Source organism: Chimaeribacter sp. YP20170169 (assembly GCF_056739715.1).
In genome coordinates this window covers 57,672-173,014 of sequence record NZ_CP176824.1, presented here as the reverse complement: position 1 = coordinate 173,014, position 115,343 = coordinate 57,672, and the positions used below count along the sequence as shown (strand labels likewise).

The following is a 115,343-nucleotide window of genomic DNA, read 5'->3' as shown; positions in this document are numbered from 1 at the left end:
CGCGGCGCTGGCGCTCTACAGAAAGTTTGGCTTTGAGGTGGAGGGCACCAGCCCCTGCTTCGCGGTGCGGGATGGCCAGATGGTGGATGCGCACCACATGGGCCGGGTGCGGCGCGCCTGAACAGCAGGGCGCCGAGGCGCCCTGCCTTGTGTTACAGCCCGGTGTGCTCGCGAATAAACTCGCGCGCCCGTTTGGCATACTCGAACGGGTTGGCGATCGCCGGGTCTTGCTCCGCCTCTACCACAATCCAGCCCTGGTAACCGCGTTCATCCAGCAGTTTGAACACCGGTGCAAAGTCGATCACGCCGTCGCCGGGAATGGTAAACGTGCCCATACGCACGCCATCCAGGAAGCTGCGCCGGTTGCGGCGCACATCCGCCACCACCTCGTCACGCACATCTTTCAGGTGCACGTGGTTGATGCGGGCAAAATGCTTCTCAAACACCTGCATCATCACTTGCTGGGAGCCTTCGGAGTAGTAAAGGTGGCCGGTATCAAACAGCAGGTAGACGTCGTCGTTGACCAGCTCCATGAAGCGGTCAATCTCCGCCGGGGTCTGAATCGCGGTGCCCATATGGTGATGCAGGCAGACCTGCATCCCCTTCTCCGCCGCCAGTTTCGCCAGCGTGTTATAGCCGTCGGCCACCCGCTGCCACTCCTCCTCGGTGAAGTGGGGCTTCTCCTCCAGCACTGCCTTGGTGGTGCACTGGATGCTCTTGCTCTGCTCGGAGCAGCCAATCACCCGCGCGCCCATCTCATGCAGGAAGTTCATGTGGTTGATAAACTCGTCGATGGTCTTCTCTTTCAGGCCATCGGCGAAAAAGGTACTGAACCAGGCGTTGCAGATCTGGATGCCGCGCACGTCCAGCATCCGTTTCAATACCGCCGGGTCACGCGGGTATTTGCTGCCCACTTCGCTGCCGGTGAAGCCCGCCAGCGCCATTTCGCTGACGCACTGCTGGAAGGTGTTCTCGCTGCCCAAATCCGGCATGTCGTCGTTGGTCCAGCCAATTGGCGCGATGGCCAGTTTGACGTTCTCTTTGTTCATGGTAAGCCTCGCTGCATGATTTGGGTTATTTGAGCAACAGTTCCCGCTCGATACGTTCACGGGTTTCCACGGCCTGATATTTCATCTTTTCCGGGTAGCCAAACAGCGAGGCGGCAATGATCGGCTCACCGCCCACCTTGAACTTCTTGTTGGCAAAATCCATTTCACGCAGCGTCTTGAACAGGGTATCGAAATCCACCTCCCCCTCGCCGATGCCGACGTGCTGGTGCACGGCGGCGTCCACGCCCGGCGGGTTAACAATGTAGCGGCAGTGCTTGGTGTGGTTGTGGGTATCGGCGATCAGCACATGGGAGAGATCGTCGCCGGCGTAGCGCAGCATGTTCGCCACATCGCCCACGCCCTTGTCGTAGAAGAAGGTGTGCGGCACGCTGTAGAGGTACTTCACGTTGTCACTGCGCAGGGATTTCACCAGATCGCAGGTCTCATTGTTCAGCTCGCAGAAATCCCACGGGTGCGACTGCACCTCCATACGGATGCCCTCACGCTCAATGATCGGCAGCAGCTCCTCCATCGAGCGATACCACAGCTCCTCGCAGATCTCCGGCTCGTTCGGGTTGCCAGCTAGCTCGGTGTTGATCACCTGCACGCCCATCTCCACCGCGATCTCAATCATCCGTTTCCAGTTTTTTACGGCCGCCACGCGGCGATCCTCGCCCGGCCCTGACCAGCGGTAGACCACGATAAAGGAGGAGATCTCCACCCCGGTCGCCTTCAGCGCATTGCGGTACTCCGTCATCACCTCACGGCTGGCTTTCGGATGCTTATAGAACGGGTTGATCTGCGGGTGCGGCGACTGCTCAATGTACTTGTAGCCCCACTCCGCCACCTGGTGAACCATCCTGGTAATGCCCATGTCCTTGATGACGTCGACATCAAACGCGATTTTCATGGTAACTCCCTAAATTGGTACATGCGGGCCGACGGCTGAAGCGCCGACCCAATGACAGTGCGTAGGTTATGCCTTGGGTTTGCCGTAGAAGGCCGGGCGCGGCGGCAGCGCCACCGGCACGATTTCACCGCTCAACTGGGCGGCGACGCAGGCATCAGCGGTAACGGCGGCGGCATAGCCATCCCAGGCGGAGGGGCCGCTCAGCTGGCCAGCCTGCACGTCGTTGATAAAGCCCTGCAACTCCACGTCGTAGGCGTCAATGAAACGCTGCTTCCAGTCGGTCAGGATGGAGGTGGAGAGCTTGGCCTCGCTGCGCAGTTGCACCGAGGAGGGTTCCGGCAGGCGGGCGATGCCGGTCTCCCCCACCACCTCGCACTGGATGTCATAGCCGTAGCGGCAGTTGACGAAGATCTCGACGTCAATGCGCGCGCCCTTGGCAGTCTCAAACAGGACGATCTGCGGATCTTTCAGGTGGCTGTAGGCGTTGGAGGTCTGGCGCGGGAAGACCACCTGCACCGAGACATAGTCATCATCCAGCAGCCAGCGCAGCACATCGATCTCATGGATCAGGGTGTCGGTGATCGCCATGTCCGTGGTGTAGGTGTCGCCGACGGTCGGGTTGCGGTGCGCGCAGTGCAGCATCAGCGGCTCGCCAATCTGGCCGGAGGTGATTACCTGTTTCAGCGCGCGGTAGCCGCTGTCGTAGGGGCGCATAAAGCCGACCTGCACCAGCCGCTTACCGTGGGCGCTCTCTGCCTCAACGATGCGTTTGCACCCTTCGGCGGTTACCGCCAGCGGCTTTTCGCAGAAGACCGGTTTGCCCGCCTTGATGGCGGCGAGCACGAACTCCTCGTGGCTTGGCCCCCAGGAGGTCACCAGCACGGCGTCCACGTCTGGCGCATTGATCAGCTCATGGCCGTTCTCATACACCTTGGCCTCCAGGCGCAGGCGGCTGACCACATTGGCTGCCTGTTCGGCGTTGATGTCGTTGACTGCCACCACGCGCGCGCCCTGGAGCACACTGCTGCAACGACGGATGTGATCCTGGCCAATTGCGCCGGTGCCGATAACGCCAATATTCAATGACATAGTAGGGTACTCCTCAGGATTCAGATAACGGGCTACCCGCCCGCATACGTTTTTTTCATCGCATACGGCTTAATTGCGTTAAATCATGTGTGGCTGAAAGCAGTAACTGGGCGGGCAGCGGGCCGCTGCCCGTGGAATCAGGGATGCGTCAGTATTCGCGCGCCTTATTGATATTCTCATTCAGCATCTCGGCCACGCGCTGGATGCTGTCGCGGTTCGAGACCTGTGCGCCGCCAACGCGCCACCAGCTGAAGTACTTGTGCACCATGGTTTTCGGCAGCACCTTGATGTCAATCAGCGTCGACACGGTCTGTTTGCGCGCATCCTCCAGCGCCTCGCGCAGCTGCTCATAGGTGGTGACGCTGTAGGTCTTGCAGCCGTAAGCCTGTGCCAGCATGGCGAAGTTCACCGGCACAAAGCCGCCGGTCAGGCTGTTGTCCTCGTGATTGCGGAAGCGGAACTCGGTGGTGAAGCTGTTCATGCCGTGCTCCATCTGCAAGTTATTGATGCAGCCGTTGGTCATGTTGTCGAACAGCACCACGTTAATCTTTGCCCCCTCCTGAATGGAGGTGACCAGCTCAGAGTGCAGCATCATGAAGGAGCCGTCGCCAAGCAGGGTGTAGACCTCACGCTGCGGCTCCGCCAGCTTGACGCCGAGCGAGGCGTTGACCTCATAACCCATGCAGGAATAGCCATACTCAACGTGGTAGCCGTTGACGCCGGTGGTGCGCCAGACGCGTTGCAGGTCACCCGGCATACTGCCGGAAGCGGCCACGATCACCGCATCCTTCGGCAGCATCTCATTCAGGGTGCCGAGCACCTTGCTCTGGGTCAGCACGGACTGCGTGGCCTCAATGAATTCGGCAAACACCTGCTTGCGATCCAGGTGGTCATCAATCTCCGGCACAAAGTCCTCGCCGCTGTACTCCACCTGATAGACCCGATCCACCTCCCGGTAGAGGCTTTCGCGCGCCCGGCTGATGGCATCGCCCCAACTGGCGCGATAACCGCTGTCGGCCAGCCGGCTGTCGAGGGTCTCCAGCGCGTCGCGCGCATCCGCCAGCAGTTGCACGCCATCAAGCTTGCCGGCGTCAAAGGCGCTGACATTGATGTTCAGGAATTCCACGTCCGGGTTCTGGAAGATCCACTTCGATGACGTCGTGAAGTCGGTGTAACGGGTGCCAACGCCAATCACCAAATCGGCCTCTTTTGCCAGGGTATTGGCGGCCAAACTGCCGGTCTCGCCGATGCCGCCGAGGTTCAGCGCATGGTCAGAGACAATCGCCCCTTTGCCAGCCTGGGTCTCGGCGAACGGAATGCCGTAACGCTCAGCGAACTGTTGCAGCGCCGCCGCCGCCGCGCTGTACTTCACCCCGCCGCCGCAGACGATCAGCGGCTTGCGTTTGCGGGCGACGATTGCCAGTGCGTCCTGCACCATGCCAGCGGTGGCCGGGCGGCGATCCATGCGGTGCACGCGTTTCTGGAAGAAGTAGTCCGGGTAGTCATAGGCTTCGCCCTGCACATCTTGTGGCAGCGACAGGGTGACCGCGCCGGTCTCGGCCGGGTCGGTCAGCACCCGCATGGCGTTAATGCAGGCGCTCATCAGCTGTTCCGGGCGCGACACGCGATCCCAGTATTTGCTGACGGCGCGGAAGGCGTCATTGGTGCTGATGCTCAGGTCATGCGGCTGCTCAATCTGTTGCAGCACCGGGTCGGGCTGGCGGGTGGCGAACACGTCGCCCGGCAGCAGCAGCAGCGGGATGCGGTTGGCGGTGGCGGTGGCCGCGGCGGTCACCATGTTGGCGGCACCGGGGCCGACAGAGGAGCTACAGGCGTAGATCTCACGGCGCAGTTTCTGCTTGGCGTAGCCGATGGCCGCATGGGCCATGCCCTGCTCGTTGCGCCCTTGGTGCACCACCAGCGCGCCACGATCCTGCTCCAGCGCCTGCCCAAGCCCAAGCACGTTACCGTGGCCGAAAATGGCAAAAATCCCTTTTACAAACTTGATCTCCTCGCCGTCCACCAGAACGTACTGGTTATCAAGGAACTTAACCAACGCCTGCGCCACTGTGAGTCTCGTCTTAGCCATTGTTGAACCCTTCCTGTTTATCATCTGGTGGTATCGGGCTGCCGCCCGGCGCAGTACGCCCATCCGGTCAGTGGGCCACCTGCCCCGCAGGCCCGCCAACGGCGGACAGACAGCGAGCAGTGAAACGTGGGGGAATTATAAACAAATTTTTTTTCCACAAAATACCATTCCAGAAGAAACATTCCATTTTGCGAGTAAGATCAAAAAATGAAATAAAACGTCCATTCGACCCGCTGCGCGCTTATCGTAACGTTACGCAACCTTTCGCTCTCTTTTGCGTGCCTCCTCACAAATTTTTGATTGAATTCAATCAACTGAAAACCAAGGCAACACCCAGCTCCGGCCCCTTTCACAACCGACAGTCGATGCTAACCCCGCGCCGGAACAGGCATTGTTTGTCGCCACTCACATTTTTGGATACTTGATTTCATTCATTCTTGTTTTTGAAATTTTTATTCCCCATACTGCTGAAAAATGCTTCTTCATCCCTTTTAGAAGGAATCTGGTATGGCGACACAACCCAAACAGTTGGATGTCATCTGCATCGGCCGCATTGCGGTTGACCTCTACGGCCAGCAGATTGGCGCGCGACTGGAAGACATGAGCACCTTTTCCAAATACCTCGGCGGTTCATCCGGCAACGTGGCCTATGGCACCGCAATTCAGGGCCTGAAGTCAGGTATGTTGGCGCGGGTCGGCGATGAGCATAATGGCCGCTTCCTACGGGAGACGCTGCAACAGGTCGGCGTCGATACCCAGTACCTGATCACCGACCAGCAGCGCCTGACCGCGCTGGTGATCCTCGGCATCAAGGATCAGGAGACCTTCCCGCTCATCTTCTACCGCGACAACTGCGCCGACATGGGGCTGGTGCCGGATGACATTGATGAGCATTACATCGCCTCGGCGCGTGCGGTGGCGGTAACCGGCACCCACCTGTCGCACCCGGATACCCGCGCCGCCGTGCTGAAGGCGCTGGACTATGCGCGCAAGCATGGCCTGCGCACCGCGCTGGACATTGACTACCGCCCGGTACTCTGGGGGCTGACCTCACTGGGCGATGGCGAAACGCGTTTCATTGAGTCCGCGCAGGTGACCCGCCAGTTGCAGGAAGTCCTGAACAAATTTGACCTGATCGTCGGCACCGAAGAGGAGTTCCACATCGCTGGCGGCAGCACGGACACCCTGACGGCGCTGAAAAACGTGCGCCAGCACACGCAGGCCACGCTGGTGTGCAAGCGCGGCGCGCAGGGCTGCTCCGTGTTCGAGGGAGAGATCCCGGACGGCTGGGGCCAGGTCAAGCTGCATAGCGGCGTGCGCGTCGATGTGCTGAACGTGCTGGGCGCGGGCGATGCCTTTATGTCTGGCCTGCTGCGCGGCTACCTTAATGATGAGGGCTGGGATCAGGCCTGCCGCTACGCCAATGCTTGCGGCGCGCTGGTGGTCTCCCGCCACGGCTGCGCCCCGGCGATGCCGACCAAGGCAGAGCTGGACGACTACCTGAGCCGCGACACCCAGGTGCCGCGCCCGGATCGCGATGTACGCCTTAACCACCTGCACCGCGTCACCACCCGCAAGCAGGCGTGGCCGGAGCTGTGCGTGTTCGCCTTCGACCACCGCAAGCAGCTGGAGGATATGGCCGACGAGGCGGGCGTCCCTTATGACCGCATCCCGACGCTGAAACTGCTGCTGCTCCAGGCCGCGCGTGAGGCCGCCACCGAGGCAGGGCTGGCGAACAACAGCGGCATTCTGGCTGACACCACCTACGGCCAGCCGGCGCTGAACGCCATCACCGGGCAGGGCTGGTGGATTGGCCGGCCGATTGAGCTGCCCAGTTCGCGCCCGCTGCGGCTGGAGCATGGCGACATCGGCTCCCAGTTGGTGAGCTGGCCACAGGAGCATGTGGTCAAATGTCTGGTGTTCTACCACCCGCAAGATCCGGCCGCGCTGCGTCAGGAGCAGGAGGCTCTGCTGCTGGAGGTCTACCGTGCCTGCTGCCAGAGCGGCCATGAGCTGCTGCTGGAGGTGATCCTGCCCGAGAGCAGCGATGACAAGGATGAGCGCTTCTACATCGACGCCCTGACGCGCTTCTATGAGCTGGGCATCCAGCCCGACTGGTGGAAGCTTCCACCGCTCTCCACCGCTGCCTGGGAGCAGGTGGGCGCCGTGATCGACGCCAATGACGACTACTGCCGTGGCGTGGTGATTTTGGGCCTCGACGCGCCAGAGGCGGAGCTGAAATCGGGCTTTGCCGCCGCCGCGGCTGCCCGCTGCGTGAAGGGCTTTGCCGTCGGCCGCACCATCTTCGGCCACGCCTCCCGCCGTTGGCTGCACGGTGAACTGGATGACGCCGCGCTGATCAAACAGGTGAAGCAGAACTACCTGACGCTGATCGGCTTCTGGCGTGATGTCCGCCCCCTGCCAGACGCGCTGAAAAAGTAGCGCCCACGCGGCCCATTCAGGGCCGCGTCGCGTTCACCCTGCATAAAACGTGCGGTATCCGGGTGTCACCCTGCGCCCGGTGTGCCAATTTGTGACCTTTTTCAAGGTACGATGAAATAAAGGCTGGGATTTGCCGCAACAAATGAAATTTTCAATTCATCTGATAGAATGGCAACAATGAAAACGTGTTTCGTTTTTCACCTGATCCCTGTCTTCCCTTGTGAGCCACCGATATGACTAACCCGACCCAACTCTCGCTGTTACAGGATGAGATCCGCCGTCGCTACGATACTTTGAGCAAGCGCCTGAAGCAGGTGGCCCGCTATATTCTCGACAACAGCAACAGCATCGCCTTTGATACCGTTGCCTCCATCGCCACCCAGGCTGATGTGCCGCCCTCCACGCTGATCCGCTTTGCCAATGCCTTTGGTTTCAGCGGCTTCAACGAGATGAAACAGGTCTTCCGCCAGCACCTGATGGAGGAAACCGTCAGTTACACCGAGCGTGCGCGCCTGTTCCGCCAAACCTCCACCGAGGAGAACGCGGTGCCCGAGAAGCCAGCGGAGATCCTCAACGTCTTCACCATGGTGAACGCGCAGGCGTTGCAGCAACTGGCAATGCAGGTCAGCCCGGATCAGCTCGAGCGTGCGGTGGAGATGCTGCACAACGCCGACACCATCTATGTGATTGGCCTGCGCCGCTCCTTCAGCGTCGCCTCCTACCTGACCTACGCCCTGCGCCACCTTGAGCGCCGCGCCTTCCTGATCGACGGCCTTGGCGGCATGTTTACCGAGCAGCTCAGCATGGTGAAGCCGAACGACGTGGTGATCGCCATCAGCTACTCCCCTTACGCGCAGGAGGCGGTGGATCTGGTGCAACTTGGCGCGAAACAGGGCGCGCAGCAGATTGCCATCACCGACAGCCAGGTCAGCCCGCTGGCGGCGTTCAGCGATGTATGCTTCGTGGTGCGCGAGGCGCAGGTGGACGGCTTCCGCTCCCAGGTGGCCTCCATGTGCCTTGCCCAAACTCTGGCAGTCTCACTGGCCCTGACCAACGCACAGGCCAGCGGTGCCAGCACCCTCACTACCCAGCCAGCCAAATGATGTAGAACGGCCACCCGCAGGTGGCCGTTTTTACTGAGTCAACGCCACAACTGCCCTGTCAGCGCTCCGACTGCCCCTTCGGGTAGGCGTCGCTGTTGATCCAGGCGTGATCCTTCTCCCAAGTGAATTTCCACTTGCGTACCGGGCCAGCCATCACGTTCAGGTAGTAGCTGTCATAGCCAGCAATGGTCGCCACCGGGTGGTAGCCGCGCGGCACTTTCACCACGTCGCCGTTGTAGACCGCCATGCACTCATCCAGCGAGCGGTCGTCGGTATAGACGCGCTGCATACAGAAGCCCTGCGCCGGATCGAGGCGGTGATAGTAGGACTCCTCCAGATAGGTCTCATCCGGCGAGTTTTTGTCGTCATGCTTGTGGCTCGGGTAGGAGCTGGTGTCGCCCTCGGCGGTGTAGACCTCCACTACCAGCAGGCTATCGGCCGGTTCGCTGTCCGGCAGGATATTGTGCACCAGCCGTTTGTTGCGCCCCTTGCCACGGCGCTCCACGCCCACCTCTTCCGGCGTGATCAGCCGTGCCGGCAGTGCGCCGCGAGAGGGCGAGCGGCAGACCGCCAATTCCAGATCGCTCTCGGCCAGCACGTTGACGCTGTCATGGTGCGGCACATAGACCGAATAGGGCGGCACGCGCTCAAACGGGCTCATGCGCTTGCCGATGTGCGGAAATTCCGCCTTGGAGGTCGCGACCGAGGCCCGCCCGGCCACCAGCACCAGACACAGTTCATCACCTTCACTCTCCAGCGCCAGCTTTTGGCCCGACTTCAGGTGGTACACCTCAAACCCGACATACTCCCAGCCAGCATTTTCAGGGGTAATGTGCTGGACGCGCCCCTGCGCGTCCGGTTGTTGCAGTTTGGAAAGCAGTGGAGACATGACTCCCTCCTGTTGCGGTGTGTCAATCAACCCAGCGTCGGCATACTGTACTCGGAGACCGTCTGCTGGCCGCTCGGCCAGCGGGCGGTGACGGTCTTCATGCGCGTATAGAAGCGCACGCCGTCGGTGCCGTGAACGTTGAGCGCGCCGAATACTGAACGTTTCCAGCCGCCAAAGCTGTGGAAGGCCATGGGTACCGGCACCGGTACGTTGACGCCGACCATGCCAGCCTGCACGCTGCTGACGAACTCACGCGCATAGCGCCCGTTGCTGGTGAAGATGGCGCTGCCGTTGCCAAACTCATGGCCATTTACTGTCTCAATGGCGGTCTGGTAGTCCGGCACACGCACAATGCCCAGTACTGGCCCGAAGATCTCCTCACGGTAGATCACCATCTCCGGCGTCACGTGGTCGAACAGGGTGCCGCCGACGAAGTAACCGCCCGGCGCGCCCGCCACCTGGTAATTGCGGCCATCTACCACCAGACTGGCCCCTTCGGCCACGCCCTTGTCGATGTAGCCCACCACTTTTTTCTGGTGCTCAGAGGAGACCAGCGGCCCCATCTCATTCTCTTCGCCGCCCTGTTGCAGGCCGGGGCCAACGCGCAGCTCCGCGATCAGCGGCTTCAGTTTCTGCACCAGCTTGTCGGCGGTGTCATTGCCCACCACCACCGCAATCGGCAGGGCCATGCAGCGCTCGCCCGCAGAGCCAAACGCGCCGCCCATCAGCGCATTGACGGTGGCATCCAGATCAGCATCTGGCATCACAATGGCGTGGTTTTTCGCCGCACCAAACGCCTGCACTCGCTTGCCGTGGGCGCTGGCGGTCTTGTAGATGTATTCGGCAACGGTGGAGGAGCCAACAAAGCTGACACCCTGCACGCGCGAATCCGTGTAGAGCTGTTCCGCATCTTCATTGGCGCAGTGCACCACGTTGAAGACGCCATCCGGCAGGCCCGCCTCTTTCAGCAGTTCCGCCATGCGCACCGCCGCAGAGGGCGCCAGCGCCGGCGGCTTCAGCACAAAGGTGTTACCGCAGGTCAGGGCGATGGGGAACATCCACATCGGCACCATCGCCGGGAAATTGAACGGGGTAATGCCAGCCACCACACCCAGCGGCTGCTGCATGGAGAAGCTATCGACGCCGCCGCCCACCTCTGGGGAGTACTCGCCCTTGATCAGGTGCGGGATGCCACAGGCAAACTCCACCACCTCCAGGCCGCGCGTCAGTTCGCCCAGCGCATCGGAGTAGACCTTGCCATGCTCGCTGACGATCAGTTGCGCCAGCTCCTCACGGTGCTGCTCCAGCAAGGCCTTGAAGTTGAACATGATGCGCGCACGGCGCAGCGGGGTGGTCGCCGCCCAGGCCGGGAAAGCCTGATGCGCCGCCTCAATGGCGGCCAGTACCTCGTCGCCGGTGCTCTGCGTCACTTCGCACTCCACCTTGCCGGTGGCGGGGTTATAGACCGGGATGGTCTGGCTGCTGGCGCTCTGGCAGGTTTTGCCGCCAATAAAGTTACCCACGATTTTCATGTCTCACCCTCATAATTTGATGTCTTTGACACGGTGGTGCCGGGCTGGCCGCGCCACGCCTGCAACAGGGGGCTTGCCAGCGGCTGTTGGCAAAAACTCTATTTCATTGAAAAAAAAGTTTCAAATATTTTATTTTGGGATGTTTTATTTTATGGAGCTGCCTCGCAAAAATGTGCAGCCGATCATGTAACTGTCATCTGGCACGCGTCCCTTACTCCCTCACCCTGCTCCTATCGCAACAAACCCTTAGCCATCATTGACCTTCCTGACCTCGGCAGAGCAAACCGCCTGCCGTTGAAAAGGCTGGAAGGTGCCTCGCAAGGCCCAATGTTGTTTCAGCGTGGCAGAAGAAATTTTTTGAGCTGCCTCTAAAAATCCGCATTCCATTATTCTTTTATTATGGAATAAATGTTCTCTTAAGCGACGGAACATTTCACCTGTGACCAGACGCGCTTTTCCCGCCAGCGGGGCGTCTTTTACTTCATCCAGCAACGGCTTTTGGAGACATTATGGCTATCGCGCTCGACCGCTTCTGTATCAACCGTAAAATCGCCCCTAACCTGACCATCGAGCAATTTTTCCAGGTCGTGAAGAGGTGCGGCCTGAATAAGGTGGAACTGCGTAATGACATGCCCAGCGGCAAGATCACTGATGATTTGAGTGCGGAACAGGTGAACGCGCTGGCGCAGAAATATGGCATGGAGATCATCACCATCAACGCGCTGGGCCGCTTTAACTTGGGGGCGGAGCGCGCACAGGTGCTGGCGAACGCCGAGGCGATGCTGAAGGAGGCGCAGGCCATCCACTGTCAGGCGCTGGTGCTCTGCCCGCACTGTAGCGCCGATGACTCGCGCAGTGATGAGCAGAAACAGCAGGAGACACTACAGGCGCTGAGCGCGCTGGCCCCGCTGTTCCAGCAGTATGGCGTCACAGGGCTGGTAGAGCCGCTGGGCTTTGGCATCAGCTCCCTGCGCTCCTCGTTGCTGACGCAATCACTGATCCATGACGCGGCCGCGCCCTACAAGCTGGTGGTAGACACCTTCCACCACCATCTGGATGAGGTAGATCAGGCGGCCTTTGACCGGCAGATGGCGATGGAGAGCATCGGGCTGGTGCACCTTTCGGGTGTGGAGGATGACCGCCCGGCCGCCAACTTGACCGATGAGGAGCGCATCATGCTGACGCCGACAGACCGGCTGAAGAGCAAGCAGCAAGTGGATAACCTGGAACGCCTTGGCTATCGCGGCCTCTACTCGTTCGAGCCGTTCTCCTCCGTGCTGGCAAGCTGGAGCGAAGCGGACATTGAGCGCGAGATCAAACAGAGCATCGCGCTGCTGCAAGGCTGAAATCCGGCCCCGGACGGGGCCGGATGGGGATCAGGCGAGGCGCTGTTTCAGGGCCGCCGCGGCCTGTGAGATGGCTATCTTCACCGCTGGCACCTGGCTGATTGGGTTGAGCAACCCATAGTCATGGATCAGGCCGTCGTAGCGCACCAACGTGGTCTCGACGCCGGCCTCGTTCAGCTTGCGGCCGTAGGCTTCTCCCTCATCACGCAGCACATCAAACTCGGCGACCTGGATCAGCGCTGGCGGCAGGCCAGCCAGCTGCTCCGGCGTCGCCAGCAGCGGAGAGGCGTGCAGCTCGGTGCGTTTGCTCGGGTCGTCGGTGTAGTTGTCCCAGAACCACTTCATCATGTTGCGCGTCAGGAAGAAGCCTTCGGCGTAGCTCCCATAGGAGTCGGTATCAAAGGCAGCGTGGGTCACCGGCCAGAGCAGCACCTGATAGCGCAGCTGGGGCGCGCCCTGCTCCTTCGCCATCAGGCTGACCACCGCCGCCATGTTGCCGCCGACGCTGTTGCCAACCACTGCCAGCCGCCCACCGTCGAGATTGATCTCATAACCGTGGTTGGCGACCCAGCAGGTGGCGGCATAGGCCTGATTGATGGCAACCGGGTACTGCGCCTCCGGTGACGGGGTGTAGTTGACGAACACGGCCGCCGCGCCGCTCTCTACCACCAGATCACGCACCAGCCGCTGGTGGGTCGGGAAATCGCCCAGCACCCAGCCGCCGCCGTGGAAAAACATAAACACCGGCAGGGTGCCGGTTGCGCCCTCCGGCCGGACAATGGTCAGGCTGAGATCGTGGCCGCTGCTGTTGACGGTCTTTTCGCTGATCTCGACGCCAGAGAGATCCACCTGCACGGAGTTTTGCGCGTCCACCAGCACCTGCCGTGCCTGCTCTGGCGAAAGCTGCTCCATCGGTGGGCCGCCGGCCGCGTTAAGTTGGGTAAGAAACTGTTCGATATGGCGTTCTGTGGTGGCATTTTCTGGGGTAATGCTGCTCATGATCTGCTCCTGGTGGTAAGAAGAGAAAACCCAATAGTTGGGCCGCGCCTGACCTTTCAGTGTAGGCGACGTGGCGTGGGCGGGCAGAAAAAGACCGGGGCGGGCAGCGTCGCCCCGGCTACTATCACGCCGCGAGGGTGGCGCGAATCACGTCGGCAAAGGGGGTGGTGGGGCGGCCAATCAGGCGGCTGAGGGTGTGGCTCTGGTCAAACAGCGCCTGCTGTGCCGCGCCGCTGTCTGAGTCCGCCAACAGTGCCGCCAGCCCGGCGGGCAGGCCGGCATTGAGCAGCGCACGCTCGAACTCCTCGCGCGGCAGGTTAAGGTAGCGCACCGGCTGGCCGCTCTGGCGGGCGATCTCCGCGCTGAACGCCGCCAGCGTGTAGCTCTCATCACCGGCCAGCTCGTAGACCTGCCCGGCCTGATTGTCCGCCAGCAGCACGGCAGCGGCAGCCGCGGCATAGTCAGCACGGGGCGCGGAGGCGATCTGCCCCTCGTCGGCCGCGCCAATGAACACCCCATGTGCCAGCGCCGGTGCGATGCTGGCGGCATAGTTTTCGGTGTACCAGCCATTGCGTAGCAGGACGTAGGGTACGCCGGAGGCGCGCAGGGCGGCCTCGGTGGCGCGGTGCTCCTCACCCAGTGCCAGCGGAGTGTTGTCGGCATTGAGCAGGCTAGTGTAGGCAATCAAATTCACGCCCCCCGCTTTCGCCGCATCAATCACCGCCTGATGCTGGGCAAGGCGCTGCCCTACTTCGCTTGAGGAGATCAGCAGCAGCTTGTCCGCGCCAGCGAAGGCCGCCGCCAGCGTCTCCGGGCGGTTGTAGTCGGCTTCACGCACCACTACGCCGCGCGCCGCCAGATCGGCAGCCTTGGCCGGGGTGCGCACGGCGGCAATGATTTCGCCTGCCGGGACGTGCTCAAGCAATGCCTCAATCACCAATCGGCCCAGCTGGCCGGTCGCGCCTGTTACTACCATCATCTCAAACTCCTGGGTTATGGGTCAGGCCGGGATCAGAGGTCGCCCGGCGAACAAAAACCTCGTGCTAAAACCCAGCTTATGCCTCAAACTAACTTTTCGTAAGTACTTACAAGAGTGTTAGTATGCAAAAAATAACCCCACCCCTGGCGGAGCGGCTGCAACGTGGCGAGCTGCTCAACGTCAATTGTCCCTCACGAGAGGTGCTGAAGCGGGTGACCAGCCGCTGGGCGGTGCTGGTGATGATTGCCCTGAAAAGCGAGACGCTGCGCTTCAGTGAACTGCGGCGCAAAATCGGTGGCGTGAGTGAGCGGATGCTGGCGCAGACGCTGCGCTATATGGAAGAAGATGGGTTTGTCGCGCGCGTTGCCTACCCGGTGGTGCCACCGCACGTTGAGTACCATCTGACGCCGCTCGGGCAGGAGGTACGTGAGCAGGTGGAAGGGCTGGCCGACTGGCTGGAGAGCAACCTGCCGCGCATTCTGGCGCAACGCCACGCGGCAGACGACGCGTAACCGGCGCTGTCACGGCGACTAGGCGACCACCGGTTCGCGGGCCACATTGACCCACTGCGCGCCGACCAGCGCTGCCAGCCGGTCTGGCGTGATGCGCACCCCGGTATTGGCGGAGCCATCGGCCGCGCACTCTGCAAGACGCGGTGAGGAGCCAGAGCGCTATGCCGCCGTCACTGTTACTCGGCGACCACCGGTTCGCGGGCCACATTGACCCACTGCGCGCCGACCAGCGCTGCCAGCCGGTCTGGCGCGATGCGCACCCCGGTATTGGCGGAGCCACCAGCCGCGCACTCTGCAAGACGCGGCGAGGAGCCAGAGCGCTATGCCACCGTCACTGTTACTCGGCGACCACCGGTTCGCGGGCCACATTGACCCACTGCGCGCCGACCAGCACTGCCAGCCGGTCTGGCGCGATGCGCACCCCGGTATTGGCGGAGCCACCGGCCGGGATCACCTCATCCCATGCCTGAAGCGAGGCGTCGCAGTAGAGCGTGGCGGCTGCCGGGGTAGCGAACGGGCAGACGCCGCCCACCGGGTGGCCGGTCAGCGCCTCTACCTCCTCGCTGCCCAGCATCCGCGCCTTCACGCCGAACTGCTCCTTGTACTTCTTGTTGTCCAGCCGGGCGTCGCCAGCCATCACCAACAGGATCACGTCATCATTCACCCGGAACGAGAGGGTCTTGGCAATCTGCCCCGGTGCCACGCCGAAAGCCTCGGCCGCCAGCGCGACGGTGGCGGTGCTCTGTGATTGGGTGACCACATGCAGGTCGGGGGCATGGTGTGCTAGCCATGCCTGTACACTCTCACTGCTCATTGAAGCTCCTTCTCTGTGTTGGCCGGGGTGGCAATTTAGCTATGCTCAATGGCGCGGGTGGCGCACTCCAGCGCGTCAATAATGGTGTGCAGCGTCTCTTCTGAGACGGCCTCTTTCGAGAGGCGGGTGTTAAGCGCCGAACGGATATTATTGATCGCCTGTTGCACCTCGGGCCGCGCGCGGTTATTTGCCAGCACCGCCAGCGCATGTAGGCGGCCAACCGCCGCCGCCAGCACTGTCTGGTGCTCCGTTAGCTGTGCCTGCCCCGCCGCCGTCAGCGCATAGGCTTTTTTGCCCGCCTGCTGATCGCTGGCCGTGATATATCCCATCTCCTCCATCAGGGTCAGGTTAGGGTAAATAACCCCGGCGCTCGGCGTATATTCCCCCTTCGACAACTCCTCGATGGATTTAATCACCTCATAGCCATGGGCCGCCCGGCTTTGCAAAATGGAAAGGATCATCAGGCGAATATCATTTGCGTCGAACAACCTTTCGCGGCGATGTCTTTTCCCGCCGAACTCGCGGCCTTTTTCTGCCGGTGAAAAGGGGACGCCGGCAGGCGGTACAGCGTGTGGTTTAGTCATGGTCAATTTGGAGGGTATTCAAGCCAGTGGGGCAGCATATCGGGCTAAAGTGAAGATTACAAGCGAGCGCCGTGGCCGGGAAATAGCGATTCCCACGCGGTGGGTCGTTTATTCGCGCCGCTGTGGGCCGGGGCAGAAATAGCGAGCCGAATAGCGCTACTGAGCGGTGGAAATAGCGTGCGTCAGGCGTCCGGCCAGTGAAAAATATCCCGCCGGGCGGCGGGATAGGATTATTTGGCGTGCCAGTATGCGACGGCGCGCACCAGCGCCGGATCGGTGCCCTGCGCCAGAATGTGGTCGCTCAGGCCCTTCACAATCTCACCTTCGCCAGTGAGCCAGATGAAGTAATCCTTTGCTGGCAAGGTGAGCGCGCGCACCCGTTCCATGAGGGTGTCGGCTGTCGCGCCCTCGGCGGCCACCAGCCACTCGCACTGCACGTCCGGCGCGTCGTCCAGATAGGTTTTGGCCTCTGGCTGGCTGACAAACGCCAGCACCGTCAACGACGGCTTGCCGCCGTGGGCCGCTACCATCGCCAGTCGGCGGCGCAGCGCTGGCAGGCCGCTCTCATCACAGACGTAGATCTGGTGGGCGTAGCTCTCCGGCACCACCAGCGAACCGCGCGGGCCGCCCATTGCCAGTCGGTCGCCCGGCTTGGCCGTCGCGGCCCAGTCGCTTGCCACGCCCTGCGCATGGATGAAGAAGTCGATGGTCAGCTCGTTGTGCACCGCGTCAAACTGCAACGGCGTGTAGTCGCGGTTGGGCGGGCGCGGGCCATCGCCCCAGTCGATCCCCTCCGCCGTGACGGTAGGCAGGCGCAGCTCGCCGGTCGCAGGATCTGGGAAGAACATTTTGATGTGGTCATCAAAGCCAGCCGAGGTAAAGCCCGCCAGCTGATCGCCCTGAAAGACCACGCGACGGAAGCAGCCGGCCACCGTGGTCACCTGCTTGACGGTGATCTCACGGAAAACCAGCTCGTTGCGGACACGGGTCGGGTAGTTGACGGCGCGCGGTGTGGAAGTTTGCTGCATCACGGTTCCTTATCTCATGGCCCATTGCATTGGGCGTCACGCGTGGTGCGGCCGGGCTGGCCGCAAAAGCAGCTAAAATATATCTTAGATATATCGATTCCGCAATCCTGCGCCGGCCAACCGGCCCTAATCAGGGCGCGGTTAACGCCCCACCCGTTTTTGCATCTCCTCGGGATAGCGGTCGCCCACCACCCGGACGGCAGCCAGTGCCTGCTCGATCTGGCGCAGATCTGCCGCATTGAGCGTAATCTCCGTCGCGCCGAGGTTCTCCTCCAGCCGGTGCAGTTTGGTGGTGCCGGGGATCGGCACAATCCAGGGTTTCTGGGCCAGCAACCACGCCAGCGCGATCTGCGCCGGGGTAACGTTTTGCTGCGCGGCCACCGTTTTTAGTGCATCGACCAACGCCTGATTGGCCTCGCGCGCCTCCTGCGCAAAGCGCGGCACCACGTTGCGGAAGTCGCTGGCGTCAAATTGGGTGTCGGCGGCAATCGCCCCGGTGAGGAAGCCCTTGCCCAGCGGGCTGAAGGGCACAAAGCCGATGCCCAGCTCCTCCAGCAGCGGCAGGATCTCCTGCTCCGGCTCGCGCCACCAGAGCGAATACTCACTCTGCAACGCCGCCACCGGCTGCACGGCGTGCGCCCGGCGAATGGTCTGCGCCCCCGCCTCAGAGAGGCCGAAGTGCTTGACCTTGCCCTCTTTGATCAGCGCTTTCACCGTCTCCGCCACCTCTTCGATCGGCACGGCCGGGTCAACGCGGTGCTGGTAGAGCAGATCCAGACACTCCACCTTGAGGCGCTTGAGGCTCCCCTCCACCGCCTGTCGGATGTGCGCCGGCTGGCTGTTGAGCACCTGCCGGTTATCCGGCTGCGGCAGATCGAAGCCAAATTTACTGGCGATCACGACTTGATCACGCACCGGTGCCAGCGCTTCGCCCACCACCTCTTCATTAATGAAGGGGCCGTACACCTCGGCGGTGTCGAAGAAGGTGACGCCGCGATCGACCGCCGCGCGGATCAGGGCGATCGCCTGCTGCTTGTCGGTGGCTGGCCCGTAGCCATAACTCAGCCCCATGCAGCCCAATCCCAATGCCGAAACGGCCAGGCCGCTGTTGCCCAATGTACGTGTTTGCATGGTCTGCTCCTGTGTTGTCAGGCGCGGCGCGCCTGTGGAACATCCATTATAAAGAGCGGACGGACAGGGATTAGCCCCACCCGCGCGGATGAGGAGATGAGCCAGGCTCATCAATGGCGGGCGATTAACGCGGGTAGCGCAGCGCCTCAATCAGTTTGGTGAAGGCCAGGGTGTGCTGTTTGCGGCTGGGATAGTAGAGGTAGTAGCCGGGGAAGGTGTCGCACCACGCTTCCAACGCCAGTTCCAGCCGGCCATCGGCCAGCTCCTGCTGTACGCTGTCTTCCGGCAGGAACGCCAGCCCCAGCCCGGCCACTGCTGCCTGAATGCGCGTCGGCAGGCTGCTGAAGGTCAGTTGCCCTTCGACCCGCACCCGCAGCGCCTGCTCGCCCTGCTTGAACTCCCACGCATACAGCCCGCCCAGCGTCGGCAGGCGCAAGTTGATGCAGTTGTGCTGCTGCAACGCCTGCGGCGTTTCGGGTTTGCCGTGGCGGGCGAAATAGTCGGGCGAGCCAACCACCACCATGCGGATGTCGGGGCCGATGCGCACCGCCACCATATCTTTCGCCACCTGCTCACCCAACCGGATGCCAGCGTCATAGCGGCCGCTGACAATATCGGTCAGGGCGTTGTCCACCACCACCTCCACGTTGACGTCCGGGTAGTCGCGCACAAAGGAACCCAGCGCTGGCCAGATCACCGATTGCAGCGCGTGCTCGCCCGCGTTGAGGCGAATGGTGCCCGCCGGGCGGTCGCGCATCTCACGCAACTGCACCAGCTGCTCCTCAATGCCGGTCAGGTGCGGGCTGATGCTCGTGATTAGCTGTTCGCCCGCGACGGTCGGCGCGACGCTGCGGGTGGTGCGCGTCAGCAGGCGGATGCCCAGCCGCGTCTCTAGCCCACGGATCGCATGGCTCAGGGCGGATTGGGAGACGCCCAGCTTGGCGGCCGCGCGGGTAAAACTGCCTTCGCGGGCGATGACCATCAAGGAGATAAGATCGCTGAAATTCTCTTTTAACATCATTTACCCGGTAGGTTGGTTAGGAACCGCTGGATTGCGGTTCCTGTAGCCTAAAGCAAAGCACGTCCCATGATTATGGCGAATCCGCTCATAGATGCCATGCATCTGCCTCATGAGTGCCTGCACCCCGCTAACGGGCGGTGGCTTGCTCGGGGGCCAACCGGTTGATGACGCTATAGTTGACCGCTGTCCAGAACTCTGAGGTGTCCGGGTCAGCGATCTCCGCCTCGGCCTGTTCAATCGCTGCCCACGCCTCGGTGGCGAGGTAATCCTCCACGTCATTCAGCGAACTGAAAGAGAAGACGCTGATGCCATCGATTTTCGCTCCCTCCTCATCCGGCTGGGTCATGGCAAACGGGTGCAACTGGGCGTAGCGGCGCACATACTCCTGCGTCTCCGGCTTCGCCATCACCTCATCGCCGTGCTGATGCAGCCAGCGCTGTTGGAACGCCTCACGCGTCAGGTGCGGCCGGCGAATGTGAATCTTCACCAGACTGAAGGGGTCGCGGTGGCGGGCGCTCGGGATCAGGATGTACTCCCGCGCCAGCTCGCGGCTCACCTTGCGGAACACCGTCTGCTCATCGGCAATGATGCGTTTGGCGTACTGCTCCTGATCGAGGGTGGCGGTGACCGCCTCCTCCGAGCCATAGGCGATGTAGGCAAAGCCATCCCATGACGGGCGGCGATAGGCGGGCACCCGCGCCGCCGGATCGGCCACCAGCCGGCCATCCGCGCCCACCATCGCCCGGTAGGGCGGGCGGAACCCGGAGGAGGGGCCGGAGGCCAGCCGGTGCACCTGATCGTAGCGCAGTACGCTGTCGTTTTGCGTCTCTGGCCCGGCATAGGCGAATTTGGGGCCGTGCACTTTGCGCCAATACTCGTCCCAATGCTCGAAGGCCAAGTTTGGATCTGGCTCCAGCGCCAGCCGATTGGCATGCCGATCCGGCTGCGTCACCTCCTGGCCATGGCGATCGACCGACGATCCCGCATCGTGCGGCCGATCCTGCCAGGGCGTGGCGTCGCTGCGCAGCACAAAGGTCGGCGTAACAATCAGCGGCTGGTTGCCGCCCGGCTGGGTCTGCCCCACCGGTGGCCGCTGCAACATGTCCGAGCGCTCTAAATCGCGGAATTTATCCTGGCTCATGCCTTCTCCTCTCATCGCTGGCCGTTTCAGGCCGGTTGGTAGGGCGGATAGTCGATGTAACCCTCTGCCGAGCCGCCGTAGTAGGTGTCGCGATCCGGTTTCGCCAGCGGCCAGCCATGTTTCAGCCGCGCCACCAAATCCGGGTTGGCGATGTAGGGCTGGCCGAAGGCTGGCAGATCGATCAGCCCCTCATCCACCCGCGCCTGCGCGCGCGCCAGCGTTAAGTCGCCCGCCAGAATCAGCGGCGTGTCACCCAGCGTCTGCCGACAGGCGCGCAGCAGGTTTTTGATCGCGTCAGCCTTGGCTTCGGCATCATCGGCATTGAAGAAAAAGTTGGTCTGGTCCATCACATGCACATAGGCGATGCCGCGCTGCGCCAGCCCGGCGCACAGGGCGGTGTAGGTTTCATCAATCTCCGGGTAGAGCGGCATGTCCGAGAGCTGCCCATAGGGGGAGAGGCGGATACCCACCCGGTCAGCGCCGATGCGGGCACAGACGGCGTCCACCACCTCAAACACGAAGCGCAGGCGATTCTCCAGCGTTTGCGCGCCGTAGCGATCCTGCCGGTCATTGACCGTCGGGTTGAGGAACTGCTCAAGCAGATAGCCATTGGCACCGTGCAGTTCCACGCCGTCAAAGCCAGCCTCACGTGCGTTGGCGGCTGCCTGAGCGAAATCTTCCACCACCCGGCCCACCTCATCAGTGGAGAGCGCGCGTGGGGCGGAGGCGGGCACAAAGCCCGGCTTGCCCTGCTTATCATAGGCAAAGGCCGAGGAGTTGGCCGCGGGCGTGGCGGTCGAGCTGACCGGTGCCGCGCCATTTTTCTGGAGGGAGGTGTGGGAGACGCGGCCCACGTGCCAGAGCTGGGCGAAGATTTTGCCGCCCACGCTGTGCACCGAGTCGGTGGTCAGCTTCCAGCCAGCGATCTGTGCCGGGGAGAAGATGCCGGGATTGAACAGGTAGCCCTGCCCCTCGCGGGAGATCGGCGTGCCCTCGGTGATAATCAGCCCGGCGGTGGCACGCTGCGTATAGTAGAGGGCGATCTGCTCCGTGGCGATATCCTCCGGCGCGCGTGAGCGGGTCATCGGGGCCATCACAATACGGTTGGCGAGGGGGGTGTTACCCAGCATGAAGGGGCTGAAGAGGTCGCTCATTTCAGGGTTCCTTATTTTCCGGTTCAACATAAAAATAAGTGTATTCAAGAAATATTGACCGATAGCGGCTATTTTCTACCGAATCAGGTGACAGAAATTCACGAATCGGAGGCGCGATGTTTTCACCAGACCGGCTAAAGGGCATTCATGTGTTTGTCAGCGTGGCGGATGGCGGCAGTTTTGCGGCGGCGGCGGCGCGACTGAACCTGACGCCCTCGGCAGTCAGCAAGAGCGTCGCCCGGCTGGAGGCGCGGCTGGGCAAGGCGCTGTTCCAGCGTACTACCCGCACCCTCGCCCTGACCGAGGCTGGCACGCGCTACTACCGCACCTGCGCGGCGGTGCTGGCGGAGTTGGAGGAGGCGGAGCTGGCGCTGACGGCGGAAGATCGCGAGCCGCATGGCCGGGTGCGCATCGACCTGCCGGCCTCCTATGGCCGGCTGCATGTGCTGCCGCTGATTTTGACGTTCGCGCAACGCTACCCACGGCTGCAGCCACACATCTCCTTTACCGATCGCTTTGTCGATCCGGTGCAGGAGGACATTGACATCGTAGTGCGCATCGGCGGGCCAGATGCCTGGCCGGCGGCGCTCGGCCACCGCTTTTTCGGCGCGCAGCGGCTGGTGTTCTGCGCCTCGCCCGCCTATCTGGCGCAGCATGGCACGCCGCTCAGTGCGCGCGATCTGGCGCAACACCACTGCGTCGGGTATGGCGAGGAGGATGGCCGCGTCAGCCCCTGGCATTTCACGGGCCGCCACAGCGGCGACCGCGAGCGGCGAGCGCTGCCGGTGCGCATCGCGGTCGGGGATGGCGAGGGGAGGTGCAGGCGGTGCTGCACGGCTACGGCATTGCGCAGTTGCCGCGCTGGCTGGTGCAGCGCCACCTGGATCAGGGAACGCTGCGGGAGGTGCTGCCAGCGCTGGCCACCGATGGCCTGCCGATGAATCTGGTGTGGCTAAAGCGTCGTGAGGGGCTGCCCAAGGTGCGGGCGCTGCGCGATCTGCTGATCGCCCGCCTGACGCCCGACGGCACCACCTGAGATCAGCGTCCGGCGATCAGTGCCTGCGCGCAGGCCCAGGCACTGCTCCACGCCCACTGGAAGTTGTAGCCGCCAAGCCAGCCGGTGACGTCCATCACTTCGCCAATGAAGTAGAGGCCCGGCACCTCGTTTGCCATCATGGTTTTGGAGGAGAGCGCGCGGGTATCGACACCGCCCAGCGTCACCTCGGCGGTGCGGTAGCCCTCGGTGCCATTAGGCTGCACCTGCCAGGCTTGCAGGCTCTCCACCAACGCCGCCTGCTGTGGTGCGTTGAGCTGCTTCAGCGTCGCCTCCGGCAACTGCCCCAGCAGTTGCAGGCACTCCACCAGCCGCTTTGGCAACAGCTGCGCCAGGGTGTTTTTCAGGCTCTGGTTCGGGTGCGCCAGCCGTTCGGCGTCGAGGTGGGCCGCCAGATCCACCCCCGGCAGCAGGTTGACGCTCACCCTCTCGCCCGGCTGCCAGTAGCTCGACAGTTGCAGCACCGCCGGGCCGGAGAGGCCGCGGTGGGTGAAGAGGATGCTCTCCTTGAACGAGACGCCATTTTGCGCCGTCACCACGGCCGGCACGGAGACGCCGGAGAGGGTTTGCAGGTGATCCAGCAGCGGCTTGTGCAGGGTGAAGGGCACCAGCCCGGCGCGGGTCGGCAATACCTTCAGGCCAAACTGCTCCGCCAGCTTGTAGCCGAACGGCGTGGCCCCAAGGCCCGGCATCGACAGGCCACCAGTCGCCACCACCAGCGCGCCAGCGCTGACCTGCCCGCCATTGAGCGACAGGGTGAAGCCATTTTCGCCCTGCTCCACCGCCAGCACTTCGCTGCGCAGCCGCAGCGTCACTTGCCCCTGCTCACACTCCTTCAGAAGCAGATCGACAATCTGTTGCGCCGAGTCGTCGCAGAAGAGCTGGCCGAGGGTCTTTTCGTGGTAGGCGATGCCGTGGCGGTTGACCAGATCGATGAAATCCCACTGGGTGTAGCGCGCCAGCGCCGATTTGCAGAAGTGCGGGTTCTCTGACAGGTAGGCGGCTGGCTCGGTGTACATATTGGTGAAGTTGCACCGCCCGCCGCCGGACATCAGGATCTTGCGCCCCGCCTTCTTGCCATTGTCCAGCAGCAGAACCCGGCGGCCGCCTTGTCCCGCCAGCGCGGCACAAAACATACCGGCCGCGCCGGCACCGATCACCACCACATCAAACTGTTCCACTGCAATACCTCTGTAATAAATAGCGTTTACGGCCGGGCCATACCTGAAAGATCTGCTACATATAAAGGTGTGCTGGCAATTTCAGGCTGGCGATTCAGGCGGCGAATTGTATGCCCCAGCGGCATCAAGTTCCAGAGTAACGAAAAGTTAATAAACGTAAGTCTTATTAACACGATGATTTTATATCGTTTTTTCAACAAAATGCGCCCTTTGGACGGTTTTTTTGTCGTAAAACGGTCATATTTCTCTTTCCGATGCACCCTGTTCTCGCGGATAATGCGCCGCGTTCATGACCACCAACTGGCGTAACGCTTATGCTACATCTGTTCGCTGGGCTGGATTTTCATACCGGCCTGTTGTTAGTCCTCGCGCTACTGTTTGTCCTGTTCTACGAAGCCATTAACGGCTTCCACGATACAGCCAACGCAGTGGCCACTGTGATTTACACCCGTGCCATGCGCTCGCAGATTGCGGTCGTGATGGCGGGTCTTTTCAACTTCCTTGGCGTAATACTCGGCGGCCTGAGTGTTGCTTATGCCATCGTCCACCTGCTGCCCACCGATCTGCTGTTGAACGTAGGATCGGCCCATGGCCTGGCAATGGTCTTCTCCATGCTGCTGGCGGCAATTATCTGGAACCTCGGCACCTGGTACTTTGGCCTGCCGGCCTCCAGTTCACACACCCTGATTGGCGCCATTATCGGCATCGGTTTGACCAACGCCATCGTCACGGACAGCTCCGTGGTGGATGCGTTGAACATTCCGAAGATGGTCAGCATTTTCCTGTCGCTGATCCTCTCGCCGCTGGTCGGCATGGGGCTGGCGGGTGCGCTGGTGTTTGTGTTGCGTCGCTACTGGAGCAGCACCAAGAAGCGCCGCCGCATCCACATGACCCCGGCAGAGCGCGAAAAGTCCGACGGCAAGAAGAAGCCGCCGTTCTGGACGCGTACCGCCCTGATCCTCTCCGCCATCGGCGTCAGCTTCTCGCATGGCGCCAACGACGGGCAGAAGGGCATTGGCCTGATCATGCTGGTGCTGATTGGTGTCGCCCCGGCGGGCTTCGTGGTCAACATGAATGCCACCGGCTATGACATCACCCGCACCCGCGACGCGGTGACGCACCTGCAGCAGTACTACCAGCAGCACCCGGATGCCCTGCCGCACGTCGCTGCGCAGACGCCGCTGGTGCCGACGCCGGAAGAGACGCTGCCGGACACGCCGCGTGAGTTCCACTGCGACAGCAGCCGCGCGCTGGTGGCGATTGACCGTGCACAGACGCTGCTGACCAACCTGCCGAGCTACAGCGCGCTGTCAGTGGATGAGCGCAGCCACATGCGCCGCCTGCTGATGTGCGTGGCGGATACTGCTGACAAGGCGGCCAAGCTGCCGAACACCAGCACCGAGGACAAACGCTTCCTTGGCAACCTGCGCAATGACCTGCTGGCGACTGTTGAGTACGCGCCGGTCTGGATCATCATTGCGGTGGCGCTGGCGCTCTCGCTGGGCACCATGTTCGGCTGGAAGCGCGTGGCGACCACCATCGGTGAGAAGATTGGCAAGAAGGGCATGACCTATGCCCAGGGCGTCTCCGCGCAGATGACCGCTGCCCTCTCCATCGGCGTGGCCAGCTACACCGGTATGCCGGTCTCCACCACCCATGTGCTCTCCTCTGCGGTGGCGGGCACCATGATTGTGGATGGCGGCGGCGTGCAGAGCAAAACCGTGAAAAGCATCTTGCTGGCGTGGGTTCTGACCCTGCCGATCGCGATTGTGCTCTCCGGTACGCTCTACTGGATTGCGCTGAAGCTGATCTGACGCTACTGCGACCCAATAAAAAGGCGGCCCTAGGGCCGCCTTTTTTACTGCCTGCTCTCCTGAAAATGACTCAATACCAGATAAGCATCGCCACCAGGCTGACCACCACCAGCCCGCATAGGGAGCTGGTCAGGATGAACTGCCCTCGCACCCGCGCGCAGCGGCGGATAAATTCAGGATCGTGATGATCAAGATAACGTTGGGAATAGATATAGCGCACCAAGCGGATCTGCTTGCTGGGCTGGCCGTGCGAGGTAAAGAAGCCGCTGCCATCGACATATTGGTAAAGCAACGGATCGCACCCGCGCAGCACCACCAGCAGCGCCCGCAAGGAGGAGAAGTAACGCGCCATATTGATGACACACACCACACATAAAGCCCAGAATAGCGCAACGGTACTGATCATGATCCCCCCTCAAGGCGATCGGCCCCACTGCCGGCAGGCCGGCCGCAGCGCGCTTTCGCCCTACGTCTGCTTTGTTTCCTGACATACTGGGGCTGTTCCAGCCCACCCCTGGATCACCGTGTTGAGCCACCGGCTCCGGCACACGCCGTGCGGTGGCTCCTCTTCAGTGTAGAAAATGAAAAAGGGTAACGGCATCCCGGTTAATAACAATTTATCCAATCAATACGCTTTTTCAATTCGATAATTTTCAAGCGGGGTCGGGTCGCCCGGCCTGGGTCATATTCCCCCTGCCACGAGGGGGCGCGGCTTACAGCCAGACGTGACCCCGCTCACGCCCTTGTGAGCACGGCACCGGTTTGCCGGGGAATTGATGATAAAATCTGAACGTTGCCAGAGAGGCTATACTTAGCTCATGCTGCTGATATTTCACATGGAAAGCGCATCAGAGGAGTGTGGTCACTCCCCTTTGGCTGGCACCTAGCCGCAACGTGTTGGCGGCGTGCCGGGTGGGAATGGGGAGGCGCGTGACGCGACCGGAACCAGTGCGGGCAGTTAAAACAACAACGATTTAGGCGAGGCGGCCAGCGGCAAGAGCCGGCCAGCACTCACCCAGTGATTTTTAACCGGCTTTATGGAAGGAGTATGCTTATGGCTTACAAACACATTTTGATTGCTGTTGACCTGTCACCGGAGAGTAGGATCCTGGTCGATAAGGCCGTCTCAATGGCAAAACCCTACGATGCCAAAGTCTCCCTCATCCACGTCGATGTTAATTATTCCGATCTCTACACCGGCCTAATCGATGTCAATTTGGGGGATATGCAAAAGCGTATCTCAGAGGAGACCCACCACGCCCTGAAGGAGCTCTCCCTCAATGCGGGCTACCCGATTGCCGAGACGCTGAGCGGCAGTGGCGATCTGGGGCAGGTGCTGGTGGATGCGATCAAGAAGTACGACGTGGATTTGGTGGTGTGTGGCCACCATCAGGATTTCTGGAGCAAGCTGATGTCCTCAGCACGCCAGCTGATCAACACCATCCATATCGACATGCTGATCGTCCCGTTGCAGGATGAGGATGACGACGACTAAGCGTCCTGAAAAGAAAACGCCCGCGATGCGGGCGTTTTTTTGTCTAGCCGCTGGCGCTTAAGTCCGCCAGCTCGTCGTCATTGCCCTCGGGCAGTACGCTGTCCGCAGTTGGCAGCGGCTCGTTCACGCTGCTGTTGGCCGGAGCCAGCCAGACGGTGTTGGCCGCGCCGCCCACCAGCGTCACCGCCATCCCCTGCTCCAGCCAGCCGTTGTACTTCGCCTGCCGCACGGCATCCAGCGGTTTGTCTGACCAGACAAAGAACTGCTCGATGTGCTCATAGCGCTCCAGCTCCGGCTCCGCCAGCGCATAGGGCAACAGCTCCACCCGCAGCCCCTCGCTCACCAGCCGTATCGCCTCCAGCCACAGCTCCAGATTGTCTTTCATCTGCCAGGCCAGCAGCAGCACCGGTGCGCCAGCGCGTTTGCGCGCACCGTTCATCGAGAAGCTGGCGTACTCAATCACCGCCACGTCCAGCATCGCGCACTGTTGCAGCAGCGTTGGCCGTCGGCTGGCACCGAGGAACAGCCGCAGGGGCCGCAGGATATCGTTGACCAGATTCTCCGCCGGCACCTCGCGTCCATAGCGCCACACCAGATGGCGCAGTTTGGCGGTCTGGTGCTTCTCCAGATGGTAGAGCAGCGCCTCTTGCTGCGCCTGCCAGCCTTGGGAAACCTGCCGGGCATCGCCAGAGAGCACCGCGCGCATCTGCGTCAGCGGCACGCCGCGTGAGACCCAGTGCAAAATCATGTGCGCCCGCGCGATGTCACCATCGGTATAGGTACGCTGCCCCCCCTCATCACGCCCGGGGTTCAGCAGGCCGTGGCGCTGCCAGGAGCGCAACGTCACCGGGTTTACGCCGCAAAGTTGGGCCACTACATCAATGCTATAGACTGCCATACCTATTCCCTCACTTTATTTGGCGCTTTTTCAACCGCAGCTTTGCAGACCATACAGAAAAATGCCGTGAGGAGAAACTTTTTCACGGCGTTGAGTCCTGCATGGGTAAACATGCCGCGGCTCAGGAGGCGTGCGGCAGATATGTGGATGGTCAGCCAGCGGCTGTACCGGGGTAGAGATCAAAACGGTGGGACTTGGTTTCGATGGCGGCCTGTGCCGCGATGCCCGCCAGCGGCGGTGCGTAATCCGGGCGCTTTACCACCACCCGCTTGGTTGCCAGCGCCCGCGCCGGGGCCAGCAGGCCATCGGCATCCAGATCCGGGCCAACCAGTGACTGGAATACCCGCATCTCTTTTTTCACCAGCGCACTCTTCTGCCGATGCGGATACATAGGATCAAGATAGACCACTTCCGGCCGGGGGGTAATCTCCGCCAGCGCCGTCAGGCTGGAGGCGTGCAGCAGCGTCAGCCGCTCACGCAGCCAGGGGCCAATCTCTGCATCCTGATAGCCGCGTTGCAAGCCATCGTCGAGCAGCGCCGCCACCACCGGGTTGCGCTCCAGCATTCGCACACGGCAGCCGAGTGCCGCCAGCACAAAGGCGTCACGCCCCAGACCGGCGGTAGCGTCCACCACGTCTGGCAGGTAGCTGCCCTTGATGCCGACAGCCTTGGCCACCGCCTCGCCCCGCCCGCCGCCGAAGCGGCGGCGGTGCGCCATCGCGCCCGAGACAAAATCGACGTAGATGGCACCAAGCTTTGGCTCATCACGCTTGCGCAGCTCCAGCCGTTCCGGCGTCAGCACCAGCGCCATCACCGCCTCTTCATCAGAGAGCAGTTGCCAGCGTTGCGCCAAAAGCGATAAGGCGCCGGGATCGGCGCCTTCTTCACAGAGTAGACAGATGCTCACACGTTAGCCTTTGATGCCATAGTGGCGCAGCATCGCATCCAGCTGCGGCTCGCGGCCACGGAAGCGTTTGAACAGCACCATCGGCTCCTCGGAACCCCCGCGCGACAGGATGTTATCCAGGAAGGACTGGCCGGTCTGGCGGTTGAAGATCCCTTCCTCCTCAAAGCGGGAGTAGGCGTCCGCGGAGAGCACCTCCGCCCAGAGGTAGCTGTAGTAGCCTGCCGCGTAACCGCCGGCGAAGATGTGGCTGAAGGCGTGCGGGAAGCGGCCCCAGCTTGGCGACGGTACGACCGCCACCTGTTTCTTCACCTCGGCCAGGGTTTGCAGGATCTGCGCGCCCTTCGACGGGTCATATTCGGCGTGCATCCGGAAGTCGAACATGCCGAACTCCAGCTGACGCAGGATGAACAGCGCCGCCTGATAGTTCTTCGCGGCCAGCAGTTTGTCGAGCATCTCCTGCGGCAGCGGCTCACCGCTCTCATAGTGGCCGGAGATGAACGCCAATGCGTCCGGCTCCCAGCACCAGTTCTCCATGAACTGGCTCGGCAGTTCGACCGCATCCCACGGCACCCCGCTGATGCCCGCGACGCCAGCGGCATCGATTTTGGTCAGCATGTGGTGCAGGCCGTGGCCGAACTCATGGAACAGCGTGGTCACTTCGTTGTGGGTGAACAGCGCTGGTTTGTCGCCCAGCGGGCGGTTGAAGTTGCAGGTCAGGTAGGCGACCGGCTTTTGCAGCTCGCCATTGGCGCGGCGCAGGCTACCGGCGCAATCATCCATCCAGGCACCGCCACGTTTGTGGTCGCGCGCATAGAGGTCGAGGTAGAAGCTGCCACGCAGCTCGCCCTGCTCATCGAACAGGTCAAAGAAGCGCACTTCCGGGTGCCAGGTGTCCACGTCCTTGCGCTCTTTGGCGGTGATGCCATAGATGCGGTTGACCACCTCGAACAGGCCATTCAGCACGCGCTGCTCCGGGAAGTAGGGGCGCAGTTGCTCATCGCTGATGGAGAAGAGGTGCTGCTTCTGCTTCTCGCCGTAGTAGGAGAGATCCCAGGCTTCCAGCTCATCCACGCCATAGTGCTCTTTGGCAAAGGCGCGCAGTTGCGCCAGCTCCTGCTCACCCTGCGGGCGGGCGCGTTTCGCCAGATCCTGGAGGAAGTCGAGCACCTGCTGCGGGCTTTCGGCCATCTTGGTCGCCAGCGACTTCTCGGCATAGGAGTGGAAGCCCAGCAGTTGTGCCAGTTCGTGGCGCAGCGCCAGCTCCTCGGCCATCACTTCGCTGTTGTCCCACTTGCCAGCGTTCGGCCCCTGATCCGAGGCGCGGGTGCCGTAGGCGCGGTACATCTCTTCACGCAGCGCTTGGTTGTCGCAGTAGGTCATCACCGGCAGGTAGCTCGGGATATCAAGCGTCAGCAGGTAGCCCTCCTGCTCCCGTGACTCGGCCAACGCCTTGGCGGCGGCCAGTGCGCTCTCCGGCATTCCGGCCAGTTCATTGGCATCGGTGACCAGCTTGCTCCAGCCCATGGTGGCGTCGAGCACGTTGTTGCTGTAGGTGGAACCCAGCTCTGACAGGCGGGTGGAGATCTCGCCGTAGCGCTTCTGTTTTTCCGGCGACAGGCCAATGCCCGACAGCTCGAAATCACGCAGGGCGTTATCCACCGCCTTCTGCTGCGGGCCGGTCAGGCGGGCAAAGTGTTCGCCGCCTTTCAGGTCGCGGTAAGCCTGATAGAGGCCGGCGTGCTGGCCGACCCAGGTGCTGTATTCAGAGAGCAACGGCAGGCACTGCTCATAGGCGGCGCGCAGTTCCGGGCTGTTTTTGACCGAGTTCAGATGGCTGATGGGCGAGAAGATGCGGCTCAGGCGGTCATCGGACTCCGCCAGCGGCTGGCAGAGGGTGTCCCAACTGTAGGGCGCGCCCTGCGCCACGACCTGCTCTACCGTTTTGCGGCACTCATCCAGCGCGGATTCCATCGCCGGCACAATGTGTTCAGGTTGGATCTTGGAGAAAGGCGGCAGGGTAAAAGGCGTCAGCAAAGGATTTGTCATAAAGCAGTCCTGGTTGTCGTTGTGGGCCGGCGGGGCCTGTCGCCCGGCCGGCTGTCAGGGCGCGCGAGCGCCCCGCGAAAAAGGCTAATGACTCATAACATGAGGCCAAGTGTAGTGAAAATCAATGCACCTCGCTGCGCGCCAGCACTCGGTCAATCTGTGCCACCGCGTCACGGCTCGCGTCGAGGCGGGCCTGGCCGGTCAGCTCTTGCAGGTGACCAGTATGCATCTCCAGCAGGCGATCGGCATGTTCGAAGTAGTGATCGTCATGGCTGATCGCCACCACCGTTTTGCCCATGCGGTGCAGCTGGGGCAGCAGCTCGCGGTAGAAGATGCGGCGGAACTGCGGATCCTGATCGGCGGCCCACTCATCCAGCAGCAGGATGTCACGCTGCTCGGCGACCGCCATCAGCAGCGCCACGCGTTTGCGCTGCCCTTGGGAGAGTTTCAGGTTGGTGATACGCCCCGCCTTCCACTCCAGCTTCTCCGCCATCTTCAGCCGTTGCAGCCACTCCTCTACCAGCGAGGCATCAGGTGCCTCACCCGCTGGCCCCAACGCCTCGCCAAACAGGTGGAAATCGGTGAAGACCGCCGAGAAGAGCGCGCGGAACGCTGGCAGGTTATCCGCCGTCACGGGCTGGTCATCCACCAACAGGGTGCCGTCGGTTGGGGTGTAGAGACCGGTCAGCAGCATCGCCAGCGTTGACTTGCCGCTGCCGTTGCCGCCAATCAGGAACACCAGCTCGCCACGGCGCAGCGTCAGGTTGATGGGGCCAATGGTGAAGCCGCCCTGCGCATAGCGGAAGGTCACGTCACGCAGCTCCAGCGTCTGCCAGTTGGCGGGCGCCGCCGGGGTGGTAAAACCGGGCTGGTGCGGCACCAGCTCCAGCGATTTCAGCTTGCGGAACGCCACCTGCGCGCTGAGCAGCACCGGCAGCGCGCCCACCGCCTGCAACAGCGGCGTGCGCAAAAAGAGCAGCGTCAGGGAGTAGGTGGCGGCGATGGCGGTGTTGGCCCAGCCTAGACTGTTAGCCATGAAGAACACCGCGCCGATGGCGCCAAGCATCATGATGTTCGACCAGTTCACGGCGCTGAGGTGGAAGGTGTCGGCGCGGATCACGTGGCGGCGGTACGCCTGCGCGTTGCGCGTATACTGGCGCTCAAACACATGGCGCGCCCGCGCGCGGTTGAGGGTCAGCTCTTTGCGGCCGTCGATCACCGTCTGGTAATCCTTATACAGCTCATCTTCCGCCTCGCGCACGCTGCTCAGGTGGCGGTAGACGCGCGCCACCAGCAGCCAACTGCCCACCAGCGTGACGGTGATCCAGAGCGCGGTCACCACCAGCATTTTCGGCGACAGCCAGGCCAGATAGGTGGCGCAGCCGACAGTCAGGATCATCCCCTGCAACAGCTCCGGCAGGCGCACGAAGGCCAGCGTGATGTTGCGGATGTCGCTGCTCAGGCTGGCCTGTAACTGGGCGCTGCCAAGCTGTTCGATGCGTTCGACGTGGGTGTCGAGGATGCGCTTGATGTACTCGCTGCGCAGTTGGTAGACGAAGTGGTGGCCGAGGGTGGTCAGCGCCAGTTGCGAGCCAAGCGTCACGGCCATTAGCAGCGCCAGCAGGCCAAGGAATTCAGGCAGCACGGAGAGCGATCCGCCAAGAGTGGTGATCAGCCGGGTGTTGATAAATGCGATCAGGCCAATCCCCAGCGCGGCGCTCGCCAGGCTGAGAAGGATAACCATCAGGAAGGGCCAGCGGTACTGGCGAAAAACAACACGCAATAACTCCATGAGCCTGCTCTTTGTCAGTGGGTTCCAATGAGCTGGCATTGTAAACGGGAGGGGGGTGATAGCAAGGAGTATAGCCGCCACCGCGCGTTTCCTGGAACCTGTCTCGCAGGATGCGTGCAGGCTTTTCCCTTTTTCGTGGCGAGACAGTTTATACTGTGCCCTGCACCCCCCGCCCGTGCGGCGGGGCCTGCATTATCGCCCGCTGGCGCGTCCAGCGCGCCTGTTGCCCGTTGGGCAGCCTGTTGCGGCGAGTGCTTTTGCCCGATGTCGCCGCGCATCCTTAATACCGGAACCCATTACCGCCATGCTTAGTTACCGCCACAGCTTTCACGCCGGCAACCACGCCGATGTCCTGAAACACACCGTCCAGAGCCTGATCATTGAGTCGATGAAGGAGAAGGAGAAGCCTTTCCTCTATCTGGACACCCACTCCGGGGCCGGGCGCTACCAGCTTAGCGGCGAACATGCGGAGCGCACCGGTGAGTACCTGGAGGGCATCGCCTGCCTGTGGCAGCGGGATGACCTGCCGGCGGAGCTGACCGCCTACATGGAGGCGGTGCGCGCCTTCAACCGCAGCGGCACGCTGCGCTACTACCCCGGCTCACCGCTGATCGCGCGCCACCTGCTGCGTGAGCAGGACAAGCTGCACATGACCGAACTGCACTCCAGCGACTACCCGCTGCTGCGTTCCGAGTTCCAGAAAGATCCACGCGCCAAGGTGCTGAAAGCCGATGGCTACCAGCAACTGAAATCGCAGTTGCCGCCGCTCTCCCGCCGTGGGCTGGTACTGATTGACCCGCCCTACGAGCTGAAGACCGATTATCAGGACGTGGTGAAGGGGATCCAGGAAGGGTACAAGCGCTTCGCCACCGGCACCTATGCGCTCTGGTATCCCGTGGTGCTGCGCCAGCAGATCAAGCGCATGACGCGTGACCTGGAGGCGACCGGCATCCGCCGGATCCTGCAAATCGAGCTGGCGGTGCGCCCGGACAGCGACCAGCGCGGCATGACCGCCTCTGGCATGATCGTCATCAACCCGCCGTGGAAGCTGGAGCAGCAGATGAACAGCGTGCTGCCGTGGCTGCACAAGGTGCTGGTGCCCTCCGGCAACGGCCACACGCTGGTGAAGTGGATCGTGCCGGAGTGATGGCGCGGGCCTACACCTCAAACTCGGCGAAATCGCGCGCCAGTTCGGTATGGGGGAAGATGGCCCGGCACTCATCCAGCAACCGCTGGCAATCCGTGAAGTTGTAGCGTGAGCTGAAGTGGGTGGCGATCAGGCGCTTCGCCCCCGCCAGCCGGGCGGCGGTCGCCGCTTGCACCGTGGTGGAGTGGCCGCGCCCGTTGGCCTTCTCCGCCATTGCCGCCTCCAGCGTGGTTTCATGCACCATCACGTCCACCCCGTCGGCCATCAGATCGGAAATGGATGTGGGTGCGGTGTCACCGAAAATGGCTACCGACTTGCCTTTAATGGGCGGCCCCAGATAGTCCCGCCCGTCAATCACGCGGCCATCCTCCAGCGCCACCGTCTCCCCCAGTTTCAACCGCTGATACCAGGCGCCACGCGGCACGCCGTCAGCACGTAGCCGCTCGCCATCCAGGTAGCCGGGCTTGTCATGCTCCTCAATCCGGTAGCCGTAGCACTCAATCACGTGGTTCATCGGGTAGGCAGTGACCTTGACCTTGCCGTCATCGCACACCAGCCCGCTGCCAATCTCAACAATTTCCATCGGGAAGGTGACGAACGAGCCGCTCAGCGCCAGGCTGGTCTCCACGAAGGTGCGCAGCCCCTTTGGCCCGTAGAGGGTCAGCGGCTCCGCCACGCCGCCCATCGAGCGGCTGGTGAGCAGGCCCGGCAGGCCAAAGATGTGGTCGCCGTGCAGGTGGGTAATGAAGATTTTCTCCAGCTTGCCCGGTTTCAGCGGGCTGCGCATAAACTGGTGCTGGGTGCCCTCGCCGCAGTCAAACAGCCAGGTGCCGCCGCTGCGCGTATTGCGTAACGTCAGGGCGATGGCGGTGACATTGCGTTGCAGGCTGGGGGTGCCGGCACAGGTGCCGAGAAATGTGAGTCGCATGCGAAGTGTCCATCCCATCAAACAACATTAACTATCATGAATACTTTCTTCCTATCACAATCATAGGCGCAAACTTTGCGGTGATTGTACGAGTAGCGTTAAACTCTATGGCAATTTTTCTTCTCACCCAGATGGAACACATTCGATGACCAAACATTACGACTACCTTGCAATTGGTGGCGGCAGCGGCGGTATCGCGTCGATCAACCGTGCAGCCATGTACGGCCAAAAGTGCGCGCTCATTGAAGCCAAGGCGCTGGGCGGCACCTGCGTGAACGTGGGTTGTGTACCGAAAAAAGTGATGTGGCACGCTGCGCAGATTGCTGAAGCGATTCACAACTATGGCCCGGACTACGGCTTCGACACCACCGTTAACGCCTTTGACTGGAAGAAGCTGGTCGCCAACCGTACCGCGTACATCGACCGTATCCACACCTCCTACGACAACGTGCTGGGCAAAAATAATGTCGACGTGATCCGCGGCTACGCGCGCTTCGTGGACGCCCATACTGTTGAAGTGAATGGTGAGAAGATTACCGCTGACCATATCCTGATCGCTACCGGCGGCCGCCCGAGCCACCCGCAGATCCCAGGTGCCGAGTATGGCATCGACTCTGACGGCTTCTTCGATCTGGAAGAGATGCCGAAACGCGTGGCCGTGGTGGGCGCGGGTTACATCGCCGTCGAGATCGCCGGTGTGATGAACGCGCTGGGTGCCGACACCCACCTGTTCGTGCGTAAGCACGCGCCGCTGCGTACTTTCGATCCGCTGATCGTCGATACGCTGGTGGAAGTGATGAAGGCAGAAGGCCCGAACCTGCACACCGACTCCATCCCGAAATCGGTGGAGAAGAACGCTGACGGCAGCCTGACCCTGCACCTCGAGAACGAAACCAGCGTGGAAGTGGACTGTCTGGTCTGGGCGATTGGCCGCCAGCCAGAGACGGACAACATGAACCTCTCCGTGACCGGCGTCGAGACCAACCACAAAGGCTACATCGCGGTGGACAAGTTCCAGAACACTAGCGTGCCGGGCATCTACGCCGTGGGCGACAACACCGGTGCGGTGGAACTGACCCCCGTGGCCGTGGCCGCGGGCCGTCGCCTCTCCGAGCGCCTGTTCAACAACAAGCCGGAAGAGCATCTGGACTACAGCAACGTCCCGACCGTGGTCTTCAGCCACCCGCCGATTGGCACCGTGGGCCTGACCGAGCCGGAAGCGATTGAGAAGTTTGGTGCCGATGAGGTGAAAGTGTACAAGTCGGCCTTCACCGCCATGTACACCGCCGTGACCCAGCACCGCCAGCCGTGCCGCATGAAGCTGGTCTGCGTGGGCAAAGAGGAGAAGATCGTCGGCATCCACGGTATCGGCTTCGGCATGGACGAGATCCTGCAGGGCTTCGCCGTGGCGCTGAAGATGGGCGCGACCAAGAAAGATTTCGACAACACCGTGGCGATCCACCCGACCGCCGCCGAAGAGTTTGTCACGATGCGCTAAGCATCAGCCATAAAAAAAGGCCAGCGCTTGCTGGCCTTTTTTATGCCGCCCATTCAGCGGTAGTAGACCGCCACATACTGCCCTTGCACCTGCTCGATGCAGACCTCGGTGTCAAAGATCTCCTCCAGAATCGCCGGCTGCATGATGGTGGCCGGCGCGCCCCGGTAGATCACCTGCCCCTCTTTCATCGCGATGATGTGGTCAGAGTAGGCCGAGGCAAAATTGACGTCGTGGATCACCAAGATGATGGTTTTGCGCAGCTCATCGGCGGCGCGGCGTAGCTGTTTCATCATCGCCACCGCGTGCTTCATGTCGAGGTTGTTCAGCGGCTCATCCAGCAGCACATATTCGGTGTCCTGACACAGCACCATCGCCACATAAGCGCGCTGGCGCTGGCCGCCCGACAGCTCATCCAGATAGCGATCTTTCAACGGCAGCAGATTGAGGAACTCCATCGCGGTGTGGATGTGGCGGCGATCCTCCTCCGTCAGCCGCCCCTGTGAGTAGGGGTAGCGGCCAAAGCCGACCAGATCCCACACCGTCAGGCGGCTGGTGAAGTGGTTCTCCTGCCGCAGCACCGACAGCGTGGTCGCCAGCGTTTTGCCGGGGGTGGTCGCCACGTCCAGCCCGTTGACCCGCACCTGCCCGGCGTCCGGCGTCAGCAGGCGGCTGATCACCGACAGCAGCGTCGATTTACCCGCGCCGTTGGCCCCGATAATTGACGTCACCCCGCCGGCCGGGATGCTCTCCGTCACCGCTTTCAGCACCTGGGCCTGATGGTACTTTTTACTGATGCCCTTGATCTCAATCACACCGCCGCCTTTTTGATTAACAGGAAGATAAACAGCCCACCGCCGACAAACTCAATCACCACTGACAGGCTGCCCGACATATGCAGCAGCCGCTCGAGAATGAACTGGCCGCCGACCAGCGTGATCACGCCAATCAAAAACACCCCCGGCAACAGGTAGCGGTGCTGGTGCGACGCCACCAGCGGGTAGGCCAAATTGGCGACCAGCAGGCCGAGGAAGGTCAGCGGCCCCACCAGCGCGGTGGAGATAGCCACCAGCAGCGACACCAGCAGCAGCACCCACATCACGTGCCGCGAGTAGTTGACGCCAAGGTTGATGGCGGTGTCACGCCCGAGCGCCATGACATCCAGACAGTGGCGCATCCGCCAGATGGCAACCGCCACCAGCGCACAGGCCACCGCCGAGAGGGCGATCAGCTCCGGCGCGGCGCGGGTAAAGGTGGCGAAGATCCGCCCCTGTAGGATGGCGAACTCCCCCGGCGACAGCAGCCGTTGCAACAGGCCGGAGAGGCTGCGGAACAGGGTGCCGCACACCAACCCAACCAGCAGCACGCGGTGCAAATTGACGCCCGCGCCAGCCAGCAGCCAGCGGTAGAGCAGCATTGAGAACAGCACCAGCAACAGGGTGTCGCAGAGGAACTTGCCGATCACGCCGAGCATCGCCAGCCCGTTGGCGTCAATCAAGAAGATCAGCAGGGTCTGCATCAGCACGAACAGCGCCTCCAGCCCCATGATTGACGGCGTCAGGATGCGGTTGCTGGTCACGGTCTGGAACAGCAGGGTCGCGACGCCGGAGGCGAACGCCACCAGCGCCATCGTTGCCAGAATCTGGCCCCGGTAGCCGAGCACGTAGGCAATGTTGCCGCCGATGCCCCAGGTCATGAACAGCGCCGCCGCCAGCAGCGCCAGCCCGGCCATCACCCACAGTCGCTTACCGGGCGCGCTGAGCGGCGCACGCGCCGGGCGGGCCACGTGGGCATTGCCATAATCAGCCTGCATGGCGTTGGCTCCTTAAAATCAGCAGCAGGAAGACCGCCGCGCCAATCACCCCGAGGATCACGCTCACCGGGATCTCGAACGGGTAGATGATCAGCCGGCCAATGATGTCGCACAGCACCACCAGCGCGCCACCGCACAGGCAGACCCACGGCAGGGTGCGGCGCAAATTGTCGCCCATCGCCATGCTGACGATGTTCGGCACAATCAGTCCGAGGAACGGCAGCACGCCAATCACCACCACCACCACGCCGCTGACCATCGCGATGATCGCCATGCCCAGCATCATCACCTGCGCGTAGTTCAACCCGACGTTGACCGCGAACTCCCGCCCCATACCTGCGACGGTGAAGCGATCGGCAATCAGGCAGGCGAGCAGCGTCAGCACCCCAACCAGCCACAGCAGCTCATAGCGCCCCTGCAACACCCCGGAGAAGTCCCCTGACTCCCAGCCGCCCAGCGACTGCAACAGATCCAGCTTCATCGCCAGAAAGGTAGTGACGGCGCTAAACACCGCCCCCAGCATGATGCCTGCCAGCGGCACCATCAGCGGCGACTTCATGCGCATCCGGTTCAGCATCAGCACGAACAGTAGCGTGCTGCCGAGGGCGAACAGCGTCGCCACCACCATCTTCACCATTACCGGCGCGCCGGGATTGATCGCCATCACCAGCAGCAGCCCCAGGCTGGCGGACTGCGTGGTGCCCGCGATGGAGGGTTCGACAAAGCGGTTTTGCGTCAGCATCTGCATAATCAGCCCGGCGACGCTCATGGCGCTGCCAGCCAGCAGCAGCGCCAGGGTGCGCGGGACGCGGCTCACCAGAAAGATGTCGCGCATCTCCGGGTCAGACCAGAGGTTTTGCAGCGTCACATGGCCCGCGCCAATAAACAGGCTGCATCCCGCCAGCGCCAGCAGCAGCGCCAACCCGGCGGCAAAGCCCAAGGTTTGGCCGCGCATCACTGCCCTGCGCTGTCCAGCGCCGCACTGATCTTGTCCATCATCCGGCTGTAGCTCTGGATGCCGCCCGCGATGTAGAGCGACGCGGAGTCAAGGTAGACCACATGCTGGTTTTTCCAAGCGTTGGTCTTCTCAATCAACGGGTTATCCAACACCTGCTGGGCGGACTGCCCCTCCGGGCGGCCGATGGCGTTGTCACGATCCATCACGAACAGCCAGTCCGGGTTGGCGTTGAGGATGAACTCCGAGGAGACAACGTTGCCGTGCTTGCCGGACTGCGGGAAGTTAGCGGCCGGCTTGAAGCCCAGCTCATCAAACACAAAGCCAAAGCGCGAGCCGGGGCTGTAGGCGGACATCTTGCCGCCGCTGATCATCAGCACCATCGCCGAGCCAGCGTTGGCGGATTTGGCCTTCAGCGCGGCGATCTGCGCGTCGAAATTGCTGAGCAGCGCCTTCGCCTCCTCTTCCTTGCCAAACAGCGAGGCCAGTTGCTCGGTGCGCTGCGTCAGGCTCTGGGTGAAATGCTGCGGATCGACATCCAGCGCGATGGTCGGCGCGATGGCGCTCAGTTTGTCATAAGCGTCGTGGGCGCGGCCGCCAGCGATGATCAGGTCAGGCTTGGCGTTGCTGAGCGCCTCGTAATTTGGCTCAAACAGCGTGCCAGCGTTCAGGTAGCTGCCGCCGCTATATTTTGCCAGGAAAGGCGGCAGGTGGGAGTCAGTCTGCGGCACACCCGCAACGCTAATGTGCAGGGCGTCGGCATTGTCCAACGTCGCCGGGCTAAGGATCACCACCTTCTGGGGATGCAGCGGCACCTGTGTGCTGCCTTGCGCGTGCTCGAGGGTAATTTTGGGGGCGGCATCCGCGTCTTTGGACGCGCTATCACAACCCGCCAAAGCCAGGGCGGCCGTTACGGCAGAAGAAAACAGGGCAACACGTAAGCGCATTTCATCTCCTAAGCGAATGGACATCACTGTAAATAGTAATGATTACTATTCTTGTTCCTGCCTGGATAATACCTGATGAAGGTGCAGGATGAATAGCGTACTTGCTGCAATCGCTTTGGCAGGCGTGGAATAGTTTACGTCATGAAAAGGCCTCTTTTTGTCCAGAAAATAGCGTTATTTATTAAGTGGCTAATCGACAAGAAGGCGAAAAAAGCGGCGCTTTTTGCCCACCCTTTCTGGCCTGTCCAAATTGTGAAGAAATTGTGAGTTTTCATGTGTTGATATTTAAATAAAAATAATTATCATTACCATAAGCATTTAATTACAATTTCACATAAAAAAAGGGGTTTTTCTTCATGGACGCCACACATTCTTACAGATTACGGCCGTGCGCACTGTTGCTGGCCGGGCTGATTAGCGGTCACGCTTATGCGGCAGAGTCCCTGTCCAGCGCGGCTCCGACCGAAAGTGGCGAGGTGATGACGGTGCAGGCCACCGCCGAGCAGGAGTTGAAGCAGCAGCCCGGCGTCTCCATCATTACCGCCGAAGACATCAAGAAAAACCCGCCTGTGAATGACCTCTCTGACATCATCCGCAAAATGCCGGGCGTCAACCTGACCGGCAACAGTGCCACCGGCAGCCGGGGCAATAACCGCCAAATCGACATCCGCGGCATGGGGCCGGAGAACACGCTGATCATGATCGATGGCGTACCGGTCACGTCGCGCAACGCGGTGCGCTATAGCTGGACGGGTGAGCGCGACAGCCGTGGCGACTCCAACTGGGTGCCCGCCGAGATGGTCGAGCGCATTGAGGTGCTGCGTGGCCCGGCGGCGGCGCGCTACGGCTCCGGCGCGGCGGGCGGCGTGGTGAACATCATCACCAAGCGGCCGACCAATGACTGGCACGGCTCGCTGTCGCTGTTCACCAACCAGCCCGAGGATGACAAAGAGGGCGCGACCAAGCGCGCCAACTTCAGCCTTAGCGGCCCGCTGGCTGGCGATGCCCTGACCATGAGCCTCTACGGCAACCTCAACAAGACCGATGCCGATGCCGCCGACATCAACCGCCAGCAGAACGGCTCCTATGCCGCGGGCCGCGAGGGGGTGCGCAATAAAGACATCAACACCCAGCTCTCCTGGAAGATCACCCCGACGCAGATCCTGGACTTCAGCTACGGCTACAGCCGGCAGGGCAATATCTACGCCGGTGACACCCAGTACAGCAACGGCAACCTCAGCCCAGGTGGGCTGGTGGACACGCTGTATGGCGACGAAACCAACCGCCTCTACCGCCAGAGCTACGGCATCACGCACAACGGCATCTGGGATTGGGGCCAGTCGCGCGTCGGTGTCTACTACGAGAAGACCAACAACACCCGTTTGCAGGAGGGCAGCACCGGGCGCGTGGAGGGGATGATCAACAGCACCGACTACAGCACCAGCCGACTGGAGAACACCCGCGCCAATGGCGAGCTGATCCTGCCGCTCGCGCTGTGGGTTGACCAGACCATGACGCTCGGCGCGGAGTGGAACCACGAACAACTGGACGATCCGGCCTCCATGCAGGCGACCAGCGCGTCTGGCGTCATTATTGACGGCGTCTCGGGCGATCCGTCCCAGCGTAGCAGCAAAAACAGCGACGAACTGAGCGCGCTCTACGTTGAGGACAACATCGAGGCCATGCCCGGCACCCACCTCATCCCCGGCCTGCGTTTCGACTATCACAGCAAGTTCGGCGCCAACTGGAGCCCAAGCCTGAACGCCTCACAGGAACTGGGCGAGATGTTCACGCTGAAGGCGGGCATCGCGCGGGTCTTCAAATCACCGAACCTCTACCAGTCGAGCGAGGGGTATCTGCTCTATACGCGCGGCAATGGCTGCCCGGTGGGCATCACCGCCAACTGCTACCTGCTGGGCAATGACGATCTGGATGCGGAAGTGAGCGTCAACAAAGAGATCGGGCTGGAGTTCTCCCACAACGGCTACCACGCGGGCATCACCTACTTCCGCAACGACTACCAAAACAAGATTGTGGCCGGAACCGACGTAGTGGGCACGGCATCCAACGGCTATAACATCCTGCGTTGGGAGAATGGCGGCAAGGCCGTGGTGGAAGGGCTGGAAGGCAACCTGACGGTGCCGGTGCTCGACTCGCTGGAGTGGCGCACCAACGCCACTTACATGATCACCTCGGAGAGCAAAGAGACCGGCAACCCGCTGTCGATCATCCCGGAGTACACCATCAACACCATGCTGGACTGGCAGGCGACCGACAAGCTCTCCGCCAACGTCAACTGGACGATGTATGGCCGCCAGAAGCCGCGCACCACGCCTGAAAACCACGTGGCGATCGCCGATACGGAAGTGGGTGCCTACTCCGTGGTCGGGCTGAACGTGAACTATGACCTGATCAAGGATCTGCGCCTGAACGCTGGCATCAACAACCTGTTCGATAAGCGTGTCTATCGCGCCAACTCCGGTGCCTCGACCTACAACGAGCCGGGCCGCGCCTACTACGCGGGCGTCACCCTCTCCTTCTGATCCGCCCTACCCGCGCCGGTATCCACCGGCGCAGTCTCACCCCTGCCAGGGGTTCAGCAACGCCCCGGTGAAATCCGCCACATTGCGCGTCACCACCGTCATCTCATGGCAATGGCGCAGCAAAAATGACGTTGGTATCCAAAAGGGTGCGCATCAAAAATCCACATCCCTGCTATTAATGGTGGCGCGCGGCGCATCAAAGTCGATCTCCTCCACGCCGGGCATGACCAGCGCATCCAGGAGGTTTCGGCTATCGCCTGATAATTTCCGATACTCTTCATAGGTCATCAGGAGATGGGCAGGCTTACCACGGTCACTGATATAGACAACCCCCTGCTCTGTCGCCTTTTTGGCCTGGGACAGTTGCCGGTTAAATGCCCGGCAGGTAAAGGTGGTGACTGGCATCATCTTCCCCTCCCAATACGTAGTGATGTGACCACATGCAGCCTACGCCCCGTCTGAGCGGCGGTAAATTGCTCACCCCTTGAGCTTCTCCGCTGCCCGCAGCGTAGCCTGCCGACGCTGCTCGGTAAAGGGGGCGACGGCCTCACGGGCGGCCTTGCGGATGGCGGTGGGGGCGGTACGCGGCGAGCCGGTATCAAAGGGCGGGGCCGGGTCATACTCCATGTGGAGCTGGAGGGTCTGCGCCACCTCCTCGCCATAGAGATCCGCCACCACCGTCAGGGCGAAATCGAGGCCGGAGGTCACGCCCGCGCCGGTGATGCGGTTACGGTCACGCACCACCCGCTCCGCCACCGGGCGGGCGCCCAGCAGTGCCAGTTGGTCGAGCGCCGCCCAGTGCGAGGTGGCACGGTAGCCCTGCAACAGGCCAGCGGCACCCAGCACCAGCGATCCGGTGCAGACCGAGGTCACCAGCTTCGCGCCCGCCGCCATGCGCCGCAGGAACGCCAGCGTCTCCTCATCCTCCATCAGCGCCACCTGCCCCGGCCCGCCGGGCACGCAGAGGATATCCAGCGGCGGACAGCCGTCGAAGGTGGTGGTTGGCAGCATCGCCAGCCCACGATCCGAGCGCACCGGCTCCAGATCTCTCCAGATCAGGTGCAGGCGGGTATTGGGCGCACGCGAAAATACCTCATACGGGCCAGTGAGATCGAGCTGGGTCAAGTTGGGAAACAGCAATAAGCCGATGGACAGGGGGGTTGGGTTCAACATGCGGCGGCTCCGTGTGGCGCAGGGGGAGCCTCTACCCTCGCTGTTTTTGCCGCGCCCGGCAAGTGACAATTGCCCTCAGTGCACGGGCGTGCACCATAAAAAAGCCCGCACGGGGCGGGCTTTTTTTCAGAGCGCGGCGACGGCGGCCGGCTCTGCCTGTGGGGCCGCGTCCTGCTGCGGCGGCAGGCTCTCCAGCTCCAGGATGCGGCTGGTCTCCTGCAACACCTGCTCGGTCAGCGCCGGGTTGCCGTTGAGCGACTGGCCGTAGGAGGGGATGATCTGCTTCAGCTTCGCCTGCCAGGCCGGTGAGGCGACTTTGTCTTTGAAGACGCGCTCCATCAGCTCCAGCATGATTGGCGCGGCGGTGGAGGCTCCCGGCGAGGCCCCAAGCAGCGCGGCGATGGTGCCATCCTGCGAGGTGACCACTTCGGTGCCGAGGCGCAGCACGCCGCCCTTCTTCTCATCTTTTTCAATGATCTGCACGCGCTGGCCAGCGACCCACAGCTTCCAGTCCTCTTTACGCGCCTGCGGGAAGTACTCCTGCAACGCCTTGTGGCGATCGTCGTCGCTCAGCATCAACTGACCAACCAAATACTTCACCAGATTGAAGTTATCGATGCCAACGTGGGCCATCGGCATGATGTTGGAGGTGCGCAGGCTGCCGAACAGATCCCACAGCGAGCCGTTCTTCAGGAACTTGCTGGAGAAGGTGGCGAACGGCCCGAACAGCAGTACGCGCTTACCGTCCAGCACGCGGGTGTCGAGGTGCGGGACGGACATCGGCGGTGCGCCGACCGTGGCCTTACCGTAGACCTTCGCCATGTGCAGCTTCACCACGTCCGGGTTTTCCGTCACCAGAAACTCGCCGCCGACCGGGAAGCCGCCGTAGTTTTTCGCCTCAGGGATGCCGGACTTCTGCAACAGCGTCAGTGACGCGCCGCCCGCGCCGATAAAGATGAAGCGGGTGCGAACCCGGCGCTCTTTGCCGCCGTTCTGCATGTCCGCCACGGTCACAGTCCAGGTCTGGTCGGCGTTGCGTTTGATGTCGCGCACTTCGTGGCCCATCTTGTGGGTGAAGCGGTCGCTCTTTTTCAGCGAGGTAACCAGTTGGCGCGTCACCTCGCCAAAGTTGACGTCGGTGCCGGTGGCAATGCGGGTGGCCGCCACCTTCTGCGCCGGATCGCGCCCCGCCATCACCGCCGGGATCCACTGGTGCAGGGTGGCCGGGTCTTCGGAGTACTCCATGCCGCGGAACAGGCTGCTCTGTTGCAGGGCCGCGTGGCGCTTGCGCAGGAAGTTGATGTTCTCTTCGCCCCAGACGAAGCTCATGTGTGGGACGCTGTTGATAAAGGAGCGCGGGCTTTGCATCACATTGCGCTGAACCTGATAGGCCCAGAACTGGCGTGAAATCTGGAAAGCCTCGTTGATCGCCACCGCCTTGCTGATGTCAATTGAGCCGTCCGGCTTCTGCGGCGTGTAGTTCATCTCCGCCAGCGCGGCATGGCCGGTGCCCGCATTGTTCCAGCCGTTGGAGCTCTCATCCGCTACCGTGGAGAGGCGCTCGTACATGTGGATCTGCCACTCCGGCTCCAGCTCTTGCAAGTAAGCGCCCAACGTCGCGCTCATGATGCCGCCGCCAATTAACACAACATCAACGATCTGCTTTTCCTCTGCCGCCGCTTGCGTAACCGACATTACCGTATTCAAGCAAAGCGCATTGGCACGTAGTTTGTTCATAACCCGTCTCTGCATCCTTGAAAAACAATAACTTCATGAAAATAAAACATGCTGAGTAGTACAACGTCAGCAATGTGTGCATCGCGGCGTTGCATCCTTTATTCCCACAACCGATGAAAGTTTAATATTTAACATTTCTTTTACATATCTGGTCAAGAAATATGAAAAATTCAACTTTTCATTATCAATATAACATCGTTGTGAGCCGGGCTAAAAAGGATTTTAAACTTTAAAATTTGTCAATAGAAAAGGTGTGGTTATTGCGAAGGTCGGTGAAGAGTTGCGCAAATCGAGGAGAATTTCCGCTACAGTTTGCGCAGCGGAAATGCATAGTTATTCATCAAACTTAGTTATTCAGCAAACTTAGTTATTCAGCAAATACGATGCGCCCACCCACCATGGTCAGGGTGGCGCGCAGGCGATGGATCTGGTCAGCGGGCATCGTCAGGTAGGGCTGGTCGAGCACGGCGAGGTCGGCCAGCATACCGGGTGCCAGCGTCCCCTTTTCATGCTCCTCGAAGGTCAGCCAGGCGGCGTTGGCGGTGTAGAGCCGCAGCGCCTCCAACCGGCTCAGGGCGAGGGCTTTGTCACGCTGCACCGCCTGTCCGGCACTTTGGCCGGTGACGTCATACTCCAGCACCTGCCAGATGGCGAACTGGCCGATGCGCGCTGCGTCGGTGCCGCCCACGACTTTCACCCCGGCATCCAGCGCCTGACGGATTGGCGGCGCGGCCTCCGCGACGGCATGACCGTTGGCCTCCGCCAGCGCGGGTGCCTCAAAGTACGGCCCCATCTGCACGCTGTAGGCCAGCCCCAGCTTTTTCATGCGCGCAAAGGTGGCTGGCGTGCCGGTGTTGAGGTGGGCGATCGCCCAGCGCAGATCCTGCAACGGGTAGCGCTGCGCCACCCGCTCAAACACATCCAGAATCTGCTGGCCAGCATCGTCGGTGTAGGCGTGGATCTCCAGCGGATAGTGCCGTTGCGCGGCGAAGGTCGCCACCTGCTCCAACGACTCCAGCGCCGCTGGCGGGGCGCGAAAGCCCGGCCCCATCTGCACGCCATCATTCATGCCCGGCACCAGCAACTCGCCCATGCCGAGGAAACGCAACTGCGCGTCGCCCAGCCGGGGCGGCAGGTAGGCCAGGGTATCGGCGAACCATTGCGCCTCCTGCCCCGGTTGCTGAACCGATACGCGGTAAGCGACGCGCAGCGGCAGCGCCTGCTCGCGGTGGAGCCGGAACAGCGGCGCATAGATGGCCGGTTGGGAGCCGCCACCGGCGGCATCCACCAGCGAAGTAACGCCATAGCGGTTGAGCTGGCGGAAGAAGGCCAGCAGGCTGTCGCGCTGCGCATCGGCGGAGGCAGCCGGGGCGATGGCGGTGGAGAGCCGCGAGAAGGCGGCAATCGAGCCGCTGACCCGGCCGGTCAGGCGGCCCTGTTCGTCCCGCTCCAGCGTCAGCCCCTCAATGGTTTTGCCCTGATCCAGCCCCAGCGCACGCAGGCCAGCGTGGTTCAGCAAACCGTAGTCATAGAGGTACTGCACATAGGCCGGGTTGTCTGGCAATGCCTCATCCAGATCCGCCACTGTTGGCGCACGCTTCTCGCTGAACTGCGCCGGGTGCCACGCGCCCTGCACCGTCACCCACTCGCCCGCGCCCAGTTGCCGCGCCCGCCGCTGCAACTGCGCCAGCCCTGCGCGCAGGCTCGTCACGCCATACCAGTACTCCTCCCGCAGGTAGCCCTGCCCGGCGCGGATGGCATGGATATGGGTGTCGTTCAGGCCGGGAATGACGGTCTTGCCAGCCAGATCGATCTGCCGCCCGCCGTAGGCGCGCGCCTGCTGGCTATCACCGACGAACAGGATGCGCTCGCCCTTGATGGCGATGGCCTGCGCCTGCGTGTCCGAGTCATCCATCGTCAGCACCGTGCCGTTATAGAGCACGGTGTCCGCCCGATCCTCCGCCCAGACCGGCAGCGCCAGCATGGCCGTCAGCAACAGCGTCAGGGGGTGTCGCATGGTCGCTCCTTGGGCAGCGGTTAGCCCGCGTTGGCCGGTTTTAGCCAGCCCATCAGCGCCTGATGGAAGGCGGCCGGATCCTGGATCTGCGGCGAGTGGCCGAGCGCCGGGAACTCCACCAGCGTCGAGTGCGGAATGGCGGCGGCGGTGCGTTTGCCCAGCTCCTCATAACGGCCCAGTTTCGGCTTCAGCGCCGCCGGTGCCTGCGCCTTGCCGATGGCGGTGTTGTCCTTGCCGCCAATCAATAGCAGCGTCGGCATCGTCAGGTGAGGGAACTCATACACCACCGGCTGGGTGAAGACCATGTCAGTGGTCAGCGCCTGATCCCACGCCACCTTCTCCTTGTCCGGCCCGGCGTACATGCCGGCCTGCATCATCACCCAGCGGTCATACTCCGGCTTCCAGTGGTCGGCATAGTAGGTGCTGCGCTGGTAAGCGCGGATGGAGTCGGCATTGGTTTTCAGCTCGCCTTGGTAGGCGGCGTCCACTCCCTGCCACGGCACGCCGAGCGCCTTCCAATCCTCCAGCCCAATCGGGTTGACCAGCACCAGTCGCTCCACCTGCTGCGGGTACATCAGCGCGTAGCGGGTGGAGAGCATCCCGCCCATCGAGTGGCCGAGCACCGTCAGCTTCTGCACGCCCAGCTTCTCCAGCAGCGCATGGGTGTTGGCCGCCAGCTGCTGGAAGCTGAACTGGTAGTGCTGTGGCTTGGAGGATTTGCAGAAGCCAATCTGGTCAGGCACCACCACGCGGTAGCCAGCCTCGCTCAGGGTGGTGATGGTCTGTTCCCAGGTCGCGCCGCAGAAGTTTTTGCCGTGCATCAGCATCACGGTCTGGCCGTTGGGGCGGGTGGGTTTGACATCCATATAGGCCATTTGCAGCGGCTGGCCCTGGGAGGTGAAGTGAAAACGCTCCACCGGGTGCGGATAGGGGAAGGCGGACAGCTCGGCATCATAGGTCGCTGGGGCGGCCAGCGCGGCAAGGGGCGACATGGCCAGCGCGGCGGCCATCACACACAGTTTCATCGGGCAGGATCCTTTTGTCGGTCACTGGTTGGCCATAAAACCGTAGCACATCCTGCCCGTGCCACTGGCGGCCGGGGCAAAACTGACCAATCTTTACGCAAACGGCCGCCCACGCGCCGATTGCACAGGGCGCGGCCAGACAGCGCAGGCCGCTCGGCTATAATTAGCGCAAGCCCATACGCAAGGATACTGATACGTAATGCCTAATGATTCCGAACTGCACCGAGTGGCGCAGAGCAGCGACCACCCGACCATCAGCGAGCAGGCCAGCCAGCCAGTCAGCACCGACAAACCGCTGATTGATGTGAAAACCGGCAACGCCAGCGTTGACCGCCAGATTGGCCGCTTCTCGCGGTGGGTGGCGCGCGTGCAGGCGTGGCCGCCTGTCGCCCACATCATCCGCGCGATGGATCGCTTCAATGACCGGATGGGCAGCCAGTTTGGCGCGGCCATCACCTACTTTTCGTTTTTGTCGCTGATCCCGATTTTGATGGTCTCCTTCGCCGCCGCCGGTTTTGTGCTGGCGGCCCACCCAGATCTGCTGACGGAGCTGATCAACAAAATCGTCAACAGCATCAGTGACCCGGCGCTGGCGACCACCCTGAAGAACACCGTCAACACCGCCATCCAGCAACGTACCGCGGTGGGGCTGACCGGCCTGCTGCTGGCGCTCTACTCCGGCATCAGTTGGATGGGCAATCTGCGTGAGGCGATCCGCGCCCAGTCGCGCGATGTGTGGGAGCGCAACCCGCAGGATCAGGAGAAGATTTACATGCGCTACGTGCGCGACTTCATCTCCCTGACCGGGCTGGTGGTGGCGCTGATCCTGACGCTCTCGCTCACTTCGGTGGCTGGTGCGGCGCAGGAGGCGATCGTTGAGGCGTTGGGGCTGTCGCACATTGAGTGGCTGCGCCCGGCGATGACGGTGATTGCCCTGAGCATCTCCATCATGGCGAACTATTTGCTGTTCCTGTGGATCTTCTGGATGCTGCCGCGCCACAAGCCGCGCAAGAAGGCGCTGTTCCGCGGCACCCTGATTGCCGCCATCGGCTTTGAGGTGATCAAGATGATCATGACCCTGACGCTGCCGAGCCTGGCGAAATCTGCCTCTGGCGCGGCCTTTGGTTCGGTGATTGGCCTGATGGCCTTCTTCTATTACTTCGCCCGCCTGACGCTGTTTTGCGCCGCCTGGATCGCCACCGCCAAATATAAGGGCGACCAGCCAGTCGGCACACCACCGGCAAAATCACGTTAAACCTCGCTATCATGCCAGCCGCCATCGGGTGGTTGGCATGATACGCTAATTACTTACGCAAAAACCGCGCATTTATGCCAATTCGATGCGTGGGGCACAGTCAAAACCAGCATATCCCACTAGGGTGAAAATTTTCTTTGCCCTTTTTTCGGTCACATCCGCTGTGATTCATCCATACCGCAAACTTATGAAGCGCCGATCGGCGCATCTCAAAAAGATTATTCTTTTTTCCCGCAGGGCGCGGCTTTTGGCGCTTTTTTGCGCGTTGAAATGGCGCTTTGGACTGCTTAAGATGATTTTTTTACAATTAATCCTAATAAGAAACAATTATGCAAGCCACCATCGCACCGCCATTAGACAATGAGCAACAGTCCACACCGACCAACTCGCGCGGCAAAGTGATCGTTGCTTCCCTTATCGGTACTGCCATCGAGTTTTTTGACTTCTATATCTACGCCACTGCGGCAGTGATTGTGTTCCCACACATCTTCTTCCCGCAGGGCGATGCCACCGCCGCCACCCTCCAGTCGCTGGCGACCTTCGCCATCGCCTTCGTGGCGCGGCCGATTGGCTCGGCGCTGTTCGGCCACTTCGGTGACCGCGTCGGGCGCAAGGTGACGCTGGTCGCCTCGCTGCTGACCATGGGCATCTCCACCGTATTGATCGGCCTGCTGCCGGGTTACCAGTCCATCGGCGTCTTTGCCCCGATGCTGCTGGCGCTGGCGCGCTTCGGGCAGGGCCTGGGGCTGGGCGGTGAGTGGGGCGGCGCGGCGCTGCTGGCGACCGAGAACGCCCCGGCCAAAAAGCGTGCGCTCTACGGCTCCTTCCCGCAGCTCGGCGCACCGATTGGCTTCTTCTTTGCCAACGGCACCTTCCTGCTGCTCTCCTGGCTGCTGACCGATGAGCAGTTCATGAGCTGGGGCTGGCGCGTGCCCTTCATCCTGTCGGCGGCGCTGGTGCTGGTCGGCCTCTATGTGCGCGTGTCGCTGCATGAGACGCCGGTCTTCGCTAAAGTCGCCAAGGCGGGCAAACAGGTGAAGATCCCGATGGGTACTCTGCTGAGCAAGCACATGAAGGCCACCATCCTCGGCACCTTCATCATGCTGGCGACCTACACCCTGTTCTACCTGATGACCGTCTACTCCATGACCTACGGCACCACCGCGCAGCCGTTGGGGCTGGGCTACTCGCGCAACAGCTTCCTGTGGATGCTGATGGTGGCGGTAATTGGCTTTGGCGTGATGGTTCCCGTTGCCGGTATGCTGGCGGACGCCTTTGGCCGCCGCAAGACGATGATTGCGATTACGCTGCTGATGATTGGCTTCGCCTTTGTCTTCCCGAGCCTGCTGGGTTCTGGCAATCAGGCGCTGGTGATGGGCTTCCTGCTGTGCGGCCTGAGCATCATGGGGCTGACCTTCGGCCCGATGGGCGCGCTGCTGCCCGAGCTGTTCCCGACCGAAGTGCGTTACACCGGGGCCTCCTTCTCCTATAACGTCGCCTCAATCCTTGGCGCCTCGGTGGCTCCCTATATCGCCACCTGGCTGGCTACCCATTACGGGCTGTTCGCCGTCGGCCTCTATCTGGCATCGATGGCGACCCTGACGCTGATTGCCCTGCTGCTGATGAAAGAGACCCGCCATCAGGCGCTGTAAGCCATGCCCTCCCACCAAAAGCCGGCCCTGTGCCGGCTTTTTTGTTGGCGCCAAGCGGGCCACACACTATGCTGATTTCGCTGCCCTTCCCCCACCCTGATAGGAATTCGCGATGGCTCTCCCTTTCCGTTACCGCCTGTGGTTCGGCCTGTTGATTGTGCTCTGCCTGCTGCTGGCCGGCGGCTGGCTCTGGCTGCGGCCAGCGCATCCGGATGCGTTGTGGCGGATAGTCAGCGGGCAGTGCCTGCCAAACCAGCAACGCAGCGGGCAGCCGGCACCCTGCGCGTTGGTCAATCCGGCGGCGGGCTTTGTGGTACTCAAGGATCGCAACGGGCCGCTGCAATACCTGTTGCTGCCGAGCGCCAAGATCAGCGGTATCGAAAGCCCGGCGCTACTGGAGCGAGCCACGCCCAACTACTTTTTGCAGGCGTGGCAGGCGCGGGGGCTGCTGGCCCGCCGCCACGGCCGGCCGATTGATGACAGCGCGCTGGCCCTGACCATCAACTCCGAATGGGGGCGCACGCAGAACCAACTGCATATCCATATCTCCTGCCTGCGGCCGGAGGTGCAACAGCAGCTACAACAGGAGGCGGGGCACGTGACCGGACGCTGGCAACCGCTACCCCAGCCGCTGCTCGGTGACCACTGGCTGGCGCGGCGCGTTACGCCGGAGGAGTTGGCACAACAGGGCGCGTTCCGACTGCTGGCCGAGCTGCCGGAGGCGCGCGAGCATATGGGGCGTTACGGGCTGGCGATGGTGCGGGCAAAAAGTGGTGATTTCCTGCTGCTGGCACTGCCGCGTGATGTGCTGGCGTTCAATCTGGCCTCCGCCGAAACCCTACAGGATCATGATTGCCGCATCTTGCCGCCCGTGAGGTGATGGCAGAAACAAAAAAACCGCCCTCAGGCGGTTTTTTTGTTACGCCGGATTGTTAGCAGGCAATCCGGTTCGGTAAAACAGTTAGCAGGCTGTTTTACCTTTCTGAAATGCGTTCGCTCAGGCTTCAATGAAGGTGAATGAACCCATATCTCGCATGCAGCAGCACGCGTTGACTCTATACCCAGCGCTAAACACCGTCATCTGTTTTATGGGAAAAAAAGCAAAAACTGACAATGCCCCACTTCAATTTAATATGTATAAATTAATGATTAACAAACGATTATATTTCGCTTTCCGGTGATCAATCCGCGCAGTGATAGACGCTCGCCGGGGCCGTGCCGCCTGTTTAGCAGCGGGTCATCGGACATGGGTACGGGAAATTTCAACCCCGTGAATCGCAAGCAGCAGCACACTGCTTGTTTTCTGAAAAATTTCCGATGATTTTCAGAAATAGCGGATCTCACTACGGGATTCGGCAATGAAAAAAATGCGCAGGCTGTGTATGACGCTTTTCGTTGCACGGGTCATAGAGGCCGCCGCAAGCGAAAGTTGGAGCATTCATGTCTCCAATATTCAATTGCAGTTTAATCTGTTCCAGTCCAGGCAGCCGTAAAACAAAGGCCGCTCCTTGGAGCGGCCTTTTTTCATCGGGCGAGATTATTTGCTCGATTTCATCTTTTGCAGCAGCGGGCCGCACTGGTTCTCTTCGCCCTCGCTGGGGGAGATCAGCGCCAGCAGCGAGGCGGCCGGGCCGACGACCGCGCCCAGTGCCACGGCGGCGGCACCACGGGCCAGCAGCGGGCCGGCTTTGACGCCAGCGTCCGGGTCTTTGAAGGTGCCGCGCACGTAGAGCGGCGAGCGCAGGGTAATGATGCGCAGACCCTTGCTGTCCGGGTTGATGGAGAGATCGAGCCGTTCGGTGGCGAGGTTGGTGTTGCCGGTGATGTTGATCACCGCGTTCTCGGTATCGAACAGGAACAGCTGCGGTGTCGCCACGCCGTCGCGCACGCTGACATCCGCTGCCGCGCAGTTGATCGCCACTTCGTCATCGCCAAACAGCTTGCCGACCACGTAGTTGCCGACGTTCAGGCCAGCAATCTCCATCAGGTTGCGGCTGATTACGCCGTCATTGATCAGCAAGCGCATGGTGCCGTTGCTGGTGCCCAACAGCGCAGAGACGGAGTTGCCGGTGCCGGTCAAGGTCGCGTCGCCATTCAGCTGGCCGAGGCTGCTACGCATCGCTTCCACATCTGGGAACAGCTGCTTGAGCTGGAAACCGCGCGCGTGCATGTCCACCCGGCCGCGCATCGGCGATTTATTCCCCTCCAGCCGTACCGTGGAGTTGAGGTTGCCGCCGGCCACGCCAAAGCGCAGCGGGTCCAGCAGGATCTCACCGTTCTCCAGCTTCAGGTGGGTGCTCAGGTCGCTGATGGGCAGAGATTTGCCGTGCTCAATGCGTTTGGCGGCAAACTTCACGTCAGCGTCCATCACGTCCCAGCTCTCGGTATCGAACTTCTCAACCGGCAGCACTTTGTCAGCCGGTTGGCGCACCTCTTCACCGCGTTTCGCCTTCTCTTTATTGGAGTCGGCGCCAATCAGCGGCGCGAGGTCAGCAAAGCGCAACTGGCGGGAGACCAGATCGCCGGTCAGCTTGGGCCGTGGCTTGCTGGCTTCATAGGTGATATCGCCGTGGATGTCGCTGTCGCCAATCTTGCCGTTGAAGTCACGGTAGTGGAAACGCGCGCCACCTTTGCGCTGTAACTCCGCGGACAGGCGGCCATCGGTCTCGTAGGGCGGAGTCTGCGGCAGCAGCACGCCGGTCAGGCCGTAGAGATCGGAGAGCGTCTCACCGGAGAGTTTCAAGCGCAGATCCAGCGCGCCGAGGTTGGCCGGGTCAGTCAACGTACCGGCCACCGCCACGCGGGTGTTGCCGGAGCGCACATCCGCCTGGATTGGGAAGGGGGTTTTCGTGTCTTTCAGCGCCAGCAAGCCGCCAATTTTGCCGCTGCCAGAGAGCGGCTGGCCTTTGTAGCGGCCACTCACTTTCCAGCCGAAGATGTAGTCCGGCGGCGCATTGTCGGCGCGTTTGTTATCCTCTTTATTGCCGGTCACCTCCGCATAGGGAAGCGGTTTACCCAGCGGGTCAATGATGGCGCGCACGTCCGCCTTGTTGATGGCGTCTTTATAGTCCACCTGCCCACGGTCAAAGGCAATCTCGCCGATGTCCACTGACCAGCTGGAGGGCTGCGGGTTGGGATCGGGGTTTTGGCTGCTGGCGAGGTTGAAGGTCCAGTTGTTCTTGCCGTTGGCAAGCTGTTGCAGCGCGGCATCCGGCTTGGTCAGGCGGATATGCGGGATGCTGACGGTTTTGCCCAGCAGCGCCAGCGGCGCGAGGGTGGCGTCAGCGCGTTGCAGCCTGACCATGTTGTTGCCGAGATCCTTGGTCTGCGGGATGCCCTCGGGGTTGCCGAGCACGATATCCTCGGCATGGATGTGCGGCCACGGCACCCAGGCGCGCCAGCCCTGCTCCTCACGCTGGCGTGACCAGTCAACCCCGAGGTTCCCACGGATCTCGAAAGGCCGATTCAGTTCGGTGGAGACTTTCTCATTGATGGTGGGTTTCAGGCGGTTCCAGTCAAACATCATGATGAACACCACCACGGCGGCCACCAGCACCACCAGCACTCCCACGACCCAGCTGGCTATTTTTCCTGTTCGCGACATGAGCTATTCCTGACAAATTATTGAGAGTTTCGTCAGATTAACAATAGTTTAAATTAGCCCATCTTGCCTGTGCGACGGCAGGGAAAATGCCCGCCAACCGGCCTGCGGCGGGGCCTGGCGGGTGTGTCAGCCGGCAAAAAACAGCGGTAGCCCGCTCTTGGGATCAAAGGTTTGTGGGCGTGACATGTAGTAGCCCTGAGCGGCGTAGGCATCAGAGGCGCAGACCATCGCCCACTCCTCGGCGGTCTCCACCCCTTCGATAATCACGCCCTTGCTGTAGCGGTTAAGCAGCGTCACCAGCGTGAAGAACAGCTTCGCCCCCTCGTCGCTCTGGCGCAGCAGAATAAACAGCTCACGGGCGATTTTGATGTACTCATACTGCCAGGCGGTGAAGGAGCAGAAGTTGGCCAGCCCGTTGCCGAAATCATCAAGCCACAGCCGGTCGGCCTGGGCTATCTGCCCGAGCGGGCGCGTCAGGGCCATCTCCGCCTGCTCCACCAGCTCAAAGCGGGCGAACGGCATGGCGGCGATCCGCGCGCAGAGCGCCTGATCCTGCTGGATCGCCTCCAGCGACTGGCCGTCCACGTTGATGGAGGCCAGCAGCCCATGCTGCTCCAGCTGGGGCCGCCAGCGCTCCAGCAGATCCAGCTGCTCCTGGATGATGGTCAGCCGGCGCGGCACGCTGATGGCGGCAAAGTAGCGCTCGGGCGACTGGAACTTGGCCGGCTCAGCCGGATGGCTCACGGCAGTCAGCAGCTCCAGCCCCATCATGTGGCCGCTGGTGAGATAGATGGGCTGAAACTTATAGGCGCGCCGGCACTGTCGCCAGAAGCTCTGTTCCTTCGCGCGATCAATCACAGAGAATGATGGCGTTAACAAGCCAGACATCATCTTGGTTATCATCGTTGCTGCTGCCATGTACGAGGTGGGTAGATACCGGCATTCCTGTCCGGCTGGAATAAAAATGGCGTTTGGCCTGCCCCGCGCCAACCCGCGGACGCTCATTTACTATCGGCGCGGCGGGCCAAAACTTTACCCTTGGCGCACACTTTCTGGACACACTGGCACCTTTTTGTTCCAGCCTAAAGTAAGCCACTGATCTTGTGCCCTCTGTGGCAAAATGCGATCCCGCCCAACAAACCTAAAACAGCGTTTTATTCTTATTGACTCCCGCCCGGCCTTCGGTTGAGACTGGAGCCAAGCTGCGGGCGATTGCCCGCCCCTCCCCCTTCGTTTAACGGGCCAGCCACCATGACCAGCAAGAAAATTGCCGTTATCGGCGAATGCATGATTGAACTGTCGCAAAAAGGATCTGAACTGAGCCGCGGGTTTGGCGGTGATACCCTCAACACCGCCGTCTACATCGCCCGGCAGGTGCCTGCGGAGGCGCTCAGCGTGCACTATGTGACGGCGCTCGGCACTGACAGCTTCAGCGCCGAGATGCTGGCCGCCTGGCAGCGTGAGCAGGTGGAGGTGGATCTGGTGCAGCGGCTGGAGAACAAACTGCCCGGCCTGTACGTGATTGAAACTGACGCACAGGGCGAGCGCACCTTCTACTACTGGCGCAACGAGGCGGCTGCCCGTGACTGGCTGGATGGCCCGACGGCCCCGGCCATCTGCGAAAGCCTGCTCGGCTATGATTACCTCTACCTGAGCGGCATCAGCCTGGCGATTTTGACGCCAGAGCGGCGCGAGCGCCTGCTGGCGCTGCTGCGTGACTGCCGCGCCCGTGGCGGCAAAGTGATTTTCGACAACAACTACCGCCCGCGCCTGTGGGCCAACCGTGAGGAGACGCAGGCTGCCTACCGCGCGATGCTGGCCTGCACCGACATCGCTTTCCTGACGCTGGATGATGAGGATGCGTTGTGGGGCGCGGTGCCCGCCGAGGAGGTGATCCGCCGCACGCGGGAACTGGGCGTCAGTGAGGTGGTGATTAAACGCGGCGCGGAGGCCTGCCTGATCTCCGATCCACAGGGGGAGCAGCATGAGGTGCCAGCAGTGCGGCTGCGCGGCGATCAGGTGGTGGACACCACGGCCGCTGGCGACTCCTTCAGTGGCGGCTATCTGGCGGTGCGCCTGACCGGCGGTGATGCCGTCTCCGCCGCACAGCGCGGCCACCTGACCGCCAGTACCGTGATCCAGCACCGCGGCGCGATCATTCCGCGCGAGGCAATGCCCGCATAAAAAAACCCGGCCTTGGCCGGGTTTTTTCTGCACGCGCTATCAGGGGGCAGTGGCCTCGGCCTTCGCCTCTTCGGCGGAGGGCACCACCGCTGGGGCTGGCTGCATCACGCTGCTGTAAGCCTCCTGCAACGCCGCCTGCCCCAGCTCCGGCTCGCCGGTAGGCTGCATCAGCACTAGCGTCGGATCGGTCGCCAGCTGCTGCTTCAGCTCTTGGTTGAGCAGCGGCAGGCTCATGCCAGAGAGAAACGCCTGACGCAGCTTCTGGTACTGCTCCGGCGAGATGTCCACCACATCATTTTGCTGCGAGCGCAGACGTTGCTCAGTCAGCAGCTCGGTGCTGGTGCGGGCGTAGGTGGCGAACAGCTTGGTCAGCTGGTCATTTTTCTGCGCCATCAGCGCGTCATACTCCTCCTGCGACAGCCCGTTCTCACGTACCTTCGCCAGCTCGGTCGCCAGCGCCTTCAGGTCATTCAGCAACATGCCGTTCGGGCTGTCCATACGGATGGCGCACTGGCTGCGCTGGTACTGCACCTGGCAATCAAAGCCCAATGCTGGCGCTTTCGCCTTGCCAGCCAGCTGCTGTTGCAGGTGCATAAAGAGCGCCTCACGCGCCAGATCGCTGCGCCAGTAGTGGCTCAGGGCGCGGTCATCGCGGATCGGGTGCCACGGGGCGTCCCACACCAGCGAGAGGCGATCCTGCGTCAGGTTACTGTCTATCAGGGTCACGGCCTGCGGCGGCAGGGGTGACAGGGTGGGCAGCACCGGCGGGGTTTTACGCTTGCCGGTCAGGCCGCCGAAACTCTTGCCGATCTGCTCCGCCAGCGCGCGGCTGTCAACGTTGCCGACCACGTAGAGGGTCATGGCATCGGGCGTGTACCACTGGCGGTAGAACTGGGTCAGCGCCTCAATGCTGACCGGGCGATCAGGGTGCTGGCCCGGATCGTGCGCCAGCAGCGGCGAGCCTTTCAGGCGGTAGCGCCACCACGGGTCTTGCGCGTCTGCCGGCTGGGTGGCGATCGGGTCTTGCAAGGTATCCAGCGCCGCCTGCACCGTCGGGGTGTCCGTCACTAGCGCGCCCGTGGTGTCTGCCAGCCAGGCGAGCGCCTCTTTGAGCAGCTCTGGCCGGTTGTTCGGCAGGCTCAGGTTATACAGGGTGTAGTCATAAGAGGAGATGGCGGGGGGTGTCGGCCGCTCGCTGTCGATGGCCTGCTGCCACAGCGACTGGAGTTGCGGCGTGCTGAAGCTCTGGCTGCGAATGAGCGCCAGGTGCGGCAACAGGTGGGCAAAGCCGGTCTGCTGGGCGTTCTCCGCCAGCGAACCGGCGCGCACCAGCAGCCGCAGTTGGATGCGGTCGTTCGGGCGCTGCGGCGTGGCGAGCATCTGCCAGCCAAAGCCGTTGTCGAGTTTGCCCTGCTGCCAGGCAGGATCGGGTTGTAGTGCTTCAGCCTGCACGCTGCTGCTGGCGGCGGCCAGCAGTAACCCACCAACTAAGAGACGAATTTTGGTGCCCTGCATGTGAACCCCTACTTAAAAATAGCTTTCCAATTTTTTATTGATGTCCTTTGTTCCATGCTCCTGGAACTCAGCCCTATCCTGTGTGCGTCAATCTTGCGGCTGGAGAAACATTATTCCTTTGACCGCGTACCCGTTCCGATGTCACCCGCAAAAGAGAAAAAAGTGGTGAGAAGAGCACCGGCAGGCCAGAAAAGGCGGGGCTATTATGAGGAAAAGCCACCGCTTACATCAAGTAAAGGGTGGCTTTTAGCAGGAAAGCGCTGGCAATGGCGGCCAGATGCCGCGATTGCCCACCTGTCAGGAGGAGGAGAGGCTGTTGGAAACCGACTTTTTGTGGTGCAGCGTGGCGTGCAGCTGCTTGTCATCCAGCTGGCCGACCCACTTCGCCACCACCACGGTCGCCACGCCATTGCCAATCAGGTTGGTCAGCGCGCGCGCCTCGGACATAAAGCGATCGATGCCCAAAATCAGCGCCAGCCCGGCGACCGGCAGGTGACCCACGGCGGAGAGGGTGGCAGCCAGCACGATAAAGCCACTGCCAGTCACGCCGGCGGCCCCTTTCGACGACAGCAGCAGCACCACCAGCAGGGTGATCTGGTGCCAGACGTCCATGTGCGAGTTGGTGGCCTGCGCGATAAACACCGCCGCCATCGTCAGGTAGATGGAGGTGCCATCCAGGTTAAACGAGTACCCGGTTGGGATAACCAGCCCCACCACCGACTTCTTGCAGCCCAGCCGCTCCATCTTGTCGAGCATCCGCGGCAGCGCCGACTCCGAGGAGGAGGTGCCGAGCACAATCAGCAACTCTTCCTTGATGTAGCTGATAAAGCGGAAGATGTTGAAACCGGCGAAGCGGGCGATCAGCCCCAGCACCACCACCACGAACAGCACGCAGGTGATGTAGAAACAGATGATCAGCTGGCCGAGTTGCACCAGCGAGCCGACGCCATATTTGCCGATGGTGAAGGCCATCGCCCCGAACGCCCCGATCGGCGCCAGACGCATGATCATGTTGATGATGCCAAAAATGACCTTCGAGAAGCTCTCGATCATGTTGAACATCAGCTGGCCCTTTTCGCCCAGATGGTGCAGCGCGAAGCCAAACAGCACCGCGAACAGCAGCACCTGGAGGATGTTGCCACTGGCGAACGCGCCAATCACGCTGGAGGGGATGACATCCAGCAGGAAGGGAATGATGCCCTGCTGCTGCGCCTGCTCGGCATAGACCGCCACCGCCTTGGCGTCGAGCGCCGCGGGATCAACGTTCATGCCGGCCCCCGGCTGGATGACGTTGACGATCACCAGACCGATGATCAGCGCCAGGGTCGAGACAATCTCAAAATAGAGCAGGGCGATGGCGCCCGTGCGGCCAACGGCCTTCATGCTCTCCATCCCGGCGATGCCGGTCACCACGGTGCAGAAGATCACCGGGGCGATAATCATTTTGATCAGTTTGACGAAGCCATCCCCCAGCGGCTTCATCTGCGCGCCGAGTTCAGGGTAGAAATGCCCGAGCAACACCCCAAGTGTGATCGCCGTCAACACTTGGAAGTAGAGGCTTTTAAACAGCTTTTTCATAATCCACGTCCTTTGCAAGAGAGAGCCGTCAGCGGCTGCCCACATGGGCATGGCGGCTGTCGCGAAAGTAACACCAAGCTAACATCAGGGAAATAACTTGTTACCCATTACGACATATCATCATGACAAATTAAGAGCTGAATCGATTCACTGACTGGGGGAGTGTCTGGGTTGCAGCAGGAAAAACGTGGGCTGGCGGGCCGCCTGTCAGGCGTGCCCGTTGGCGTCAGGCAGGTCGGGGGCTTCTGGCTGGAAAACGTAGGGGGGATGGCGGCGCAACAGCATCTCAAAGGCGTTGCGCGGCATCGGGCGGGCAAACAGGTAACCCTGCCCCACCGGCACCTGATTCTCCTTCAGCCAGAGAAACTGGGCGGGGGTCTCCACGCCCTCGGCAATTACGCTGATGTTCATGGCGTGGGCGATGGTGTTAACGATGCGCACCATCACGTCATCCTCCGGCAGGCTGCCGGTGAAGCTGCGGTCAATCTTGATGATGTCCACCGGCAGGCAGCGCAGGCGGTCAAGGTATTCCAGGCTGGAGTAGCCCATGCCGAAATCATCCAGCGCCACGGTGACGCCAGACTGGTGCAGCTCGGCGAGTAGCTTCAGCGCGCGATCCAGGTCATCGATGCGCGCGGTTTCGGTGATCTCCAGCACCAGCTTGCCGGGCTTGATCTTGTAGCGGCTGAGCAGGGTTTTCAGCTCCAGCAGGAAGTTGCGGTGCTGGATCTGCACGCCGGAGAGGTTGATCGAGAGCGGCAGCTCAATCCCCTCGCGCTGCCAGTCCGCCAGGATGCGGCAGCCCTGCTCCAGCACCCAATAGCCGAGCGGCACAATCAGGCCAATCTCCTCGGCAAACGGGATGAAGTCGGCGTCCAGGCTGAAACTGCCATCCGGCATCTGGCGGCGCAACAGCGCCTCTGCCCCGGCGATGCAGCCGGTATTCAGGTCAATTTGCGGCTGGAGGAACAGCACAAACTCGTTGTGCTCCAGCGCCTGCAAGATGTCGCTCTCCTGACTCAACCGCTGCTGGGTCTTGCGCGTCAATTCCGGCTCGAAGAACAGGATCTGGTTTTTGCCCTGATGGTGGGCGGAGACCAGCGCGGAGCGGGCATTGAGCACCAGCGTCTCGGCGCTCAGCGCGGTTTCGCCGCTGTAGTGGGCGATGCCAATGCTGGCCACCGGCCGCACCGTCAGCTCCCCCTCGGTCAGCGGGGCGTTGAGCGCGGCCATGATGCGCCGCGCCAGCCGCATCGCCTGGAACGGGCGCTCGGTGTCACGCGCCAGAATGCTGAACTCGGTCGGTCCAAACTGCCCCAGCTCGTCATTGTCCGTCAGCTCGCCGCGCAGGCGCTCCACCAGCGTGCGCAGCATCGCGTTGCGCTGCGCCTCGCTGAGCACACCGGCCACCTCCTGGAGCGTCTCCACCCCTACCAGCAGCACATTGAAGCGCGGCGGATGGGGCCGGAAGCGCAGGTATTGCGCCAGCAGCTCGGTAAACAGTGCGTCATTGGGCAGCGCCGTCACCGGGTGGCGCGGCCACTCGCGCGGGTTGTTGGTGAAGCGGCGGGCCAGCGTCTGTTGGTTGCGGTTGTAGTGGCGCGCCAGCATCCCCAGCTCGTCATCTTTGTGCAGCGGCGACACCGGCAACTGGTGGTGCAAAATCTGCGTCTCGTCCAGCGCCTCCAACTCCCGCGCGATGCGGCGCAGCGGGTGCACCATCAGCCGGTTCATGCACCAACTCACCGCCACCGACAGCACCAGCGCCATCAACAGGAAGGTGGCGAGCAGGGTGATCATGATGCTGCGGATCTGCTGGTAGAGGCGGAAGGAGTCCGCCTGCAACACCAGATAGGCCAGCGGCTTGGGGTGGGCGGGCATCCGCTCCAGCGTATAGAGCGGCACGCTGATGCGCACCGGCAGTGAGAAGACGTTGGCGATCAGCGCTGGCACCGGCCGCTCCGCTGGGAAGTCGCCATGCAGCACCTGGATATTGTTCGGCAGCACCACGTCCGCGCGGGTCACGATGCCAAGGGGGCGGAAGGTGTTGAGCAGCCCGCGCGCCTGCGGCAGGTCTACGTTGAGCACTGCCTCCGCCAGCGGCTGGCGAATGGCGTGCGCCACCTGCTCCAGCTGCTGGGCGTAATCCTCCCGGCGCTGCTGCACCAGGTGGAAGAGCTGGATGGTGATAAAAATGCACAGGGTGACCACCGCCACGCCTGACACGGCCGCCATCTGTTTAATCGTCAATGAACGCCTGACCCGCAACATACATCTCCGTCACAGACCGGGGCCGCCATTAGCCCACCCCAGTCGCGATAAATAGTTGAGAAGCGCACTCCGCGCGGGTGCGCCGCGCTATCGGCGCCCCCATCACCTGTTGATGAAGTCCGTCGAGCAACAGCCGGACGCCGTGCGCCCGGCAAGGCCGGCCACCATGTTAATACGCCAGCCGGGGAAGTAACAAACAGTTAAATTCATTGTTAAAAGGCATACTGGCGGCCGACCGCACCTCACGGGCGACTAGTCCGTACCATTCAGACTGCCGCAACCCGACTCAGGCCCTTTTTTCTACCGAAAACTCGCTTTTTTGGGCGGTTATCCCCGCTTGCTGGCTTTCGTCAGCTTTTACCGGTTTTTCGCCCTGCCGCCACGGGTCTGACATTTATTATCAAGCATTAAAAATATTTAACGTACATGGCTGACGAATGGCTATCTTTTAGCATTTTCCACTTCCCAATCCCATATAGTTACATTATGGGAGTATTTAACCTGATTAATGAGATTAATCTCAGAGCAAATCACTTGACTGCTGCTAAGTCACGCAATTTGTTGCAAAACTGACCATCTATCAATCTTTTTCGATACTGATATATTAAGCGTGCTCCAGCGACAGGGCGCAGCGGCGCTATCCGATTCCCTCTCCCCTGCAGGAAATGGCCTCCCTCTTTTTGGTGTTGTTGTCGCCACCTTTTCCGGCAGCCACCTTCATCGTATAGGCAAGATAATGAATAACTACGACGACATTAAAAGGTTCATCGAAAAAACCCACTTAGAAGGGATTGATTACAAGGAGCTTTCTGGTCAGGAGAAGGAGAACCCGGCACAGAACTGGGCCATCCTGCGCCAGCTTTCAGACACCCCGGCTGCCCCGGGCGGCAGCCAGCGCACCATCCAGCCACCGCCGGTGGCAGCCCCGGCGCAGGAGTTCGCCACCTCCGGCCTGCTGGCAGTGCTGGCTCCCCAGCAACCTGTGGCCGTGGTGGTCCCACCCGCCACGCCCGTGCCGCAGCCGGCCGCCGCGCCAGAGCCAGCCGCGCCTGCCATCCCGGCAGCCGCGCCAGCCTATACCCAGCTGTTCCGCCAGAAGCGTGCCCCTGCCCCAGCGGGCGACGCGCGCCGTGACACCCTGCTTCAACCCCTGTTAGAGATGATTGCAACATGCCGTTAGTCTGTGTCTGTTCGCCCAAAGGCGGCGTTGGTAAAACCACCCTGACCGCCAACCTGGCCTATGCGCTGGCACGCAGCGGCACCAAGGTGTTGGTGATTGATTTTGACGTGCAGAACGCCCTGCGGCTGCACTTTGGCGTGCCGGTGACCGACGGACGCGGCTTTGTCGCTGACTCCGCCACCTCGGCGGACTGGAGCCAGTTCATCCTGAAAGCTGGCTCCAACACCTTTGTGCTGCCCTATGGCGAGGTGGAGGAGGCGCAGCGCGAGGCCTTTGAACAGCGCCTCGCCCAGGATCCGGGCTTTTTGGCGCGCGGCCTGAACACGGTGCTCAACTACCCTGGGCTGGTGATCCTGGCGGACTTCCCGCCCGGCCCGAGCGCCGCGCTGAAAGCGATGAAAGCGCTGGCCGACCTGCACGTGGTGGTGATGCTGGCGGATACCGCCTCGCTGTCGCTGCTGCCACAGATTGAGTCCCACCGCCTGATTGGCTCGCCGCTCAACAACCGTCACGGCCAGCATGTGGTGGTCAACCAGATTGACATGCGCCGCACCCTAAGCCGTGACGTGACCCAGTTCCTGGAGCAGCGGCTGGGCGACCGTTTGCTCGGCACCGTGCACCGTGATGAGTGCGTGCCAGAGGCCAACGCCTCGCAGCGCGCCATCATGGACTTCAGCCCGGTGTCGGCCGCCGCCTTTGACATTGAGCTGATCAGCAAAAAAATTGCCGCCCTGCTCGACATCAAGGTGGGTGATGGGGAGTTCCAGCCCGCCATCACCCCTACTCCCTACTGATTACGGTTCCGTCACCCATGACTAAACTCGTGTTCTCCCTGTTGCTGCTGTTGCTGCTGCCGGTCGCCCTGCTGGTGATCGTCACGCCGCTGAACAGCGACAAGCAATTTATCTTTGGGCTGGTGGGCATCGCCATGCTGTTCCTGCTCGGGTTCAGCAAACGCACCAAAATCAGCGTCATCATGGTGGTGATGTCGGTGCTGATGTCCACGCGCTACATCTATTGGCGCGCCACCGAAACCCTGCACTTCAACTCCACCATTGAGGCGGTGCTCGGCATCGGCCTGTTCATCGCGGAGCTGTATGTCTGGGTGATCCTGCTGCTCGGCTACCTGCAAACCACCTGGCCGCTCAAGCGCACCATTGAGCCGCTGCCAGCGGACACCTCGCTGTGGCCGACCGTCGATATCTATGTGCCGACCTACAACGAGAGCCTCGACGTGGTGCGCGACACCGTACTGGCCGCGCAGTGCATTGACTACCCGAAAGAGAAGCTGAAGATCTACGTGCTGGATGACGGTAAACGTGACGAGTTCGCGGTGTTCGCCGCGGACGCGGGCGTCGGCTATATCACGCGCAATGACAACCGCCACGCCAAGGCCGGTAACCTCAACCACGCCATGACACTGACCAAGGGCGAGCTGATCTGCATCTTCGACTGCGACCACGTCGCCACGCGTGCCTTCTTGCAGGCCACGGTCGGCAGCTTCCTGAAGGAGCCGAAGCTGGCGCTGCTGCAAACGCCGCACTACTTCTACTCGCCAGATCCGTTTGAGCGCAACCTGTCGGCGGCGCGCCACATCCCCAACGAGGGCGCGCTGTTCTACGGCCCGGTGCAGCAGGGCAATGACAACTGGAACGCCACCTTCTTCTGCGGCTCCTGCGCGGTGATCCGCCGCTCGGCCCTTGAGGAGATTGGTGGCTTCGCGGTGGAGACGGTCACCGAAGACGCCCACACCGCGCTGAAGATGCAGCGTCTCGGCTGGAACTCCGCCTTTCTGGCGCTGCCGCTGGCCGCCGGACTGGCGACCGAGCGCCTTGGCCTGCACGTTATCCAGCGTACCCGCTGGGCGCGCGGCATGACGCAGATCTTCCGCGTCGATAACCCGCTGTTTGGCCGTGGACTGACCTGGCAACAGCGCCTCTGCTACCTCAACGCCATGCTGCACTTCCAGTATGGCCTGCCGCGCGTCATCTTCCTGACCGCGCCGATGGCCTATCTGCTGTTCAACCTGAACATCATCGCTTCGTCGGCGTCGTTGATCTTCGCCTACATGCTGCCGCATCTGGTGATGTCGATCACCGTCAACTCACGCATGAACGGCCGCTACCGCTACGCCTTCTGGGGCGAGATCTATGAGACGGTGATGGCCTTCCACTTGGTGATCCCAACGCTGCTGACGATGATCTCGCCCAAGCACGGCAAGTTCAACGTGACCGACAAGGGCGGCCTGCTCGACAACGGCTTCTTTGACTTCCACATCGTCAAGCCGCACCTGATTGCGGTGACGCTGCTGGGGATCGGCATCGTCGCTGGCGTGGTGCGCCTGGTGGCGCATGGCTACTTTAACGTTGACCCGATGGTGGTGGCGCTGAATATCGCCTGGGCCTGCTTTAGCGTGCTGATTCTGCTGGCGGCCATTGCGGTCGCCAAGGAGACGCGCCAGGTGCGCAAGACCATCCGCATCGACGCCGCCCTGCCGGCCATTGTGCACTACGCCAGCGGCATCTCCGTGCGCACCACCACGGTGGATATGTCGATGGGCGGCGTCAAGCTGCTGACGCCGGATGAGCGCTACCAGCAGGACGTGATCGAAGAGGTGGAGCTGCTGCTGCAATCCGGCGCGGTCTGCATCCCGGTCAGCCTGATCAACGGCGACAGCGAGGTGCTCCGCCTGCAATTTGGCGCGATGCCGCTCTCCCGCCGCCGTGAACTGGTGCGCGTGGTGCTGGCGCGCGCGGACGCGTGGATCAGCGAGCCGTATCCGCAGGATCGCCCGCTGCGCTCGCTGCTGGGCATTGTGCGCTGTGTGGTGGAGCTGTTTACCCACTCCCGACAGGCGCGCCGTGCGGCCGCCAAGAAGGAGGCCGCATGAGGCTGAACACCCTGTTGCGCCGCAGCCGCCCGCTGTTCGCCGCCGCGCTCGGCCTGTTACCGTTCGCCCACGGGCAGGCGGAGCCAGCCGCGCCCGATTTTCTCTCCACCCTGCCGCGCCCGGTGGACACCACGCCCGCAGCGCTGCCCGCTGAGATGCCCGCATTCACCCCGCCCGCTGCCGCCAGCGCGCCTGCCGTGCCGCTGGTGCAGGGCACGGCCAGCAGCCTGAGCGTCGCGGAGATGGGCCAGCAGAAGGGGCTGACGCTGGGCGGCGGCCAGTTGCGCTCCGGCATCCTCTTCACGCTGCCAGCGGATCAGGTGATCACCCATGCCAAGCTGACGCTGGCGCTGAAGGTCTCCCCTGCCCTGCTGGCACGCGACACCAGCCTGCAACTGATGCTCAACGGCCAGCCATTGGGCGCGATCCTGCTCTCCGGTGACGGCAGTGAGGCGGAGTATGAGCTGGATATCCCGGCGGCGATGGTGGTGTCGAGCAACAACCTGAGCTTTGAGGTGCAGGATCGCAACACCATGCAGTGCGAGCGCGACCAGTCCGACAAGTACTGGGTAACGGTGCTGCCGCAGAGCCGCATCCAGCTTGAGGGACAGCGGCTGGATATTGGCCGCGACCTCGGCCACTTCCCGCGCCCGTTCTTCGACCCGTTGCAGATGACCGGCTCCGACGTGACCCTCGCCTTCCCCGCGACGCCGCAACCGCAGCAGGTCAACGCGGCGGCGCTGGTCGCCTCGTGGCTGGGAATGCGCGCCGATTACCGTGGCATCGACTTCCCGGTGGCACTCGGCCGCCTGCCGGAGCAGAACGGCATCGTATTTGGTAAACCGGGTGACCAGATTGGCCCGCTGACGCTGCCAGCCGCCGAGGGCGCGTCGCTGCAACTGATCGACAACCCCATCAACCCGCTCTATAAACTGTTGCTGGTACTGGGCAGTGATGAGCAGCTGCTGCGTCAGGCCGCCTGGCGGCTGGTGAGCGCGCCGCTGCCGGCAGGCCAGAACACGCTGGCGGTCACGGCCGCGACGCTGCCGGTGCACCAGCCCTATGATGCGCCGCGCTGGATCAGCACCAGCCAGCCGGTGCCGCTGCGCACGCTGGTCAAGGAGAGCGACGCGCTGGTTGCCAACGGCATCTACCATGACAGCCTGCACGTGGCGTTCCGCGCCGCGCCCGATCTGTTCATGTGGGACGGCGACACCGTACCGGTGCAGCTGGGTTACCGCTTCCCGACCGAGAGCTGGATTGACGAGGATCGCTCGCAGCTTAACGTCTCGATCAACGGCACCTTCCTGCGCAATCTGCCGGTCAACAAAACCGGCCTGCTGGAGAGCGCGTGGCGCTATCTGGGCGGCGATACCCGGCAGGAGAGCACTACCCTGCACCTCGCCCCCTACCTGATCTATGGCGATAACCAGCTCTCCTTCTACTACGCGATTGCGCCGAAGCAGGACGCGCCGTGCAGCCTGCTGACCAGCAACAATATCAAGAGCCGCATTGATGAAGACTCCTATATTGACCTGACGCACACGCACCACTTCTCGCAGCTGCCGAACCTCTCCTATTACGTCGGCGCGTCGTTCCCGTTCTCGCGGCTGGCGGATCTCTCGCAGACCCTGCTGCTGCTGCCAGCCACACCGAGCGCGGCGGAGCTGCGCACGCTGCTGGGGCTGATGGGCCGCGCTGGCAATGCCACCGGGGTGCCGGTCAGCCGGGTGCAAGTGGCGTTTGGCCTGCCGCGTGACCGCGCGGTGCTGGAAGATCGCGACATTCTGGCGGTGGCAACGCTCGGCGAGCGGGCCTTCACCGGCGCGCTGCTTAACGACACGCCGTTCCAGCAAGAGAAGGGCGCGCTGACGGTGCGCCAGACAGGGACGCTCGCGCACCTGAAGGCGTGGGCCAGCGGCGACTGGTTCCGCAAGCCGATGGAGGCCGATCGTTATCTCTCCTCCACCGACGCGTGGCGTGGCTTCCTCAGCTTCCCGTCGCGCTGGTCACACAACCGGGTGGTGGTGCTGGCAACGGCCACCAACGATCAGGAGCTGCTGAAGCTGCGCGGGGATCTGAAGTCCTCCGCCATCAACGCCGGGGTGCGGGGCGATCTGGCCGTCATTACCGATGAGAATGGCGTGCGCAGCTTCCGCGTCGGCCCGCAGGTGCCGGTCGGCCAGCTGCCGTGGTATCTGATGATGGTCTGGTACGCCAGCCAACATATCGTGTTGCTGTCGCTGGTGATGGTGCTGTTCGCCGCCGCCATCGGCCTGAGTCTCTATGTGCTGCTGGCCCGCCATGCCGCCCAACGTCTGGCCCCATATCGTGGCGCTGCCAGCAAGGAGAAGAAGAATGACCAACCGTAACTGCCCGCCGCGCCGCCCGGCCTCCCTGCTGCCCTCGCGGCTGCGTCTGGCGCTGTGCGCCGCCGGTCTGGCGACGCTGCCGAGCAGTGCGCTGGCGGCGGATGACAACCCGGCGCTGAAGGCGCTGTTCGATCAGGCCGCCTACTGGCATGAGAAGGCCCACGACGAGCTGGCGAAGGACGCGCTGCAAAAAGTGCTGATGGTGGACGCCAACAACCCGGAGGCGCTCTACCTGATGTCACTGTACGCGATGCAGGCGGGCGATCAGGCAACGGCCGCCGCGTGGCGCCAGAAACTGAGCGCGGTGGCACCGGATGACCCGCGCCTGCAGGCGATCGATAACGCCATTGCCGTGCAGTCCATCCCGCCCTCCCAGCTGGCCCATGCGCGCCAACTGGCGGCGCACGGCAACATCACGCAGGCGCTGGAGGCGTACCGCTCGCTGTTCAGCGGCAGCGTGCCGCCGGAGAGTCTGGCCGATGAGTACTACCTCACCATGTCTGGCGATCCGGCGCAGCTACCGGACGCCATCCGTGGCCTGCAAGCGCGCGTCGCCGCGCAGCCCGGCAACGGCGGGGCGCGGCTGGCGCTCGGCAAGGCGATGACCTATCAGGAGCCGACCCGCCGTGACGGCATCAGCTTGCTCAACGGGCTGGCAACGAAAAACAGCGAAGCAGATCGCGCCCTGCGTCAGGCGCTGTTGTGGCTGCACCCGCAGCCGTCCGATGAGCCGCTCTATCAGGCATACCAGCAGCGCCACCCGAACGATGATGGCGTGATGACCTACTTCCGCAAAAACCTCGGCGCGGCCGCCAAGGGCGAGGGCTTCACCGCCCTGAACAGCGGCGACACCCGCAGCGCGCAGGCGCAGTTTGAGTCAGTGCTGGCGGCGAACCCGAATGACGGCGACGCGCTGGCAGGCCTCGGCTACATCGCCGGGCGGGCTGGCAACTTTGCCGGTGCCGAAGAGTACCTGACGCGCGCCGCGCAGCAGGGTGGGCCGAACAGCGCCCAGTGGCGCACGCAGGCACAGGAGGCGCACTTCTACGCCGAACTGGCCGCCGCCCGGCAGGCCGCCAACGCCGGTGAACTCGACCGCGCCCTCACCCTCTCCGCGCCGCTGGCCGATGCGCCCGGCAAGCAGGGGCTGGCCGCCACGCTGTTGCGCGCCGACCTGTTGCGCCGCAAGGGTGACCTGCCTGCCGCCGAACAGGCCTACCGCCGCGTGCTGGCGCAGGATGCCCAGAGCAGCGACGCCAAAAGCGGCCTCTACTTTGTGCTGCGCCAGCAGGGCAACAATGGCAGCGAGGCACAGCAGTTGCTGCAATCACTGCCTGCCGCACAGCGCGCGCAGCTCCAGCCCGCGAAGGACAGCATCGAGCCACTGCGGCGCGAGGCCGCCGCCGCGGTGCAGGCCAACAACCCGCAACGCGCGCTGACGCTGTTGCAGCAGGGGCGCGAAAAGCAGCCGGGCAACATCTGGCTGCGGTTGGACATGGCGCGCATCCTCAGCAAGCTGGGCGACAACCAGCAGGCGGATGAGCTGATGGCCCCGGCCACTAGCCCGGATGCGCCGCAGGAGAGCATTTATGCTGCCGCGCTGTTCGCCTCGGAGCGCGGCGAGTGGGCGCGCACTGACACCCTGCTGGCGCGCATCCCGGCGCGCAACCGCAACGCCGCAATGCGTGAGCTGGCGGCGCGGGCGCACTTCAACCAGCAGATGGTCACCGCCAACGCCTATTTGCAGAGTGGCAACCTCACCGCCGCCGCCAATACGCTCCATGCCCTCGCCCAGACCCCGCCCAGCGCCCCGGCCGACGCGGGCGCGCTGGCGAAGGGATTGCTGGCCGCCGGTGACGGTGCCTCCGCTGTCGCGCTGGTGCGCCAGAACATGCAGTTGGGCGCGCACGGCAACGCGGGCGACTATGCCGACCAGATCGCGGTGCTCAACGCCACCGGGCTGGGCAGCGAGGCCGAAAGCTGGCTCAGCAACCCGTCGGTGCAGGCCGGCAGCACGCCAGAGCAGCTTTCGCGCCTGCGCACCGGCTTCATCATCAATGAGAGTGACCGCCTGCGCGAGCAGGGGCAGAATGCCGCCGCCTACGACCGGCTGATTGTCGCGCTGCAACAGGATCCGCAGAACCGCGACCTGATGCTGGCGATGGCGCGCCTCTACCAGTCCGGCAAAATGAATGACGAGGCGGGCAAGGTCTACGCCTGGCTGCTGCCGCGCGACACGCCGTCGCAGGAGGCGCGTGAGGGGGCGGTGGAGGTGGCGCTGGCGCAGGGCGACCTCGATCAGGCGCGGATGCTGATGGCGGGCTTCACCGGGCCGCGCACCCCGCAACGCCTGTTGCAGGCGGCGCGGCTGGCCGAGGCCGATGGCGATCACGATCAGGCGCTGGCGCTGCTGCGCTCCGCTAAGGGCAAAATGATTGGCCTCGGCGGCACCGACAACGCGCCGACCATCGGTGGGCTGGCGCTGACCGACAACCCATTCATCAACCGCTCGACCCGCAACGGCACCACCCGCTCACAATATGGCAGCGTGCTGCCGTGGCAGCAGGCGGACACCCCCTACGGCCAGATCCCCGGCGCACCGGCCTCGCCGCAGCTGGCCCAGCAGGCCTCGACCCTGAAACAGGTGAACGCGATGCTGGACACCTTGCAGGAGCGCGTCGCCACCTGGGTACAGGGCGAGCTGTCGATTCGTGGGCGCGATGGCGAGAGCGGCCTCAGCCAGCTGACCGAGGCGAAGGCACCGCTGACCTTCTCCGCCGTGCCGTTTGACGACGCGCGCGTCAGCTTCACCGCGACGCCGATCTCCCTCAGCGCTGGCAGCAGTAGCAGCACCGGCAACAGCCGCTTCGGGCAGGGCGCACTGGCGCAGGCGGTGTCAGCCAAGGACACCGTTGCCAAAGCCGCCAAGGCGGCCGGGCTGGATCTGGACAGCTACGCCAGCCTTGGCGAGTTGCAGAGCGAGGTGACCCGTCTCTCTTCCGCCACCTGTAGCTCCACCAACGCCACCTCGGATGTCTGTACAGCCTATGCCACCATCAGCGGCGTTGACCCGGACGAGTATGACGCGCCGGAGTCCGGCAACCAGAACGCCTCCGGCGTTGAGCTGGCGCTGGCGATTCAGGGCGAGGGGTATAAGGCGGACATCGGCTCCACGCCGCTCGGCCAGGATCTCAACTCGCTGGTGGGCGGCGTGCAGATTGCGCCGAAGCTGGGTGACTACACCACGCTGACGGCCACCGTCGAGCGCCGCGCGGTGACGGACAGCCTGCTCTCCTACGTCGGCACCGAAGATACCTACAGCGGCAAGAAGTGGGGCCAGGTGACCAAGAATGGCGGCAACCTCAACCTCTCCTATGACGACGGCGATGCCGGGTTCTATGCTGGCGTGGGCTACTACAGCTACCTCGGCAACCACGTGGCCTCCAACCACAGCATCGAGACCAACGCCGGGCTGTATATGCGCCCCCTGCGCGCCGAGGATCGCGAGCTGAAAGTGGGCGTCAACGTCGGCTACATGGACTTCGCCAAGAACCTCAGTTACTTCAGCTACGGACAGGGCGGCTACTTCAGCCCGCAGAACTATGTCAGCGTCGCCTTCCCGGTGGAGTACACCCAGAAGATGGATGACTGGGACATGAAGCTGAATGCCTCTATCGGCTACCAGTCCTACAGCAAGGACAAGAGCGCCTACTTCCCGGATGACCCGGCGATGCAGGCACAGCTGGAGTCGCTGGTGGCGGACGGCTACGGCAAAGAGGCCTACTACAGCGGCGGCAGCGAGAGCGGCATCGGCTGGAACCTGGGCGCGGCTGGCAACTACCACCTCAACCGCAACATGATCATCGGCGGCAAGGTGGGTTATGACACCTTTGGTGACTACAATGAGAGCAGGGCGGAGGTCTACTTCCGCTACCTGCTGGACAGGAAATAACAAATGAACACTTTGATGCAAGACGCGAACGCCCAACAACTCGCCTACCACCAGCGCCGGCAGATCGTGCCGGGCTGGCAGGATCTGGTGCAGGTTCTGCTCTCTGGCGTGCTGGAGAGCGCCGAGGGCGAGGATGGCCGCCAGTTCCTGCGCCTGATGGGCGGCAATCTGGCGGCCTGCCACCCGCTGCCGGCCTGCCGGACGGTGGGAGAATTGGAGGATGCGCTTAACCGGCTGCTGGCGGATTTTGACTGGGGTGAAGTGCGGCTGGAACCGGGCGAGCGCGATCTGGCGATGACGCATCTGGCCTGGCCGCAGGCACCGCAGGGCGACCGGGTGCAGTGGCTGGCGGGCTTCAGCGCGCTGCTGGAGGGGGCCTACGCCGTCTGGTTGCAGGCACAGGGCGGCCAGCCGCAGGTGCCGTTGCGCAGTGAGGGCACGGACGCACAGGGCGCCTTGCGGTTCCGCTACCACAACAGACGGTAATTGGCTTTTGGCCGCGCGCCCTGGCGCGGCCGCTTACTAGGATAACCAAGATGATGAGAGCAGTGCGCCACGCGGCGTTGATTCTGGTACTGGGGCTGTTTTCCACGCTGGCCTGCGCGCAGGGCGAGGGCTGGAACCAGTTCAAAAGCCGCTTCCTGATGCCGGATGGCCGGATTGTCGATACCGCCAACCGCAGCGTCAGCCACACCGAGGGACAGGGATTCAGCATGTTGCTGGCGGTCTTCAATAATGACCGCCCCACCTTTGACCGCCTCTACCAGTGGGCGGACAAAACCCTCTACCGCAAGGAGGTGGGGCTGTACGCCTGGCGCTTTGACCCGAACGCCAAAGAGAAGGTCGGCGACAAGAACAACGCCGCCGACGGCGACATCCTGATGGCTTGGGCGCTGCTGCTGGCGGGCGATAAGTGGCACCACGCCGCCTACACCCGCGCCTCCGAGAAGTTGCAGGCGGCGATCGTGAAGCACAACGTGGTCGAGTTCGCTGGCAAGACGGTGATGCTGCCGGGCATTTACGGCTTCAACCACACCAGCTACGTGACGCTGAACCCCTCCTACTTTCTATTCCCGGCGTGGGAGGCGTTCTACCAGCACAGCCACCTGAAGGTGTGGAAATCGCTGAACGATGACTGTCTGGAGCTGCTGCAACAGATGAACTTTGGCAAGGTGGGCCTGCCCACCGACTGGGTGACGCTGCGCGCCGATGGCAGCCTCTCCCCCGCCGAGGGCTGGCCGCCGCGCTTCAGTTATGACGCAGTGCGCATCCCGCTCTACCTGAACTGGGCCGAACGCGGCACCCCGGCGCTGCAACCCTTCGTCCACTACTGGCAGGGTTACCCGCGTGACAACACGCCCGCCTTCATCGACGTGCAGAGCGGCGCCAAGGCCAACTACGCCCTCTCACCGGGAATGCTCGCCATCCGCGACGTCACGCTGGGCGATGACTTCAACGTCACCGACACCCTACAGGATGACGACGGCTACTACTCCTCCGCCCTCCAGCTGCTCGCCTACTGGTCGGTCAAATAAACACAGCCGGGCTTGCCCGGCTTTTTTATTCCAGCCAATTGGCGAGCGCCTGATCCCCCGCCGCCGTCAGCCAGTAACGCTGTTGCGGGCTACGGGGCGCATCGGGATTGACCATCGCTACCCACCCCCTTTGCAAGGCTGGCTCCAGTACGTTTTGCCGGAAGGTCGGCCGGTGGCGCAGCCCCAGCGCCGCCATCAGCTCGGCGCTTTTCAGCGGCGGGCGGCGGTAGAGCGTCTGGAGCAGCGCCTGCACGGCAGGCGTCAGGCGGATGGCTGGCTCCGCCACCGCCTGCACCTCCCGCATCGCCTCCAGAATGGCAGCCAGCATGAAGGCAATAAAGGGGGTGGCCTGTGCCTGCCGATCGGCGGCTGACAGGGCGGCGTAGTACTCCTCCTGCCGCGTCTTGATCACGGTCTCGACCGGCAGAAAGGCAAACAGTGGCTGCCACTCACTGAGCAACCGGGACTGCCATAGCCGCCCCATCCGCCCGTTGCCATCCGCAAAGGGATGGATAAACTCGAATTCATAGTGAAAGACGCAGCTTGCCACCAGCGGATGGCAATCCGTCGCGCCGCACCATGCCAGCAGCTCGCGCATTAACAGCGGCACCCGGTCGGCGGGCGGCGGCATATGAATCAACGGCTTATCCCGGTAAATGCCAACGCCGCTCTGGCGAAAGTGGCCGGCATGATCCACCAGCCCCTGCATCAATACCCCATGCGCCTGAAGCAGGTGCGTAATCTGGTACGGCTGCCATGCCATCAGCCGCTGGTAAGCCGCGAAGGCGTTGCGTACCTCCTGGATCTCATGCGGCAGGCCCAGCACCCGCTTCCCCTCCAGCACGGCCGTTACCTGCGCCAGCGATAGCGTATTGTTCTCAATCGCCAACGATGCCTGAATGGTGCGAATCTGGTTTCCACGGCGCAACTGCGGCGTCAAAATCTTATTTTGCGTGACCGACCACTGCCCCAGCAGCGTACTGATGTCAGCCACATGGTTAAGGATCTCAGAGGTCAGGGTAAAGGGCGGCGTATAGCGCATGGGCGGCTCGGCGTGGGAAGTGTGGTCACACTCTACTTGATCGCTACTTGATCGGTGCATTGTGGCACCGCCCATAAAAAAGGGCGCTCGCGCGCCCTATAAAGGAGGGAGGAAGGTCAGGCCGGGAGCTGCTCGGCGTGGGCTTTCTCATCCTCATCGACCGCGAAGCAGGCCACCAACTGATCGCCATACTGCTTGAGCTGCGGTTGCTGCTGCGGGCAGACGTGGAAGGCGCGGCGGCAGCGGGCGTTGAACGGGCAGCCCGGTGGCGGGTTGAGCGGGCTGGGCAGTTCGCCGGTCAGCTTGATACGTTCGCGCCGATGGTCTGGGTTGAGGCGTGGGGTGGCGGAGAGCAGCGCCTGCGTATAGGGGTGGCGCGGGTTGCTGAAGATCGCCTCCTTGGTGCCCTTCTCCACGCAGCGCCCGAGGTACATCACCATCACCTCGTCGGCAATGTGCTCCACCACCGACAGATCGTGGGAGATGAAGACGTAGGAGAGGCCCAGCTCCTGCTGCAAATCCATCATCAGGTTCAGCACCTGCGCGCGGACGGAGACATCGAGGGCGGAGACCGGCTCATCGGCGATCACCACATCCGGGTTGAGCATCAGCCCACGCGCGATGGCGATGCGCTGGCGCTGGCCGCCGGAGAACATGTGCGGATAGCGATCGTAGTGCTCGGTCTTCAGGCCCACCTTCGCCATCATCTCCAGCGCCTTCTCCCGCCGCTCGGCGGCGCTCAGCGGCGTGTTGATCAGCAGCGGCTCCTCCAGAATCTGCCCCACCTTTTTGCGCGGGTTGAGCGAGCCATAGGGGTTCTGGAACACAATCTGGATCTTCTGGCGGCGCAGCTTCTCAGCCGTCACATCCGGTTGCAGCAGATCCTGCCCTTGGTAGTAAAGCTCGCCACCGGTCGGTGTCTCAATCATCGTCAGCAGGCGGCCAAGGGTCGATTTGCCACAGCCGGACTCGCCCACCACCGCCAGCGTCTTGCCGCGCTCCAGGGTGAAGGAGACGCCATCCAGCGCCTTCACCATCCGCTCCGGCGCGAACATCCCGCGTTTTACGGGGTAGTGCTTTTTCAGGTCAATCGCCTGCAACAGTGGCGCATTATTGGTCATAGGTCGGTCTCCCGGCGTCATCGAGCGGGTAGTGGCATTTGGACTGCCGGCCAGGGATCTGGCGCAGGGCCGGTTCCACGGCGCGGCAGTGGTCGGTGGCGTAGGGGCAGCGCGGGTTGAGCAGGCAGCCGGTCGGGCGGTCATATTTGCCCGGCACCACGCCCGGCAGCGAGGCCAGCCGCGCCTTGTCGGCGGCGAACTCCGGCAGGGCGCGCAGCAGCGCCTGCGTGTAGGGGTGGCGCGGCGCGCGGAAGATCTCCTCCGCCTTGCCCACCTCCACCACCTGCCCGGCATACATCACGATGATCTGGTGTGCCGCCTCGGCCACCAGCGCCAAATCGTGGGTGATCAAAATCAGCGCCATGTTCTCGCGCTGTTGCAGCTCCAGCAGCAGCTCAATGATCTGCGCCTGAATGGTCACGTCCAGCGCGGTGGTCGGCTCATCGGCGATCAGCAGCTTGGGCCGGCAGGCGATGGCCATCGCGATCATCACGCGCTGGCTCATGCCGCCAGAGAGCTGGTGCGGGTAGACATCCAGCCGCGAGGCCGGGTCGGGAATGCCCACCTGCGTCAGTAGGTCAATGGTGCGCTGACGGCGGGTCTTTTTGCTGCCGCCCTGATGCACCTTCAGCGCCTCCATAATCTGGTAGCCGACGGTGTAGCAGGGGTTGAGGCTGGTCATCGGGTCCTGGAAGATCATCGCCACTTCGGAACCCACCAGCTGGCGGCGCTGCTTCTCGCTCATCGTCTGGAGGTCATGGCCGTTAAATGCCAGCCGTTCGGCCATCACCTTGCCAGGGAAGTCGATCAGCCCCATGATCGCCAGCGAACTGACGGATTTGCCGGAGCCGGACTCGCCGACGATGCCGATCACCTGCCCCTGCGCCACCTGATAGCTGATGCGATCCACGGCGCGGAACGGCGCCGCGCTGTCGCCAAAGTGCACGGAGAGCTGATCCACGGTCAGCAGGGGCTTGCCCGCCGCGGCGGAAGGCGCGGGCGCCTCAGTCAAAATTTCGGTTGCAGACATATCGCGTCCTCCTACTGCTTGAGTTTGGGGTCAAGGGCGTCACGCAGGCCATCCCCCATCAAATTGAATGCCAATACCGTCAGCAGGATGATCAGGCCGGGGAAGGTCACGACCCACCAGGCGCTCTGCGCGAACTGCAACACATCGGACAGCATGGTGCCCCACTCTGGCGTCGGCGGCTGCGCGCCCATGCCGAGGAAGCCCAGCGCCGCCATATCGAGGATGGCGTTGGAGAAGCCCAGCGATGCCTGCACGATCAGCGGTGCCAGGCAGTTGGGCAGGATATTGACGAACATCTGGCGCATCGCGCCCGCGCCCGCCACGCGTGAGGCGGTGACGTAGTCGCGGTTGACCTCCACCAGCACCGCCGCGCGCGTCAGGCGCACATAGTGCGGCAGCGCCACGAAGGTCAGCGCCAGCGAGGCGTTGACGATGGAGGGGCCGAAGATCGCCACCAGCACCAGCGCCAGCAGCAGGCTCGGCAATGCCAGCATGATGTCCACCACGCGCATGATGATGATGTCCAACATGCCGCCGAAGTAACCGGCCAGCAGGCCGAGCACCACGCCCATGATCAACGACAGCACCACCACCAGACAGCCCACCAGCAGCGACAGGCGCGCGCCATACATCAGGCGCGACAGAACATCGCGGCCCACGTCATCGGTGCCGAGCAGGAACTGCCAGCTGCCGCCCTCTTGCCAGACCGGCGGCTTCAGCAGCGCGTCGCGGAACTGCTCCGCTGGCGCATGCGGCGCAAGGAAGCCCGCGCCCAGCGCCACCACCAGCATCAGGATGATATAGGCGAGGCCCACCACCGCGCCCTTGTTGCGTTTGAAGTAGTGCCAGAACTCCTGCATCGGGGTCATGGGCACCGGCGCGGTGCCGCGCTGGGATTCGGTGCCGACTGGCTCACTGATTTGAGACATGTGCGCCCCCTATTTCTTGTGTCGGATACGGGGGTTAACCACGCCGTAGAGCACGTCTACCAGCAGGTTAACCAGAATAATCAGGGTGGCGATCAGCAGCACCCCGCCCTGCACCACCGGATAGTCACGGCGTTGCAGCGCATCGATCAGCCAGCGTCCCAGCCCCGGCCAGGAGAAGATGGTTTCCGTCAGGATCGCGCCCGCCAGCAGCGTGCCGACCTGGAGGCCAATCACCGTCACCACTGGCAGCATGGCGTTGCGCAGCGCGTGGACGATGATCACCCGCATCCGGCTGACGCCCTTGGCGCGCGCGGTGCGGATATAGTCCTCGCCCAGCACCTCCAGCATCGAGGAGCGGGTCATGCGCACGATCACCGCCAGCGGGATGGTGCCGAGCACGATGGCTGGCAGGATCATGTGCATCACCGCGTCGGTGAAGTCGCCCGGTTCGCCCCAGATAAAGGTGTCGATCAGCATGAAGCCGGTGAGTGGCAGGGTGTCGTCGAGGAACACGGTGTCGCTGATGCGGCCGGAGACCGGCGTCAGGTTCAGCTGCACCGAAACCAGCATCACCAGCATGATGCCCCACCAGAAAATCGGCATTGAATAGCCAGTCAGCGAGATGCCAACGGCGGTGTGGTCAAATACCGAGCCGCGCTTGACCGCCGCCAGCACCCCGACCGGGATGCCGACCACCACCGCGAACAGCATCGCGCAGATGCCCAACTCCAGCGTGGCGAAGAAACGCGGCACGAACTCATCCCACACCGGGATGCGGCTCTTCAACGAGATGCCGAGGTCGCCCTGCAACACCGCGCCGACATAGTGGAAATATTGTTGGTAGAGGGGCTTATCCAGTCCCATTTCTGCCATCAGCTGCGCGTGGCGCTCAGCGGAGATGCCGCGCTCGCCGGCCATAATGGTCACCGGGTCGCCGGGGATCATGTGGACGAAGGCGAAGGTCAGCAGGGTGATACCGATAAACGTTGGGATAACCAGTCCCAAACGCCGGAGTATGAACTGCAACATAACCCGAACTCTCTGTATAGAAGGCCCGGGGAACCACGGCTCCCCAGGCTTGGACAAGGCTCACATCTGAATCGGGCGCGGCGGGAAGCCACACCCCAACAGGTCACAAAATAGTTCGATCCCTCGACGGGGCCGGGCTGCGCCGGCCTATCCGGGAGCGGCGCGGGGGCGGCCCGCGCCGGATGCCGTCATGCGCCCTGGCGGGCGAGGACGGCATCACTCCATGGAGACGTTCTCGAAGTGGTGTTTGCCCAGCGGGTCAACAACGTAGCCCTTCACCTCTTTGCGTACCGGCTCGTACACGGTGGAGTGGGCGATAATCAGCGCCGGGGCCTGATCATGCATCACGACCTGCGCCTGTTTGTAGTACTCGATGCGCTTGTTGTGATCGGCTTCGGCGCGGGCCGGCTGGATCTGATCCTCAAACGGCTTGTAACACCATTTAGAGTAGTTCGATCCTTGCTTGGCTGCATCACAGCTGAACAGGGTGGCGAAGAAGTTATCCGGATCCCCGTTGTCGCCAGTCCAGCCCATCATCACCGTCTGGTGCTCGCCATCTTTGGCGCGCTTCAGGTACTCGCCCCACTCATAGGTGACGATCTTGGCCTTCACGCCCACTTTCGCCCAGTCCGCCTGAATCAGCTCCGCCATACGGCGCGCGTTCGGGTTGTAGGGGCGCTGTACCGGCATCGCCCACAGGTCGATGCTGAAGCCATCCGCCATACCGGCCTCTTTCAGCAGCGCCTTGGCTTTTTCCGGGTCGTAGGCGTAGTCCTGAATGTCGTTGTTGTAGCTCCACATGGTCGGCGGGATCAGGTTCTTGGCCGACTGGCCCGCGCCCTGATAGACCGCGTCAATGATCGCTTTCTTGTTGACCGCCATGCTCAGCGCCTGACGCACCTTGACGTTATCCAGCGGCTTTTTCTCGACGTTGAACGAGAGATAGCCGACGTTCAGCCCCGGTTGCTGCATCAGGTTGATCGATTTGTCGTTCTTCATCGATGCGATGTCCGCCGGGTTCGGGTACGGCATCACCTGACACTCATTCTTCTGCAACTTGGCGTAACGCACCGAGGCGTCCGGCGTGATGGAGAAGACCAGACGGTCGATCTGCGGCTTGGTGCCCCAGAAGCCCTCAAACGCCTTGTAGAGGATGCGCGAATCTTTTTGGTATTGCAGCAGCTGGAACGGGCCGGTGCCGATCGGGTTGAGGTCGATCTTCTCCGGGGTGCCCGCCTTCAGCATGTTGTCGGCATACTCAGCAGACATGATGGAGGCGAAATCCATCGCCAGATCGGCGAGGAACGGCGACTCCGGGCGGTTCAGCACGAAGCGCACCGTGTGGTCATCCACCTTCTCGACCTTGTTGATCAGGTCTGGCATCCCCATGCCTTGGAAGTACTCGTAGCTGCCGCCGGAGACTTTATGGTACGGGTGGTTTTCATCTTTCTGGCGATTGAAGGAGAAGAGTACGTCGTCGGCGTTGAAGTCACGCGTCGGCTTGAACTCCTTGCTGCTCTGCCACTTCACACCCTGACGCAGGTGGAAGGTGTAGGTTTTGCCATCTTCACTGACGTCCCACTTCTCGGCCAGACCGGGCTGGATCTCGGTGGTGCCGATTTTGAACTCCACCAGACGGTTATAGATCGGCACGGAGCTGGCGTCATAGGTGGTGCCAGAGGTAAAGAGCTGTGGGTTAAAGCCTTCCGGCGAGCCTTCAGAGCAGTAGACCAGGGTTTTTGCCTGCACGCCAGCCGCCACGGACAGCGCCAGCAGGCCCATGCTGAACTTAAGTAACCCTGATTTTCCCAAGGAGATTCTCATCGCGTAACTCCATAGATTGTGATGTGGTGTTGTGTGTTTTTATACAGGCCGGCCTGTAATGTTTTTGTCGGTGGTCGGCTCTGGGCGTGGCGTCAGGGAGACGCCTGAAGGAATACGGTGCGGGTGCCGGTGAAAACGTTTCCCGGCGGATCTAGGTGCGTGGAATTCACCCAAACTATCCACTGGTCATACCCCTGAGGCTACCAATTTGGCAACTGTTGAGGGTGACGTCAATATAACCAGTGGGGATTTGCGTAGAGTGTGAGAAACAGCAAACAAACATAAAAAAAACTGTTTCCTAACATCTACCGGACAATATGGCAGCACAAAGTCAGGAGCTGGCGAATTATCTGGCTGTAACAGTTTGTCGCTGGTCGTTTCACCCGTTAAAAAACTAAAAAATTTTCTTGCCGAATGGTGATTATCTGAACGCTTATCGGGGAGAAAGGTGGAAATTTCAGCTGAAAATGCTGATGGCTAACCCGAAAGAGTCAGGCGCCCAGCCATAAGTAAAATTGATAACAGCGACATTCAGCGCGAAACGAAAAAACTTCTCATTTAGCCTACGCTAAGGCATGCCGGAGAATCTGCTGCGGCTGCTGTCGATGCTGGCAGCCAGTGGCCGGTAGCGTCGCTTCCCTAGGTGGCCGTGGGATTGCCAACATTTTCCTCTCATTCACACTTTTTAAAAATTTATTTCTACTGCAAAACAGCCGCTTACCGCCCATTTTCCCTGCCTAAGCCGGATCGCGCCGATGACTTTGCTAGGCTTATAAACATCAGGTGTTTTTTGCGGGCTTTGCGCCCATCCACAGAGAAAGGAGGCAATATGCAACGATTCAGCAAGAAAGTCGTCGTCGTCACGGGGGCAGGCTCCGGCATCGGTGAGGCCACCGCCCAGCGTTTCGCTTCTGAAGGGGCGACTGTGGTGCTGGTCGGCCGCACAGAGGAGAAGTTGCAGGCCACCCTTAAGAGTCTTGAGGGCGGCGACCACCTGGTGCGCGCGACCGACATGGCCGAAGCGGACGAGGTGGAGCAGCTGGTGGACGAGGTGCTGAAAAAATATGGACGGGTGGATGTCGTGGTCAACAATGCTGGCGTGGCCGCACAGGGCCGGGTGCATGAGGGCGATTACGCGGATTGGGAGAAGGCGATCAAGGTTGACCTGTATGGCGTCTTCCACAGCTGCCGCTACTTTATGCCCGCGCTGATCAAGAGCCAAGGCAATATCGTCAACGTCTCCTCTGTGTCGGGGCTGGGCGGTGACTGGGGCATGAGCTTCTATAACGCAGCCAAGGGCGGCGTCACCAATTTCACCCGCTCGCTGGCGATGGATCAGGGTGCGGACAAGGTGCGCGTCAACGCCGTCTGTCCCGGCCTGATCATCACGCCGATGGCCTCTGACATCAAAGAGAATGAGCCGCTGCTGGCGGAGTTCCGCAAACGTACTCCGCTCGGCCGTCCCGGCCAGCCCGACGAGGTGGCGGCGGTGATCGCCTTCCTGGCGAGTGACGATGCCCGTTACGTCACAGGCGTCAACTTGCCGGTTGATGGCGGTATCACGGCCTCCAACGGCCAGCCCAAGCAAGCGTAACCCCGGACAGCCACTCCCCCCTGCAACCCAAGGAGCATGTCATGGCATACCAACAGGCCCTGGCGCTGTCGGCACTGACCGACAGCCAACCCAAATCCATCACTCTGGATGACACTAAGATCATGCTGGTGAAGCGTGGCGATCGCGTTAACGCCTTCCAGGCTACCTGCCCCCATGCTGGCGCGCCGCTGGCGGAGGGGGCCATCTGCGACGGCCAGCTGGTCTGCCCGTGGCATAAGGCGGTCTACTCGCTGGATGATGGGCAGCTGATGGAGCCACCGGCGCTGGAGGGGCTGACACGCTATGCGGTGAAGGTGGAGAACGGCATGGTCTGGGTCGATCCGCAGGCGTCGCAGCCGCCGGTGACGCCGGAAGACGTCGGCGACCGCGGCACGCTAGTGATCATTGGCTCCGGCGCGGCGGGTAGCGCGGCGCTGGCCGCCCTGCATGAGCGCGACTACGCTGGCAAAATTGTGGTCATCGACCGCGAAAAGCAGGCTGGCTATGACCGCACCGCCCTGAGCAAGTTTGTGCCGATGGGGCAGATGAAGGTGGATGAGGTGCCCGCACTGCTGGACGACGAGGTCACCGAGGACACCCATGTTGAGCGGCTGGTGGCACAGGTGGCGCACATCGACAGCCAGAACCAGATAGTGGTGCTGGAGAACCAGCGCCGCATCCCGTTCGATAAGCTGCTGATTGCCAGCGGCGGCAAGCCACAGGTGCCGGATCTGCCCGGCGTGCAGCTCAGCGGCATCCACGTGCTGCGCAATCTCCAGCATGAGAAGACACTGCTGCACGCGGTGGATACGTTGAAGGAGCTGGTGATTGTCGGCAGTAACTTTATCGGCATGGAGATGGCCGCCGCGCTGCGCAAACGCGGTATAGCGGTCACGGTCATCGCCCCGCACCCGCTACCATTCGAGACCCAGTTCGGCCCGCGCATCGCCCACTATTTCCGCCAGCTGCATGAGGCGCAGGGCGTGAACTTCATCGACGGCAAGGCGGCGGCTTTCGAGGGCGGCGAGCGCGTCGAGGCAGTGGTGCTGGAGGATGGCAGGCGCGTCCCGACCCATCTGGTGCTGTTGGCCACCGGCATTGAGCCGGTTACCTCCTTCATCCACGACCTGCCGCTGGCCGAGGATGGCAGTTTGCAGGTCAATGAGCAGATGGCGGCGGCCGACAATATCTATGCCGTCGGCGACATCGCCACCTTCCCCTATGAGGGGCGGCCAATCCGCATCGAGCACTGGCGCGTGGCCCAGCAGCAGGGGCGCGTGGCGGCGGTTAATATGCTGGGCGGCAACGAGCCTTTCGACCGCATCCCCTTCTTCTGGACGCAGCACTACGGCACCCGCTACGACTATCTGGGCCATCCGGAGAAGTGGGATCAGATCGATCTGATTGGATCGCTGGAGGAGAAAAACTTCATTGCGCTCTATGGCCTGAAAGAGCAGTTGGTCGCCGTGGTCGCCACCGGCCGTGAACGCACCACTGGCCAGCTGATGCTCGAGATGCAGCAGCACCACCTCAGCATGGAACAAGCACGCCGTGTGGTGCATAACACCGCCCACGCCTGATATTTCCACTAGCCGCCTACGGGCGGCTTTTTATTTCCATCCCTACTTCTTCCTTATTTAATCCCGCCTTCAATCACTTATTTCCAATTCCTGTTACGCGTTCTCGTAATACCCATTACGCAGCAATGAAATAATAAATAAATTAATGAATCGGCAATAAAAAAATGTCATGGAAATAACGCCTACCGGAGTGGCAAGTCGATGAAAAGAGGGAGTATAGTGCGCGGCGGGTGCTCGAGGCTGTCTGGCTTGGGTATCAGTCAGGCGGTGGAGTTGCCCCACATGATATGCAATCCATGTGAGGCTACCAATCACCCCTAGACAAGGTGATTGTAGCCTCATCCCTATCTGCTTTCAAGGAGAGGCAAATATGTCACAACGATTTCTGATTGGGTTAACCGTTATTTGTGTCACGGTTTTACTCTTTACTTTTTTGGTGCGCCGTTCGCTCTGTGAATTGCACATTGAATATGACGGAATAAGTGTGGCAGCGATACTGGCCTACGAAGCCGATCGTGAATAAGCAATCAAGGCGGGGCTTGCCCCGCCTGTTGTCTGGGGAGCCTCTATGCACCCGTTTTTTCCAGACAAATCGTTTTTAGATGGAGCAGCAGTAGAAAATTGCAGGCAACAAAAAACCCGCTAACCAGAGGTTGCGGGTTTTTTATTTCACGGGTCGGGAACCGTGAATCAGAATTTGGTCGGTGAGAGAGGATTCGAACCTCCGACCCCTTCGTCCCGAACGAAGTGCGCTACCAGGCTGCGCCACTCACCGAGAGTGCGGGGCGCATCTTACTTCCGCTACGCCTATGTCGTCAATCCCTTTTTTCTCACCCATCCATCAACTGTTTATTAATTCACCACGACAACAAATGTCACTGGCCCGGCAGGTGGCACCAGTTATTTTTCTGGTTGATGCCGCCATCCGGCGAGGTGAAGCCAATGCAGCCCAGGATGGTATCAAACAGCTCGGTGTGGTGGTGGGTTACGCCGATGCGCTGCTGCGCCTGCAACTGCTCGAAGGCGCTGCGGTGCTCTGGCTGCGACAGGAAGCTGTCTGATGCCCAGACCATCAGCGGCACGCGGAACTGCTCGGCCGGAGCCATCTCGCGCGGGGTGCCGTGGAAGTGGGCGTTCTCCTCAATCGATTCGCCGTGGTCGGCGGCGTAGAACACCAGCGCCTTCTTGTCGCGCACCTGATCAATCACGTTGTCGATAAAGCTGTCGGTATAGAGCACGCTGTTATCGAAGGCGTTGAGCAACTGCTGCTTGCTGCACGACTGGTCAATGCCCATGCACTCCGGCGTATAGCGGGCGTACTCACGCGGATAGCGCTGGGAGTAGAGATAGTGCGAGCCTTTGGTGTGCAGCACGATCAGGTGCTTGCCATGCGGGTAGCGCTTCAGCGACTCGCTCATCTCATTGACCAGCAGCATGTCATCCACCGGTTTGCCGTCATTGCGCTTCTCCGAGGCGATCAGCTCACGGAAGGAGAAGTTATCCGGGTTGGTGTTGTTGTAGAACCACACCTCGCTCTGCATGGCGAACAGCTCCGAGGTGAAGCCGAGGGACTTCATCACCGCGAAGACATTCTGCTCCTTCAGCGTGCGCTGCGGGTTATCCTCCACCCCGCCCTCACGCACGAACATGCAGCGCAGCGAGAGTTTGGTGGCGGTGTCGCAGGAGACGCCCTTGAAGGCGACCAGATTCTTCTCTTTTGACAGGCGCGGCGTGGTGTCGCGGCTGTAGCCCAGCAGGCCCATGTGATCCCAGCGGGTGGTCTCGCCAATGATAAACACTACGTAGGTGTCATCCAGCCCGGCCGGTGGCACGTAGGTAAACTGCTTGGCCGGATCGGCGAGGTCGTCGGCGTCCTGGCTCTCATCATACTGGGTGTAGGCGAACAGGCCGAGGGCCGCCAGCCAGTTGGAAGGCAGGTAGGAGTGCGCCACCACCCCGCCGTAGCTCGGCAGGTCGATGTTGGTCACTTTCTCATTGGCCGACTGCTCCATGTCGAGCAGGCGCAGCGGCAGCCACACCAGCAGCCCGACGCCCAGCAGCAGTGCCAGCGGTTTCAGGCGCTGGCCGGGCGTTTTGATCTGCTCAATCAGAGTATGGCTCAGGTTGTTTTTCCAGATCAGCAGCAGCGGCAGGGCGCTGACCGCCGCCATCCACAGCAGGAAGTGGTAACCAATCACCTCTTTCGACAGATCGACGTCCGTGGTCATCACCGACACAATAATGCCGTAGCCAATGACCACGTTGAAGAAGGTCATATAGTAGCTGGCGGCCACCGAGACCAGCACCAGCAGCGATGCCATCACGCGGTAGAACAGCTTGCCGCCCAGCGACACCATGCGCATGACAAAAAAGGTAAACAAGACGATGGCTAGCACCTCTGTGACCGCAGAGATCATTTTTATGGCGTGGACATCGCGGGTCATATCATCGAAACGACGGTAAAAAACGGAAAAATTCAGGAAAATGCCGATATAGATCGCTAACAACAGAGAAAGCGTTTGTTGCGATAGAGAATTAACTCTATTCATGTATTAAATAAGCCCCGGATGGTATTTAGAATCTAAAATAATCGGACATTATTGATCACAACCGGTTCACTTAGCTGCAAAATAAGTACGTTTTTTGATATCTGTTCAGGAATATTCTGAGGAAAATGCGGCAAAAAGCGGGGAAAAGGCATTAAAACAGGGAGTTGATAAAAAAAGAGGGGAGCGCCCCTCCTTTTTAATTATCACGCTTACTATCTGGCCAGCAATGGCTTATTTAATGTTAAGGGTGACGTCGATGTTGCCGCGGGTGGCATTGGAGTAAGGGCAGACAATGTGCGCCTTTTTCACCAGATCTTCAGCGATGCTGCGCTCTACGCCCGGCAGGCTGATGTCGAGCTGCACTTCAATCGCAAACCCGGTCGGCACCGGGCCGATGCCCACGGTACCTTCAATCTGCGCCTCGTTCGGGATCTTCACCTTCTCTTGTGACGCCACATATTTCAGCGCGCCGAGGAAGCAGGCAGAGTAGCCGGCAGCAAACAGCTGCTCCGGGTTGGTGGCCTCCCCGCCCATGCCGCCCATCTCTTTCGGCACGCCCAGTTTGATGTCCAGCACGCCGTCAGAGGAGGTGGCTCGGCCATCGCGGCCGCCGGTGGCTTTTGCATGGGCGCGGTAGATCACTTTCTCGATAGACATAATATTTTCCTTTTTTTGGCTGGGTTGCGGCCGTGGCCGCCCTCGATATAATAAACGACTTAATCGCACACTATTTAATTAGTGGCAGACATCCCATGCTTTTGCGTTGGGCGACCCGGTAGCGGGCCGCCCAAAGGTTCAGGTGCGTTTCAACAGCTTGCCGCGCAGCAGCTCAAGCTGTTGCTTAATGGCGTTCAACTCTTCGACATCGCACTCGGCCGCACAGGCCACTGCCTCGGGTACTGCCTGCGCCTGTTGGCGCAATGCCCGGCCAGCGTCGGTCAGGCTAATCAGCACCTGTCGCTCATCGCTGGCTGCCCGGCGGCGCGACAGCAGGCCCGCTGCCTCCAGCCGCTTCAGCAGCGGGGTCAGGGTGGCGGAGTCCAAAAATAGCCGCTCGCCAATTTCTGAGACCGTAATCCCCTCGCGCTCCCACAGCACCAGCATCACCAGATATTGCGGGTAGGTCAGGCCGAGCTGCGCCAGCAGCTTGCGGTAGACCTTGTTCAACGCCAGATTGGCGGAGTAGAGCGCAAAGCACATCTGCTGGTCGAGGTGCAGCAGCGGCAGGTCGGGCAGCGAATCGTCAGGATGTCTGTTCATGGTTCCAATATATATAGTGTGCGATATAATAGCAAGCATAGGCAGTGGCGATGCCCACGTGGCGCTGGGCCTGCTCTGAAAAGCAGGGCATCGGGCGGCATGAAACGGGAAACCACGCTATGTTAAAGGGTGAAACAAAGCGTATGGGCCGCCTTCCTCTGCGTAAACCGTAGCTTGGCGCGCAAATTTCTTGCCTGTTGTCACACAGGCCGCGCCTCAGGGACAAGGGAGAAATCTATGACGACTTTAGTTGAACGGGCGCGCCGCTTTGCCGGCAAAGCGCACGCCGCCATTAACCAGCGCCGAAAGTATACGGACGATCCCTACATTGTGCACCCGCGCGCGGTGGCAAAGATCGTTCGCAGCGTCCCTCACACCGAGGCGATGCTGGCCGCCGCCTGGCTGCATGACACGGTGGAGGACACCCCGACCACCCTGCATGAGATCCAGGAGAAGTTTGGCGCGGAAGTGGCCGAACTGGTGGAGATGCTGACCAATACCAGCCAGCCGGAAGAGGACAGCCGCATCGTGCGCAAGAACCGCGATCGCCGCCACACCGCGCAGGCCAGCCCTCAGGCTAAAACCATCAAACTGGCCGATCTGATCGATAATCTGCATGAAATTCTGGAGTGTGACGCGGATTTCGCCAAGACCTACCTGATTGAGAAGCGCCTGCAACTGGAGGTGCTGAAAGAGGGTGACAGCACGCTCTGGCAGCGCGCCAAGCGCACCATTGACGAGGCGCTCGACAGCCTGCACCAGCCGCCCTACAACGTGCCGGCGCAGTGGTTCCACGACACCGAGCGCGCCTACCTCAACGCCGACCGCCCCTGAATCCCCTGATCGATGCGCGCCAGCAGCCAGGGGTAGAAGGGATTGGAGGCGATGCGCATCAGCGTGTCCATGCTCTCCACCAGCGCCCCGCGCTCGCCGCGCGAGGCCAGTGTCCCGAGGCTAAGGCCAAATTGGTGCGGATCGGCGGGCGTACGGCCATAGAGCGAGTCATCGGGCGGGAACGGCAGCGCCACATGTGACAGCGAGTAGATCTCCGGCGGATAGGCGATCCCCAGCGCCTGCCGCTGGTGTGCAAGGCCGTTGGCTGGCAGGGTATCGGCCACCACCGAATTGCCACTGCCCGCTGGCCCGTTGCCGACCACCGTGGTGGCGTAGCGGCGCGGCGGGGGCGGCAGCAACCGCTCCAGCGCGGTGTCGGCATTCGGCTTGAGCAGCGGCCCAAACTCCGCCCGGCGGTTGATGTCAAACAGCACCAGCTCACTGCCGTTGGTTGGCAGGCGGTTGTAAAGCGCCTCCACCACCGCGCGCGTGCTGACGGTGGAGTCGAGCACTGATTGGAAGGTCAGCAGCGGCGGCAACTGCGCCAGCCCACCGCCCTTCTCCTCCTGCGTAATCTGCTGTTGCAGCGCCTGCGTCAGCTCCCACGACTGGCGCGCGCCATTCACCGGGAACGAGTTATATTTGAAGGGGTTGAACTCCGGCAGGATGCTGAGCCAGGCGGCCTTGGCGAAGCGTGGGAACAGCGCTGGCAGGCCAGCCAGGCCGGCGAAACGGGCAAAGTGGGTGACGCCAATCATCGGCGAGATCAGCACCACCCGCTGTGGCCGCACCAACGACGGGTCGTGCAGCGCATCCAGCGTATATTTCAGCGCCAGCGCGCCGCCGTTGGAGAAACCGACCAGTTGCAGCGGCACCGCTGGCCCCGCCCTCTCCCGTGCCTCGCGCACCGCCAGCCGGGTGGCGGCCATCCACTGTTCCCAGCTCACCTGGGTCAGCGCGCCCGGCACCGTGCCGTGGCCCGGCAAGCGGATGCCCACCACCAGCCAGCCGCGCTGCTGATAGTGCGCCGCCAGGTGGCGCAGGCTGTAGGGCGAGTCCGTCAGCCCATGCAGCATCACCACTGCCCCCTGTGGCGGGCCAGCGGGCCGCAGCTCATAGGAGTGGTTCCAATCATGGCGGAAGTGGCCGGGATAGATGACGCTGCCCTGAAAGTAGCGGTTGAAGGGCTGGCGCTCGTCGGCGTCGAGCTTCTCCGTCACCTCGTGGGTGACCTCATCAAACGCCCGCCGCTCCACGCGCAGGTACTCCGCCCAGTCAGCGTGATCCAACTCCTCGGTGGTCAGTTCGGTCGGCACCTCGGTGTGCCACGGCTCCAGCGGCGGCCCGCTCTGGGTATCATAGACCCGCACGCTAAACAGGGTGACTGCCGCCACCGCCAGCAGCACGGTCAACTGTTTCAGCCGTCTCTTGATCCGTAAACGCATAACGCCCCTTTCCGCAACACAGGTGATGGCGATCAGGATAGCCGTTCTGGCGGCACTGCGTCAGGCACGTCCATGCCCCACCGCCGCGCAAAAAGCGTCCGCCGCTGGTGCAACCCCACGCCCCCGCCCCTTCCTTCCCCGTTATAAAGCCATCGATATTAATGGCTTATCGAGTTGGCATACCCTTTGCTCTCTCCCTTCCATCTTGTGTACATGATGGAATCCCGCCCATGCAACCGACCCCCTATACCGGATTTACCTTGCACCAATGGCAGCAACAGCACTACGCCCACCCACGGGCGCTCCATGACACCCTCGCGCAGGTGCTGGCCGCGCTGGAGGCGGAGGACAACGCCTGGATCTACCGTGTCACGCCCGCGCAACTGCGCGCCCAGACCGACGCCCTGCTGGCGCGGCTGGCGGCAGCGAACGGCGATCTGGCCGCCTTCCCGCTGTTTGGCGTGCCGTTCGCGGTGAAAGACAACATTGATGTCGGCGGCTGGCCCACCAGCGCCGCCTGCCCGGCCTTTACCTATCAGGCAGAGGCCGATGCCACCGTGGTGGCGAACCTGCGTGCCGCCGGGGCCATTGTCATCGGCAAAACCAACCTCGACCAGTTCGCCACCGGGCTGGTCGGCACCCGCTCACCGTTTGGCGCGGTGCGCAACAGCTTCAACCCGGAGTACGTCAGCGGCGGCTCCAGCTCCGGCTCCGCCTCGGCGGTGGCGCGCGGGCTGGTGGCGTTTGCCCTCGGCACCGACACCGCTGGCTCCGGCCGTGTGCCGGCGGGCTTCAATAACATTGTCGGGCTGAAGCCGACCAAGGGCTGGCTCTCCACCCACGGCGTGGTGCCAGCCTGCCGGTTGAATGACTGCGTGTCAGTTTTCGCCCTGACAGTCACGGACGCGCTGGCGGTGGCCGAGGCGGCGGGCGGCTACGATGCCGCCGACGCCTACTCGCGCCGCAATCCCTGCACCGCCCCGGCTGCATTGCCGGACGCGCCGCACCTCGCGGTGCCGGACAGCCTGGAGTTCTTCGGTGATGCGCAGGCCGAGCGGGCCTTTGCCGAGGCGCTGCATGAATTGGAGGCGCGCGGCGCGACCCTGACGCGCATCGACTTCACCCCGTTCCGTGAACTGGCAGAGCAGCTCTACCAAGGGCCGTGGGTCGCCGAGCGCACGGTGGCGGTCGGCGCACTGCTGGAGGAGCAGCCGGAGGCGATTGACCCGGTGGTGCGCGGCATCGTGGCGGGCGGCAAGCACTACAGCGCCTGTGACGCCTGGCGCGCCGAGTATTTGCGCGCCGAGCTGGCAAGAAAGATCAACCTGGCCTTGGCGGAGGTGGACGCACTGGTGGTGCCCACCTCACCGACCATCCGCACGCTGGACGAGATGGCACAGGAGCCGGTGCGCTTCAACGCCCAGTTTGGCACCTACACCAACTTCACCAATCTGGCGGATCTGGCGGCGCTGGCGTTGCCAGCCGGGATGCGCGGCGACGGCCTGCCTGCGGGCATCACGCTGATCGCCCCGGCCTGGCACGATCTGGCGCTGGCGCAGTTTGGCGCCCGTTGGCAATCCCGCTGTGACCTACCGCTCGGCGCCACTGGCCAGCCGCTGCCGGAGAGCTATCTTACCCCGCCGCTGCCGCCAAAAACCGGCTATGTGCGCGTGGCGGTGGTCGGCGCGCACCTGAGCGGGATGCCGCTCAACCACCAGCTGACCGAGCGCCAGGCGGTGCGGGTGGAGCAGGCCACCACCGCGCCGCACTACCGCCTCTACGCCCTCGACACCCAGCCGCCGAAACCGGGGCTGGTGCGCGCCGCGGGCGGCGAGGCGATTGCCGTCGAGCTGTGGGAGATGCCGCTGGCGCGCTTCGGCGAGTTTGTCGAGGAGATCGCCGCCCCGCTTGGCATCGGCACGCTGGAGCTGGCCGATGGCCGCCGCGTCAAAGGGTTCCTGTGTGAGTCCTGGGCGCTGGAGGGCGCGCGGGAGATCACCTCATTTGGCGGCTGGCGTAGCTACATCCGCAGCCTGTCACCCACTTCTGCCTAAGGAGCGCGCCATGTTCACCACCGTCCTGATTGCCAACCGCGGCGAGATCGCCTGCCGTGCCATCCGCACCCTGAAGCGGCTGGGCATCGCGAGTGTGGCGGTCTACGCCGAGCCAGACCGCAACGCGCCGCACGTCAGTGAGGCGGACATCGCCATCGCGCTGGGCGGCGAGAAGCCCAGCGAGAGCTACCTCGACAGCGACAAGATCCTGGCCGCCGCGCGTGCGAGCGGCGCGCAGGCGATCTACCCCGGTTACGGTTTCCTGTCAGAGAGCGCGGCCTTCGCCGAAGCCTGTGAGGCGGCCGGGATCGCCTTTATCGGCCCCAGCGCCGGGCAGATCCGCGAGTTCGGCCTGAAACACCGGGCGCGCGAGCTGGCCGCCGCCGCCGGAGTACCGATGACACCGGGCACCGGCCTGCTGGCGGATCTGGCCACGGCGCTGGCCGCGGCAGAGCAGATCGGCTACCCGGTGATGCTAAAGAGCACCGCGGGCGGCGGCGGCATCGGCCTGACGCGCTGCGACGATGCGGCGGCCTTGCAGGCGGCGTGGGAGGGGGTAAAGCGTCTGGGCGAGCAATTTTTCTGTGACGCCGGGGTGTTCCTCGAGCGTTTCATCGATCGCGCCCGCCACATTGAGGTACAGATCTTTGGCGACGGTCAGGGCCGGGTGGTGGCGCTCGGCGAGCGCGACTGCTCGCTCCAACGCCGCAACCAGAAGGTGGTGGAGGAGACGCCCGCGCCGCACCTGCCAGCGGCCACCCGCGCCGCGCTGCTACAGGCTGCGGTGGCACTGGGCGAGTCGGTGAACTACCGCAGCGCTGGCACGGTGGAGTTCATCTATGACCCGGCACAAGAGGCGTTTTACTTTCTGGAGGTGAACACCCGGTTGCAGGTAGAGCACCCGGTGACCGAGCTGGTGACCGGCCTTGACCTGATTGAGTGCATGGTGCAGGTGGCGGCGGGCGGCGCGCCCGACTGGCTGCGGCTGGCACAGGCGCCGCGCGGCGCGGCCATTGAGGTGCGGCTCTACGCCGAGGATCCGCTGCGTAACTTCCAGCCTAGCCCCGGCGTGCTGACCGACGTCCACTTCCCGGAGGGGGTGCGGGTGGATGGCTGGGTGTCGACCGGCAGTGAGGTCTCCGCCTTCTACGACCCGATGATCGCCAAGCTGATTGTCTATGGCGAGGATCGCCCACAGGCGCTGGCGCGGCTGGCGGAGGCGCTCAACGCCACCCGCCTGCACGGCATCGCCACCAACCTCGACTATTTGCGGCAGGTGATCGCCACCGACGCCTTCCGCCACGGCGAGGTGTGGACGCGAATGCTCGACCACTTCACCTACCGCCCGCAGGCGATCGAGGTGCTCCAGCCCGGCACCTACAGCAGCGTGCAGGACTACCCCGGCCGCCTCGGCTACTGGGACATTGGCGTGCCGCCCTCCGGCCCGATGGATGATTTCGCCTTCCGGCTGGCCAACCGCATCGTTGGCAACCCGCCGGAGGCCGCCGGGCTGGAATTCACCCTCCAGGGGCCGACGCTGCGCTTCCACGCGGACGCGCTGATCGCCCTGACCGGCGCGGATGCGCCAGCCGATCTGGATGGCGAGCCGGTCGGCTACTGGCAGCCGCTGGCGGTACGTGCCGGACAAGTACTGACCCTCGGCCGCGCCCGCCACGGTTGCCGCACCTATCTGGCGGTGCGCAACGGGCTGGATGTGCCGGTCTATCTGGGCAGCCGCGCCACCTTTGCTCTTGGCGAATTCGGCGGCCACGCCGGGCGCACTTTGCGGGTGGCCGACCTCTTGCCCATCTCCCAGCCGCACCTGCCGGCCTGCACCACCCCTGCGCCCAGCGAGCCGCCGCAGCGCCCTGACCCGGCGCTGATCCCGCACTACGGCGCGGAGTGGCACATCGGCGTCCTCTATGGGCCGCACGGCGCGCCGGACTTCTTCACCCCGGCCTCGATGGCGCTGTTTTTCGCCGCCGAGTGGCAGGTGCACTACAACTCCAACCGGCTGGGCGTGCGCCTCACCGGGCCAAAGCCCGACTGGGCGCGGCAGGATGGCGGCGAGGCAGGGCTGCACCCCTCCAATATCCACGACTGCGAATACGCCATCGGCGCGATCAACTTCACCGGCGACTTCCCGGTGATCCTGACCCGTGACGGGCCAAGCCTCGGCGGCTTTGTCTGCCCGGTGACGATTGCCAAGGCCGAACTGTGGAAGGTTGGGCAGGTGAAGCCGGGTGATCGCATCCGCTTCCACCCGATCAGCATTGAGCAGGCGTTGGCGCTGGAGCACGCGCAGACCGGCAGCGTGGAGAGCCTGGTGCCGGTGGGCGCGCTTGCCCTGCCCGCGCCAACGCTGGAGCCGCACGCCACCGCCTCGGCGGCCATTTTGGCCTCCCTGCCGGCGGGGGCCGATCGCCCGGCGGTGGTCTACCGGCAGGCGGGCGACGGCTACATTTTGGTGGAGTATGGCGACAACGTGCTCGATCTGGCGCTGCGCCTGCGCATTTGGCTATTGATGCAGGCGATCCGTGCCTCGGCGGCACGCGGCATCGCCGAACTCTCGCCGGGGGTGCGCTCGCTGCAAATCCGCTATGAGGGGCGCGAGATCGGCCAAGGGGCGCTGCTGCAACTGCTGCTGGCGCTGGAGCACCAGCTTGGCGATGTCAGCGACCTGAAGGTGCCGACGCGCATCGTCCACCTGCCGATGGCCTTTGAGGACAGCGCCACCCTCGGCGCGGTGGCGCGCTACCGCGAAACGGTACGCGAGGCCGCGCCGTGGCTGCCGAACAACGTCGATTTTATCCAGCGCATCAATGGGCTGGACTCACGCGAGGCGGTGCGCGACATCCTTTTCAACGCCAGTTACCTGATCCTGGGGCTGGGCGACGTCTACCTCGGCGCGCCCTGTGCGGTGCCGCTCGATCCGCGCCACCGCCTGCTCAGCTCCAAATACAACCCGGCGCGCACCTTTACCGCCGAGGGCACCGTCGGCATCGGCGGCATGTACATGTGCATCTACGGCATGGACTCGCCCGGCGGCTACCAGCTGGTTGGGCGCACCCTGCCGATCTGGAACAAGTTCCTCAAGAACCCGCAGTTCAACGCCGACGAGCCGTGGCTGCTGCGCTTCTTCGATCAGGTGCGCTTCTACCCGGTCAGCGAGCCGGAACTGGCGCAACTGCGCGAGGCGTTCCGCGAGGGGCGCGCCAGCGTGGAGATTGAAGAGGGGGTGTTTGATTTCGCCGAGTACCAGCGCTTTTTGGCGACGAACGCCGACGATATCGCCGCGTTCCGCGATCGCCAGCAGCAGGCATTCACCCGTGAGGTGAGCCACTGGCAGGCGCAGGAGAGCCTGGACGCCGCCGCGGCCGCCGACCGGCCGCAGCCGGAGGAGCAGGCTGAGGGCGAGGGCCAGCAGGTGAGCGCCGATCTGAACGGCAATGTCTGGAAGGTGCTGGTGTCGCCGGGCGACGTGGTGGCCGAGGGGCAGCCGCTGGTGGTGGTGGAGGCAATGAAGATGGAGCTGTCGGTCTACGCCCCCTGCGCTGGCACCGTGACGCGCATCGGCTGCCGGCCGGGGCGGCCGGTCGGCCCCGGTGACGCCCTGCTGTGGCTGGACACCGCCGCCTCATAACGCACCGGGCCAAGGCCCTAAGGATGGCTATGCAATTGGCGCGTCAGGCAGCCAAGTCCCGCCCGGCGGGGCTGGCGGAGAGGATCTACCAGCAACTGAAGGAGGAGATGCTTAGCTTCCGGCTATTGCCGGGCGATCGCTTCAGCGAGGGCGAAATCGCCGGGCGGGTGGCGGCCAGCCGCACGCCGGTGCGTCAGGCACTCTACCGGCTGGAGCGCGAGGGCTACGTCGAGGTGCTGTTCCGCAGCGGCTGGCAGGTGCGGCCGTTCGACTTCGACTATTTCGAGCAACTCTACGACCTGCGCACCGTGCTGGAGCTGGAGGCGGTGCGACGGCTCTGCACCCGGCCAGCGGAGGCGCTGCCCACCGCGCTGCTGCCGCTGGTGGCGCGCTGGGTGGATCAGCCGCCGCTCAGCGATGGCGCGGCGGTATCGCGTTTGGATGAGCTATTCCATATCACGCTGGTGGAGGCGGCTGGCAACGCCGAGATGGCGCGCATCCACCGCGAACTGACGGAGAAGATCCGCATCATCCGGCGGCTCGACTTTACCCAAGGGCAGCGCGTCAGCGCCACCTACCGGGAACACGCGGCAATCCTGCACGCCATCCGGCAGCGTCGGCTGGCGGAGGCGCAGTCCCTGCTGCATAACCACATCGCTGAAAGCAAGGCAGAAGTCCGCAAGATCACGCTGCATATGCTGCATGAGGCGAGGCTGGCGCAACCCGCGCCCTAACACCACTTAACCAGGAGTAAGTTCTATGCAACGTCGCCGCTTTATCCGGGCTTTCGCCCTCTCCGCCACGGTGATCGGACTGGGGCTGACCTTTACCGTGCGCGCCGCCGACACCATCAAGGTCGGCATCATGCACTCGCTCTCCGGCACCATGGCGATCTCTGAAACCCCGCTCAAGGACGTGGCGCTGATGACCATCGATGAGATCAACGCCAAGGGCGGTGTGCTCGGCAAAAAGCTGGAGCCGGTGGTGGTTGACCCGGCCTCCAACTGGCCGCTGTTCGCCGAGAAGGCGCGCCAGCTGCTGACGCAGGATAAGGCGGCGGTGGTGTTCGGCTGCTGGACATCGGTGTCACGCAAGTCGGTGCTGCCGGTGTTTGAGGAGCTGAATGGCCTGCTCTTCTACCCGGTGCAGTACGAAGGCGAGGAGATGTCGCCGAACGTCTTCTACACTGGCGCGGCCCCCAATCAGCAGGCGATCCCGGCGGTGGAGTACCTGATGAGCGAGGATGGCGGCGAGGCGAAGCGCTTCTTCCTGCTCGGCACCGACTACGTCTACCCACGCACCACCAACAAGATCCTGCGCGCCTTCCTGCACGCGAAAGGGGTAGAGGACAAAGATATCGAAGAGGTCTACACGCCGTTCGGCTACAGCGACTACCAGACCATCGTCTCCAACATCAAGAAGTTTGCCGCCGGCGGCAAAACGGCGGTGATCTCCACCATCAATGGCGACTCCAACGTGCCGTTCTACAAAGAGCTGGCCAATCAGGGGGTCAAGGCAACGGACGTGCCGGTGGTGGCCTTCTCCGTGGGTGAGGAGGAGTTGCGCGGCATCGACACCAAGCCGCTGGTGGGCGATCTGGCGGCGTGGAACTACTTCCAGTCAGTGGACAACCCGACCAATCAGGCGTTCGTCACCGAGTGGAAATCCTACGCCAAGGCGCACAACCTGCCGAACGCCGCGGGCGCGGTGACCAATGACCCGATGGAGGCCACCTATGTCGGCATCCACATGTGGGCGCAGGCGGTTGAGAAGGCGGGCACCACCGACGTTGATAAGGTGCGTGAGGCGATGGCTGGCCAGACCTTCACCGCGCCGTCGGGCTTCACCCTGACGATGGACGCCACCAACCACCATCTGCACAAGCCGGTGATGATCGGCGAAATTGAGCCGAACGGCCAGTTCAACGTGGTGTGGCAGACCGACACGCCGGTTCGCGCCCAGCCGTGGAGCCCCTACCTGCCCGGCAATGACAAAAAACCTGACACGCCGGTGAAGACCAGCGTCCAGTAACCCCACCGGGCGCGGCGAGGGCCGCGCCCCAGAGGAGAGAATGATGCGAGCGATCTCCCGATGCCACGCCCTGCTCTGGCTGCTCTGCTGCCTGCCCTGGCTGGCGATGGCTGGCCCCGCCGCGGACTTTGCCGCCGCCAGCCGCAGCCAGCAGGCGGCGCTGTTGCAGAACTGGGCTGCCGATCCCCAACCGGCGCGGCTGCCGCTGTTGCAGGCCCTGCGCACGGAGAGCGTGGTGATTGACCAGCAGAAGCAGCCCTTCGTCCGGCAGGGTGATACCCTGACGCCGCTGGAGGGCCACGCCACGCCCGTCGGCACGCCCAAAAAAGTGTGGCTCAACAACCGGCTGCGCATCCTGATTGCCAACGCGCTGGCCGCCCACCGGCTGGTGAGTGAGGATGCCGCCACCCGCCTTCAGGCCGCCACCGCGCTGCAACGCGAGGCGCAGCCTGACCAATTGCCGCTGCTGGCCGCCCGGCTGGCGCAGGAGAAAGACAGCGACGTGCGCGGCGCGCTGGCGCTGGCGCTCGCCAACCTGCAACTCACCGACGCCGACCCGCAGGTGCGGCGCGCGGCGGTGACGCTGCTCGGCAGTGCCGCCGACCCGGAGACGCAGGCGCGGCTGCTGCCGCTGACCGATGCCGCGCACGAGCCAGACGCCACGGTGCGCGCCGCCGCCGCCGACAGCCTGCAACAGATCCGCCACCGGCTGGTGGTGGGCGACCTGCTCGGGCAGGCGTTCACCGGCCTGTCGCTCGGCTCCATTTTGCTGCTGGCGGCGCTGGGGCTGGCGATCACCTACGGCTTGCTGGGAGTGATCAACATGGCGCACGGCGAGATGCTGATGCTCGGCGCCTACGCCACCTGGCTGGTGCAGTCGTTGTTCCAGCACTACGCGCCCGGCTGGCTGGCGCTCTACCCGCTGGTGGCGCTGCCGGTGGCCTTCCTGATTACCGCCAGCATCGGCATGGCGCTGGAGCGCACGGTGATCCGCCACCTCTACGGCCGCCCGCTGGAGACGCTGCTGGCGACCTGGGGCATCAGTCTGATGCTGATTCAGGCGGTGCGGGTGCTGTTCGGCGCGCAGAACGTTGAGGTCGCCAACCCGGCCTGGCTCTCCGGCGGCATCCCGCTGCTGCCGAATCTGGTGCTGCCGTGGAACCGCATCGCGGTCATTGTCTTTGTGCTGCTGGTACTGGCGCTGACCTGGCTGCTGCTCAACAAGACCCGCCTCGGCCTGAACGTGCGCGCCGTGACGCAGAACCGCGCGATGGCCGCCTGCTGTGGCGTGCCGACCGGCCGCATCGACATGCTGGCCTTCGGCCTCGGCTCCGGCATCGCCGGGCTGGGCGGCGTGGCGCTGTCGCAGCTGGGCAACGTCGGCCCGGAGCTGGGACAGGGCTACATCATCGACTCCTTTTTGGTGGTGGTGCTCGGCGGCGTCGGCCAACTGGCTGGCAGTGTGGTGGCGGCCTTTGGGCTGGGCATCGCCAACAAAATCCTCGAGCCACAGATGGGCGCGGTATTGGGCAAGATCCTGATTCTGGCGCTGGTTATCCTGTTTATCCAAAAACGTCCGCAGGGGCTGTTCGCCCTGAAGGGCAGGGTGATTGACTGATGACGCAACCACTGACCCTGGCCGGCGCCCGCCGCGCGCCGCGCCTGACCCTCAGCCTCGGCGGCCTGCTGATGCTGGCGCTGCTGGTGCTGCCGTTCCTCGCGCTGCTGCCAGCCAGCCACCCGCTGGCGATCTCTGTCTATACCCTGACGCTGGTCGGCAAGATCCTCTGTTATGCGATCGTCGCGATCGCGCTGGATCTGGTGTGGGGCTACGCCGGGCTGCTCTCCCTCGGCCACGGGCTGTTTTTCGCCCTCGGCGGCTACGCGATGGGCATGTACCTGATGCGGCAGGCGGCCGGCGATGGCCTGCCGGCCTTTATGTCCTTCCTGTCGTGGGGCGAGCTGCCGTGGTACTGGGCTGGCACCCAGCACTTCGCCTGGGCGCTCTGTCTGGTGGTGCTGGCACCCGGCCTGCTGGCGCTGCTGTTTGGCTTCTTTGCCTTCCGCTCGAAGATCAAGGGCGTCTACTTCTCCATCATGACCCAAGCGCTGACCTACGCTGGCATGTTGCTGTTCTTCCGCAATGAGACCGGCTTTGGCGGCAACAACGGCTTCACCGGCTTTACCACCCTGCTCGGCTTCCCGATCACCGCCACCGGCACCCGCGTCGGGCTGTTCGTCGCCACCGTGCTGCTGCTCGGGGCCAGTCTGGCGCTTGGGCTGGCGCTGGCGAAAAGCAAATTTGGCCGGGTGCTGACGGCGGTGCGTGACGCCGAGGGGCGGCTCACCTTCTGCGGCTACGACCCGAGGGGCTTCAAGCTGTTTGTCTGGACGATCTCCGCCGTGCTGTGTGGGTTGGCAGGCGCGCTCTACGTGCCGCAGGTCGGCATCATCAACCCCGGCGAGATGTCGCCCACCAACTCGATTGAGGCGGCGATCTGGGTGGCGCTTGGCGGGCGCGGCACGCTGGTCGGCCCGCTGCTGGGCGCGGGCATTGTCAATGGCGCGAAGAGTTGGTTTACCGTCGCCATCCCGGAGTATTGGCAATTTTTCCTCGGCGGCATCTTCATTCTGGTGACGCTGCTGCTGCCGCAGGGCGTGATTGGCCTGCTGCGCCGCAAAAAGGGAGACTAAGGGATGCACCCGACAGAACCACTGTTTACCCAGCCGCAACCGGCTGACCGCCATCGCCGCCAGCGCGACCCGATTTTGGCGCTGGAGGGGGTAAACGTCAGTTTTGATGGCTTCCGCGCGCTGACAGATCTCTCCTTGCAGATTGGCGTCGGGGAGCTGCGCTGCGTGATTGGCCCCAACGGCGCGGGCAAAACCACGCTCATGGACGTCATCACCGGCAAAACCCGGCCGCAGAGCGGCAGCGTCACCTATGACCAGCGCACCGACCTGACCCGGCTGGAACCCATCGCCATCGCCCGCGCGGGCATTGGCCGCAAGTTCCAGAAGCCGACGGTGCTTGAGGCGCTGACGGTGTTCGAAAATCTGGAGATCGCGCAGAAAGCGGACAAGTCCGTGTGGGCCTGCCTGCGCGCCCGGCTCAGCGGCGAGCAGCGCGACCGCATCGACGAGATGCTCGGCACCCTGCGGCTGGCAGCGGAGCGCCACCGCCCGGCCGGGCTGCTCTCCCACGGGCAGAAACAGTTTTTGGAGATTGGCATATTGCTGGTGCAGGAGCCGCACCTGCTGCTACTGGATGAGCCAGCGGCCGGCATGACCGACGCCGAAACCGAGTACACCGCCGAGCTGTTCCGCACGCTGGCTGGCACCCACTCGCTGATGGTGGTGGAGCATGATATGGGCTTTGTTGAGACCATCGCCGACCATGTGACGGTGCTGCACCAAGGCCGGGTGCTGGCGGAGGGATCGCTGCGCGAGGTGCAGGCGAATGAGCAGGTGATTGAGGTCTATCTTGGGCGTTAGGGGGCGGGCATGTTAGAGGTCAATGAGCTGAACCAGTACTACGGCGGCAGCCACATCCTGCGTGGCCTCTCGTTTGAGGCACGCATCGGCGAGGTGACGTGCCTGCTGGGGCGCAACGGCGTGGGCAAAACCACCTTGCTGAAGTGCCTGATGGGGCTGTTGCCAGCGCGCTCCGGCACCATCCGCTGGCAGGGCGAGGGCATCGGCCAGCGCAAGCCGCACCAGCGGGTGCAGGCCGGCATCGCCTATGTGCCGCAGGGACGTGACATCTTCCCGCGCCTGACGGTGGAGGAGAATTTGCTGATGGGGCTGGCGCGCTTTCCCGGCAAGCAGGCAAAAGCGGTGCCGGAGGAGATCTACCACCTGTTCCCGGTACTGTGGGAGATGCGGCAGCGACGCGGCGGCGATCTCTCTGGCGGCCAGCAACAGCAGTTGGCGATTGGCCGCGCGCTGGCCTGTCGGCCGCAGTTGCTGATCCTGGATGAGCCGACCGAGGGCATCCAGCCGTCGGTGATCAAGGAGATAGGCCAGGTGATCCGCACCCTGGCGGCACGCGGCGACATGGCGATTTTGCTGGTGGAGCAGTTCTACGACTTTGCCGCCGGACTGGCGGACAGCTATTTGGTGATGTCACGCGGATGCATTGTGCAGCGTGGTCGCGGCGACCAGATGGAGGCCGATGGCGTGCGCGGGCTGGTGGCGATTTAGGCCATAAAAAAGCCCCGCCGAGGCGGGGCTTTCCAATGCGTGTCGTGGCGTTAGCTGCGTACCTTGCGGTAGATGAACAGCACCACCAGCGCGCCAATGACGGCCACCACAAAGCTGCCGAAGTTGAAACCATCTACGCGGCCAAAGCCGAACAGGGTACTGATCCAGCCGCCGACCACGGCGCCGACGATCCCCAGGACGATGGTCAGGAAGAAGCCGCCACCATCCTTGCCCGGCATAATCCACTTAGCCAGAATGCCTGCAATCAGGCCAAAAATAACCCAAGATAAAATTCCCATAGACTCCTCCAACAGTGTCTTTAGCCGAACATCGGCACCGAACAGCGCACGGCTGCCGCATGTCTGCTCTCCTGCGCCGGGCGGCTCTCCGCCGGCGTGCAACAAAATCAAGTCTAGCAGGCGTCGGGAAATGTGCTCGAAATCAGCATGTAGGCGCTTATTTCTTCCCCAATCGCGGGCTGGCCGCGCTTATCACACGCCTTCGTCAAGCTGCGTCAGGCCGCGGTAAAAACGCTTAAATTTTGATCCAAATTTTTTGAAAGAGTTCCTCAAAACATCCCGTTTTTTTTTCTGCACCCACCGGACTATGATTATCTCATCGACAGGGAACGCCCTGCCATCCCGGAATATGACCGTCAAATTTAAAGGAAACCCATCATGAAAAACGTCAAATATTTTGCTGTAGCCGCTGCCCTCTCCTTTGCTGCGCTGACCTCTGTTGCCCAGGCCGCTACCCTGACCTCGCAAGACAACGGCGAGAAACTGGGCGTGGTCTCCGCGGCCAACGCCAGCGACCTGACCAGCCTGGAAGCGCGACTGGCAGATAAGGCCCAGCAGGCCGGTGCCTCCTCCTACCGCATCATCGCCGTGACCGGCAACAACAAGCTGCATGGCACCGCCGAGCTGTATAAATAACCCCACCCGCTTCACAAAAAGCGTGAGGATGACCCGTTCATCCTCACGCTTTTTTTCGTGCGACTTTCCACTCCCGCGCGCCGGGATCATCCGTTGGTTGCGCGTTGCGGCGCGGGCTTATATGTTGGATGGCCCAGGGAGCGCCCGCGCCCGGCCCTCCCTCCCCTTCATGGAATAAGGATGCCCAATGAAATTTACCCTGACCGCCACCCCCCAGCCCGATGACATCGAAGCGATCAAAAATGGCCTGCGCGCCTACAACACGCCCTTTCTTGGCGACGCCAAAATGCAGGAGCTGGCGGTGATGCTGACCGACAACCGTGGCAACCGGCTGGCAGGGCTGTCTGGCTCCACGCTCGGCCACTGGCTGCGCATCGATTTTCTCTGGGTCGATCCCACGTTGCGCGGGCAGGATATTGGCACCCAGCTGATCCAGCAGGCGGAGGAGGAGGCGCGTCGGCGCGGTTGCCGCTTCGCGCAGGTCGATACCTTCAGCTTTCAGGCGCGCCCGTTCTATGAGCGCAACGGCTACCAGTGCCGCATGGCGCTGGAGGAGTACCTGACGGACGTGGAGTCGCCGGACGCGGCCTACCACCAGCGCTTCTATCTCTCGAAGGCGCTCTAGCGCCGCGTGCTGGCGGGCCACCTATCTGGCGTGGCAGCGTTGCATCGATTTGCTTAATTTATGGACGCATATCACATCCCCACTATCCTTAACGAGGTTATGTCCCTTGGTTGCACGGTCAGGCCGGGCAACTTTCGACACCGTAAGGAGGTAGGAGATGGAACCGACAGACAAGAAAGGTATCTCACGGCGGCAGGTCGTGGGCGGGATGCTGGGCGGGGTGGCCGCCAGCATGACACTGCCGGGCGTGGCGCAGGCCGCGGTGCCGCCAGCAGGCAGTAGCAGCGGGCAGGCCGTGCCGCTGGCGGTCAAAAAGAACCCGATCGACCAGTACCCCAAACCGCCCTTTGAGCGCCAGCCGCAGGAGCCGCCCGGCCTTGCCAGCAAGATGCAGCCGCGCCCTGACCACGGTGAGAACAGCTATCGCGGCTCCGGCAAGCTGGTGGGCCGCAAGGCGCTGATCACCGGCGGTGACTCCGGCATCGGCCGCGCCGCCGCCATCGCCTATGCGCGCGAAGGGGCGGATGTCGCCATCAACTACCTGCCCGTGGAGGAGCCGGACGCGCGTGAGGTGATCGATCTGATCCGCGCCGAGGGGCGCAATGCCGTAGCGATCCCTGGCGATCTGCGTGACGAGGCCTTCTGCAAACGGCTGGTGAGTGAGGCAGTGGAGAAGCTGGGCGGGCTGGACATTCTGGTCAACAATGCTGGCCACCAGCAGACCGTGGACTCCATCCTCGACCTGACCAGCGAGCAGTTCGACACCACCTTCAAAACCAACGTCTACGCGATGTTCTGGCTGACCAAGGCGGCGATGCCCCACCTGCAACCCGGCGCGGCAATCATCAACACCGCCTCGGTGCAGGCCTTCAAGCCCGGCGAGGCGCTGCTGGACTATGCCTCTACCAAGGCGGCGATCGTGGCCTTCACCAAGTCGCTGGCCAAGCAGGTGGCGCAGAAAGGCATTCGCGTCAACGCCGTGGCCCCCGGCCCCTACTGGACACCGCTGCAACCCAGCGGCGGCCAGACGCAGGAGAAGCTGACGCAGTTCGGCAGCGACACCCCCTATGGCCGTCCCGGCCAGCCGGTGGAGATCGCCCCGCTCTATGTGCTGTTCGCGTCACAGGAGGCCAGCTACTCCTCCGGGCAGGTCTGGTGCTCGGACGGCGGCAACGGCACGGTCTGAGTCCACAACCGGCGCGCGCAGCGTCGGTTACTCACGCGGCAACGCCAGCCAGCGCTGCACCGAGGGGCGCTGCCACTGCAAGCGGGCATAGCGCGCCAATCGGTCTGGCACCGTATCACCATTCAACACCAGCCGCTTGAGCATCAGCGCCAGATCGGTATCCGCGATGCACCAGCTGCCAAACAGGTAATCCTCCCCCTCCGGCAACAGCGCCTCCGCAGCGCGGAACAGTTTGGTCGCTGCCTGCCGCCCCTCAGCCGTCAGCGGCTCGCCGCGCATTTTGGTAAAGATCACCTCCGTCGGGCGCTCATGGCGCAGCGCCGCCAAATCACTGCGCAGCCAGGCCTGCACCTCGCGCGCCTTGGCGCGATCGTCCAGCGCTTCCGGGTAGAGGCGCGGGTAGTCCGGTGCCGGAAAGCGATCCTCCAGGTACTCACTGATGGCAGAGGATTCAGAGAGGTGGAACCGCCCCTGCACCAGCGCCGGGATCCGCTGCGTGCGCAACAGCGTATCGTAGGCCGGTTGCAGGTGCTCCCCCTGACTGAGGGAGAGGGTCTCCAGCTCCAGATTCAGGCCCTTCTCCGTCAGCGCGACAAACGCCGACATGGCGTAAGGGCTGAGATAGCGATCATCGACATACAAAGTAAACAGGGGTTGCGACATAGGTGACTCCTGATGGATAGGGGGCGTGGGGGGCGGCGTCGCCCTCCCGGTAATCCTTGTCTAAGCTTTTGTTATCTCTGTTTTGTATTGCTCCCGTCAATGAGTTTATTTTTCAGGCAATTTTAGGGCATTAAGGAGAAGTATGCCGGATATCGCACACTTTATTACCGAGTATGGCTACTGGGCGCTGCTGGCCGGCTGCCTGCTGGAGGGGGAGACCATCACGCTGCTGGGCGGCATCGCGGCTCACCACGGCCTGCTGAAGCTGCCGTGGGTACTGGCGGTGGTGGCGCTGGGCGGCTGCTTGGGCGACCAGATCCTGTTTTTCCTTGGGCGGGCTTTTGGCCCGACGCTACTGGGCAAACTCAAACGGCGGCAGGCGCAGATTGAGCGTGCCAACCAACTGATTAACCACCATCCGCTGCTGTTCGTGCTCGGGGTGCGCTTTATGTATGGCTTCCGGCTGATTGGCCCGCTGATTATCGGTGCCAGCCGGATGCCGGTGCCGCGGTTTGTCGCCATTAATCTCTTTGGGGCCTGCCTCTGGGCGCTGGTCTGGGTGCTGCTGGGCTACTTCTGCGGCCATTTCATCGAGGGGTTACTGCGCTCCTTCGATAAGTCATTTTCAGTGGTACTGGGGCTGGTGGCGATCGTCGCGGCAGTGCTGCTGGTGAAGTACCTGCTCGGCCGCTCGGCGCGATCCCGCTCCAACCACTCCTGATCGGTTGCCCGCCCGCGCGGGCACTTTTGCGATCCCTCTCGTATATTTATAAAACAGCGTTCCATTTTTAAAAAGGCGTTTGTTATGCTCGGTTTATTCTCTATTACCGATTGAAAAGGAGTGAACATGAGCAAACGTGTTGCGATCTTGTTAGCCGAGGGTTTTGAAGAGGCGGAAGCGGTGATCGTGCTGGATGTGTTGCAGCGGCTGGAGGTGGAAGTGGTCACCCTCGCCTGCCAGCCAGATCGCCAGGTGGTGAGTTACCACGGCCTCTCTGTCACCGCCGACGCGCTGCTGGCAGATTGCGAAGGCGTGCTGTTTGACGCCGTGGTGCTGCCCGGCGGGCCGCAGGGCACTGTCAATCTGGCCGCCAATGGCGAGGTGCTCGACCTGATCCGCCGCCACGACCGCGCGGGCCACTGGATCTGTCCGCTCTGTTCGGCAGCGGCGAGGGTGCTCGGTGGCAACCAGCTGTTGCAGGGGCGGCGTTATGTTTGCTCCGGCGACCTCCATGAGAACGTGACGGATGGCATCTACGTTGACCAGCCGGTGGTGGAGGATGGCAACCTGATCAGCGGCAAGGGGCTGGGCGTCGCGTTTGACTTCGCCTTCCACCTCGCCTGGCGGCTGACCGGCAAGCGGGAAGAGGTCAATTTCCAGGCAGAACACATCTATTACGACAACTGGCGCATACCCTCCTCCGATTAAGCCCGGCACCCGATAAATAGGACGCTGCCAGTTCATTTATGCGCCCTATTTATTCCTCCCTTCTTCCGCCCGGCAGTGCCTGCCGATAGATGACGGAAACCGGTTACGCCGATCACATAAATAAAGAAACGTAATTTCATAAACAAATATCAGAATGGCCGCCCCCTGCTGGCTGGTTTACAACCGGCTCTATCTTCAATAACAGCTCGTCCTGCAAGGAGATAGTTGACGATGAGTGAAATTCTTTCGGTCAAAGAGAAGATTGGCTATGGGCTGGGCGATGCCGCCAGCCATATCGTGTTTGATAACGTCATGCTCTACATGATGTTTTTCTACACTGACATTTTCGGCATCCCGGCTGGCTATGTCGGCACTATGTTTTTGGTTGCCCGCGCGCTGGACGCCCTCTCCGACCCCTGCATGGGGTTGATTGCGGATCGCACCCGCACCCGGTTTGGCAAGTTCCGCCCCTATGTGCTGTTCGGTGCCGTTCCGTTCGGCATCGTCTGCGTCTTCACCTACAGCACGCCAGAACTGAGCATGGGCGGCAAGATGATCTATGCCGCCGTGACCTACACCCTGCTGACGCTGATGTATACCGTGGTCAATATCCCCTACTGTGCATTGGGCGGGGTGATCACGGCTGACCCGACGCAGCGCATCTCGCTGCAATCCTACCGCTTTGTGCTGGCCACTGCGGGCGGCATGCTCAGCACCGTGCTGATGATGCCGCTGGTCAACCTGCTGGGCGGCGAGGACAAGGCGTTTGGCTTCCAGGCCGGTATCGGCGTGCTGGCACTGGCGGCGGTGCTGATGCTGGCCTTCTGCTTTGCCACCACCAAAGAGCGCGTCAGCGATGAGGGCACGGTCAAGGGGACGATGCGCGAGGATCTGCGCGATATTTTCCAGAATGACCAGTGGCGGATTGTTGGCTGGCTGACGCTGCTGAACATCCTTGCCGTGTCGGTGCGCGGCGGTGCCATGATGTACTACGTCACCTATATCCTCGGCAACCCGGCGGTGTTCGCCATGTTCCTCGGCACCTACTCCGTCGGCAACCTGATTGGCAGCGCGCTGGCAAAACCACTGACCGACTGGCGCTGCAAGGTCAGCATCTTCTGGTGGACTAACGCCGCGCTGGCGGTGCTCAGCATCGCCATGTTCTGGGTACCGGTTAACGCCAGCGTCACCATGTTCATCTTCATCTTTGCGATTGGCGTGCTGCACCAGCTCGTCACCCCCATTCAGTGGGTGATGATGTCCGACACCGTGGACTACGGCGAGTGGAAGAACGGCAAGCGCCTGACCGGCGTCAGTTTTGCCGGCACGCTGTTCGTGCTGAAGCTGGGCCTGGCACTGGGCGGCGCGCTGATTGGTTGGCTGCTGGCTGGCGCAGGTTACCAGTCCAACGCCGCCACGCAAAACCCGGCTACCCTTGCCAGCATCATTGCGCTGTTCACCCTGGTGCCGGGCGCCTGCTATCTGCTTAGCGCCATCATCTGCAAGCGCTTCTACACCCTGCGCACCCCGGTGCTGCGCAACATTCTCGATGAGCTGGCCGCTGGCGCCCACCGCAATTCGCAGAGCTATCTGAATCAGGAGATGCAACATGAAAATCAGTGACGGCAACTGGCTGATCCAGCCGGGCCTTAGCCTTATCCACCCTTTGCAGGTCTTCGAGGTACAGCACCTGCCGGATGAGATGGTGATCTACGCCGCGCCGCGTGACGCACGCGAGCGCGCCGGGCAGCTGGATACGCCGCTGTTTACCCTGCATTTTACCGCGCCACAGCCGGGGATCATTGGCGTGCGCATCGCCCACTTTGAGGGGGTTATGCCGCGCGGTCCGCACTACCCCATCCAGCGGCAACAGGCGGCGGTGCGCAGCGAAGACAATGCCGAGTTTGCCGCCCTGCACAGCGGCGACCTGACCGTCCGCGTCACCAAAGGCGAGACGTGGACACTCGACTTCTTGCGCCATGGCGAACGCATCACCGGCAGTGTCGCCAAGTCCGCTGGCTATGTGCAGGACAGCAACACCGGCAAAAACTATGTGTATGAGCGGCTCGATCTGGGCGTGGGCGAGAGCGTTTACGGCTTGGGCGAGCGCTTCACCGCCTTCGTCAAAAATGGCCAGACGGTGGAGAGCTGGAACCGCGATGGCGGCACCAGCACCGAGCAGGCTTACAAAAATATTCCGTTCTACCTCACCAACCGCGGTTATGGCGTGCTGGTGAATCACCCGGAGTGCGTGTCGTTTGAAGTGGGATCGGAGAAGGTCTCCAAAGTGCAGTTCAGCGTGGAGGGAGAGGCGCTGGAGTATTTCGTGATTGACGGCCCGACGCCCAAGCAGGTGCTGGATCGCTATACCCGCCTGACCGGCCGTCCGGCGCTGCCGCCCGCGTGGTCATTCGGCCTGTGGCTGACCACCTCCTTTACCACCAATTACGATGAGGAGACGGTCAACCGCTTCATCGACGGCATGGCGGAGCGCCGCTTGCCGCTGCATGTGTTCCATTTCGACTGCTTCTGGATGAAAGCCTTCCAGTGGTGCGATTTCGAATGGGATCCCGACACCTTCCCCGATCCGCAGGGCATGTTGGCGCGGCTAAAGGCGCGTGGCCTGAAGATTTGCGTCTGGATTAACCCCTACATCGGCCAGAAATCGCCGCTGTTCAAAGAGGGGATGGCGCGCGGCTTCCTGCTGAAACGCCCCAACGGCGATGTCTGGCAGTGGGACAAGTGGCAGCCCGGTCAGGCGATTGTGGACTTCACCCATCCGGGAGCCTGTGAGTGGTACGCCGGCCACCTAAAACGGCTGATCGACATGGGTGTCGATTGCTTCAAGACGGACTTCGGCGAGCGCATCCCAACCGATGTGGCATGGTTTAACGGTGCCTGCCCGCAGAAAATGCACAACCACTACGCCTTTATCTATAACGAGCTGGTCTACCGCACCCTGCAAGAGAAGCTGGGGCGCGATCAGGCGGTACTGTTTGCCCGCTCCGCCTCTGTCGGTGCGCAGCAATTCCCGGTGCACTGGGGCGGCGACTGCTACGCCACCTACGAATCGATGGCCGAGAGCTTGCGCGGCGGTCTGTCGCTCGGGCTGTCTGGGTTCGGTTTCTGGAGCCATGACATTGGCGGCTTTGAAAATACCGCGCCGGCGCATGTCTACAAACGCTGGTGCGCCTTCGGGCTGCTCTCCAGCCACAGCCGGCTGCATGGCAGCAAATCCTACCGGGTGCCGTGGGCTTATGATGATGAGGCGTGCGATGTGGTGCGCCACTTCACCGAGTGGAAATGCCGGTTAATGCCTTATCTCTATGCGCAGGCCGCCGACGCGGCTGAGCAGGGCGTCCCGATGATGCGCGCAATGATGCTGGAGTTCCCTGACGATCCCGGCTGCGACCCTCTCGATCGGCAATATATGCTGGGCGACAGCCTGCTGGTCGCGCCGGTATTCAGTGAGCACGGCGAGGTCAGTTTCTACCTGCCCGAGGGGCAGTGGACGCACCTGTTCACCAATCAACGGCAGACAGGTGGCCGCTGGCTCAAGGAGCGCCACAGCTTCAACAGCCTGCCGCTCTACGTTCGCCCCAATACGCTGTTGGCGCTGGGCCAGCAGGATCAGCGGCCAGATTATGATTATCAGGATGGCCCGCTGTTCCAGCTGTTTGAACTGGCGGATGGCGGCCGCACCGAAAGCCGCTTGGTGGATCAGCAGGGGCGTACCGTCTTTACCCTGGCGGCAGAGCGACAGGGCAACCGCATCCAGCTGCGCAGTGAAGGACAGGCTCCGGGCTGGCGGCTCTGCCTGCGCAATATCATGGAGGTTGCGGCAGCCAGTCAGGCCAGCGTGACACCGGGCGAATGGGGCGTGGTGATCACGCCAGAACCCGGTGTCGATGCGCTGACCCTCACCCTGGCCTGAAATAAAAAAGCCCGCGCAAGCGGGCTTTTTGATAGGGTGCGTTGGAACCGACGCTTAGCAACGAGGGCGGGCCGAAGCCCGCCCGGTTGCCCTTACTCTCAGGATTCGTAGTCCATCTTGACGGCAACTTCTGTGGTGGCCTGCTTGACCTTGATCTCGCACAGTGAACTGCGCGTTATCCAGGTAAATACCAACAATGTGATACAGATAACGACCAAACAAATCACCACACTTTTATGCGTCATTCTGGTTCTCCTAGATCTTGCCTTGCGGCGAGTAAGAGACTAACCTGACGTTTCTTCGGCGTCAGACCAGCCTCACTTGACTAACGTTAAGTGGGGCTTTTCTTTGCCTGTTCCGGTCTGCCTGGAACAGACAGTTCCAAGCACCCGCGCACAGCATACGCCTTTCGTTATCCTGCTCAATTTATTGATAATAAAAGATCTATTAAGAATAGTAGTTTCGTATTCTTTCTTTATTTTTGATCCATGTCCGAGTTTTATCGGAGCGACAGGGCTACGCTCTTTCATAGCACTGGCCTCCGAATCCTTTGCTAAAAAAAGCCCCGCCTGACGACACGTCAGGCGGGGCTTACTGTTGGTGGAAAGCGAAAAACGAAAGGCAAGGAAAGGGAGATTAATAGACCCCTTCGCCGTAGCGTTCGCGGTACTCCTTCGGGGTCATGTCGTCATCTTTCTTGAATACCGAATAGAAGTATTGCAGCGAGGGGTAGCCGCACATCTGGGAGATCTCATTGATGGAGAGTGAGGTGGCTTTCAGCAGGTTGCGCGCCCGCTCCAACTTCTCCTCATGGATGACGCCGTGGATGGTCTGCCCAATCTCATCTTTGAAGCGTTTTTCCAGATTGGATCGTGATAGCCCGACGGCGTCCAGCACCTGTTCAACCTTGATACCTTTACAGGCGTGGTAGCGAATAAAGTGCATGGCCTGAATGACGGCCGGATCGCGCAGGGAGCGAAAGTCGGTGGAGCGGCGTGCCACCACCTTGACCGGCGGCACCAGAATCCGTTGCAGCGGCAGGCTGTCATCGTTCAGCAGCTGATGCAGCAATTTGGCGGCGCGGTATCCCATCTGCCGGGTGCCCTGCACCACCGAGGAGAGGGCCACGCGGGAGAGGTAACGGGTCAGCTCCTCGTTATCAATGCCAATGACGCTCAGCTTCTCCGGCACCGGAATATCGAGATGCTCGCACACTTGCAGCAAGTGCCGGGCGCGCGCGTCGGTCACGGCGATGATGCCAGTCTGTTGCGGCAGCGTCTGCACCCAGTCCGCCAGCCGGTTTTGCGCATGTTGCCAGTTGTCCGGTGACGTCTCCATGCCCTGATAGACCACACCCTGATACTGCTCGGCCGCCACCTGCATCCGGAAGGCGTGTTCCCGCTCCTGCGCCCAGCGTTTGCCACTGGTGCGGGGCAGGCCATAGAACGCAAAGCGGTTGATGCCACGCTCTTTCAGGTGCATAAACGCCGCTTCCACCAGCGCCTGATTATCCGTAGCGATGTAAGGCACCGCCGGGTAGTCCTCAGGCCGGTGGTAGGAGCCACCCACGCCGACAATCGGCACCTTTACCCCGCTCAGCAGCGACTCAATCTCCCGGTCGTCATAGTCGGCGATCACCCCGTCGCCCAGCCAATCCTTAATGTTGTCGATACGGCAGCGGAAATCCTCTTCAATGAAAATGTCCCAGTCACACTGGGACGCCTGTAAGTACTCGCCTACACCTTCGACAACCTGCCGGTCATACACCTTGTTGGCATTAAACAACAACGTAATGCGATAGCGTTTTTCGAACATGGTGAGTTATCCCTTTTATCCCTTGCCTTTTGGATAGCACAGCCACCTCTCCTGATGGCGGAAAAGATGAATCAAGTGTGATCCCCCTCGCCTAATTTCAGTGGGTGGCCCCAGCCGCGGCTGGGGCCATCAGGGTCAGGCACGGCGCTTGGTGGCGGAGTCCATCCACACTGCCAGCAGCAAGATGGCGCCCTTCACGATGTACTGCCAGAAGGTCGGCACATCCAGCATACTCATGCCGTTGTCCAGCGATGCCATGATGAATGCGCCCATCACCGCCCCCACCACGCTGCCTACCCCGCCAGCCAGGCTGGTGCCGCCGATCACGCAGGCGGCGATCGCGTCCAGTTCGGCAATATTGCCAGCTGATGGCGAGCCGGCCCCCAGCCGGGAACTCAGGATTAAACCGGCAATCGCCACCATCAGGCCATTGATGGCAAAAACCGCCAGCTTGGTGCGCTCCACATTGACGCCGGAGAGGCGCGCCGCCTCAATGTTGCCGCCGATGGCGTAGATTCGCCGGCCAAAGGCGGTGCGGGTCGCCATAAACAGCCCGGCCAGCAGCAACGCCGCCAGCACCAACACCGGCGTCGGCACGCCACGGTAGTCATTCAGCAGATAGATGGCCCCAAGCACGATGATGGCGGTCACGGCATGGCGGGTAACGGTTTTTCCGGCGGCGGGCAGGGGCAGGTTGAGCGCCTGCCGCTGCTGGCGGCGTCGCCACTGGAAGCCGATGAACAACAGCAGCGCCAGCGTCCCGATGCCAAAGCCCACCCCGTCCGGCAGGTAGCTCTGGCCGATTTGGGACATCGCCTGGCTGGTCGGTGCCACGGTGGTGCCGTGGGTAATGCCGATCAAAATGCCGCGGAATGCCAGCATCCCCGCCAGGGTGACGATGAACGAGGGCACCTTGCGGTAAGCCACCCACCAGCCATTCCAGGCACCGAGCACCAGCCCCAGCGCCAGCGTGACCAGCACCGTCAGTGGTAGCGGCCACCCCAGCCAGACATCAAAGATGGCGGCCACGCCCCCCAGCAGCCCCATCATGGAGCCGACCGACAGATCGATTTCGGCGGAGATAATCACAAACACCATGCCCACCGCCAGAATGCCGGTAATGGCGGTCTGGCGCAGCAGGTTGGAGATGTTGCGCGGGCTGATGTAGGCCCCCTCTGTGGTGAAGGTGAAGAACAGCATAATCAGCACAATCGCCGCCAGCATCACGTAGACCTGGAGGTTAACGTGCTTCAGGCGTTTCAACAGGCCGGGCGGGGCCGAGACCACGCCGGCGTCAGACTGGGTTATTTTCGACATGACGTTCACTCCTGAGGGCCGCTTCCATCACCTGCTCCTGCGTCAGGTTACGATTGATAAGGGAGGCTTTGCACTTGCCCAGGTGCATCACCAGCACCCGGTCGCTGAGGCCAAGGACTTCCGGCAATTCGGAGGAGACCACGATAATCGCGATCCCCTGTTGGGCCAGTTGGTTGATCAGTTTGTAGATTTCCGATTTCGCCCCGATATCGATGCCACGCGTTGGCTCATCCAGGATCAGGATGCGCGGATTGAGCAACAGGCACTTGGCAAGGATCGCCTTCTGCTGGTTGCCGCCGCTCAGGCGGCCAATCGCCAGCTCCGGCGAGGCGGTCTTGACCCGCAGCGAGGCAATGGAGTGCTGGATGGTGGACTGCTCGCGCGCGTCATCCAGCACGCTCAGGCGGCCGGTAAAGTTCGCCAGCGCCGCCAGCGTGATGTTTGCGCCTACGCCCATCACTGGCACGATGCCATCCCGTTTGCGATCCTCTGGCACCATCGCAA

The 115,343-nt window shown here is 62.5% G+C and carries 95 protein-coding genes and 1 tRNA gene (2 of these 96 cut by a window edge); 42 read left to right on the top strand and 54 right to left on the bottom strand.

Annotated features, from left to right (window positions below; all coding sequences use genetic code 11):
• Positions 1-121, top strand: partial view of a GNAT family N-acetyltransferase gene (locus ACK3SD_RS00725; protein WP_481126459.1) — the 3' end only. Its footprint begins 374 nt before the window's first position; the window shows 121 of its 495 coding nt (coding positions 375-495); the start codon falls outside the window, past its left edge; it ends in the stop codon at positions 119-121.
• Between the two features lie 31 nt (positions 122-152).
• Here ACK3SD_RS00725 and iolE read toward each other — a convergent pair whose 3' ends face one another.
• The 4 genes from iolE to iolD form a co-directional block, all read right to left on the bottom strand.
• Positions 153-1,049, bottom strand: a complete 897-nt coding sequence (iolE, locus tag ACK3SD_RS00720) for a myo-inosose-2 dehydratase (protein ID WP_481126458.1) — start codon at positions 1,047-1,049, stop codon at positions 153-155.
• Positions 1,050-1,074: 25 nt separating this feature from the next.
• On the bottom strand, positions 1,075-1,959 hold the full coding sequence (locus ACK3SD_RS00715) for a sugar phosphate isomerase/epimerase family protein (RefSeq protein ID WP_481126457.1): 885 nt from the start codon (positions 1,957-1,959) through the stop codon (positions 1,075-1,077).
• Between the two features lie 66 nt (positions 1,960-2,025).
• The gene (iolG, locus tag ACK3SD_RS00710; protein WP_481126456.1) at positions 2,026-3,048 is read right to left on the bottom strand and encodes a bifunctional inositol 2-dehydrogenase/D-chiro-inositol 1-dehydrogenase; all 1,023 of its coding nucleotides are present in this window, start codon (positions 3,046-3,048) and stop codon (positions 2,026-2,028) included.
• Between the two features lie 148 nt (positions 3,049-3,196).
• Positions 3,197-5,137, bottom strand: coding sequence for a 3D-(3,5/4)-trihydroxycyclohexane-1,2-dione acylhydrolase (decyclizing) (gene iolD / locus ACK3SD_RS00705; RefSeq protein ID WP_481126455.1), 1,941 nt, complete (start codon positions 5,135-5,137; stop codon positions 3,197-3,199).
• Between the two features lie 507 nt (positions 5,138-5,644).
• On the opposite strand from iolD, the gene ACK3SD_RS00700 reads away from it, so the two are divergent.
• Entirely contained in the window at positions 5,645-7,579 is a 1,935-nt protein-coding gene (locus ACK3SD_RS00700; protein ID WP_481126454.1) for a bifunctional 5-dehydro-2-deoxygluconokinase/5-dehydro-2-deoxyphosphogluconate aldolase, read from the top strand.
• A gap of 233 nt (positions 7,580-7,812) precedes the next feature.
• Complete coding sequence (locus ACK3SD_RS00695) at positions 7,813-8,682, top strand: MurR/RpiR family transcriptional regulator (RefSeq protein ID WP_137761841.1); 870 nt, start codon at positions 7,813-7,815, stop codon at positions 8,680-8,682.
• Between the two features lie 58 nt (positions 8,683-8,740).
• Here the strand turns inward: ACK3SD_RS00695 and iolB are convergent, their stop codons facing one another.
• The 3 genes from iolB to ACK3SD_RS00680 form a co-directional block, all read right to left on the bottom strand.
• The gene (gene iolB, locus ACK3SD_RS00690; RefSeq protein ID WP_481126453.1) at positions 8,741-9,571 is read right to left on the bottom strand and encodes a 5-deoxy-glucuronate isomerase; all 831 of its coding nucleotides are present in this window, start codon (positions 9,569-9,571) and stop codon (positions 8,741-8,743) included.
• A gap of 26 nt (positions 9,572-9,597) precedes the next feature.
• Positions 9,598-11,103 (bottom strand): CoA-acylating methylmalonate-semialdehyde dehydrogenase, encoded by a 1,506-nt coding sequence (locus ACK3SD_RS00685; protein ID WP_481126452.1) that lies wholly within the window; start codon positions 11,101-11,103, stop codon positions 9,598-9,600.
• A gap of 246 nt (positions 11,104-11,349) precedes the next feature.
• Positions 11,350-11,595: a hypothetical protein gene (locus tag ACK3SD_RS00680; RefSeq protein ID WP_481126451.1), complete on the bottom strand. Its 246-nt coding sequence runs from the start codon at positions 11,593-11,595 to the stop codon at positions 11,350-11,352.
• A 17-nt stretch (positions 11,596-11,612) separates the two neighbouring features.
• On the opposite strand from ACK3SD_RS00680, the gene ACK3SD_RS00675 reads away from it, so the two are divergent.
• The gene (locus tag ACK3SD_RS00675; protein WP_481126450.1) at positions 11,613-12,449 is read left to right on the top strand and encodes a TIM barrel protein; all 837 of its coding nucleotides are present in this window, start codon (positions 11,613-11,615) and stop codon (positions 12,447-12,449) included.
• Positions 12,450-12,479: 30 nt separating this feature from the next.
• On the opposite strand, the gene ACK3SD_RS00670 is transcribed toward ACK3SD_RS00675, so the two are convergent.
• Entirely contained in the window at positions 12,480-13,448 is a 969-nt protein-coding gene (locus ACK3SD_RS00670; RefSeq protein WP_481126449.1) for an alpha/beta hydrolase, read from the bottom strand.
• A 124-nt stretch (positions 13,449-13,572) separates the two neighbouring features.
• Positions 13,573-14,427 carry an SDR family oxidoreductase gene (locus tag ACK3SD_RS00665; protein ID WP_481126448.1) on the bottom strand — a complete coding sequence of 285 codons (855 nt, stop codon included), beginning with the start codon at positions 14,425-14,427 and terminating at the stop codon, positions 13,573-13,575.
• A gap of 122 nt (positions 14,428-14,549) precedes the next feature.
• Between ACK3SD_RS00665 and ACK3SD_RS00660 the strand changes: the two genes are divergently transcribed.
• Positions 14,550-14,939, top strand: a complete 390-nt coding sequence (locus tag ACK3SD_RS00660; protein WP_481126447.1) for a winged helix-turn-helix transcriptional regulator — start codon at positions 14,550-14,552, stop codon at positions 14,937-14,939.
• Positions 14,940-15,276: 337 nt separating this feature from the next.
• Here ACK3SD_RS00660 and ACK3SD_RS00655 read toward each other — a convergent pair whose 3' ends face one another.
• From ACK3SD_RS00655 to ACK3SD_RS00625, 7 genes are all read right to left on the bottom strand, one after another.
• A complete protein-coding gene (locus ACK3SD_RS00655) occupies positions 15,277-15,753 on the bottom strand; it encodes a YbaK/EbsC family protein (protein ID WP_481126446.1) in 477 nt (158 codons plus the stop codon).
• Positions 15,754-15,788: 35 nt separating this feature from the next.
• A complete protein-coding gene (locus tag ACK3SD_RS00650; protein WP_481126445.1) occupies positions 15,789-16,214 on the bottom strand; it encodes a PadR family transcriptional regulator in 426 nt (141 codons plus the stop codon).
• 353 nt (positions 16,215-16,567) lie between these two features.
• Positions 16,568-17,365 (bottom strand): siderophore-interacting protein, encoded by a 798-nt coding sequence (locus ACK3SD_RS00645; RefSeq protein WP_481126444.1) that lies wholly within the window; start codon positions 17,363-17,365, stop codon positions 16,568-16,570.
• Positions 17,366-17,506: 141 nt separating this feature from the next.
• On the bottom strand, positions 17,507-18,496 hold the full coding sequence (locus ACK3SD_RS00640) for an aldo/keto reductase (protein ID WP_481126443.1): 990 nt from the start codon (positions 18,494-18,496) through the stop codon (positions 17,507-17,509).
• A 124-nt stretch (positions 18,497-18,620) separates the two neighbouring features.
• Complete coding sequence (locus tag ACK3SD_RS00635; protein WP_137761830.1) at positions 18,621-19,514, bottom strand: LysR family transcriptional regulator; 894 nt, start codon at positions 19,512-19,514, stop codon at positions 18,621-18,623.
• A gap of 130 nt (positions 19,515-19,644) precedes the next feature.
• Positions 19,645-20,658: an EthD domain-containing protein gene (locus ACK3SD_RS00630; RefSeq protein ID WP_481126442.1), complete on the bottom strand. Its 1,014-nt coding sequence runs from the start codon at positions 20,656-20,658 to the stop codon at positions 19,645-19,647.
• Positions 20,659-20,684: 26 nt separating this feature from the next.
• On the bottom strand, positions 20,685-21,812 hold the full coding sequence (locus tag ACK3SD_RS00625; RefSeq protein WP_481126441.1) for an alkene reductase: 1,128 nt from the start codon (positions 21,810-21,812) through the stop codon (positions 20,685-20,687).
• Positions 21,813-21,928: 116 nt separating this feature from the next.
• Between ACK3SD_RS00625 and ACK3SD_RS00620 the strand changes: the two genes are divergently transcribed.
• Positions 21,929-22,753: a LysR family transcriptional regulator gene (locus tag ACK3SD_RS00620; protein WP_481126440.1), complete on the top strand. Its 825-nt coding sequence runs from the start codon at positions 21,929-21,931 to the stop codon at positions 22,751-22,753.
• Entirely contained in the window at positions 22,681-22,848 is a 168-nt protein-coding gene (locus ACK3SD_RS00615) for a hypothetical protein (RefSeq protein ID WP_481126439.1), read from the top strand. The genes ACK3SD_RS00620 and ACK3SD_RS00615 overlap by 73 nt, the downstream gene beginning before the upstream one ends.
• Before the next feature lie 2 nt (positions 22,849-22,850).
• Here the strand turns inward: ACK3SD_RS00615 and ACK3SD_RS00610 are convergent, their stop codons facing one another.
• Positions 22,851-24,047: a BaiN/RdsA family NAD(P)/FAD-dependent oxidoreductase gene (locus ACK3SD_RS00610; RefSeq protein WP_481126438.1), complete on the bottom strand. Its 1,197-nt coding sequence runs from the start codon at positions 24,045-24,047 to the stop codon at positions 22,851-22,853.
• A gap of 314 nt (positions 24,048-24,361) precedes the next feature.
• Here ACK3SD_RS00610 and pitA point away from each other — a divergent pair, with 314 nt between their 5' ends.
• Complete coding sequence (pitA, locus tag ACK3SD_RS00605) at positions 24,362-25,861, top strand: inorganic phosphate transporter PitA (protein WP_481126437.1); 1,500 nt, start codon at positions 24,362-24,364, stop codon at positions 25,859-25,861.
• A 70-nt stretch (positions 25,862-25,931) separates the two neighbouring features.
• Here the strand turns inward: pitA and uspB are convergent, their stop codons facing one another.
• Positions 25,932-26,267: a universal stress protein UspB gene (gene uspB / locus ACK3SD_RS00600; protein ID WP_137761824.1), complete on the bottom strand. Its 336-nt coding sequence runs from the start codon at positions 26,265-26,267 to the stop codon at positions 25,932-25,934.
• 648 nt (positions 26,268-26,915) lie between these two features.
• Between uspB and uspA the strand changes: the two genes are divergently transcribed.
• Complete coding sequence (gene uspA / locus ACK3SD_RS00595; RefSeq protein WP_137761823.1) at positions 26,916-27,356, top strand: universal stress protein UspA; 441 nt, start codon at positions 26,916-26,918, stop codon at positions 27,354-27,356.
• 43 nt (positions 27,357-27,399) lie between these two features.
• Here the strand turns inward: uspA and ACK3SD_RS00590 are convergent, their stop codons facing one another.
• The 4 genes from ACK3SD_RS00590 to ACK3SD_RS00575 form a co-directional block, all read right to left on the bottom strand.
• Positions 27,400-28,254: a MerR family transcriptional regulator gene (locus ACK3SD_RS00590; protein WP_481126436.1), complete on the bottom strand. Its 855-nt coding sequence runs from the start codon at positions 28,252-28,254 to the stop codon at positions 27,400-27,402.
• A 151-nt stretch (positions 28,255-28,405) separates the two neighbouring features.
• Positions 28,406-29,161: a 16S rRNA (guanine(1516)-N(2))-methyltransferase RsmJ gene (gene rsmJ / locus ACK3SD_RS00585; protein WP_481126435.1), complete on the bottom strand. Its 756-nt coding sequence runs from the start codon at positions 29,159-29,161 to the stop codon at positions 28,406-28,408.
• 3 nt (positions 29,162-29,164) lie between these two features.
• Positions 29,165-31,207: an oligopeptidase A gene (gene prlC / locus ACK3SD_RS00580; protein WP_481126434.1), complete on the bottom strand. Its 2,043-nt coding sequence runs from the start codon at positions 31,205-31,207 to the stop codon at positions 29,165-29,167.
• A gap of 121 nt (positions 31,208-31,328) precedes the next feature.
• A complete protein-coding gene (locus ACK3SD_RS00575) occupies positions 31,329-32,999 on the bottom strand; it encodes a multidrug ABC transporter permease/ATP-binding protein (RefSeq protein WP_481126433.1) in 1,671 nt (556 codons plus the stop codon).
• 304 nt (positions 33,000-33,303) lie between these two features.
• Between ACK3SD_RS00575 and ACK3SD_RS00570 the strand changes: the two genes are divergently transcribed.
• Positions 33,304-34,146 carry a 23S rRNA (adenine(2030)-N(6))-methyltransferase RlmJ gene (locus ACK3SD_RS00570; RefSeq protein ID WP_137761818.1) on the top strand — a complete coding sequence of 281 codons (843 nt, stop codon included), beginning with the start codon at positions 33,304-33,306 and terminating at the stop codon, positions 34,144-34,146.
• A 10-nt stretch (positions 34,147-34,156) separates the two neighbouring features.
• Here ACK3SD_RS00570 and rnz read toward each other — a convergent pair whose 3' ends face one another.
• Positions 34,157-35,074 carry a ribonuclease Z gene (rnz, locus tag ACK3SD_RS00565; protein ID WP_481126432.1) on the bottom strand — a complete coding sequence of 306 codons (918 nt, stop codon included), beginning with the start codon at positions 35,072-35,074 and terminating at the stop codon, positions 34,157-34,159.
• Positions 35,075-35,219: 145 nt separating this feature from the next.
• On the opposite strand from rnz, the gene gorA reads away from it, so the two are divergent.
• Positions 35,220-36,572: a glutathione-disulfide reductase gene (gene gorA, locus ACK3SD_RS00560; RefSeq protein WP_481126431.1), complete on the top strand. Its 1,353-nt coding sequence runs from the start codon at positions 35,220-35,222 to the stop codon at positions 36,570-36,572.
• A 53-nt stretch (positions 36,573-36,625) separates the two neighbouring features.
• Here gorA and ACK3SD_RS00555 read toward each other — a convergent pair whose 3' ends face one another.
• From ACK3SD_RS00555 to ACK3SD_RS00540, 4 genes are read right to left on the bottom strand one after another with little or no spacing between them, the layout of a single operon-like run.
• The gene (locus ACK3SD_RS00555) at positions 36,626-37,384 is read right to left on the bottom strand and encodes an iron ABC transporter ATP-binding protein (RefSeq protein WP_481126430.1); all 759 of its coding nucleotides are present in this window, start codon (positions 37,382-37,384) and stop codon (positions 36,626-36,628) included.
• Positions 37,381-38,382 (bottom strand): iron chelate uptake ABC transporter family permease subunit, encoded by a 1,002-nt coding sequence (locus ACK3SD_RS00550; protein ID WP_481126429.1) that lies wholly within the window; start codon positions 38,380-38,382, stop codon positions 37,381-37,383. The genes ACK3SD_RS00555 and ACK3SD_RS00550 overlap by 4 nt, the downstream gene beginning before the upstream one ends.
• Entirely contained in the window at positions 38,372-39,337 is a 966-nt protein-coding gene (locus tag ACK3SD_RS00545; protein ID WP_137761814.1) for an ABC transporter permease, read from the bottom strand. The genes ACK3SD_RS00550 and ACK3SD_RS00545 overlap by 11 nt, the downstream gene beginning before the upstream one ends.
• Positions 39,337-40,284 (bottom strand): siderophore ABC transporter substrate-binding protein, encoded by a 948-nt coding sequence (locus ACK3SD_RS00540; RefSeq protein WP_481126428.1) that lies wholly within the window; start codon positions 40,282-40,284, stop codon positions 39,337-39,339. The genes ACK3SD_RS00545 and ACK3SD_RS00540 overlap by 1 nt, the downstream gene beginning before the upstream one ends.
• A gap of 356 nt (positions 40,285-40,640) precedes the next feature.
• Here ACK3SD_RS00540 and ACK3SD_RS00535 point away from each other — a divergent pair, with 356 nt between their 5' ends.
• The gene (locus ACK3SD_RS00535) at positions 40,641-42,827 is read left to right on the top strand and encodes a TonB-dependent siderophore receptor (RefSeq protein ID WP_481126427.1); all 2,187 of its coding nucleotides are present in this window, start codon (positions 40,641-40,643) and stop codon (positions 42,825-42,827) included.
• Between the two features lie 153 nt (positions 42,828-42,980).
• Here the strand turns inward: ACK3SD_RS00535 and ACK3SD_RS00530 are convergent, their stop codons facing one another.
• The 5 genes from ACK3SD_RS00530 to ACK3SD_RS00510 form a co-directional block, all read right to left on the bottom strand.
• Positions 42,981-43,235, bottom strand: a complete 255-nt coding sequence (locus tag ACK3SD_RS00530) for a type II toxin-antitoxin system Phd/YefM family antitoxin (RefSeq protein WP_481126426.1) — start codon at positions 43,233-43,235, stop codon at positions 42,981-42,983.
• Positions 43,236-43,304: 69 nt separating this feature from the next.
• Positions 43,305-44,000, bottom strand: coding sequence for a DJ-1/PfpI family protein (locus ACK3SD_RS00525; protein ID WP_481126425.1), 696 nt, complete (start codon positions 43,998-44,000; stop codon positions 43,305-43,307).
• A gap of 126 nt (positions 44,001-44,126) precedes the next feature.
• Positions 44,127-45,737, bottom strand: a complete 1,611-nt coding sequence (locus tag ACK3SD_RS00520; protein WP_481126424.1) for a malate:quinone oxidoreductase — start codon at positions 45,735-45,737, stop codon at positions 44,127-44,129.
• Between the two features lie 367 nt (positions 45,738-46,104).
• Positions 46,105-47,754, bottom strand: a complete 1,650-nt coding sequence (locus tag ACK3SD_RS00515) for an amidohydrolase (protein WP_481126423.1) — start codon at positions 47,752-47,754, stop codon at positions 46,105-46,107.
• 20 nt (positions 47,755-47,774) lie between these two features.
• A complete protein-coding gene (locus tag ACK3SD_RS00510) occupies positions 47,775-48,779 on the bottom strand; it encodes an alpha/beta fold hydrolase (RefSeq protein ID WP_481126422.1) in 1,005 nt (334 codons plus the stop codon).
• Positions 48,780-48,978: 199 nt separating this feature from the next.
• Between ACK3SD_RS00510 and yhjD the strand changes: the two genes are divergently transcribed.
• The 3 genes from yhjD (at position 48,979) to ACK3SD_RS00495 (ending at position 52,566) form a co-directional block, all read left to right on the top strand.
• Positions 48,979-50,034: an inner membrane protein YhjD gene (yhjD, locus tag ACK3SD_RS00505; RefSeq protein ID WP_481126421.1), complete on the top strand. Its 1,056-nt coding sequence runs from the start codon at positions 48,979-48,981 to the stop codon at positions 50,032-50,034.
• A 329-nt stretch (positions 50,035-50,363) separates the two neighbouring features.
• Positions 50,364-51,686: an MFS transporter gene (locus tag ACK3SD_RS00500; RefSeq protein WP_137761806.1), complete on the top strand. Its 1,323-nt coding sequence runs from the start codon at positions 50,364-50,366 to the stop codon at positions 51,684-51,686.
• A gap of 112 nt (positions 51,687-51,798) precedes the next feature.
• Positions 51,799-52,566: a CDP-diacylglycerol diphosphatase gene (locus ACK3SD_RS00495; RefSeq protein ID WP_481126420.1), complete on the top strand. Its 768-nt coding sequence runs from the start codon at positions 51,799-51,801 to the stop codon at positions 52,564-52,566.
• 657 nt (positions 52,567-53,223) lie between these two features.
• Here the strand turns inward: ACK3SD_RS00495 and ACK3SD_RS00490 are convergent.
• Together ACK3SD_RS00490 and pdeH are read right to left on the bottom strand one after the other, a co-directional pair.
• The gene (locus ACK3SD_RS00490) at positions 53,224-55,290 is read right to left on the bottom strand and encodes an AsmA family protein (RefSeq protein WP_481126419.1); all 2,067 of its coding nucleotides are present in this window, start codon (positions 55,288-55,290) and stop codon (positions 53,224-53,226) included.
• 126 nt (positions 55,291-55,416) lie between these two features.
• The gene (gene pdeH, locus ACK3SD_RS00485) at positions 55,417-56,208 is read right to left on the bottom strand and encodes a cyclic-guanylate-specific phosphodiesterase (RefSeq protein ID WP_168195783.1); all 792 of its coding nucleotides are present in this window, start codon (positions 56,206-56,208) and stop codon (positions 55,417-55,419) included.
• Between the two features lie 333 nt (positions 56,209-56,541).
• Here pdeH and kdgK point away from each other — a divergent pair, with 333 nt between their 5' ends.
• Positions 56,542-57,474: a 2-dehydro-3-deoxygluconokinase gene (gene kdgK / locus ACK3SD_RS00480; RefSeq protein ID WP_481126418.1), complete on the top strand. Its 933-nt coding sequence runs from the start codon at positions 56,542-56,544 to the stop codon at positions 57,472-57,474.
• Between the two features lie 39 nt (positions 57,475-57,513).
• Here kdgK and ACK3SD_RS00475 read toward each other — a convergent pair whose 3' ends face one another.
• The 3 genes from ACK3SD_RS00475 to hmsP all read right to left on the bottom strand — a co-directional run bounded on the left by ACK3SD_RS00475 (position 57,514) and on the right by hmsP (position 62,835).
• Positions 57,514-58,989, bottom strand: a complete 1,476-nt coding sequence (locus tag ACK3SD_RS00475) for a M16 family metallopeptidase (RefSeq protein WP_481126417.1) — start codon at positions 58,987-58,989, stop codon at positions 57,514-57,516.
• Between the two features lie 297 nt (positions 58,990-59,286).
• The gene (locus ACK3SD_RS00470; protein WP_481127589.1) at positions 59,287-60,570 is read right to left on the bottom strand and encodes a dicarboxylate/amino acid:cation symporter; all 1,284 of its coding nucleotides are present in this window, start codon (positions 60,568-60,570) and stop codon (positions 59,287-59,289) included.
• 204 nt (positions 60,571-60,774) lie between these two features.
• Positions 60,775-62,835 carry a biofilm formation regulator HmsP gene (hmsP, locus tag ACK3SD_RS00465; protein ID WP_481127588.1) on the bottom strand — a complete coding sequence of 687 codons (2,061 nt, stop codon included), beginning with the start codon at positions 62,833-62,835 and terminating at the stop codon, positions 60,775-60,777.
• Between the two features lie 739 nt (positions 62,836-63,574).
• On the opposite strand from hmsP, the gene ACK3SD_RS00460 reads away from it, so the two are divergent.
• Genes ACK3SD_RS00460 through ACK3SD_RS00430 form a run of 7 tightly spaced genes read left to right on the top strand, consistent with a single transcriptional unit; the run spans position 63,575 to position 74,767 of the window.
• The gene (locus tag ACK3SD_RS00460; protein WP_481126416.1) at positions 63,575-64,018 is read left to right on the top strand and encodes a hypothetical protein; all 444 of its coding nucleotides are present in this window, start codon (positions 63,575-63,577) and stop codon (positions 64,016-64,018) included.
• Entirely contained in the window at positions 64,009-64,812 is an 804-nt protein-coding gene (gene bcsQ / locus ACK3SD_RS00455) for a cellulose biosynthesis protein BcsQ (protein ID WP_481126415.1), read from the top strand. The genes ACK3SD_RS00460 and bcsQ overlap by 10 nt, the downstream gene beginning before the upstream one ends.
• 17 nt (positions 64,813-64,829) lie before the next feature.
• On the top strand, positions 64,830-66,908 hold the full coding sequence (gene bcsA / locus ACK3SD_RS00450) for a UDP-forming cellulose synthase catalytic subunit (RefSeq protein WP_481126414.1): 2,079 nt from the start codon (positions 64,830-64,832) through the stop codon (positions 66,906-66,908).
• Positions 66,905-69,280 (top strand): cellulose biosynthesis cyclic di-GMP-binding regulatory protein BcsB, encoded by a 2,376-nt coding sequence (bcsB, locus tag ACK3SD_RS00445; RefSeq protein WP_481126413.1) that lies wholly within the window; start codon positions 66,905-66,907, stop codon positions 69,278-69,280. Before bcsA ends, bcsB begins: the two co-directional genes overlap by 4 nt.
• Positions 69,267-73,232, top strand: a complete 3,966-nt coding sequence (locus tag ACK3SD_RS00440) for a cellulose biosynthesis protein BcsC (RefSeq protein ID WP_481126412.1) — start codon at positions 69,267-69,269, stop codon at positions 73,230-73,232. Before bcsB ends, ACK3SD_RS00440 begins: the two co-directional genes overlap by 14 nt.
• A gap of 3 nt (positions 73,233-73,235) precedes the next feature.
• On the top strand, positions 73,236-73,718 hold the full coding sequence (bcsD, locus tag ACK3SD_RS00435) for a cellulose biosynthesis protein BcsD (RefSeq protein ID WP_481126411.1): 483 nt from the start codon (positions 73,236-73,238) through the stop codon (positions 73,716-73,718).
• 50 nt (positions 73,719-73,768) lie between these two features.
• Positions 73,769-74,767 (top strand): family 8 glycosyl hydrolase, encoded by a 999-nt coding sequence (locus tag ACK3SD_RS00430; protein ID WP_481126410.1) that lies wholly within the window; start codon positions 73,769-73,771, stop codon positions 74,765-74,767.
• Positions 74,768-74,792: 25 nt separating this feature from the next.
• Here the strand turns inward: ACK3SD_RS00430 and ACK3SD_RS00425 are convergent, their stop codons facing one another.
• From ACK3SD_RS00425 to dppA, 6 genes are all read right to left on the bottom strand, one after another.
• The gene (locus tag ACK3SD_RS00425) at positions 74,793-75,869 is read right to left on the bottom strand and encodes a Fic family protein (RefSeq protein ID WP_481126409.1); all 1,077 of its coding nucleotides are present in this window, start codon (positions 75,867-75,869) and stop codon (positions 74,793-74,795) included.
• A 56-nt stretch (positions 75,870-75,925) separates the two neighbouring features.
• Positions 75,926-76,930, bottom strand: a complete 1,005-nt coding sequence (gene dppF, locus ACK3SD_RS00420) for a dipeptide ABC transporter ATP-binding subunit DppF (RefSeq protein ID WP_481126408.1) — start codon at positions 76,928-76,930, stop codon at positions 75,926-75,928.
• Positions 76,920-77,960 carry a dipeptide ABC transporter ATP-binding protein gene (gene dppD / locus ACK3SD_RS00415; RefSeq protein WP_137761792.1) on the bottom strand — a complete coding sequence of 347 codons (1,041 nt, stop codon included), beginning with the start codon at positions 77,958-77,960 and terminating at the stop codon, positions 76,920-76,922. Before dppD ends, dppF begins: the two co-directional genes overlap by 11 nt.
• Positions 77,961-77,971: 11 nt before the next feature.
• Positions 77,972-78,889: a dipeptide ABC transporter permease DppC gene (dppC, locus tag ACK3SD_RS00410; protein WP_481126407.1), complete on the bottom strand. Its 918-nt coding sequence runs from the start codon at positions 78,887-78,889 to the stop codon at positions 77,972-77,974.
• Positions 78,890-78,898: 9 nt separating this feature from the next.
• The gene (dppB, locus tag ACK3SD_RS00405) at positions 78,899-79,918 is read right to left on the bottom strand and encodes a dipeptide ABC transporter permease DppB (protein ID WP_137761790.1); all 1,020 of its coding nucleotides are present in this window, start codon (positions 79,916-79,918) and stop codon (positions 78,899-78,901) included.
• Positions 79,919-80,134: 216 nt separating this feature from the next.
• Positions 80,135-81,742, bottom strand: coding sequence for a dipeptide ABC transporter periplasmic-binding protein DppA (dppA, locus tag ACK3SD_RS00400; protein WP_481126406.1), 1,608 nt, complete (start codon positions 81,740-81,742; stop codon positions 80,135-80,137).
• Positions 81,743-82,571: 829 nt separating this feature from the next.
• On the opposite strand from dppA, the gene budC reads away from it, so the two are divergent.
• The 3 genes from budC (at position 82,572) to ACK3SD_RS00385 (ending at position 85,439) form a co-directional block, all read left to right on the top strand.
• The gene (budC, locus tag ACK3SD_RS00395; protein WP_481126405.1) at positions 82,572-83,336 is read left to right on the top strand and encodes a meso-2,3-butanediol dehydrogenase; all 765 of its coding nucleotides are present in this window, start codon (positions 82,572-82,574) and stop codon (positions 83,334-83,336) included.
• A 41-nt stretch (positions 83,337-83,377) separates the two neighbouring features.
• Positions 83,378-84,916, top strand: a complete 1,539-nt coding sequence (locus ACK3SD_RS00390; RefSeq protein WP_481126404.1) for an FAD-dependent oxidoreductase — start codon at positions 83,378-83,380, stop codon at positions 84,914-84,916.
• A gap of 370 nt (positions 84,917-85,286) precedes the next feature.
• Positions 85,287-85,439: a Hok/Gef family protein gene (locus tag ACK3SD_RS00385; RefSeq protein ID WP_481126403.1), complete on the top strand. Its 153-nt coding sequence runs from the start codon at positions 85,287-85,289 to the stop codon at positions 85,437-85,439.
• Positions 85,440-85,614: 175 nt separating this feature from the next.
• Here the strand turns inward: ACK3SD_RS00385 and ACK3SD_RS00380 are convergent.
• From ACK3SD_RS00380 to ACK3SD_RS00365, 4 genes are all read right to left on the bottom strand, one after another.
• Positions 85,615-85,691 (bottom strand) — tRNA-Pro (locus ACK3SD_RS00380).
• A gap of 100 nt (positions 85,692-85,791) precedes the next feature.
• A complete protein-coding gene (gene eptB, locus ACK3SD_RS00375; protein WP_481126402.1) occupies positions 85,792-87,465 on the bottom strand; it encodes a kdo(2)-lipid A phosphoethanolamine 7''-transferase in 1,674 nt (557 codons plus the stop codon).
• Between the two features lie 231 nt (positions 87,466-87,696).
• The gene (locus ACK3SD_RS00370) at positions 87,697-88,122 is read right to left on the bottom strand and encodes an organic hydroperoxide resistance protein (protein WP_137761778.1); all 426 of its coding nucleotides are present in this window, start codon (positions 88,120-88,122) and stop codon (positions 87,697-87,699) included.
• A gap of 138 nt (positions 88,123-88,260) precedes the next feature.
• The gene (locus tag ACK3SD_RS00365; RefSeq protein ID WP_481126401.1) at positions 88,261-88,725 is read right to left on the bottom strand and encodes a MarR family winged helix-turn-helix transcriptional regulator; all 465 of its coding nucleotides are present in this window, start codon (positions 88,723-88,725) and stop codon (positions 88,261-88,263) included.
• A 237-nt stretch (positions 88,726-88,962) separates the two neighbouring features.
• On the opposite strand from ACK3SD_RS00365, the gene ACK3SD_RS00360 reads away from it, so the two are divergent.
• Positions 88,963-89,559, top strand: coding sequence for an HD domain-containing protein (locus tag ACK3SD_RS00360; protein WP_137761776.1), 597 nt, complete (start codon positions 88,963-88,965; stop codon positions 89,557-89,559).
• On the opposite strand, the gene ACK3SD_RS00355 is transcribed toward ACK3SD_RS00360, so the two are convergent.
• Complete coding sequence (locus tag ACK3SD_RS00355; RefSeq protein ID WP_481126400.1) at positions 89,535-91,004, bottom strand: alpha/beta hydrolase; 1,470 nt, start codon at positions 91,002-91,004, stop codon at positions 89,535-89,537. The genes ACK3SD_RS00360 and ACK3SD_RS00355 overlap by 25 nt on opposite strands.
• Positions 91,005-91,234: 230 nt before the next feature.
• Here ACK3SD_RS00355 and atzF point away from each other — a divergent pair, with 230 nt between their 5' ends.
• From atzF to urtE, 8 genes are read left to right on the top strand one after another with little or no spacing between them, the layout of a single operon-like run.
• Positions 91,235-93,058 carry an allophanate hydrolase gene (atzF, locus tag ACK3SD_RS00350; RefSeq protein WP_481126399.1) on the top strand — a complete coding sequence of 608 codons (1,824 nt, stop codon included), beginning with the start codon at positions 91,235-91,237 and terminating at the stop codon, positions 93,056-93,058.
• A 10-nt stretch (positions 93,059-93,068) separates the two neighbouring features.
• The gene (gene uca, locus ACK3SD_RS00345) at positions 93,069-96,701 is read left to right on the top strand and encodes an urea carboxylase (RefSeq protein WP_481126398.1); all 3,633 of its coding nucleotides are present in this window, start codon (positions 93,069-93,071) and stop codon (positions 96,699-96,701) included.
• 29 nt (positions 96,702-96,730) lie between these two features.
• Positions 96,731-97,435, top strand: coding sequence for a GntR family transcriptional regulator (locus tag ACK3SD_RS00340; RefSeq protein WP_481127587.1), 705 nt, complete (start codon positions 96,731-96,733; stop codon positions 97,433-97,435).
• Positions 97,436-97,460: 25 nt separating this feature from the next.
• Positions 97,461-98,732, top strand: a complete 1,272-nt coding sequence (urtA, locus tag ACK3SD_RS00335; RefSeq protein WP_481126397.1) for an urea ABC transporter substrate-binding protein — start codon at positions 97,461-97,463, stop codon at positions 98,730-98,732.
• A 43-nt stretch (positions 98,733-98,775) separates the two neighbouring features.
• Complete coding sequence (gene urtB, locus ACK3SD_RS00330) at positions 98,776-100,350, top strand: urea ABC transporter permease subunit UrtB (protein WP_481126396.1); 1,575 nt, start codon at positions 98,776-98,778, stop codon at positions 100,348-100,350.
• On the top strand, positions 100,350-101,426 hold the full coding sequence (gene urtC / locus ACK3SD_RS00325; protein WP_481126395.1) for an urea ABC transporter permease subunit UrtC: 1,077 nt from the start codon (positions 100,350-100,352) through the stop codon (positions 101,424-101,426). The genes urtB and urtC overlap by 1 nt, the downstream gene beginning before the upstream one ends.
• Positions 101,427-101,429: 3 nt before the next feature.
• Positions 101,430-102,227: an urea ABC transporter ATP-binding protein UrtD gene (gene urtD, locus ACK3SD_RS00320; protein WP_481126394.1), complete on the top strand. Its 798-nt coding sequence runs from the start codon at positions 101,430-101,432 to the stop codon at positions 102,225-102,227.
• Between the two features lie 9 nt (positions 102,228-102,236).
• A complete protein-coding gene (gene urtE, locus ACK3SD_RS00315) occupies positions 102,237-102,935 on the top strand; it encodes an urea ABC transporter ATP-binding subunit UrtE (RefSeq protein ID WP_137761769.1) in 699 nt (232 codons plus the stop codon).
• Positions 102,936-102,985: 50 nt separating this feature from the next.
• On the opposite strand, the gene ACK3SD_RS00310 is transcribed toward urtE, so the two are convergent.
• Positions 102,986-103,234 carry a GlsB/YeaQ/YmgE family stress response membrane protein gene (locus ACK3SD_RS00310; protein WP_481126393.1) on the bottom strand — a complete coding sequence of 83 codons (249 nt, stop codon included), beginning with the start codon at positions 103,232-103,234 and terminating at the stop codon, positions 102,986-102,988.
• 378 nt (positions 103,235-103,612) lie between these two features.
• On the opposite strand from ACK3SD_RS00310, the gene bhsA reads away from it, so the two are divergent.
• The 3 genes from bhsA (at position 103,613) to ACK3SD_RS00295 (ending at position 105,681) form a co-directional block, all read left to right on the top strand.
• Entirely contained in the window at positions 103,613-103,870 is a 258-nt protein-coding gene (gene bhsA / locus ACK3SD_RS00305) for a multiple stress resistance protein BhsA (protein ID WP_137761767.1), read from the top strand.
• Positions 103,871-104,057: 187 nt separating this feature from the next.
• Positions 104,058-104,495, top strand: a complete 438-nt coding sequence (locus tag ACK3SD_RS00300; RefSeq protein WP_481126392.1) for a GNAT family N-acetyltransferase — start codon at positions 104,058-104,060, stop codon at positions 104,493-104,495.
• A 157-nt stretch (positions 104,496-104,652) separates the two neighbouring features.
• Positions 104,653-105,681 (top strand): SDR family oxidoreductase, encoded by a 1,029-nt coding sequence (locus ACK3SD_RS00295; RefSeq protein ID WP_137761765.1) that lies wholly within the window; start codon positions 104,653-104,655, stop codon positions 105,679-105,681.
• A 27-nt stretch (positions 105,682-105,708) separates the two neighbouring features.
• Here ACK3SD_RS00295 and yfcF read toward each other — a convergent pair whose 3' ends face one another.
• Complete coding sequence (yfcF, locus tag ACK3SD_RS00290) at positions 105,709-106,344, bottom strand: glutathione transferase (protein ID WP_481126391.1); 636 nt, start codon at positions 106,342-106,344, stop codon at positions 105,709-105,711.
• 142 nt (positions 106,345-106,486) lie between these two features.
• Between yfcF and ACK3SD_RS00285 the strand changes: the two genes are divergently transcribed.
• The 4 genes from ACK3SD_RS00285 (at position 106,487) to yicI (ending at position 111,707) form a co-directional block, all read left to right on the top strand.
• Positions 106,487-107,065 (top strand): DedA family protein, encoded by a 579-nt coding sequence (locus ACK3SD_RS00285; protein WP_481126390.1) that lies wholly within the window; start codon positions 106,487-106,489, stop codon positions 107,063-107,065.
• A 126-nt stretch (positions 107,066-107,191) separates the two neighbouring features.
• Entirely contained in the window at positions 107,192-107,773 is a 582-nt protein-coding gene (locus tag ACK3SD_RS00280; RefSeq protein WP_481126389.1) for a DJ-1/PfpI family protein, read from the top strand.
• 231 nt (positions 107,774-108,004) lie between these two features.
• On the top strand, positions 108,005-109,396 hold the full coding sequence (locus ACK3SD_RS00275; RefSeq protein WP_481126388.1) for a glycoside-pentoside-hexuronide family transporter: 1,392 nt from the start codon (positions 108,005-108,007) through the stop codon (positions 109,394-109,396).
• The gene (yicI, locus tag ACK3SD_RS00270) at positions 109,383-111,707 is read left to right on the top strand and encodes an alpha-xylosidase (protein ID WP_481126387.1); all 2,325 of its coding nucleotides are present in this window, start codon (positions 109,383-109,385) and stop codon (positions 111,705-111,707) included. Before ACK3SD_RS00275 ends, yicI begins: the two co-directional genes overlap by 14 nt.
• A gap of 98 nt (positions 111,708-111,805) precedes the next feature.
• Here the strand turns inward: yicI and ACK3SD_RS00265 are convergent, their stop codons facing one another.
• The 4 genes from ACK3SD_RS00265 to ACK3SD_RS00250 all read right to left on the bottom strand — a co-directional run.
• Complete coding sequence (locus ACK3SD_RS00265) at positions 111,806-111,952, bottom strand: type I toxin-antitoxin system Hok family toxin (protein ID WP_481126386.1); 147 nt, start codon at positions 111,950-111,952, stop codon at positions 111,806-111,808.
• Positions 111,953-112,343: 391 nt separating this feature from the next.
• Positions 112,344-113,522: a D-xylose utilization transcriptional activator XylR gene (xylR, locus tag ACK3SD_RS00260; RefSeq protein WP_481126385.1), complete on the bottom strand. Its 1,179-nt coding sequence runs from the start codon at positions 113,520-113,522 to the stop codon at positions 112,344-112,346.
• 135 nt (positions 113,523-113,657) lie between these two features.
• Entirely contained in the window at positions 113,658-114,839 is a 1,182-nt protein-coding gene (gene xylH / locus ACK3SD_RS00255) for a xylose ABC transporter permease XylH (RefSeq protein ID WP_481126384.1), read from the bottom strand.
• Positions 114,817-115,343: the final stretch of a xylose ABC transporter ATP-binding protein gene (locus ACK3SD_RS00250; protein ID WP_481126383.1), read on the bottom strand. 1,015 nt of this gene lie beyond the right edge of the window; 527 of the gene's 1,542 nt are visible here — the last part of the coding sequence; its start codon lies beyond the right edge, outside the window; the stop codon is at positions 114,817-114,819. Before ACK3SD_RS00250 ends, xylH begins: the two co-directional genes overlap by 23 nt.

Bases quoted from the DNA above. Each gene is read 5' to 3' on its own strand.
- iolE (WP_481126458.1), bottom strand. From the start codon at position 1,049: ATGAACAAAGAGAACGTCAAACTGGCCATCGCGCCAATTGGCTGGACC.
- ACK3SD_RS00715 (WP_481126457.1), bottom strand. From the start codon at position 1,959: ATGAAAATCGCGTTTGATGTCGACGTCATCAAGGACATGGGCATTACC.
- iolG (WP_481126456.1), bottom strand. From the start codon at position 3,048: ATGTCATTGAATATTGGCGTTATCGGCACCGGCGCAATTGGCCAGGAT.
- iolD (WP_481126455.1), bottom strand. From the start codon at position 5,137: ATGGCTAAGACGAGACTCACAGTGGCGCAGGCGTTGGTTAAGTTCCTT.
- ACK3SD_RS00700 (WP_481126454.1), top strand. From the start codon at position 5,645: ATGGCGACACAACCCAAACAGTTGGATGTCATCTGCATCGGCCGCATT.
- ACK3SD_RS00695 (WP_137761841.1), top strand. From the start codon at position 7,813: ATGACTAACCCGACCCAACTCTCGCTGTTACAGGATGAGATCCGCCGT.
- iolB (WP_481126453.1), bottom strand. From the start codon at position 9,571: ATGTCTCCACTGCTTTCCAAACTGCAACAACCGGACGCGCAGGGGCGC.
- ACK3SD_RS00685 (WP_481126452.1), bottom strand. From the start codon at position 11,103: ATGAAAATCGTGGGTAACTTTATTGGCGGCAAAACCTGCCAGAGCGCC.
- ACK3SD_RS00675 (WP_481126450.1), top strand. From the start codon at position 11,613: ATGGCTATCGCGCTCGACCGCTTCTGTATCAACCGTAAAATCGCCCCT.
- ACK3SD_RS00670 (WP_481126449.1), bottom strand. From the start codon at position 13,448: ATGAGCAGCATTACCCCAGAAAATGCCACCACAGAACGCCATATCGAA.
- ACK3SD_RS00665 (WP_481126448.1), bottom strand. From the start codon at position 14,427: ATGATGGTAGTAACAGGCGCGACCGGCCAGCTGGGCCGATTGGTGATT.
- ACK3SD_RS00660 (WP_481126447.1), top strand. From the start codon at position 14,550: ATGCAAAAAATAACCCCACCCCTGGCGGAGCGGCTGCAACGTGGCGAG.
- ACK3SD_RS00655 (WP_481126446.1), bottom strand. From the start codon at position 15,753: ATGAGCAGTGAGAGTGTACAGGCATGGCTAGCACACCATGCCCCCGAC.
- ACK3SD_RS00650 (WP_481126445.1), bottom strand. From the start codon at position 16,214: ATGATCCTTTCCATTTTGCAAAGCCGGGCGGCCCATGGCTATGAGGTG.
- ACK3SD_RS00645 (WP_481126444.1), bottom strand. From the start codon at position 17,365: ATGCAGCAAACTTCCACACCGCGCGCCGTCAACTACCCGACCCGTGTC.
- ACK3SD_RS00640 (WP_481126443.1), bottom strand. From the start codon at position 18,496: ATGCAAACACGTACATTGGGCAACAGCGGCCTGGCCGTTTCGGCATTG.
- ACK3SD_RS00635 (WP_137761830.1), bottom strand. From the start codon at position 19,514: ATGTTAAAAGAGAATTTCAGCGATCTTATCTCCTTGATGGTCATCGCC.
- ACK3SD_RS00630 (WP_481126442.1), bottom strand. From the start codon at position 20,658: ATGAGCCAGGATAAATTCCGCGATTTAGAGCGCTCGGACATGTTGCAG.
- ACK3SD_RS00625 (WP_481126441.1), bottom strand. From the start codon at position 21,812: ATGAGCGACCTCTTCAGCCCCTTCATGCTGGGTAACACCCCCCTCGCC.
- ACK3SD_RS00620 (WP_481126440.1), top strand. From the start codon at position 21,929: ATGTTTTCACCAGACCGGCTAAAGGGCATTCATGTGTTTGTCAGCGTG.
- pitA (WP_481126437.1), top strand. From the start codon at position 24,362: ATGCTACATCTGTTCGCTGGGCTGGATTTTCATACCGGCCTGTTGTTA.
- uspB (WP_137761824.1), bottom strand. From the start codon at position 26,267: ATGATCAGTACCGTTGCGCTATTCTGGGCTTTATGTGTGGTGTGTGTC.
- uspA (WP_137761823.1), top strand. From the start codon at position 26,916: ATGGCTTACAAACACATTTTGATTGCTGTTGACCTGTCACCGGAGAGT.
- ACK3SD_RS00590 (WP_481126436.1), bottom strand. From the start codon at position 28,254: ATGGCAGTCTATAGCATTGATGTAGTGGCCCAACTTTGCGGCGTAAAC.
- prlC (WP_481126434.1), bottom strand. From the start codon at position 31,207: ATGACAAATCCTTTGCTGACGCCTTTTACCCTGCCGCCTTTCTCCAAG.
- ACK3SD_RS00575 (WP_481126433.1), bottom strand. From the start codon at position 32,999: ATGGAGTTATTGCGTGTTGTTTTTCGCCAGTACCGCTGGCCCTTCCTG.
- ACK3SD_RS00570 (WP_137761818.1), top strand. From the start codon at position 33,304: ATGCTTAGTTACCGCCACAGCTTTCACGCCGGCAACCACGCCGATGTC.
- rnz (WP_481126432.1), bottom strand. From the start codon at position 35,074: ATGCGACTCACATTTCTCGGCACCTGTGCCGGCACCCCCAGCCTGCAA.
- gorA (WP_481126431.1), top strand. From the start codon at position 35,220: ATGACCAAACATTACGACTACCTTGCAATTGGTGGCGGCAGCGGCGGT.
- ACK3SD_RS00550 (WP_481126429.1), bottom strand. From the start codon at position 38,382: ATGCAGGCTGATTATGGCAATGCCCACGTGGCCCGCCCGGCGCGTGCG.
- ACK3SD_RS00545 (WP_137761814.1), bottom strand. From the start codon at position 39,337: ATGCGCGGCCAAACCTTGGGCTTTGCCGCCGGGTTGGCGCTGCTGCTG.
- ACK3SD_RS00540 (WP_481126428.1), bottom strand. From the start codon at position 40,284: ATGCGCTTACGTGTTGCCCTGTTTTCTTCTGCCGTAACGGCCGCCCTG.
- ACK3SD_RS00535 (WP_481126427.1), top strand. From the start codon at position 40,641: ATGGACGCCACACATTCTTACAGATTACGGCCGTGCGCACTGTTGCTG.
- ACK3SD_RS00530 (WP_481126426.1), bottom strand. From the start codon at position 43,235: ATGATGCCAGTCACCACCTTTACCTGCCGGGCATTTAACCGGCAACTG.
- ACK3SD_RS00525 (WP_481126425.1), bottom strand. From the start codon at position 44,000: ATGTTGAACCCAACCCCCCTGTCCATCGGCTTATTGCTGTTTCCCAAC.
- ACK3SD_RS00520 (WP_481126424.1), bottom strand. From the start codon at position 45,737: ATGAACAAACTACGTGCCAATGCGCTTTGCTTGAATACGGTAATGTCG.
- ACK3SD_RS00515 (WP_481126423.1), bottom strand. From the start codon at position 47,754: ATGCGACACCCCCTGACGCTGTTGCTGACGGCCATGCTGGCGCTGCCG.
- ACK3SD_RS00510 (WP_481126422.1), bottom strand. From the start codon at position 48,779: ATGAAACTGTGTGTGATGGCCGCCGCGCTGGCCATGTCGCCCCTTGCC.
- yhjD (WP_481126421.1), top strand. From the start codon at position 48,979: ATGCCTAATGATTCCGAACTGCACCGAGTGGCGCAGAGCAGCGACCAC.
- ACK3SD_RS00500 (WP_137761806.1), top strand. From the start codon at position 50,364: ATGCAAGCCACCATCGCACCGCCATTAGACAATGAGCAACAGTCCACA.
- ACK3SD_RS00495 (WP_481126420.1), top strand. From the start codon at position 51,799: ATGGCTCTCCCTTTCCGTTACCGCCTGTGGTTCGGCCTGTTGATTGTG.
- ACK3SD_RS00490 (WP_481126419.1), bottom strand. From the start codon at position 55,290: ATGTCGCGAACAGGAAAAATAGCCAGCTGGGTCGTGGGAGTGCTGGTG.
- pdeH (WP_168195783.1), bottom strand. From the start codon at position 56,208: ATGGCAGCAGCAACGATGATAACCAAGATGATGTCTGGCTTGTTAACG.
- kdgK (WP_481126418.1), top strand. From the start codon at position 56,542: ATGACCAGCAAGAAAATTGCCGTTATCGGCGAATGCATGATTGAACTG.
- ACK3SD_RS00475 (WP_481126417.1), bottom strand. From the start codon at position 58,989: ATGCAGGGCACCAAAATTCGTCTCTTAGTTGGTGGGTTACTGCTGGCC.
- ACK3SD_RS00460 (WP_481126416.1), top strand. From the start codon at position 63,575: ATGAATAACTACGACGACATTAAAAGGTTCATCGAAAAAACCCACTTA.
- bcsQ (WP_481126415.1), top strand. From the start codon at position 64,009: ATGCCGTTAGTCTGTGTCTGTTCGCCCAAAGGCGGCGTTGGTAAAACC.
- bcsA (WP_481126414.1), top strand. From the start codon at position 64,830: ATGACTAAACTCGTGTTCTCCCTGTTGCTGCTGTTGCTGCTGCCGGTC.
- bcsB (WP_481126413.1), top strand. From the start codon at position 66,905: ATGAGGCTGAACACCCTGTTGCGCCGCAGCCGCCCGCTGTTCGCCGCC.
- ACK3SD_RS00440 (WP_481126412.1), top strand. From the start codon at position 69,267: ATGACCAACCGTAACTGCCCGCCGCGCCGCCCGGCCTCCCTGCTGCCC.
- bcsD (WP_481126411.1), top strand. From the start codon at position 73,236: ATGAACACTTTGATGCAAGACGCGAACGCCCAACAACTCGCCTACCAC.
- ACK3SD_RS00430 (WP_481126410.1), top strand. From the start codon at position 73,769: ATGATGAGAGCAGTGCGCCACGCGGCGTTGATTCTGGTACTGGGGCTG.
- ACK3SD_RS00425 (WP_481126409.1), bottom strand. From the start codon at position 75,869: ATGCACCGATCAAGTAGCGATCAAGTAGAGTGTGACCACACTTCCCAC.
- dppF (WP_481126408.1), bottom strand. From the start codon at position 76,930: ATGACCAATAATGCGCCACTGTTGCAGGCGATTGACCTGAAAAAGCAC.
- dppD (WP_137761792.1), bottom strand. From the start codon at position 77,960: ATGTCTGCAACCGAAATTTTGACTGAGGCGCCCGCGCCTTCCGCCGCG.
- dppC (WP_481126407.1), bottom strand. From the start codon at position 78,889: ATGTCTCAAATCAGTGAGCCAGTCGGCACCGAATCCCAGCGCGGCACC.
- dppB (WP_137761790.1), bottom strand. From the start codon at position 79,918: ATGTTGCAGTTCATACTCCGGCGTTTGGGACTGGTTATCCCAACGTTT.
- dppA (WP_481126406.1), bottom strand. From the start codon at position 81,742: ATGAGAATCTCCTTGGGAAAATCAGGGTTACTTAAGTTCAGCATGGGC.
- budC (WP_481126405.1), top strand. From the start codon at position 82,572: ATGCAACGATTCAGCAAGAAAGTCGTCGTCGTCACGGGGGCAGGCTCC.
- ACK3SD_RS00390 (WP_481126404.1), top strand. From the start codon at position 83,378: ATGGCATACCAACAGGCCCTGGCGCTGTCGGCACTGACCGACAGCCAA.
- ACK3SD_RS00385 (WP_481126403.1), top strand. From the start codon at position 85,287: ATGTCACAACGATTTCTGATTGGGTTAACCGTTATTTGTGTCACGGTT.
- eptB (WP_481126402.1), bottom strand. From the start codon at position 87,465: ATGAATAGAGTTAATTCTCTATCGCAACAAACGCTTTCTCTGTTGTTA.
- ACK3SD_RS00370 (WP_137761778.1), bottom strand. From the start codon at position 88,122: ATGTCTATCGAGAAAGTGATCTACCGCGCCCATGCAAAAGCCACCGGC.
- ACK3SD_RS00365 (WP_481126401.1), bottom strand. From the start codon at position 88,725: ATGAACAGACATCCTGACGATTCGCTGCCCGACCTGCCGCTGCTGCAC.
- ACK3SD_RS00360 (WP_137761776.1), top strand. From the start codon at position 88,963: ATGACGACTTTAGTTGAACGGGCGCGCCGCTTTGCCGGCAAAGCGCAC.
- ACK3SD_RS00355 (WP_481126400.1), bottom strand. From the start codon at position 91,004: ATGCGTTTACGGATCAAGAGACGGCTGAAACAGTTGACCGTGCTGCTG.
- atzF (WP_481126399.1), top strand. From the start codon at position 91,235: ATGCAACCGACCCCCTATACCGGATTTACCTTGCACCAATGGCAGCAA.
- uca (WP_481126398.1), top strand. From the start codon at position 93,069: ATGTTCACCACCGTCCTGATTGCCAACCGCGGCGAGATCGCCTGCCGT.
- ACK3SD_RS00340 (WP_481127587.1), top strand. From the start codon at position 96,731: ATGCAATTGGCGCGTCAGGCAGCCAAGTCCCGCCCGGCGGGGCTGGCG.
- urtA (WP_481126397.1), top strand. From the start codon at position 97,461: ATGCAACGTCGCCGCTTTATCCGGGCTTTCGCCCTCTCCGCCACGGTG.
- urtB (WP_481126396.1), top strand. From the start codon at position 98,776: ATGCGAGCGATCTCCCGATGCCACGCCCTGCTCTGGCTGCTCTGCTGC.
- urtC (WP_481126395.1), top strand. From the start codon at position 100,350: ATGACGCAACCACTGACCCTGGCCGGCGCCCGCCGCGCGCCGCGCCTG.
- urtD (WP_481126394.1), top strand. From the start codon at position 101,430: ATGCACCCGACAGAACCACTGTTTACCCAGCCGCAACCGGCTGACCGC.
- urtE (WP_137761769.1), top strand. From the start codon at position 102,237: ATGTTAGAGGTCAATGAGCTGAACCAGTACTACGGCGGCAGCCACATC.
- ACK3SD_RS00310 (WP_481126393.1), bottom strand. From the start codon at position 103,234: ATGGGAATTTTATCTTGGGTTATTTTTGGCCTGATTGCAGGCATTCTG.
- bhsA (WP_137761767.1), top strand. From the start codon at position 103,613: ATGAAAAACGTCAAATATTTTGCTGTAGCCGCTGCCCTCTCCTTTGCT.
- ACK3SD_RS00300 (WP_481126392.1), top strand. From the start codon at position 104,058: ATGAAATTTACCCTGACCGCCACCCCCCAGCCCGATGACATCGAAGCG.
- ACK3SD_RS00295 (WP_137761765.1), top strand. From the start codon at position 104,653: ATGGAACCGACAGACAAGAAAGGTATCTCACGGCGGCAGGTCGTGGGC.
- yfcF (WP_481126391.1), bottom strand. From the start codon at position 106,344: ATGTCGCAACCCCTGTTTACTTTGTATGTCGATGATCGCTATCTCAGC.
- ACK3SD_RS00285 (WP_481126390.1), top strand. From the start codon at position 106,487: ATGCCGGATATCGCACACTTTATTACCGAGTATGGCTACTGGGCGCTG.
- ACK3SD_RS00280 (WP_481126389.1), top strand. From the start codon at position 107,192: ATGAGCAAACGTGTTGCGATCTTGTTAGCCGAGGGTTTTGAAGAGGCG.
- ACK3SD_RS00275 (WP_481126388.1), top strand. From the start codon at position 108,005: ATGAGTGAAATTCTTTCGGTCAAAGAGAAGATTGGCTATGGGCTGGGC.
- yicI (WP_481126387.1), top strand. From the start codon at position 109,383: ATGAAAATCAGTGACGGCAACTGGCTGATCCAGCCGGGCCTTAGCCTT.
- ACK3SD_RS00265 (WP_481126386.1), bottom strand. From the start codon at position 111,952: ATGACGCATAAAAGTGTGGTGATTTGTTTGGTCGTTATCTGTATCACA.
- xylR (WP_481126385.1), bottom strand. From the start codon at position 113,522: ATGTTCGAAAAACGCTATCGCATTACGTTGTTGTTTAATGCCAACAAG.
- xylH (WP_481126384.1), bottom strand. From the start codon at position 114,839: ATGTCGAAAATAACCCAGTCTGACGCCGGCGTGGTCTCGGCCCCGCCC.